At 61.1% G+C, this 115,343-nt stretch carries 100 protein-coding genes and 8 pseudogenes (1 of these 108 cut by a window edge); 54 read left to right on the plus strand and 54 right to left on the minus strand.

Annotated elements, in window-relative coordinates; all coding sequences use genetic code 11:
- From P6U28_RS05095 to P6U28_RS05105, 3 genes are all read right to left on the minus strand, one after another.
- A protein-coding gene (locus P6U28_RS05095) for a 4Fe-4S dicluster domain-containing protein (RefSeq protein ID WP_209296332.1) crosses the window boundary here: on the minus strand, positions 1-162 show its 5' end (the start). 2,697 nt of this gene lie to the left of the window's left edge; the window shows 162 of its 2,859 coding nt (coding positions 1-162); the start codon lies at positions 160-162; its stop codon lies off the left edge, out of view.
- A complete protein-coding gene (locus P6U28_RS05100) occupies positions 150-803 on the minus strand; it encodes a cytochrome c3 family protein (RefSeq protein WP_122404589.1) in 654 nt (217 codons plus the stop codon). Before P6U28_RS05100 ends, P6U28_RS05095 begins: the two co-directional genes overlap by 13 nt.
- 541 nt (positions 804-1,344) lie before the next feature.
- On the minus strand, positions 1,345-1,581 hold the full coding sequence (locus P6U28_RS05105; protein WP_145987033.1) for a hypothetical protein: 237 nt from the start codon (positions 1,579-1,581) through the stop codon (positions 1,345-1,347).
- Positions 1,582-1,684: 103 nt separating this feature from the next.
- On the opposite strand from P6U28_RS05105, the gene P6U28_RS05110 reads away from it, so the two are divergent.
- The 5 genes from P6U28_RS05110 (at position 1,685) to P6U28_RS05130 (ending at position 6,065) form a co-directional block, all read left to right on the plus strand.
- Positions 1,685-1,921: a hypothetical protein gene (locus P6U28_RS05110; protein WP_407121854.1), complete on the plus strand. Its 237-nt coding sequence runs from the start codon at positions 1,685-1,687 to the stop codon at positions 1,919-1,921.
- A 115-nt stretch (positions 1,922-2,036) separates the two neighbouring features.
- A complete protein-coding gene (locus P6U28_RS05115) occupies positions 2,037-2,801 on the plus strand; it encodes a gluconate 2-dehydrogenase subunit 3 family protein (RefSeq protein WP_407121855.1) in 765 nt (254 codons plus the stop codon).
- A 9-nt stretch (positions 2,802-2,810) separates the two neighbouring features.
- A complete protein-coding gene (locus P6U28_RS05120; protein ID WP_407121856.1) occupies positions 2,811-4,577 on the plus strand; it encodes a GMC family oxidoreductase in 1,767 nt (588 codons plus the stop codon).
- Between the two features lie 10 nt (positions 4,578-4,587).
- Entirely contained in the window at positions 4,588-5,853 is a 1,266-nt protein-coding gene (locus P6U28_RS05125; RefSeq protein ID WP_407121857.1) for a c-type cytochrome, read from the plus strand.
- Positions 5,850-6,065 (plus strand): hypothetical protein, encoded by a 216-nt coding sequence (locus P6U28_RS05130; RefSeq protein WP_122404584.1) that lies wholly within the window; start codon positions 5,850-5,852, stop codon positions 6,063-6,065. The genes P6U28_RS05125 and P6U28_RS05130 overlap by 4 nt, the downstream gene beginning before the upstream one ends.
- A 55-nt stretch (positions 6,066-6,120) precedes the next feature.
- Here the strand turns inward: P6U28_RS05130 and cax are convergent, their stop codons facing one another.
- From cax to P6U28_RS05150, 4 genes are all read right to left on the minus strand, one after another.
- Entirely contained in the window at positions 6,121-7,182 is a 1,062-nt protein-coding gene (gene cax, locus P6U28_RS05135) for a calcium/proton exchanger (RefSeq protein ID WP_407121858.1), read from the minus strand.
- 95 nt (positions 7,183-7,277) lie between these two features.
- Entirely contained in the window at positions 7,278-8,144 is an 867-nt protein-coding gene (locus P6U28_RS05140) for an AI-2E family transporter (protein ID WP_407121859.1), read from the minus strand.
- Positions 8,145-8,148: 4 nt separating this feature from the next.
- Entirely contained in the window at positions 8,149-8,280 is a 132-nt protein-coding gene (locus P6U28_RS05145) for a hypothetical protein (protein WP_407121860.1), read from the minus strand.
- Between the two features lie 65 nt (positions 8,281-8,345).
- The gene (locus P6U28_RS05150; RefSeq protein ID WP_407121861.1) at positions 8,346-8,708 is read right to left on the minus strand and encodes a BA14K family protein; all 363 of its coding nucleotides are present in this window, start codon (positions 8,706-8,708) and stop codon (positions 8,346-8,348) included.
- Between the two features lie 285 nt (positions 8,709-8,993).
- On the opposite strand from P6U28_RS05150, the gene P6U28_RS05155 reads away from it, so the two are divergent.
- From P6U28_RS05155 to P6U28_RS05200, 10 genes are all read left to right on the plus strand, one after another.
- Positions 8,994-10,769: a thiamine pyrophosphate-requiring protein gene (locus tag P6U28_RS05155; RefSeq protein ID WP_407121862.1), complete on the plus strand. Its 1,776-nt coding sequence runs from the start codon at positions 8,994-8,996 to the stop codon at positions 10,767-10,769.
- A complete protein-coding gene (locus tag P6U28_RS05160) occupies positions 10,769-11,875 on the plus strand; it encodes an enolase C-terminal domain-like protein (protein ID WP_407121863.1) in 1,107 nt (368 codons plus the stop codon). Before P6U28_RS05155 ends, P6U28_RS05160 begins: the two co-directional genes overlap by 1 nt.
- Positions 11,876-12,063: 188 nt before the next feature.
- Positions 12,064-12,837: a hypothetical protein gene (locus tag P6U28_RS05165; RefSeq protein WP_407121864.1), complete on the plus strand. Its 774-nt coding sequence runs from the start codon at positions 12,064-12,066 to the stop codon at positions 12,835-12,837.
- On the plus strand, positions 12,830-13,480 hold the full coding sequence (locus tag P6U28_RS05170) for a gluconate 2-dehydrogenase subunit 3 family protein (RefSeq protein WP_407121865.1): 651 nt from the start codon (positions 12,830-12,832) through the stop codon (positions 13,478-13,480). Before P6U28_RS05165 ends, P6U28_RS05170 begins: the two co-directional genes overlap by 8 nt.
- Positions 13,470-15,149, plus strand: a complete 1,680-nt coding sequence (locus P6U28_RS05175; RefSeq protein WP_407121866.1) for a GMC family oxidoreductase — start codon at positions 13,470-13,472, stop codon at positions 15,147-15,149. The genes P6U28_RS05170 and P6U28_RS05175 overlap by 11 nt, the downstream gene beginning before the upstream one ends.
- Before the next feature lie 50 nt (positions 15,150-15,199).
- Positions 15,200-15,595, plus strand: coding sequence for a PPC domain-containing DNA-binding protein (locus tag P6U28_RS05180; RefSeq protein WP_407121867.1), 396 nt, complete (start codon positions 15,200-15,202; stop codon positions 15,593-15,595).
- Between the two features lies 1 nt (position 15,596).
- A complete protein-coding gene (locus P6U28_RS05185; protein ID WP_407121868.1) occupies positions 15,597-15,977 on the plus strand; it encodes a sensory rhodopsin transducer in 381 nt (126 codons plus the stop codon).
- 32 nt (positions 15,978-16,009) lie between these two features.
- Positions 16,010-17,071, plus strand: a complete 1,062-nt coding sequence (locus P6U28_RS05190) for an SDR family oxidoreductase (protein WP_407123203.1) — start codon at positions 16,010-16,012, stop codon at positions 17,069-17,071.
- Positions 17,072-17,073: 2 nt separating this feature from the next.
- Positions 17,074-18,885 carry a glycoside hydrolase family 15 protein gene (locus P6U28_RS05195; RefSeq protein WP_407121869.1) on the plus strand — a complete coding sequence of 604 codons (1,812 nt, stop codon included), beginning with the start codon at positions 17,074-17,076 and terminating at the stop codon, positions 18,883-18,885.
- Positions 18,886-19,187: 302 nt separating this feature from the next.
- Positions 19,188-19,787, plus strand: a complete 600-nt coding sequence (locus tag P6U28_RS05200; protein WP_407121870.1) for a Crp/Fnr family transcriptional regulator — start codon at positions 19,188-19,190, stop codon at positions 19,785-19,787.
- A gap of 253 nt (positions 19,788-20,040) precedes the next feature.
- On the opposite strand, the gene P6U28_RS05205 is transcribed toward P6U28_RS05200, so the two are convergent.
- The 4 genes from P6U28_RS05205 to P6U28_RS05220 all read right to left on the minus strand — a co-directional run bounded on the left by P6U28_RS05205 (position 20,041) and on the right by P6U28_RS05220 (position 24,219).
- Entirely contained in the window at positions 20,041-20,886 is an 846-nt protein-coding gene (locus P6U28_RS05205; protein WP_122404573.1) for a carbohydrate ABC transporter permease, read from the minus strand.
- Position 20,887: 1 nt separating this feature from the next.
- The gene (locus P6U28_RS05210) at positions 20,888-21,817 is read right to left on the minus strand and encodes a carbohydrate ABC transporter permease (RefSeq protein WP_407121871.1); all 930 of its coding nucleotides are present in this window, start codon (positions 21,815-21,817) and stop codon (positions 20,888-20,890) included.
- A 16-nt stretch (positions 21,818-21,833) separates the two neighbouring features.
- Positions 21,834-22,862, minus strand: a complete 1,029-nt coding sequence (locus P6U28_RS05215) for an ABC transporter ATP-binding protein (protein ID WP_407121872.1) — start codon at positions 22,860-22,862, stop codon at positions 21,834-21,836.
- A 127-nt stretch (positions 22,863-22,989) separates the two neighbouring features.
- On the minus strand, positions 22,990-24,219 hold the full coding sequence (locus P6U28_RS05220; RefSeq protein WP_407121873.1) for an extracellular solute-binding protein: 1,230 nt from the start codon (positions 24,217-24,219) through the stop codon (positions 22,990-22,992).
- An 811-nt stretch (positions 24,220-25,030) separates the two neighbouring features.
- On the opposite strand from P6U28_RS05220, the gene P6U28_RS05225 reads away from it, so the two are divergent.
- On the plus strand, positions 25,031-26,233 hold the full coding sequence (locus P6U28_RS05225; protein ID WP_407123204.1) for an ABC transporter substrate-binding protein: 1,203 nt from the start codon (positions 25,031-25,033) through the stop codon (positions 26,231-26,233).
- Positions 26,234-26,314: 81 nt separating this feature from the next.
- On the opposite strand, the pseudogene P6U28_RS05230 reads toward P6U28_RS05225, so the two are convergent.
- A pseudogene (locus tag P6U28_RS05230) lies at positions 26,315-27,049 on the minus strand (IS701 family transposase); the annotation flags it as partial.
- An 81-nt stretch (positions 27,050-27,130) separates the two neighbouring features.
- Between P6U28_RS05230 and istA the strand changes: the two are divergent.
- From istA to istB, 4 genes and pseudogenes are all read left to right on the plus strand, one after another.
- A pseudogene (istA, locus tag P6U28_RS05235) lies at positions 27,131-28,420 on the plus strand (IS21 family transposase); the annotation flags it as partial.
- Between the two features lie 40 nt (positions 28,421-28,460).
- Entirely contained in the window at positions 28,461-28,700 is a 240-nt protein-coding gene (locus tag P6U28_RS05240) for an ATP-binding protein (protein WP_407121874.1), read from the plus strand.
- A 48-nt stretch (positions 28,701-28,748) separates the two neighbouring features.
- Positions 28,749-29,509: pseudogene (locus tag P6U28_RS05245) on the plus strand (IS5 family transposase).
- A gap of 6 nt (positions 29,510-29,515) precedes the next feature.
- A pseudogene (gene istB, locus P6U28_RS05250) lies at positions 29,516-30,064 on the plus strand (IS21-like element helper ATPase IstB); the annotation flags it as partial.
- Positions 30,065-30,190: 126 nt separating this feature from the next.
- On the opposite strand, the pseudogene P6U28_RS05255 reads toward istB, so the two are convergent.
- The 3 genes and pseudogenes from P6U28_RS05255 to P6U28_RS05265 form a co-directional block, all read right to left on the minus strand.
- A pseudogene (locus P6U28_RS05255) lies at positions 30,191-30,766 on the minus strand (IS701 family transposase); the annotation flags it as partial.
- Between the two features lie 101 nt (positions 30,767-30,867).
- Positions 30,868-32,217: an IS701 family transposase gene (locus P6U28_RS05260; protein WP_407121875.1), complete on the minus strand. Its 1,350-nt coding sequence runs from the start codon at positions 32,215-32,217 to the stop codon at positions 30,868-30,870.
- Between the two features lie 904 nt (positions 32,218-33,121).
- A complete protein-coding gene (locus tag P6U28_RS05265; protein ID WP_407121876.1) occupies positions 33,122-33,304 on the minus strand; it encodes a hypothetical protein in 183 nt (60 codons plus the stop codon).
- 1,277 nt (positions 33,305-34,581) lie between these two features.
- Here P6U28_RS05265 and P6U28_RS05270 point away from each other — a divergent pair.
- The 3 genes from P6U28_RS05270 to P6U28_RS05280 all read left to right on the plus strand — a co-directional run bounded on the left by P6U28_RS05270 (position 34,582) and on the right by P6U28_RS05280 (position 37,788).
- Positions 34,582-35,157, plus strand: coding sequence for a flavin reductase (locus P6U28_RS05270; protein ID WP_407121877.1), 576 nt, complete (start codon positions 34,582-34,584; stop codon positions 35,155-35,157).
- Positions 35,158-35,183: 26 nt separating this feature from the next.
- A complete protein-coding gene (locus tag P6U28_RS05275; RefSeq protein WP_407121878.1) occupies positions 35,184-36,776 on the plus strand; it encodes a 4-hydroxyphenylacetate 3-hydroxylase N-terminal domain-containing protein in 1,593 nt (530 codons plus the stop codon).
- Positions 36,777-36,888: 112 nt separating this feature from the next.
- Positions 36,889-37,788, plus strand: a complete 900-nt coding sequence (locus P6U28_RS05280) for a dioxygenase (protein ID WP_407121879.1) — start codon at positions 36,889-36,891, stop codon at positions 37,786-37,788.
- Between the two features lie 17 nt (positions 37,789-37,805).
- Here P6U28_RS05280 and P6U28_RS05285 read toward each other — a convergent pair whose 3' ends face one another.
- Positions 37,806-38,753, minus strand: a complete 948-nt coding sequence (locus P6U28_RS05285) for a LysR family transcriptional regulator (protein ID WP_407121880.1) — start codon at positions 38,751-38,753, stop codon at positions 37,806-37,808.
- Positions 38,754-38,838: 85 nt separating this feature from the next.
- Here P6U28_RS05285 and P6U28_RS05290 point away from each other — a divergent pair, with 85 nt between their 5' ends.
- Entirely contained in the window at positions 38,839-39,900 is a 1,062-nt protein-coding gene (locus tag P6U28_RS05290) for a maleylacetate reductase (protein ID WP_407121881.1), read from the plus strand.
- Between the two features lie 141 nt (positions 39,901-40,041).
- On the opposite strand, the gene P6U28_RS05295 is transcribed toward P6U28_RS05290, so the two are convergent.
- The 9 genes from P6U28_RS05295 to P6U28_RS05335 form a co-directional block, all read right to left on the minus strand.
- Entirely contained in the window at positions 40,042-41,640 is a 1,599-nt protein-coding gene (locus P6U28_RS05295) for an MFS transporter (protein WP_407121882.1), read from the minus strand.
- Positions 41,637-42,668 carry an HlyD family secretion protein gene (locus P6U28_RS05300; RefSeq protein WP_407121883.1) on the minus strand — a complete coding sequence of 344 codons (1,032 nt, stop codon included), beginning with the start codon at positions 42,666-42,668 and terminating at the stop codon, positions 41,637-41,639. The genes P6U28_RS05295 and P6U28_RS05300 overlap by 4 nt, the downstream gene beginning before the upstream one ends.
- Before the next feature lie 40 nt (positions 42,669-42,708).
- Positions 42,709-43,491 (minus strand): 3-hydroxybutyrate dehydrogenase, encoded by a 783-nt coding sequence (locus P6U28_RS05305; RefSeq protein WP_407121884.1) that lies wholly within the window; start codon positions 43,489-43,491, stop codon positions 42,709-42,711.
- A gap of 42 nt (positions 43,492-43,533) precedes the next feature.
- Positions 43,534-44,709 (minus strand): patatin-like phospholipase family protein, encoded by a 1,176-nt coding sequence (locus P6U28_RS05310; RefSeq protein WP_407121885.1) that lies wholly within the window; start codon positions 44,707-44,709, stop codon positions 43,534-43,536.
- A 24-nt stretch (positions 44,710-44,733) separates the two neighbouring features.
- A complete protein-coding gene (locus tag P6U28_RS05315; RefSeq protein WP_407121886.1) occupies positions 44,734-45,534 on the minus strand; it encodes an acetoacetate decarboxylase in 801 nt (266 codons plus the stop codon).
- A 167-nt stretch (positions 45,535-45,701) separates the two neighbouring features.
- Positions 45,702-46,655, minus strand: coding sequence for an MBL fold metallo-hydrolase (locus P6U28_RS05320; protein WP_407121887.1), 954 nt, complete (start codon positions 46,653-46,655; stop codon positions 45,702-45,704).
- Positions 46,656-46,754: 99 nt separating this feature from the next.
- Entirely contained in the window at positions 46,755-47,960 is a 1,206-nt protein-coding gene (locus P6U28_RS05325; protein WP_407121888.1) for an NAD(P)/FAD-dependent oxidoreductase, read from the minus strand.
- A gap of 149 nt (positions 47,961-48,109) precedes the next feature.
- On the minus strand, positions 48,110-48,262 hold the full coding sequence (locus P6U28_RS05330) for a hypothetical protein (protein ID WP_407121889.1): 153 nt from the start codon (positions 48,260-48,262) through the stop codon (positions 48,110-48,112).
- A 230-nt stretch (positions 48,263-48,492) separates the two neighbouring features.
- Positions 48,493-49,446, minus strand: coding sequence for a helix-turn-helix transcriptional regulator (locus P6U28_RS05335; protein ID WP_407121890.1), 954 nt, complete (start codon positions 49,444-49,446; stop codon positions 48,493-48,495).
- Positions 49,447-49,843: 397 nt separating this feature from the next.
- Here P6U28_RS05335 and P6U28_RS05340 point away from each other — a divergent pair, with 397 nt between their 5' ends.
- Positions 49,844-50,776, plus strand: a complete 933-nt coding sequence (locus P6U28_RS05340; RefSeq protein ID WP_407121891.1) for a helix-turn-helix domain-containing protein — start codon at positions 49,844-49,846, stop codon at positions 50,774-50,776.
- Positions 50,777-50,781: 5 nt separating this feature from the next.
- On the opposite strand, the gene P6U28_RS05345 is transcribed toward P6U28_RS05340, so the two are convergent.
- The 10 genes from P6U28_RS05345 to P6U28_RS05390 form a co-directional block, all read right to left on the minus strand.
- Entirely contained in the window at positions 50,782-51,708 is a 927-nt protein-coding gene (locus P6U28_RS05345) for a catalase family peroxidase (RefSeq protein ID WP_407121892.1), read from the minus strand.
- A 756-nt stretch (positions 51,709-52,464) separates the two neighbouring features.
- The gene (locus P6U28_RS05350) at positions 52,465-53,061 is read right to left on the minus strand and encodes a redoxin domain-containing protein (RefSeq protein WP_407121893.1); all 597 of its coding nucleotides are present in this window, start codon (positions 53,059-53,061) and stop codon (positions 52,465-52,467) included.
- A gap of 36 nt (positions 53,062-53,097) precedes the next feature.
- Positions 53,098-54,858: an MOSC domain-containing protein gene (locus P6U28_RS05355; RefSeq protein WP_407121894.1), complete on the minus strand. Its 1,761-nt coding sequence runs from the start codon at positions 54,856-54,858 to the stop codon at positions 53,098-53,100.
- A complete protein-coding gene (locus P6U28_RS05360) occupies positions 54,858-56,336 on the minus strand; it encodes a c-type cytochrome (protein WP_407121895.1) in 1,479 nt (492 codons plus the stop codon). Before P6U28_RS05360 ends, P6U28_RS05355 begins: the two co-directional genes overlap by 1 nt.
- A 2-nt stretch (positions 56,337-56,338) precedes the next feature.
- Positions 56,339-57,985 (minus strand): GMC family oxidoreductase, encoded by a 1,647-nt coding sequence (locus P6U28_RS05365; protein WP_407121896.1) that lies wholly within the window; start codon positions 57,983-57,985, stop codon positions 56,339-56,341.
- Positions 57,986-58,017: 32 nt separating this feature from the next.
- Entirely contained in the window at positions 58,018-58,602 is a 585-nt protein-coding gene (locus P6U28_RS05370) for a sorbitol dehydrogenase family protein (RefSeq protein ID WP_407121897.1), read from the minus strand.
- An 11-nt stretch (positions 58,603-58,613) separates the two neighbouring features.
- Positions 58,614-59,654, minus strand: a complete 1,041-nt coding sequence (locus P6U28_RS05375) for an alpha/beta fold hydrolase (RefSeq protein WP_407121898.1) — start codon at positions 59,652-59,654, stop codon at positions 58,614-58,616.
- A gap of 82 nt (positions 59,655-59,736) precedes the next feature.
- The gene (locus P6U28_RS05380; protein WP_407121899.1) at positions 59,737-60,462 is read right to left on the minus strand and encodes a type 1 glutamine amidotransferase domain-containing protein; all 726 of its coding nucleotides are present in this window, start codon (positions 60,460-60,462) and stop codon (positions 59,737-59,739) included.
- A 180-nt stretch (positions 60,463-60,642) separates the two neighbouring features.
- Positions 60,643-61,350, minus strand: coding sequence for a hypothetical protein (locus P6U28_RS05385; protein ID WP_407121900.1), 708 nt, complete (start codon positions 61,348-61,350; stop codon positions 60,643-60,645).
- 119 nt (positions 61,351-61,469) lie between these two features.
- Complete coding sequence (locus tag P6U28_RS05390; RefSeq protein ID WP_407121901.1) at positions 61,470-64,310, minus strand: ATP-binding protein; 2,841 nt, start codon at positions 64,308-64,310, stop codon at positions 61,470-61,472.
- Between the two features lie 316 nt (positions 64,311-64,626).
- On the opposite strand from P6U28_RS05390, the gene P6U28_RS05395 reads away from it, so the two are divergent.
- Together P6U28_RS05395 and P6U28_RS05400 are read left to right on the plus strand one after the other, a co-directional pair.
- Positions 64,627-65,301, plus strand: coding sequence for a sensor histidine kinase (locus P6U28_RS05395; protein WP_407121902.1), 675 nt, complete (start codon positions 64,627-64,629; stop codon positions 65,299-65,301).
- An 84-nt stretch (positions 65,302-65,385) separates the two neighbouring features.
- On the plus strand, positions 65,386-68,301 hold the full coding sequence (locus P6U28_RS05400; RefSeq protein ID WP_407121903.1) for an ATP-binding protein: 2,916 nt from the start codon (positions 65,386-65,388) through the stop codon (positions 68,299-68,301).
- On the opposite strand, the gene P6U28_RS05405 is transcribed toward P6U28_RS05400, so the two are convergent.
- Together P6U28_RS05405 and P6U28_RS05410 are read right to left on the minus strand one after the other, a co-directional pair.
- Positions 68,250-70,664 (minus strand): molybdopterin-dependent oxidoreductase, encoded by a 2,415-nt coding sequence (locus tag P6U28_RS05405; RefSeq protein ID WP_407121904.1) that lies wholly within the window; start codon positions 70,662-70,664, stop codon positions 68,250-68,252. The genes P6U28_RS05400 and P6U28_RS05405 overlap by 52 nt on opposite strands.
- Entirely contained in the window at positions 70,661-73,513 is a 2,853-nt protein-coding gene (locus P6U28_RS05410) for an ATP-binding protein (RefSeq protein WP_407121905.1), read from the minus strand. The genes P6U28_RS05405 and P6U28_RS05410 overlap by 4 nt, the downstream gene beginning before the upstream one ends.
- A 251-nt stretch (positions 73,514-73,764) precedes the next feature.
- Between P6U28_RS05410 and P6U28_RS05415 the strand changes: the two genes are divergently transcribed.
- The 11 genes and pseudogenes from P6U28_RS05415 to P6U28_RS05465 all read left to right on the plus strand — a co-directional run bounded on the left by P6U28_RS05415 (position 73,765) and on the right by P6U28_RS05465 (position 85,105).
- Positions 73,765-74,454 carry a VOC family protein gene (locus P6U28_RS05415; protein WP_407121906.1) on the plus strand — a complete coding sequence of 230 codons (690 nt, stop codon included), beginning with the start codon at positions 73,765-73,767 and terminating at the stop codon, positions 74,452-74,454.
- A 361-nt stretch (positions 74,455-74,815) separates the two neighbouring features.
- A pseudogene (locus P6U28_RS05420) lies at positions 74,816-76,128 on the plus strand (epoxide hydrolase family protein).
- Between the two features lie 48 nt (positions 76,129-76,176).
- Positions 76,177-77,025: an enoyl-CoA hydratase/isomerase family protein gene (locus tag P6U28_RS05425; protein ID WP_407121907.1), complete on the plus strand. Its 849-nt coding sequence runs from the start codon at positions 76,177-76,179 to the stop codon at positions 77,023-77,025.
- 73 nt (positions 77,026-77,098) lie between these two features.
- Complete coding sequence (locus P6U28_RS05430; protein ID WP_407121908.1) at positions 77,099-77,569, plus strand: (2Fe-2S)-binding protein; 471 nt, start codon at positions 77,099-77,101, stop codon at positions 77,567-77,569.
- Between the two features lie 2 nt (positions 77,570-77,571).
- The gene (locus tag P6U28_RS05435) at positions 77,572-79,743 is read left to right on the plus strand and encodes a molybdopterin cofactor-binding domain-containing protein (RefSeq protein ID WP_407121909.1); all 2,172 of its coding nucleotides are present in this window, start codon (positions 77,572-77,574) and stop codon (positions 79,741-79,743) included.
- 39 nt (positions 79,744-79,782) lie between these two features.
- Entirely contained in the window at positions 79,783-80,205 is a 423-nt protein-coding gene (locus P6U28_RS05440) for an OsmC family protein (protein ID WP_407121910.1), read from the plus strand.
- A 22-nt stretch (positions 80,206-80,227) separates the two neighbouring features.
- Positions 80,228-80,656, plus strand: a complete 429-nt coding sequence (locus P6U28_RS05445; protein ID WP_407121911.1) for a cupin domain-containing protein — start codon at positions 80,228-80,230, stop codon at positions 80,654-80,656.
- Positions 80,657-80,711: 55 nt separating this feature from the next.
- Complete coding sequence (locus P6U28_RS05450; RefSeq protein ID WP_407121912.1) at positions 80,712-81,815, plus strand: mandelate racemase/muconate lactonizing enzyme family protein; 1,104 nt, start codon at positions 80,712-80,714, stop codon at positions 81,813-81,815.
- Between the two features lie 49 nt (positions 81,816-81,864).
- Positions 81,865-83,019: an HlyD family secretion protein gene (locus tag P6U28_RS05455; protein ID WP_407121913.1), complete on the plus strand. Its 1,155-nt coding sequence runs from the start codon at positions 81,865-81,867 to the stop codon at positions 83,017-83,019.
- A 50-nt stretch (positions 83,020-83,069) separates the two neighbouring features.
- Positions 83,070-84,689, plus strand: a complete 1,620-nt coding sequence (locus tag P6U28_RS05460; RefSeq protein ID WP_407121914.1) for an MDR family MFS transporter — start codon at positions 83,070-83,072, stop codon at positions 84,687-84,689.
- Positions 84,690-84,724: 35 nt separating this feature from the next.
- Complete coding sequence (locus tag P6U28_RS05465; protein ID WP_407121915.1) at positions 84,725-85,105, plus strand: hypothetical protein; 381 nt, start codon at positions 84,725-84,727, stop codon at positions 85,103-85,105.
- 102 nt (positions 85,106-85,207) lie between these two features.
- Here the strand turns inward: P6U28_RS05465 and P6U28_RS05470 are convergent, their stop codons facing one another.
- Complete coding sequence (locus P6U28_RS05470) at positions 85,208-85,849, minus strand: TetR/AcrR family transcriptional regulator (protein ID WP_407121916.1); 642 nt, start codon at positions 85,847-85,849, stop codon at positions 85,208-85,210.
- Positions 85,850-86,142: 293 nt separating this feature from the next.
- Between P6U28_RS05470 and P6U28_RS05475 the strand changes: the two genes are divergently transcribed.
- The 4 genes from P6U28_RS05475 (at position 86,143) to P6U28_RS05490 (ending at position 90,857) form a co-directional block, all read left to right on the plus strand.
- On the plus strand, positions 86,143-87,168 hold the full coding sequence (locus P6U28_RS05475) for an HlyD family secretion protein (protein ID WP_407121917.1): 1,026 nt from the start codon (positions 86,143-86,145) through the stop codon (positions 87,166-87,168).
- Positions 87,165-88,661 (plus strand): MDR family MFS transporter, encoded by a 1,497-nt coding sequence (locus P6U28_RS05480; RefSeq protein WP_407121918.1) that lies wholly within the window; start codon positions 87,165-87,167, stop codon positions 88,659-88,661. The genes P6U28_RS05475 and P6U28_RS05480 overlap by 4 nt, the downstream gene beginning before the upstream one ends.
- 105 nt (positions 88,662-88,766) lie before the next feature.
- Entirely contained in the window at positions 88,767-89,705 is a 939-nt protein-coding gene (locus tag P6U28_RS05485; RefSeq protein ID WP_407121919.1) for an aldo/keto reductase, read from the plus strand.
- Positions 89,706-90,554: 849 nt separating this feature from the next.
- On the plus strand, positions 90,555-90,857 hold the full coding sequence (locus P6U28_RS05490; protein WP_129143819.1) for a hypothetical protein: 303 nt from the start codon (positions 90,555-90,557) through the stop codon (positions 90,855-90,857).
- Positions 90,858-91,096: 239 nt separating this feature from the next.
- Here the strand turns inward: P6U28_RS05490 and P6U28_RS05495 are convergent, their stop codons facing one another.
- Positions 91,097-91,519, minus strand: coding sequence for a hypothetical protein (locus P6U28_RS05495; protein ID WP_407121920.1), 423 nt, complete (start codon positions 91,517-91,519; stop codon positions 91,097-91,099).
- 61 nt (positions 91,520-91,580) lie between these two features.
- Positions 91,581-91,820, minus strand: coding sequence for a hypothetical protein (locus P6U28_RS05500; protein WP_407121921.1), 240 nt, complete (start codon positions 91,818-91,820; stop codon positions 91,581-91,583).
- A gap of 369 nt (positions 91,821-92,189) precedes the next feature.
- On the opposite strand from P6U28_RS05500, the gene P6U28_RS05505 reads away from it, so the two are divergent.
- Positions 92,190-93,506 carry an amidohydrolase gene (locus P6U28_RS05505; protein WP_129143816.1) on the plus strand — a complete coding sequence of 439 codons (1,317 nt, stop codon included), beginning with the start codon at positions 92,190-92,192 and terminating at the stop codon, positions 93,504-93,506.
- Here the strand turns inward: P6U28_RS05505 and P6U28_RS05510 are convergent, their stop codons facing one another.
- From P6U28_RS05510 to P6U28_RS05565, 12 genes and pseudogenes are all read right to left on the minus strand, one after another.
- A complete protein-coding gene (locus tag P6U28_RS05510; RefSeq protein ID WP_407121922.1) occupies positions 93,507-93,842 on the minus strand; it encodes a hypothetical protein in 336 nt (111 codons plus the stop codon).
- A gap of 344 nt (positions 93,843-94,186) precedes the next feature.
- Positions 94,187-95,221, minus strand: a complete 1,035-nt coding sequence (locus tag P6U28_RS05515) for a HoxN/HupN/NixA family nickel/cobalt transporter (RefSeq protein ID WP_129143814.1) — start codon at positions 95,219-95,221, stop codon at positions 94,187-94,189.
- A gap of 52 nt (positions 95,222-95,273) precedes the next feature.
- Positions 95,274-96,335 (minus strand): GlxA family transcriptional regulator, encoded by a 1,062-nt coding sequence (locus P6U28_RS05520; RefSeq protein ID WP_407121923.1) that lies wholly within the window; start codon positions 96,333-96,335, stop codon positions 95,274-95,276.
- A gap of 328 nt (positions 96,336-96,663) precedes the next feature.
- The gene (locus P6U28_RS05525) at positions 96,664-97,665 is read right to left on the minus strand and encodes a GlxA family transcriptional regulator (RefSeq protein WP_129143812.1); all 1,002 of its coding nucleotides are present in this window, start codon (positions 97,663-97,665) and stop codon (positions 96,664-96,666) included.
- Positions 97,666-97,987: 322 nt separating this feature from the next.
- Positions 97,988-98,305: a nitrile hydratase accessory protein gene (locus P6U28_RS05530; protein ID WP_129143811.1), complete on the minus strand. Its 318-nt coding sequence runs from the start codon at positions 98,303-98,305 to the stop codon at positions 97,988-97,990.
- Positions 98,306-98,314: 9 nt separating this feature from the next.
- On the minus strand, positions 98,315-98,935 hold the full coding sequence (gene nthA, locus P6U28_RS05535) for a nitrile hydratase subunit alpha (RefSeq protein WP_407121924.1): 621 nt from the start codon (positions 98,933-98,935) through the stop codon (positions 98,315-98,317).
- A gap of 11 nt (positions 98,936-98,946) precedes the next feature.
- Positions 98,947-99,669: a nitrile hydratase subunit beta gene (nthB, locus tag P6U28_RS05540; RefSeq protein WP_129143809.1), complete on the minus strand. Its 723-nt coding sequence runs from the start codon at positions 99,667-99,669 to the stop codon at positions 98,947-98,949.
- 21 nt (positions 99,670-99,690) lie between these two features.
- Positions 99,691-100,290 (minus strand): DUF1097 domain-containing protein, encoded by a 600-nt coding sequence (locus P6U28_RS05545; protein ID WP_347338399.1) that lies wholly within the window; start codon positions 100,288-100,290, stop codon positions 99,691-99,693.
- Positions 100,226-101,230, minus strand: a complete 1,005-nt coding sequence (locus tag P6U28_RS05550; protein ID WP_129143808.1) for a GTP-binding protein — start codon at positions 101,228-101,230, stop codon at positions 100,226-100,228. The genes P6U28_RS05545 and P6U28_RS05550 overlap by 65 nt, the downstream gene beginning before the upstream one ends.
- Before the next feature lie 374 nt (positions 101,231-101,604).
- A pseudogene (locus P6U28_RS05555) lies at positions 101,605-101,884 on the minus strand (ATP-binding protein).
- 26 nt (positions 101,885-101,910) lie between these two features.
- Positions 101,911-102,057, minus strand: coding sequence for a hypothetical protein (locus P6U28_RS05560; protein WP_244608067.1), 147 nt, complete (start codon positions 102,055-102,057; stop codon positions 101,911-101,913).
- Entirely contained in the window at positions 102,024-102,275 is a 252-nt protein-coding gene (locus P6U28_RS05565) for a histidine kinase dimerization/phospho-acceptor domain-containing protein (RefSeq protein WP_244608030.1), read from the minus strand. The genes P6U28_RS05560 and P6U28_RS05565 overlap by 34 nt, the downstream gene beginning before the upstream one ends.
- A 310-nt stretch (positions 102,276-102,585) precedes the next feature.
- Between P6U28_RS05565 and P6U28_RS05570 the strand changes: the two genes are divergently transcribed.
- On the plus strand, positions 102,586-102,804 hold the full coding sequence (locus tag P6U28_RS05570) for a hypothetical protein (protein WP_208738497.1): 219 nt from the start codon (positions 102,586-102,588) through the stop codon (positions 102,802-102,804).
- A 248-nt stretch (positions 102,805-103,052) separates the two neighbouring features.
- Here the strand turns inward: P6U28_RS05570 and P6U28_RS05575 are convergent, their stop codons facing one another.
- Both P6U28_RS05575 and P6U28_RS05580 read right to left on the minus strand, forming a co-directional pair.
- Complete coding sequence (locus P6U28_RS05575; RefSeq protein ID WP_122400437.1) at positions 103,053-104,258, minus strand: integrase core domain-containing protein; 1,206 nt, start codon at positions 104,256-104,258, stop codon at positions 103,053-103,055.
- A 56-nt stretch (positions 104,259-104,314) separates the two neighbouring features.
- Complete coding sequence (locus P6U28_RS05580; protein ID WP_129145512.1) at positions 104,315-104,890, minus strand: LysR substrate-binding domain-containing protein; 576 nt, start codon at positions 104,888-104,890, stop codon at positions 104,315-104,317.
- A gap of 365 nt (positions 104,891-105,255) precedes the next feature.
- On the opposite strand from P6U28_RS05580, the pseudogene P6U28_RS05585 reads away from it, so the two are divergent.
- From P6U28_RS05585 to P6U28_RS05630, 10 genes and pseudogenes are all read left to right on the plus strand, one after another.
- Positions 105,256-105,489, plus strand: a pseudogene (locus tag P6U28_RS05585) (GntR family transcriptional regulator); the annotation flags it as partial.
- A 117-nt stretch (positions 105,490-105,606) separates the two neighbouring features.
- Positions 105,607-106,755 (plus strand): PLP-dependent aminotransferase family protein, encoded by a 1,149-nt coding sequence (locus P6U28_RS05590; protein WP_245163356.1) that lies wholly within the window; start codon positions 105,607-105,609, stop codon positions 106,753-106,755.
- 268 nt (positions 106,756-107,023) lie between these two features.
- Positions 107,024-107,551, plus strand: coding sequence for a cupin domain-containing protein (locus P6U28_RS05595; protein WP_245509656.1), 528 nt, complete (start codon positions 107,024-107,026; stop codon positions 107,549-107,551).
- A 203-nt stretch (positions 107,552-107,754) separates the two neighbouring features.
- Entirely contained in the window at positions 107,755-109,047 is a 1,293-nt protein-coding gene (locus P6U28_RS05600; RefSeq protein WP_407121925.1) for an acetamidase/formamidase family protein, read from the plus strand.
- A gap of 62 nt (positions 109,048-109,109) precedes the next feature.
- Positions 109,110-109,997 (plus strand): metal ABC transporter substrate-binding protein, encoded by an 888-nt coding sequence (locus P6U28_RS05605; protein ID WP_160118852.1) that lies wholly within the window; start codon positions 109,110-109,112, stop codon positions 109,995-109,997.
- A 31-nt stretch (positions 109,998-110,028) separates the two neighbouring features.
- Positions 110,029-111,507 (plus strand): metal ABC transporter permease, encoded by a 1,479-nt coding sequence (locus P6U28_RS05610; RefSeq protein WP_160118851.1) that lies wholly within the window; start codon positions 110,029-110,031, stop codon positions 111,505-111,507.
- A gap of 114 nt (positions 111,508-111,621) precedes the next feature.
- Entirely contained in the window at positions 111,622-112,608 is a 987-nt protein-coding gene (locus tag P6U28_RS05615; RefSeq protein ID WP_129145515.1) for an NADP-dependent oxidoreductase, read from the plus strand.
- Positions 112,609-112,679: 71 nt separating this feature from the next.
- Positions 112,680-113,351: an HD domain-containing protein gene (locus P6U28_RS05620; protein ID WP_122404537.1), complete on the plus strand. Its 672-nt coding sequence runs from the start codon at positions 112,680-112,682 to the stop codon at positions 113,349-113,351.
- On the plus strand, positions 113,344-114,612 hold the full coding sequence (locus tag P6U28_RS05625) for an MFS transporter (protein ID WP_122404536.1): 1,269 nt from the start codon (positions 113,344-113,346) through the stop codon (positions 114,610-114,612). The genes P6U28_RS05620 and P6U28_RS05625 overlap by 8 nt, the downstream gene beginning before the upstream one ends.
- Before the next feature lie 149 nt (positions 114,613-114,761).
- A complete protein-coding gene (locus P6U28_RS05630) occupies positions 114,762-115,184 on the plus strand; it encodes a cupin domain-containing protein (RefSeq protein ID WP_162500623.1) in 423 nt (140 codons plus the stop codon).
- The last annotated feature ends 159 nt before the right edge of the window (positions 115,185-115,343 follow it).

A 115,343-nucleotide genomic window follows, 5' to 3' on the forward strand; every position in this document is an offset into this window, starting at 1 on the left:
ATCCGGCATCGTCACATAGGGCACGATCTCTTCATCCGGCCGGCTGCAAGCGCTCAGACCTCCCGCGATCCCGGCAGCCAAGAGGCTCAAGGCGCGCCGACGGTCGATCCTCGGGCTGCAAAAGGAGGCGGTTTTTATGGGCAGCTCGTCTACCTGTGGCATATCGAGCAGTCCGTGAGGTGATCGACGCGAACGTGATACTCTGCCATCAGCTTCCGACCGAGCGCCTCCTGGTTTTGCGGCGGTGACCATTTTGGATCGAACACCGCGTCTCGCGGCCTCAGTGCCTTCTGCGGTGAGCGGTGACAATCGATGCACCACTGCATCGTCAACGGTGCCGCCTGGCGCGTCAGTCTCATCTGGTCGATTGGACCATGGCACGTGGTGCACCCGACGCCCTTGGCCACATGGATCGAGTGATCGAAGTAGACGTAATCCGGCAGTCTGTTGACCCGTTGCCAGGCAATCGGGGTGTTGCGCGCGAGGCTCGCCCTTACGGGCGCCAGCATCTCGGCGTTCGTCCAAAGCTGCGAATGACAGGTCATGCAGGTCTCGGTCGGGGGCAGGCCCGCAAACCGCGCCTTCTCCACCGAGGTATGGCAATATCTGCAGTCGAGACCTAGACCGCCAACATGATGTTCATGGCTGAAGGGAACGGGCTGGTTTCGCGTCACATCTTCTCCAGTGGCGTAGGGCGAACTCATTATGCTGTAGGCGAGTCCGACTAGAAGGATTGGGACTGCACCGCACGAGGCCAGGAGAACTTTCGCGATCGTGTCAGCGCCTGGGCGGAAAATCTGCATGCACCTGGCCCGGCTGGGAACATCTCAACGTCGCTTACGCCCGTCCGTCCATCTTCGGCCGCCGAAAGGTGCTGGTGTGGGAGGTCGAACCGGCGAAGCATGCATCCGTGACCCTTGCGCGCAAATGGTGCCGAAATGGCATTTGCGCCGACGATGTTGGACGACGGCTCTTTTAAGCGGCATGAGGTGACCCCAGGGTGATGGCCGCGGCGCCCCGCAGCCGAGGTGACGCTCAACGATTTCGAAACTGCTCCGTGCCTACCGCCCCCGGTCCGAGCATCAGAATCTTGGCGCGCTACCGTACAATTCTGTTATGCCCGCCGGCGAGGGCGCCACTGTTCGCTGACGTACCGACCATCACGTGCGACCGAGCCCTGCTGCCGGAACGTAACGCCAGGTCGATCACTATTTCAGGCATCTGTTCTCCCACTAGAAAGGCGCCCAAATGACACGCACACTCATGACTGCCTCGGCCGTGGCCGTACTTGCTCTCGCAAGCCCCGCGCTCGCACAGAACGCTTCGAAAGGGTCTCAAGCCGCATCACAACAGCCCAGCACCTCCTCTCAGCAGCAGCCCGGCACTTCGAACCAAAATCTCGCAGCCGCGCAGCAGATAAAGCAAGATCTCCAGAAGGCAGGCTTCACGGACGTCAATGTCGTTGCCGAGTCCTTCGTGGTTCAGGCCAAGAGCAAGGATGGAAATCCAGTGGTGATGACCATCGGTCCCCACGGGATGTCGGTCTTCGAAGCCATGAACGTCGACAGCAAAGGTGGTCAATCGGGTAGCTCATCCCAGAACACCACTGGCTCTACCTCACCTCACCAGGGCAATTCCAAGTAAGGCGTCGTGCTTTGATGGCCTGGACAAATCGGGAAGCGGCATGAAGCGGTTGGCGTGGCGAGGTCGCCGGAAGGGGACAAAACGGCGGCGTCGTCGCCGCACCGAAGCCTTGCTGCCGCTTCCCGAGCGGCTGAAGCAACTCGCCGAGAGAGCCAAGCAGGAAGCGCAAGAGCTGCCCCCTGGCAAAGAACGGGATCGCTGCCTCCTCAAGGCGGCGCAAGCACAGAACGTTTTTGAGTTCGTAGGCCTGCTTGAGGCCGAGGTGCGCCGCAACTGACAGCATAAGCTGCCGGATCGGTCCGGAAGCGTACCGAATTTCCCCAGAACCCGCGGCAGCCGAGCGAACGTCGGCCTTTCCAGAGTGTTGATGCGGCCACACAGGGGTTCCGATCATGTCGATATCGAGAGGGACGAAGCGGGAAGTCAGTCGACGCGACCTGCTTACCGCGGGGCTTGCTGCTGGTACATCCTTGGCCCTTCCCACCGCCCCCGCCACGGCAGACACAATCGCACAGGAAGTCCCTTGGGCCCCTGGCGAGGCGAACAAACCATCCCCGGTCGGCGGGAGCGATTATCGGTTTTTCACAGCGGACGAAGCGGCTTGGCTCGATGCCGCCGTGTCGCGTCTGATACCACAGGATGATATGGGGCCCGGCGCGCGCGAGCTCGGCGTCACACTCTTCATCGATCGCCAGCTCGCTGGAGCCTACGGCAGAGCCGAGCGCTGGTATATGGCGGGACCATGGTCGAAGGGCACGGATAGTCAAGGCTACCAGTCGAGGATGACGCCGGCGCAGATGTACCGCGCCGCGATCAAGGCGATTGACGTCTATTGTCGCGGCAAATTCGGCGGGAAGCCCTTTGTTGAACTCGGCACGGAGCAGCAGGACACCGTCCTCGGAGAGCTCGAAGAAGGTAAGGCCAAGCTTCAGAACGTGGATGCCAAGGCATTCTTCAAGCAATTCCTCCTCAACACCCAGGAAGGCTACTTCGCCGATCCCATGTACGGCGGCAACAAGGGCATGGCGGCTTGGAAGATGATCGGTTTTCCCGGTGCGAGGTACGACTATCGGGACTTCGTCGGTCAACACGGCAAGCGCTACCCGTTGCCGCCCGTCGCGATCTACGGTCGGCCCGACTGGAGCTCGAAGGCATAGGAGATCGATATGGCCACCAAGTTGCCGGCGGTCGATGCGCTTCTCGTGGGCTTCGGCTGGACCGGCGCCTTGATGGGTCAGGAGCTGACCGATGCCGGGCTGAATGTCCTGGCGCTCGAGCGGGGAGGATGGCGCGACACCACCACCGATTTCGCCACCACGTTCATCCAGGACGAGCTCCGCTACTATTACCGCCATGAGCTCTTCCAGGAGCCCGCACGCGAGACGCTGACCTTCCGAAACTCGGCAAACGAAACCGCTCTGCCGATGCGTCAACTCGGCTCCTTCCTCCCCGGGACAGGCGTCGGCGGAGCGGGAATCCATTGGAACGGACAGAACTGGCGTTTCCTGCCGAGCGACTTCGTCGCGCGCAGCCATAACAGCGACCGCTATGGCGCAGCGGCGATACCCCAAGACATGACCATCCAGGATTGGGGCATCACATATGACGATCTGGAACCTTATTACGACACGTGGGAATACCTCTGCGGGATATCGGGCAAGGCCGGCAATATCAGGGGACAGACCCAACCCGGAGGAAATCCGTTCGAAGGTCCCCGTGCCAGAGACTATCCGAACCCGCCCATGGCGATGACCTATGGTCCGACACTCTTCGCAGAAGCGGCACGGGATATCGGGTTGACGCCGTTCCCCGCGCCATCAGCGAACATGTCTCGCGCTTACACCAACCCGCTCGGCGTGCAGCTCGGACCGTGCACCTATTGCGGCTTCTGCGAGAAATTCGGTTGCGGTAACTATTCCAAGGCAAGTCCGCAGACGACCATCCTCCCGGTCCTGCTTCGCAAGAAGAACTTCACGTTGAAGACCGAGTGTGAGGTCATCAAGATCAACCTGGACAGCGATGGGAAGAGGGCGGTCAGCGTCACCTACGTCGACACTCAAGGCGAAGAGTACGAGCAGCCGGCCGACCTGATCGTTCTCAGCGCGTTCGTTTTGCACAATGTCCACCTTCTGCTCCTGTCAGCAATCGGCACTCCGTACGACCCCAACACAGGAGCCGGGACGCTTGGCAAGAACTATGCCTATCAAATCGTCTCGAGCGTCGACGTATTCTACGACGACAAGATCCTGAACCCGTTCATCGGCGCCGGCGCGCTAGGGACCGTGGTCGACGAGTTCAACGGAGATAATTTCGACCACACCAATCTGGGCTTCGTCGGAGGCGGTTACATAGCCTGCTGGAATACCAACGGTCGTCCGATCGAGACCCATCTCGTTCCGGATGGAACGCCCAAATGGGGCTCTAAGTGGAAGAAAGCGGTTGTGCAAAACTATCTGCGCTCGATGTCGATCTCTACGCATGGGGCGGTCATGAGCCACCGGGGAAACCACCTTGATTTGGATCCGACCTACCGCGACTTTCTCGGTCGCCCGCTGATGCGCATGACGTTCGACTACACCGACAACGAGCACAAGATGTCGGATTTCCTGACGGGAAAGGCCGAAGAGATCGCCCGCGCGATGAAGCCACGTGAGATCAGGAGCAATCCCCGGAAGGGCCACTATGACATCACGCCGTATCAGACGACGCACAACACCGGCGGAGCGATCATGGGCTCCAATCCGCGGGAAAGCGTCATCAACCGCTATCTGCAGCACTGGGACGTCTCGAACCTGTTCGTGATGGGATCCTCGGGGTTCCCGCAGAACCCGGGCTACAACCCGACAGGCACCGTCGCCGCGCTGGCGCTCTGGTCCGCTCACGCCATCAGAACGCAATATCTGAAAAGTCCCGGGCCGCTGGTTCAAGCGTAGGAGAGGCGCAATGTTGTTTGCTCTCGTCAGGTTGTCGTTGGTCTGCGCCTGTGCCGCAGCATTCTGCGTTTTCCCCGCCCGGGGCGAGCAACTGTCCTTTGCTCAGGTCGAGCGAGGCCGCTATCTCGCGGCTGCCGGCGACTGCGAGGCCTGCCATACCGCGCCTGGAGGCAAGCCGTTCGCCGGCGGCCGCGCGATTCCGACGCCCTTCGGAACAATCTACTCTGCCAATATCACGCCCGACCGAACGACCGGGATCGGCGCCTGGTCCGACGATCAGTTCTACCGCGCCCTGCACCAGGGCATCTCGGCCGATGGCAGCTATCTCTATCCAGCGTTTCCCTACCCCTGGTATACCAAAGTCACCCGCGAAGATGCCGACGCTCTCAAGGCCTTTCTGAGCTCGCTAGATCCCGTCGCCAACTCCCCTCCGCCGAACCAACTCGCGTGGCCGTTAAACGAACGCGTCGTCATGAAGGGGTGGAACGAGCTGTTCTTCCATGAAGGCACCTTCAAGCCCGACGATCAGAAATCACCCGAATGGAATCGGGGGGCCTATTTGGTCGAAGGCCTCGGACATTGCGGAGCCTGCCACACGCCCACCAACGTGCTGGGGGCTTCCGAGAAGCAGTCCGCGCTGCGCGGCGGGAAGCTCCAGGATTGGTACGCCCCAAATCTGACGGCCGACGTGCGGTCCGGTTTGGGAAACTGGTCAGTGGACGATATCGTGGCGTTTCTCAAGACGGGGCGCAATTCCCGCACGGTCGCATACGGCCCGATGTCGGAGGTCATCACGTTCTCGACTTCGAAGCTGAAAGACGACGATCTGAAAGCGATAGCGACCTACCTCAAGGACGTGCCTTCAGGTGCCGGAGAACACAAAGACGATCAGACGCAGCCCGATTCCAAGGTCCTGACCGTCGGGAAAGCGCTCTACGTCGACAATTGCTCGGGCTGCCATCAGGCCGAAGGTCAGGGCGTGCCTGCTATGTTTCCCCGCCTCCAGGGTGACAGCGCCGTCCAGGACCGGGATCCAACCACCATCGTGCGGTTGATCCTGAACGGAGCTCATGCGGCAACGACCGATGCAAGACCTACGCAGGTCTCCATGCCCGCGTTCAAATGGAAGCTCTCGGACCAGCAGATTGCCGACCTCGCCACCTACATCAGGAACGCATGGGGAAATTCGGCGCCTCCGGTCTCGGCGTCGAAAGTTGGCGACGTGCGGCACTCGACCGCAACCGACTCCGCTCAGGAAAGAGGAGAGACGAGATGATCCGTTTCGAACGCCTTGTACTGCAGACATGCGCGGCGGCCTTCGTGCTCGCTCCGGCAGCTCACGGGACGACGGACAAGTCGAAGGAGACGCCCGGGATTGCCGCCTATCAGGCGACGCAAGGCGCTTTCAAGCGGGACCGCAAGATCAGCCGACAGATTCTCCGGAGTGAGCACAAGAAGCGGAGCTCGGAAGCGGTCCATACCCGATGAATCCACAACCCTGTCCGGAAGCCGAAGGGACGTGACGCGCGGCGAGGTGCGGCCGTCAGCCCGGGCCGATGAAGAAGAAGCCGAGCGCGAACAGAACGTACACTCCCACGAGAAGCAGGCCCTCGAACCAGGTCGTCTCGCCGTCGCGCGCGACCGCGCTGACGATAAATGCCGTGCTCGCAATGGCGAACAGATAGAGTGGGTTGCCGAACACCAGGCTCATCGGACTATCCATAAAGGCTGAGGCCAGGACCAGAACCGGGGTCACGACCAGGACCAGCTGGATCGCCGATCCGATGCAGATGCTCAATGCCAGCGTCATCCGATCGCTGCGTGCGAACCAGCTTGCCGCGAACAGGTCGGCGGATGTACCGACGAGCGCCAGCACAACGACTCCCAGAAACACAGTCGAAATTCTCAGGGTCTCGGCCGTCTGCGTCAGCACGTCCGAGACGATCTCCGCTTCGAGGGCAATGACCGCGGTGCAGCCCACGACGACGCCGATCGAGAGGCCCAGGCTCCACGAGCGATCGCCGTTAGCCTCCTCGTCAGCGAAGGCATCGCGGTGGGTGATCAGAGTATAGGCGAGGTTTCCGCCGTAGAGTACAAGCAGCACGATTGATGCGCCAAGGCTCAGCTCTTCGTCGGTCAGACGGACGTTATGCAGATGATCTTGCCGGGCAGTGTAGTCGAATATTGCAGGTAGAAGCAGCGCGATCACTGCCAAGATCAAAAGCGTCGACTGAAGGCCGGCCTTGCTGGAGCTGAACGTCTGGCGCCGTCGCGACAGCCCACCCGCCAGAATGGCGATCCCTAGGCCCAGAAGGCTTGTTCCGATAATCGAGCCCGTGATCTGCGCCTGGACGACGGAAGCCTGGCCATTCGCAAGGACGAACAGGGCCAGTACGAGTTCGGCCACGCTACCGAAGCTCACCATGACGAGCCCGCGGATGGTCGGACCCGCGTGTCTCGCCAGCTGCTCCGTTCCACGGCGGATCCACTCCGCGAGCACCGCAATGGAGCCGGCACTGGCAACGAATGTCGTCAGGACGGGCGCTTGCATGTATCTAAGACCCATCGAGATCGGGATCAGGACGAGTAAGGACGTGAAGACCATCGACGGTTTCTCGGTCTCGATCGTATTCGCGCTACTTGACATCGAGGCTCTCTCCGGCGCGCCGCGCATGGAAGAAGATGTGCGACGAGATACCTTCATTCGCAGGTGCAAGGACCTCTTGCTTTGCTACGCGCTTGGTTCTCCATAGTGGCATAGACCATCACGGTGATGGGTGCCGCGAACACGACCCCTTGCAACCCGAAGAAGGCACCGACGACCAGGATTCCGAACAGCATGGTCGCCGGAGGGATGGCGACCAGCCGCCGCTGGATGACCGGAAGCAGCAGATTTCCTTCGATCTGCTGGATTGCAACGTAGGCCACGACGGTCCAAGCCAGGAGTGACCACCCTTGCGACGTAGCCACCAGAAGCGCGGGCAGTGCCGCTATCAAAGGACCGACGTAGGGGATGAATTCGGCAAGACCGGCGATGACGCCTAGGGCAAGCGGCGATGGCAAGCCGATCAGCCAGACCGCAAGCGTGGTAAGCGCGCCGACGAGCAGCATCTGGATGGCTTGTCCGATGCACCATAGCTTGAGCGACGCCGCGATGTGGCCGGCGGTCATCTCCACCCACTCGGCACTTCTCCTTGGCAACAGCTTGCGGAATTCCGCCCGATACAGCGCCGGCTGAGCCACGATATAGCCGCCCATTCCGATCATGACCACTATCGAGGCGAACAGACTGCTGCTCACACTGACGATGTTTCCGGCCCAGCTCGCCAGCGAAAGCTGGCTCGCATCGATGCGCTTCAGGACGGCGGCACCCCATCGTGATCCTTGCAGGTCGCCCGCGATCGTCCTGGCAGCGAGATCCGCGCGATCGACCACGTCCTGCATCTCGTTCGACAGTGTAGTACCGAATACGTAGCCGGCCGCCCCCATCAACGCGAAAAGAAGGACCAGGGTTAAAGCGACGGAGGCTGCCCTGGGAAGTCTGCACCAGCGCAACGGCTGGCTCATCAAATCAAGCCACCACCGACAGCAGCATCGCGCCCACTGCGACCAGGACCACCGACCGAAAGTACCACAACAAAAACGGAATGGTCGCGATCGCCACCGCGATCGCGACCCGCTTCATGAATTCGACCCTGTCCATTCGCGCGCCTCCACTCGGCTCGTGTAGCCGCGCACCGGAAGCGCGGATGGGAATGGCGGAACAGGCTATGGACAGGGATGACGGACGCCGTCGTAGCCGAGATACGTACCGGATGCGGGGTCATAGGACTTGTAGCGCTGCGCGCAGTATGCACCCGCGTCTGCCCTTGCCTCACTGTTCGCGATCGCGCTTCCGATGAGAGCTCCAGCGGCTAGACCGCCGACGACTGCGGCGCCCGGTCCGTAATCCCGGTGCCAGTAAGGTCGGTGCCACCCGTGATGCCAATGCCTGTACTGCACGGTTTGCACGGATGCGCCGGCAGGGCCGATCGGGGAAGGAACGATCGGCGCAGCAAGCACGGCCGAGCCCGACGTGACCGAGATAGCCGCGACGAAGGTGAGAATCAGAAAAGAACTTCGCAAGCTCATGCATGGCTCCTTGATTTTGTGGTGTGCCGGTGAAACGGGCAGTCATGAAGCTGCGTTCCGATTGCGCGTTGCGCAGCACGAGCGTCAGACCGTCGCATGTCTGATTTCTCTAGACCTGCGAAGTTGTCCAGCGCGACGAAAGATTGGCTCTGTCCGCTAACGTACAATGCAGCGAGTTTTCCTGGCTCTGAGCGAGCTAAATAAGTCGTAACGGTGCAACGTTTACGGAGAGTGCACGTTGGCTTCTCGTGCGAGTTTCGTCGCGCCGTCATCGAGATCAATCCAATGAACATCAGCGAATTCGTTTGGCATCGCCTGTCCGAATGGGGTTTGAAGCGCGTCTACGGTTATCCCGGCGACGGAGTGGGCGGCCTCGACGTGGCGCTTGAGAACGTCAAAGACGTGATCGAGTACGTCCAGGTCCGCCACGAGGAGATGGCCGCTTTCATGGCCTCTGCGCATGCCAAGTTCACCGGCGACGTCGGTCTTTGCTACGCCACCTCCGGACCGGGAGCCATCCATCTTCTCAACGGTCTGTACGACGCCAAGATGGACCATGTCCCGGTCCTGGCTCTCGTCGGTCAGCAGGCACGCAGCGCGATCGGCGCGAGCTATCAGCAGGAGGTCGACCTCCAGACCCTGTTCCAGGGCGTGACCGAATATGTCGCGATGGCGAGCGTTCCCGAACAGGTTCGTCATCTCGTCGACCGCGCGGTGCGTATCGCGCACACCAAGCGCGCCGTCACTTGCGTGATCCTGCCAAAGGACGTCCAGGAGCTCGACTATCAGGACCCCCCAGTTGCGCATGGCGCCACCCACACCGGCGTCGGCTATGCCGGTCCAGCCAAACTGCCGGATGAGGCCTTGCTTCGTGACGCCGCCGAAGTTCTCAACGCAGGCAGTAAGGTCGCCATACTCGTTGGCGCCGGCGCGTTGGAGGCAACGGACGAGGTAATCGAAGTCGCCCAGCGCCTGCAGGCCGGAGTCGCCAAGGCCCTGCTCGGCAAAGCGGCGGTGCCGGACGACCTGCCGTTCGTCACCGGTTCGATCGGGCTGTTGGGGACGCGGCCAAGCTGGGATCTCATGAAGAACTGCGACACGTTGCTGATGGTAGGCTCCGCGTTTCCCTACAGTGAGTTTCTGCCGAAGCCAGGGGACGCGCGCGGCGTGCAAATCGACATCGACGGCAGCCGACTGAGCCTGCGCTATCCTATGGAAGTCAATATGGTTGGAGACAGCGCGACGACGCTGCGCGCCCTCTTGCCGCTGCTCTCGCAGAAGAAGGAGTCGTCCTGGCGCCGCGACATCAAGAAAGGCATGGCCGATTGGTGGGACACGCTGAAGGAACGAGCGATGAATTCCGCCGAACCGCTCAATCCGCAGCGGGTGTTCTGGGAGTTGTCGCCTCGTCTGCCAGACAACGCCATCATCACCGCGGATTCCGGCTCGGTAGCCAATTGGTACGCGCGCGATCTCCGGATGCGGCGCGGCATGAAGGCGTCGCTCTCGGGTGGTCTTGCGTCGCTCGGCGCCGGGACGCCTTACGCGCTTGCAGGCAAGATGGCCTATCCCGATCGCACCGTCATCGCCTGCATGGGCGACGGCGCGATGCAGATGAATGGTCTCAACGTCATGATCACCATTTCCAAGTACTGGAAGCGCTGGTCGAACCCGCGACTCGTTGTGCTGGTGCTCAACAACCGCGATCTCAATCAGGTGACCTGGGAAGAGCGCATCATGCTCGGCGCCGGGAAGACCGAGTCGACTCAAAGCATTCCGGATTTCTCCTATCATCGCTACGCCGAGCTGCTCGGCCTGAAGGGCATCTTCGTCGACAATCCTGATCGGGTCGGCGCGGCATGGGACGAGGCGCTTGCAGCGGATCGCCCTGTCCTCCTCGAGGCCTATACCGATCCCAACGTGCCGCCGCTGCCGCCGCACATCACGCTGAAGGATGCCAAGAATTTCGTCAGCATGATCCCCTCGGAGCCGGAGCTGGGAAGCGTGCTCAAGAACAGCGCGAAGGAATTGCTGACGAGTGTTCTACCCGGAACAGACTGATGCGGTCCGAGGTCCCAATCCGTAGCGTGCGCGCCGAGGCCTATAGGGTGCCGACCGATCGTCCTGAAGCGGACGGCACCATCTCCTGGAACTCCACCACCATCGTGCTCGTCGAGGTCGAGGGTGGAGGACAGGTCGGCCTCGGTTACACCTATGCAAGCGCCTGTATCGTCGGGTTGATTCGGGACAAGCTCGCTGCTGTGATCGCGGGTCAGGATGCCCTGGCACCCGCGTCCTGTTTTGGGGCCATGCAGAGGGCGGTCCGCAACCTTGGCCGCGAGGGCCTCGCGGCAACCGCGATCTCCGCGGTCGATACCGCGCTGCATGACCTCAAGGCGCGTCTGTTCGATCAGCCGCTCGTCGTGCTTCTCGGTGCGCACCGCACCTCTATACCGATCTATGGTAGCGGCGGCTTCACAACCTATTCCGACGCCGAGCTGGAGCAGCAGCTCGGAGGTTGGGTTGCGAAGGACGGCTGCGCATTCGTCAAGATGAAGATCGGATCTGAGCCTGGGCGGGATCCCCATCGCGTTGCGGTGGCTAAGCGCGCGATTGGCGATGCGCTGTTGTTCGTGGACGCCAACGGCGCCTGCACCCCTAGGCAGGCGATCCGGTTGGCGAACATCTTCGCCGAGCGGGACGTCAGATGGTTCGAGGAGCCGGTATCGTCCGACGACCTGCCTGGACTGGCGATGGTGCGGCAACATGCACCTTGCGGAATGGACGTGGCCGCCGGCGAGTACGCCTACACCGTCGACTATGTGCGCACCATGCTTGCCAGTGGCGCGGTGGATGTGCAGCAGGCGGATGCGACGCGATGCGGCGGTTTCACCGGCTTTCTCGAAATCGCGGCGTTGTGCAATGCCTTTCACGTCGACCTTTCTGCTCACTGTGCGCCGGCGCTGCATATGGCTGTCGCCTGTGCCGCGCCCCGCATCCGTCATCTCGAATGGTTTCACGATCACGTCCGCATCGAGCACATGCTTTTCGATGGCGCGCCGCAGCCCCGTGACGGCCGAATTAGCCCCGATCTGACGGTGCCGGGGAACGGGCTGATCTTCAAGCGCGCCGATGCCGCTGCTTACGCCGTATCGGAGGCCGCATGAGGCTGCCGGGAGAACGCGACCTGATCGTGATGGCCGGAATCGCGGGATTCAGCATGGCCCTTGTCTCAATGTTATCGGCCGCATCCGCGCCGGCTGCCAGATCCGACACCCGTCTCGCGCCCCGTCGCAATCGCTCCAGCCAAGCGCAAACCGTCGAAACGGCGCGAAAGCTCAACCGGGCTGCAGGAATGCTCGCAGCCTCGGTGCTCGCCGACTCCAGCGTCGAGCATTACCGCGGCTCGTTCAAGAACAAGGCCATGTACACGCCGCTGCTTGTTTCTGCGCTGACGATGGCGACGAGCCTGCATGGGACCGCTGACATGCGCCCGTTCGCGCACAAAGCGCGCGATGCCACTTACCTGCTGGCCGCGGCGACCGGCCTGGTCGGTTCGGGATTCCATCTCTACAACGTCGGCAAGCGCGTGGGTGGCTTCAGCTGGCAAAATCTATTCTACGGGGCGCCGCTCGGAGCGCCGATGGCGATCCTGCTGTCGGGCCTGCTCGGCTTCTGTTCGGAACGGGTGCGTCAAGCGGGGCGAACGCGTCCGCGCATCTTCGGTCTCCCGGCGGGACGTGCGATCGCCGCGGTCGCGGGCGCAGGTCTGCTCGGCACGACCGGCGAGGCGGGCCTGCTGCATTTCCGCGGCGCCTATCATAATCCCTTCATGCTTCTGCCGGTGACGCTGCCACCGATCGGCGCAGCGCTGCTGCTCTCGGCAGCCGGGGACCGTTCCGGCAGGACGCATCGCGTCGCCCGCTGGTGGATGCGTCTGCTGACGGCCATGGGTCTGGCCGGTGTCGGCTTCCACGCCTACGGCGTGTCGCGAAACATGGGTGGCTGGCGCAACTGGAGCCAGAACATCCTGAATGGACCGCCGATCCCCGCGCCGCCCAGCTTTGCCGGCCTCGCACTTGCCGGCCTTGCTGCACTCGGTCTCATGAGGGCGCATCCTGATGCATGAAAGTCGCGACCGCTATCCCGAATATGACGTTCTCGCCAAATGGTCGGGTCCATCCTGGAACGACAAAACGCGCGAGGTCATCGCACGGCGGCTGTCGATAGCGCCCGAGCCGCGTTACTTCACGCGGGAGGAATACGAGACCGTCGTGGCGATCGCGAACCGCATCGTTCCGCAACCGCGGGACCGTCCGCCGGTGCCGATCGCCGCGCTGGTCGATCGCAAGCTGGACGATCTGATCATGGACGGCTTTCGCAGGCCGGGCGTGCCCCGAGATGCGGATGCCTGGCGGCTGGGGCTTAAGGCGCTGAATGCCGAGGCCTCGGCCGCGTACGGCCAGCGCTTTGCAGCGTTGCCGGAGGGCTTGCAGGACAAGCTGCTTCGTGCCGCCGAGCATGGCGAATTGAAAGCGGCCGAATGGTGCGAGTTGCGCTGCAAGGACTTCTTCAAACATCGCATGGGACGGGACATCGTGCTCGCCTATTACGCACACCCGACAGCGTGGAGCGAGATCGGCTGGGGCGGTCCGGCAAGTCCGCGCGGCTATGTGCGTCTCGATCTCGACGAGCGCGATCCCTGGGAGGCGGCCGAGACGAAGGACGGCCATGATGCTGCAGCGCGTCGGAGCAATCGCCGTGTCCGATGATCCCCTCCATGTGCCGCGAGCGTGTGACGGCCGGGCGCCGGACGTGTTCCGTCCGGGCGGCTGGGTCCAGATGCGGCAATATCGCGAGAACGAGCCGGTCGATTTCGCCATCGTCGGGACGGGCGCGGGCGGCGGCACGCTCGCCTGCAAGCTCGCCGAATACGGCTTTTCGATCGTTGCGTTCGATGCGGGCCCCTATTTCAGGCCGCTGGAGGATTTCGCCTCCGATGAATCCGAGCAGACCAAGCTCTATTGGACCGACGACCGTATCGTCGACGGCGCCAATCCGCTGCAACTCGGCAGCAACAACAGCGGCAAGGCCGTGGGCGGCTCGACGGTGCACTTCGCAATGGTCTCGCTGCGCTTCCGTCCCGAATGGTTCAAGTCGCGCACCATGCTCGGTTATGGCGCCGACTGGCCGCTCGATTGGCGCGAGATGTGGGACTATTACACCGAAGTCGAGCAGGCTCTGAAGATATCGGGTCCGGTGACCTATCCCTGGGGCCCGCTGCGTCCGCGATACCCGTATCGCGCCCATCCTTTGAATGGCGCGGCGCGAGCGCTGGCGAAAGGTTGCGAGGCGTTGGGGATCAAATGGACCGAGACGCCGCTTGCGACCCTATCGGCGCCCCGAGGTCTGGCCCATCCTTGCGTCTATCGCGGTTTCTGCGTCACCGGCTGTTCGACCAACGCCAAGCAGAGCGCGCTGGTTACCTGGATTCCGCGCGCGATCGCCGCAGGTGCGGAGATCCGCGATCTCGCGATGGTCGGTCGCATCGAGGTTGAGCCGTCGGGGCTGGTATCGGGGGTTCATTATCATCGGGACGGCGCATGGCGCTTTCAGCGGGCGCGTAACGTCGTCGTCGCGGGCTATGCCATCGAAACGCCCCGACTTCTCCTGAACTCCGCGACACCTCGCTTTCCGGACGGCCTCGCCAACAGCTCGGGCTTGGTCGGGAAGAACCTGATGGCGCAGTCCAATCAGGCGGTGTGGGGCCGGCTGGAGCACGAGGTGCGCTCCTACAAGGGGCCGCCGTCGCTCGCCATCACCGAGCATTGGAACTACGAAGACAAAGGCAAGGATTTCTTCGGCGGCTATTCCTACATGAGCCAGGGTCCGTTGCCGCAGCTCTGGGCGAATACGCTGTTCAGCGCTCGCGGCCTGTGGGGCGACAGACTCGTCGAAGCCATGAAAGACTACAATCACGTCGTCGGTCTCAAGATCGTCGGCGAGATGCTGCCGCAGGAATCCAACAGGGTGACGCTGGCCGACGAGATCGACCAGTACAGACTGCGGATCCCCCGGGTCACCTATTCCTGGTGCGACAACGACAAACGCCTGATCGATCACTCCCTCAAGTTCATGAGGCGCGCCCTCGAGGCGGTGGACGCAACCGATATCTGGATCCAAGACGACGACACATGTCATCTCAACGGCACCGCGCGGATGGGGAGCGATGCCCGCACCAGCGTCGTCGATGCAGACTGCCGCAGCTGGGACATTCCAAACTTATGGATCTGCGATGGCTCGGTCTTTCCAACCGTGGGGGGCGCCAACCCCTCGTTGACGATCCAGGCGATCGCCTGCCGCACGGCTGATCGCATCCGTGCGCTCGCGCGTCAAGGATCGATGCGGCGCGCGAATATCCTTTCAATGCAAAGAGGATGACAATGAGACACAAAGTTCTGAGCAAGAACGGAGCCCAGCGGACTTTGGCCTTGGTGCTCGAGACCGGCGAAGAAGCGATGAGCTGCCTGTCGTCCTTCGCGATGGAGCAACGGATATCGGCGGCACAGATCACCGGAATCGGAGCCTTCAGCGAGGTCGTCCTGAAGTACTTCGACTGGGAAAGGAAGGAGTACTTGGACAACCGTGTGGGCGAACAGGTTGAGATCGCTTCTCTAATCGGCGATGTCGCCCTTGATCCCTCAGGCGAGCCTTCCGTTCACGTTCATCTGGTGGTCGGCAGGCGTGACGGGACTGCACTTGCCGGACATTTGGGGTCGGGCGTGGTGCGCCCGACGCTCGAGATCATCATGGAGGAAAGTCCGACACATCTGCGAAAGAGGCACGATCCAGAGAGCGGATTAGCCCTGATCAGGCTGGAGAAGTAAGATGCGAAAGATTGGCTGCACGGTCTGGGCCATCCCGGAAGGCTACATTCCCGGTAGCAGCGTCAGCGACGCGCATGATCTCGTCTCCCACGAAGCGGCGTGCTTCCTGAACCCGGGGGACCGGGACGTCGAGGTGAAGATCACCTTGTTCTTCGAGGCGCGCGAGCCGGTCGGTCCATATCTGGTCACGGTACCTGCCAAACGCACTCTCCACATGCGTTTCAACGATCTGACTGATCCGGCGCCAGTGCCGCGCGACACGAGCTATGCTTCCCTCATCGAGGCGAGCGCGCCCGTGGTCGTTCAACATACGAGGCTCGATTCCCGCCAGCCCGCGATGGCGCTGCTTACGACCATCGCATTTCCTGCCGCCCAGACATAGACCAGCACAGAGGGAGTCCAGGCATGAATGACTTGCCGGTCAAGCCGACCACGGTGGTCGTGATCACCGGAGCGTCCGCAGGTGTTGGCCGTGCGGTCGCCCATCGATTCGCGCAGGCAGGCTTCTCCATGGGGCTCATCGCCCGCGACGCGGGGGCTCTCGAGGAGGTGCGAGACGAGGTCGAAAAGCTCGGAGGGACGGCAATCGTACTCGCCCTTGATGTGGCCGATGCGGGTTCGGTGTTTGCCGCTGCCGACCGCGTGGCCGGGATTTTCGGACATATCGACGTGTGGGTGAACGACGCAATGGTGACCGTCTTTTCGCCGACGTGGAAGATGACGCCGGAAGAATTCCGACGAGTGACGGAGGTCACTTATCTCGGCTTCGTTCACGGCACGATGGCGGCGCTCCGCCACATGCGGCCGGCCAATCGAGGATCGATCATCCAGATCGGATCGGCGCTGTCGTATCGCGGCATCCCGCTGCAGTCCGCTTACTGTGGAGCAAAGCATGCAATCAGAGGCTTCACGGATTCGCTTCGTGCCGAACTGATCCACGAACGAAGCCGGATCACGCTCACAATGCTGCAGCTCCCCGCCGTCAACACCCCCCAGTTCGACTGGGCGAGAGCGCACATAGCGCGAGCTCCAAGGCCTGTCGCCCCGGTGATCGAGCCGGAAACCATCGCGGAGGCCGTCTTCCGGGCGGCTTGCAAGCCGGCCCGCGAGTATTGGATCGGCTTGAGCACCCTGAAGGTCATTCTCGGCAATATGCTCGTGCCGGGGTTGCTGGATCGATATCTGGCCAAGGTTTGTGTCGATGGCCAGCAAACCGACGATCCTATCGGTCCCGATCGCGCCGACAATCTCTACGAGCCAGTGCATTCGCTTCACCGCACGCGCGGAAGCTTTAGCGCTGAATCCGCGTCCTCTGCCACAATGTCCTTCGGCACGCTCGATCGATGGGTGCCGTACGCGGCCACGTTGTTGGCAGGAACACTGCTTGGGGGGCTGTTGGTCTGGAGAACGAAGCTCAGCGGCCCGAGCGCAGCTCGTTTGCAACAGCGGCGCAGCAACGGGCTGGAGGCGCGCTGATCGTGCCCAGATTGATCGAAGACTACGGGATGATCGGAGATGGCCAGACCGCCGCGCTCGTCGATCGCAAAGGTTCGATAGATTGGTTGTGCTGGCCTCGATTCGATTCCGATGCTTGTTTTGCTTCACTGTTGGGTACCTCCGCGAATGGTCGCTGGAAGGTGGCGCCAAGCACGTCGTATCGCTGTACCTGTCGCCGCTATCAGGCCGATACCCTCATCCTTGAGACCGAACTCGATACGTCTTCGGGATGCATCAGGCTGGTGGACTTCATGCCTGTTCACGATGGGGCTTGCGCCGTCATAAGAGTGGTGCAGGGCCTTCGAGGGAAGGTGCAAGTCCGAAGCGAGCTGGATCTTCGCTTCGACTACGGATCGTTGCGGCCCGCGCTCGAGGTCGAAGACGCGCGAGCGGTCGCGTTCGTCGGACCGGACCTGGTCGTCCTGCATTCACCGACCCCGCTCCGACGCGAGAACTCCAGCGTTGTGACCGAGCTGGAGGTGAACGAGGGACAGCAGGTCGATTTTTGCCTGAGATATGGTCCCTCCAGGACTGATCCGCCGCCCCCATTGGGGGCGAAAAGCAGCTTGTCGTCAACTCAGCAATACTGGCGCTCCTGGATCCAGCAATTCCGGGTTCAGACGAAATGGCCGGATGCAGTCCGCCGATCTCTGCTGACCTTGAAGGCTATGATCTTTCGCCGGTCGGGGGGCATCATCGCCGCGCCGACGACTTCTCTTCCGGAGACCCTGGCGGGCGATATGAATTGGGACTACCGCTATTGCTGGCTTCGCGACGCGACCTTCACTTTGAGTGCGCTTCTGGACGCCGGCTATCATGAGGAAGCCAAATCCTTTCGGGATTGGCTTCTCAGAGCGGTCGGCGGCGAGCCGGACAAGATGCGGATCATGTATCGCGTCGACGGTTCAAGACGCCTCGAAGAATGGGTTGCATCGTGGCTGCCGGGATGCAACTGGGCTGAACCGGTCCGTATTGGCAACGCTGCCGCCTCTCAGTTCCAGCTCGACGTCTATGGAGAGCTGGTGGATTCCGTTTCCGCGGCTGCGAAGGCAGGGATCAGCCCGTCCGAGCGGGAGGTCGCGCTGATCACTTCCGTCGTCGAACACGTGGAGCGGGTTTGGGAGCTTCCGGACCACGGGCTATGGGAGCTCAGGGGAAGACCGCGTCACTACACCTATTCGAAGGTCTCCGCCTGGGCCGCCGTCGATCGCTTCGTTAGGCGGCCAGACCTCCATTCTCTTTTCGACGCAGGTCAGCTCGATCGGATGCGCGCGCTGAGGGACAGAATGCATCGGGATATCTGCGATCGGGCCTTCGACCCCTCACTCGGCACGTTTGTCGCGTTCTACGGCAGCGAGAAGGTCGACGCGAGCCTACTGAATCTTCCCCTTGTCGGCTTTCTGCCGGTGACGGATGAACGCGTCCGCGAGACCATCGCGACGATCGAGCGCGAGCTGGTTCAGGACGGTTATGTGCACCGCTGGGGGCCGAAGGACGAGGTTAGGGAAGCCGCCTTCCTCGCTTGCAGTGGCTGGCTCGCCGATTGCCAACTGATGCAGGGCAGGAGGGCCGAGGCCGAGAGGACTTTTCAACGCCTTCTCGATGCAGCGAACGATCTCGGCTTGCTGTCAGAGGAATACGATGTGCATGCGGGACGGCTTGCCGGCAACTTCCCCCAGGGGCTCAGCCACCTCGCGCTCGTGCGTACGGCCCTCCGCTTCGACGAACAAGCCTCCGATCGGGGAGAGGGGCACGACATCGCGGCTACGGCCCATCAGGGAGCGGCGGGATAACAAGCCCAGCAGGACATCGACAAGCTTCACCCTATGGCTCGTTCACCTCTCGCCGGGAGCACCGGCCGACGCGTGCTATCTCGGCCGACATTGGAACTTGCTGCATCCCGTTCTGTTTGGATTCCCGACCTGGTCGTGGAACAGGGGAGATGGTTGGCGATACTCAAAGTTCAATTCGGGGGGGCGCGGTCCGCAATCGGCTTCTACGGCTCATTCCAAATCACGAGCTTTCGGAAGTGCTGACCAGATCAGACTCGGTGCGGATCTTGCCCCGCCAGATCCTGCATCATTGGCGGTTGCCGATGGATTACGTCTATTTTGTAGAGCACGGATTGGTCTCGGTTTCCGCACGGGTAGATCAGGATCGTTTCATCGAGGCTTGGCTGATCGGCTCGGAGGGGATGATCGGCGCCCCTCTGGTTTTGACCGAGATTGATCAAACCCCTCCCCACCGCAGAGTCGTGCAAGTTGCCGGAACCGCCATAAGGATGTCGGCACGTGAATTTCTTTCCATTTTGCCACAGCTCCCCACCCTAAGGAGGGTTCTTCTCAGATATATTGACGTGGTGTTGCTGCAGACCTCGCAATCGGGCGTTTGCAATGCCGTGCACCCCGTCAAGCAGCGGTTGGCGCGATGGCTTCTTGTGGCCAGCAGCGCTCTCGAGGAAGACAAGTTGCCGCTCACCCACGAAGTCTTAGGGCATCTTCTTGGGGTTCGACGGGCCAGCGTGACGGAGTGCCTTGAGGCGCTCGAGAAAGATGGGTTGATCCGCAGTTCGCGCGGGCTTGTGTGCATCCTCAACTTTCACGCGCTGCGGCAAGTCTCCTGCACGTGTTTTGACACGATCGCGAGGGAATATCGAAGACAGTTGAATCCGGATGAGGGTATTACAACCGCTTAAGCGGCCTCTCCATAGCGCCTATTCTCGGCGACCGGTTCGTCGTCGGTCCTTAAGTCAAAGTTTGATCTCGCAAATGTGCAGCCGGGCACCGGCGCATCGGGCCAGGATGCTCAAGCGCCCTGCATGGCCTTTTCAACTCGCTGTTCCGGATGCATTGCCCTTGTCCATAAATAAGGAGGAGGGTTGGCGGCTGCGATCTAAGGCCGGTAGCGCAAGGCATCGGTGGAAGCCGCCCTGCAATCACGTGGTTTAGCTATTTGACGGCGCCTCCGGTGATGCCGGCGATGAAGCGATCAAGGAAGAGATTATAGGCGATCGCCACTGGAACGGCCGCGATCAAGGCGCCGGCCATGATCTCACCCCAGAAGAACACGTCACCGCGGATCAGGTCGGTCGATACGCCCAGCGTGATCGGCTTTTGGTCGGACGACGAGATGAATGTCAGGGCGTAAACGAACTCCTGCAGGGTCAGGGTGAACGTGAAGATCACCACCGTCAGGATCGCGGGGAGCGACAGGGGGACCGCCATCTTGATGAAAGCGCCAAACACGCTGCAGCCGTCGACAATGGCGGCTTCCTCGATCTCGATCGGCAGCGCCTTGAAGAAGCCCATCAGCAGCCAGGAGCAGAATGGGATAGTGAAGGTCGGGTAGACCAGCACCAGCGACCACATCGAGTTTTGCAGGCCGAGCTCGGTGACGATCCGGGACAGTGGCAGGAACAACAGCGTCGGCGGCACCAGGTAGGTCAGGAAGATCGCGATCCCGAGCGCTTCGCCCTTGCGGCTGGTCATGCGGGCCAGGCTGTAACCGGCCGGAACCGCGGTCACGAGCGTGATTGCGGTGACGCAGACGCCGATGATCAGTGAATTTGACAGCCAGCGCGCGAACAGCGTCTCCTTGAACAAGTACCGGATGTGTTCGAGCGTCGGTGGCTCATTAAACCAGAACGGAATGTTGGTGATGTCGTAAAGGTCGCTGTTCTGTTTGAAGGCCGTGATCGCCATCCAGTAGAACGGAAACGCGGCCAGGATCACGAAGAACGCGACGCCGAGAGAAAACCCGGTTACGCGGAGAGAGCGGGCAAGAGGCTCGGGCATGTCAGATCTCCCGGCGACGGATAAAACGCAGCGTGAAGATCACCACGACCAGCAGCACCGGCAGCATGAACAGCGAAATCGCCGCGCCGTGCGCCACGTCGCCGGAAACGATACCGGTCTGAAAACCTTCAAAGCCCAGCACCGAGGTCGCGCCGCCGGGGCCGCCCATGGTCAGCAGGAAGACGATGGAAAGGTCAGTGAAGGTGAATACGATGCCGAAGATCAGGCCGATGGCCACCATCGGCAGGATCATCGGCAGGATGATCTGGTAGTTGCGACGCCAGAAACCCGCACCGTCGACTGTGGCGGCGTCGATCACGTCCTGCGGAACCGCGGTGATGCCGGCGAGAAAGATCACGATGGCGAAGGGAAAGAAGCGCCAGGCGTTGATGATGATAATGCACAACATCGCGAGGTATGGATTGCCGAGCCAGTTCGGCGCCTCCTCGCGCGTCACGAGACCGGCCGCAATCATGGTCCAGTTGATCACGCTGTAAAGCGAATCGAACATCCATTGCCAGGCAATGGTAGCCAGCGCGACCGGCACCGCAAAAGGCAGGATGATCAGCGCTCGCACGATCTTGCGGCCGGGGAAGGGTTGCAACAGCAGGAAGGCCCCGAACTTTCCGAGCACGAGGCCGAGCAGCTGCGAGCCGAACGTAAAGACGAAGGTGTTGCGCAGCGTGTCGAGGAAAGTTGGATTCTGCAGGATCTGCTCGAAACTGGCCAGGCCGACAAACTTCCAGGTTGGGTTGTAAATCGTGTAGGCGCTGAGCGAGTAAAAGACCGCGAGGAGGAGCGGCAGCCCGACCAATAGCAGGACGTAGAGGATCGCCGGCGCGACCATGACCGTTTCGAGCACATCGCGTCGATCCAGGACAAAGCGAAATCGTGAGATCGGTTTGGCAACAGGTTCTGCGATGACAGCCATCTGTGACTTCCGGCCCTCAGTGACGAGTGCTACGATTGCCGCTGGCCTCGAAGCGGCGCAGCTCGCTGTTTTTCACGGCAAAGCGATGCCACTCGCCGGGGCGAACGCTTCCTTCGGCGACGTGGGCCGGCGGCAACTTCGCCGTGATCGGCTGCTTCGAATCGAAGCCATCCATCACGCCGTAAACGATGCGCTCGGACCCGAGATATTCGGAGCGGTCGACGCGAAAGGAAAACTCGGTCACCCCGTCGTCTTCGATCATGTCCCTAGGCAGGAAATTCTCCGGCCGGAAGCCTAGATAGCCGCCGCCATTGCAGGTGACGATGTTCATCGGCGGTGCGCCGACAAAGGTTGCGACAAAAAGATCGGCGGGATCCTGATAGATCTCGATTGGCGTTCCAACCTGCCGAACCCTTCCATGGTCGATGACCGCGATGCGGTCGCCCATACCCATCGCTTCGACCTGGTCGTGGGTCACGTAAATGGTGGTGAGGCCGACGCGCTGCTGAAAATTCTTGATCTCCTGGCGAGCCGAGGTGCGCAGTTTGGCGTCGAGATTGGACAGTGGCTCGTCGAGCAGAAGCGCGGTCGGTTCGCGAACGAGAGCGCGCGCGAGCGCCACTCGCTGACGCTCACCGCCGGAAAGCTGGCGTGGCCGCCGGTCGAGAAGATGGCCGATGCCGAGCAACTGCGCGGCCCACCCGACCTTCTTCTGGATGTCCTGGGAGGGCATGCGCTGCGTGCGCAGCGGGAAGGCAATGTTGTTGCGGACTGTATAGTGCGGATAGAGGCCGTAGCTTTGGAACATCATCGCAATGCCGCGGGCGCGGGGCGGGATGTCGTTGACGATATTGCCGCCGATCAGAAGATCGCCGCTGGTCTGTTGCTCGAGGCCGCAGATGATGCGCAAGAGCGTCGTCTTGCCGCAGCCCGAGGGGCCGAGCAACACCATGAACTCGCCGTCCGGCACCCTCAGCGAGATGCCGTTGACGGCGTTGATTTCGCCGAAGGTCTTGACGATATCCCTGGTCAGTACGGCTGCCATCGATCCTCCCGAAGTTCATGTATTGCGCCCCGACGATCCGTCGCTGGGACAGGGCGCGTCAGTCGTGTTTGCCAATGAACGCGGCCGGGTCCCTGAGCGCAAAGTGGGGCTCCGTCCGGACACCGCCTCAGGCCTTCTCGTGCCATTTCTTGAAGATGGCGTCAGACTGTTGGTGTGCCCATTTCACCGAGTCCTCCGCGGACATCTGGCCGCTCGCCGCCTTAGCCATCATGTCGCAGATGACGAAGTCGTTGTAGACCTCGTCGACAGCAGGCCAGGATGGGCCGGGATATCCCGGGGAGGCCGACCATTGCTCGGAATCCTGCAGCACCATAAGTTTGTCTGATGGTGTCGAAGTCGGATCGTTCGAGAGGATCGGCATCGGCTTCGGCACGAGGTTTGCGAAGCAGGGGTTATTGTAACCTTCGCTCGCCTTGAATGCCTCCGGCCAATGATCAGCGTAATATTTGAGGAACTCGATCGCGCCCTCCTTGTTCTTGGCGAACTTCCAGATGCCGTAGAATTCGGAAGCCCCACCCATGATCTGGCGGACCGGTCCCTTTGGCGGAGCAATCACGAACGTGTCGTCGGCCCCCTTCGTGTTTGCCTTCTGGAACGTCCTATAAGCGGAGATCGGATTGACGATCAGAGAGCCGATGCCCGAAACAAGGTAGCGATTATTGCTGGAGTCGTCCCACGACAGCACTTCCGACGTCATCGCCTCCTTGTACAGCGCAGTTACGTATTTAACGGCTTCGACCGTTTCCTTGCTGTTGAGCACGACGTTCTTGCCTTCGGCGTCCTGAAGGGCACCGCCAAAGCTCCACAGCAGCCCGCGCCAGGTCGTGTTGGGGTCGTTGCTGTGTCCAAGTGAAATGCCAACCGGGTGGCCTTTGGCTTTCAGCTTGGCGCCGCCGACGCGAACATTGTCCCACGTGTCCGGCTTCATCCCGATCTCGTCCCACATGCTCTTGCGATACATGGCCGGGAAACTGATGTAGAAATCGGGAAATGCAGACCAGGTCTTGTCGCCTTGGTTATAGCCGATCTGCCGGCCGATCGTGCTGACCTTGCCGTATTTCTTCTCGGTCGCCTCGACGAGGCTCGTCACGTCGACGAGGAATCTGCGGTAAAGATGCGCCCCGCCTGCGCCATTCCAGCCGAACAGATCGTGACCTGATTGGGCCGAGGCTTCCGCGGCCGCCCGCGCAGCGACGTTGGCGACCGGGATGTGGTCGACGGCGACTTCGACGTTGTTTTTTGTGCCCCAGTCCTTTGCGAACTGATCGAACCATTTGTCGTACTCTGGAACGAAATGGCTCCATTGGACGATCGACAGTGTCTTCGTGTCCGCCATTGCGCGGGACACGAATGGAGTAGAAAGCATCGGGGCCGACCCAGCCGCAATGAGGGTAAGACCTGCCTGCTTTAGAAAGCGGCGCCTTCCAATACGCGGTCTGTTGTTCGTGTTCATTTGGGCTCTTCCTCGAATTCGAATAGGGACTTTGAGAGAGCAGCCGAACAGTGCTATCGTCGTTCTGAACGGTGCTCCAACATGGCCACGATCGCTGCGTTGTTTCGGCCGTATTAGCCGCCAGAGCACGTCCCATCGGGGTGAGCCGACGACCATACCTGGCGAAAAGTCAGCGCCGACAAGGCGATGTCTTGATCTGAGTAATAATTCGCTGGAAACGAAAGTGGATTGGTCATTAGGCGAATGTTCGGCGCAGCAAAAAGCAAAAGCTCGTACGTTCGCGTACATAGAGCCGCCCGCAGGGCGCAAGCGGAGCTGCTGGCGGCGGTCACAGCCGCTCGCAGCCTCGCTCTTGCCCGCTCAGAAAGATTGCTAAACGCTTCTCGCTGCTTAACGACTGGCCCACGTCGCTTCCGAGGTCGTTCCATCAAGTTCATGAGCTGCAGCAGAACGCCGGCAGAGACGCTGATGCATCCTGCGGATTGAAAGCGCCAGGGGCGGCCGCTGGCCGGTTGGATGGAAGCCACGTTCCGACCAGCCTCGGGACGCGCCACTGTGCAGCTCGGCTCGCTAAAGCGCGCGTACGTTTTCGTACCGTCAGCGGTAATGTTAGCCGAAATGCCAATGGTGCCGCAAAATCGAGATCCTAAAGTTCGGCGTTGGGAGGCACGCCCGACAAAGGAGACGCGAAATGATGCGCGGTCATACCGTCACTGTCTGTGCAACCCTGATACTGTTTATGGCGCCGGGCATGGCTGGCGCTGCAACCGACAAAGTCGTCATCGGTGACATAGACGACATGTCAGGCGTTTATGCTGACATCATTGGGCCGGGCGGAGAGACCGCGGCTAGGTTGGCGATCGACGACTTCGGAGGCAGTGTACTGGGCAAGAAGGTGGATCTGCTTGTCTCCGATCATCAAAACAAGCCCGACCTCGGATCACAGAAATTCCGTGAGTTCGTTGATAGAGAGAACGTTACGATGGTGCTTGGCGGGTCAAACACCGGCGTAAATTTGGCTATGGCGAACATTGCCAAGGAGAAGAAGACACCTTTCTTCTCAATCGGAGCGGCTGGTGCCTCTCTTACTGGAAAGGACTGCACACCATACACGGTACATTACGCCTACGACACCACCGCGCTGGCGAACGGGACTGCCAGCACAGTCGTCAAGCAGGGCGGCAAGTCTTGGTTCTTTGTCACGGCCGATTATGCTTTTGGCACGCAGCTCCAGGACGCAGCCTCGAAGGTGGTTGAGGCAAGCGGAGGAAAAGTGATCGGGTCGGTCCGGGTGCCCTTGGCGACCTCGGATTTCTCGAGCTACTTGCTCCAGGCGCAGAGTTCGGGAGCACAGGTCCTCGGTCTGGCCAATGCGGGCGACGATTTTACTAACTCTATCAAGGCTGCCAATGAGTTCGGAATTGCCAGAACAATGAAGCCCGCGGCTCTCCTGGCCTTCATCACAGACATTCACGCGCTTGGACTGAACACAGCACAAGGATTATATCTTACAACCGGCTGGTACTGGGATCTGAATGAAAAGACCCGCGCCTTCGCCAAGCGGTTCCTCGAACGCACTGGCCGTGAGCCAACCATGACACAAGCCGCATATTACTCGGCCACGTTGACTTATCTCAACGCCGTTAAATCAGTTGGATCGACCGATTCTGACAAAGTCATGGCCCAGCTTCGTAAAACAAAGATCAATGATATGTTCACTGCCAACGGCGTGATCCGGCCCGACGGCCTGATGGAGCACGACATGTACATCATGCAGGTCAAAAAGCCTGAGGAATCTAAGTACCCGTGGGATTATTACCGGCTCGTCCACACGATGTCAGGTGATCAGGCCTTTGGTAAACTCTCGGACAGCGCATGCCCGCTGGTGACGCACTAGCACTACTTTGGCAGATTGTATTTTCGCCGCTGTTTTTCAAGGATTTGCTCTCGGCAATATGGGCAGTGCTGAGACGGTGGTCTAAGGATGAGATCGAGGATGGCCTGGCGTACGGCTGGCATGGTTGGCTGAGGCGGAGGCCCGTAGATTCTTTTTTTTCCGCCCCGCGTGTGCGAGGCGACGGTGTTGCAGGAAGGCGTAGGCAATCATTGTCATCAGGGCGTGGCGATGAAGACCTTGCCATGATCGCCCTTCGAAGTGATCAAGTCCAAGTTCCTCCTTCAACTGTTGATGCGCTTGCTCACAAATCCACCGTGCCTTGATGGTGGCGGCCAGCGTGCGCAGATCCGTCGCCGCCGGAAGATTGGCCAGATAGTATTTCTTCTCCCCGGACGCACGTTGCTCGCCAATGAGCCAGGCTTCGTCGCCTGGGAGATGCTGCTGACCTTTATCCCATATCCGCTGCGGAGGGCCGTCGGCGGTCCGGACACGGACCGCAGCAAATTGGGCTTTAAGCCGACCTTTCGTCCCGCTACGCCAACTCACGGTTTTCCATTTGGCGCCGGCCAGCATTTGCTCGGCCGCAATTGATAAGATATCGGGCACGTGGTGCTTTCGTGGTTTGCCGCGGGCTTTGGTAATCGGCCAAATGAGCTTCACATCGACCGGATACACTTTCAGGTGCCGCGGGATTCCGACAGCCCAGGCCAGCCCGCGCTCTGTTAGCCCTTGTCGAAACGGTGCGCTGAGGCCGTATCCTGCATCCGCCAGCACATATCCAAAGCGCACGTTGGCTGCTATCGCGCGGTCAATCTCGGTGTCGGGCGACATGGGAAATTGCCCCCCTGACGACACGAGGAATTGACCCCCTCGCGACACGATCAAAACGGGGGTTTTATGCAGCGACTCAGTTCAGGTCCTCTGCGGTTCAAAGATCCGCGGAGGGAGGCCATGCTGGAGCCGGACGAGGTTTCGGCGATACTCCGGCTCAACGAGCTGGGGTGGGGTAGCAAACGGATTGCCCGGGAGCTCGGGATCAGCCGCAACACGGTGAAGGAGTACATCGCGGCCGGCGGCTGGACACCTTATCGGCAACCGCAGCGCAAAAAGGCACTTGAGGGCCAGGAGAGCTGGCTCAAGGAGCGTCTGCGGCAGCACCGCGGCAATGCTGACGTGATCCGCCAGGAGTTGGCAGCCGAGAAAGGCATCGTTGTCTGCCTGCGCACAGTTGAGCGGGCGGTACAGCGCTATCGCCAGGAGCTTGCGGCGGAAGCGCGCGCGACGGTGCGGTTCGAGACAGCGCCTGGCAAGCAACTGCAAATCGATTTTGGTGAACGGCTGGTTGAGATCGGCGGCGCCAAGGTTCGCGTCTACCTGTTCGTCGCCACGTTGGGCTACTCGCGCCGGCATCATGTCAGAGCCTTCCGCAACGAACGGCAAGAGAACTGGTTCGACGGCCTGGAAAGCGCGTTCATGAAGTTCGGCGGCGTGCCCGAAGAAGTGCTGTTCGACAATGCCCGTGCCTTGGTCGTAGAGCATGACGCCATCACGCGCACAGTGGTCTTCAACGACAAGCTGAGCGCATTTGCCAAGCACTGGGGCTTCCGGCCCCGTGCCTGCGCGCCATACCGAGCCCGGACCAAGGGCAAGACCGAGAACGGCGTTGGTTACGTAAAACGAAACGCGATCGCGGGCCGCGCCTTCCCGAGCTGGGACGCCCTTGAGGCGCATCTTGAGGCTTGGACGCGGGAGGTCGCCGACCTGCGCCAGCATGGCACGACCGGCGAGCCTCCGATCGAGCGGTTCAGGCGGGCGGAAGCGCAGGCACTCAAGCCCATCGTTGGGAGGCCGCCCTTCCAGGCTGCACGTGAAGTGATCCGCCGTGTGCAGGCCGACTGTGCCGTCGAGATCGATGGCAACGCCTACTCGGTGCCCTGGCGGCTAATCGGCGAGATGGTGCGAGTGATGATCGCCGACGGGCTGGTGCGCATCCACCATGGGATCCATGAGGTGGCCGTCCATCCGATTTGTGCCGGTCGTCGCCGCCGCGTCGTCGACCCCGAGCATTTTGCGGGCCTGACTGGCTTTAGATCGAACCGAGCTGCCGCGCTCGCAGGATCGTCCGTTGCGCCGCACTCGCCGGCGCTGCTGCGGCCGCTCGGCGAGTATGAGGCAATCGTCGGAGGGGCTTCTGATGCGCGCCGCTGTCCCCGATCGCCTGAGCGATATGCTGACCCGCCTGAAGCTGACCGCCGTCCGCGACCAGTTGGATGGGCTATTGGACGAGGCCGGCCGACAAGAGCTGAGCCTGCGCGAGACCCTGGTGCTACTGTGCGAGCGCGAGATCGCCCGCAAGGACGAGCGGCGCATCGAGATGACCCTCAAACTCGCTCGCTTCCCGTTCGTTCGCGATCTCTCCGGCTTCGACTTCTCGGCCCAGCCGTCCCTAGGGTCTGTACCTAATTAGCGATCTCTGATTCCTTCGCACCAAGTTGATTCGGGATGGGGGACTTCGGTGCGCAAAGGGCTGTTCTGGCTGAACGACAAGCAGTGGGCTCAGATCGAGCCGCATCTGCCAACGAACCAGACCGGCCCGGCGCGCGATGACGATCGACGCATCATCAGCGGTATCATTCACATGCTTCAGTGCGGCGCACGCTGGCGCGATTGCCCGCCCGACTATGGTCCTTACACGACGATCTACAATCGTTTCAATCGCTGGGCTAAGCGCGGACATTGGCAGGCGATCTTTGAAGCGCTCGCCCGCTGCGGCAAGGATGGCGTGACCTTGTCCATCGACTCCACCTCGATCAAGGCGCATCGCTCGGCGAGCGGTGGAAAAGGGGGGAGCATGAACAGGCGATCGGACGCTCGCGCGGTGGGCGGACCACGAAAATCCACGCGCTGAGCGACCCTGATTGCAGACCTTGCGCATTTCATCTCACTCCGGGACAAGACGCAGATATTGCCGCAGGGCCGGCCCTTTTGAAACTCGCGCCGCCCATGTCTGCCCTCATTGGGGACAAAGGCTACGATGGCGACGGCTTTCGCGCCGAAATCGCCAATCGCGGCGCAAAGCCCGTCATTCCAAACAAATCCAACAGGGTGACCCTCCACACCTTCAGCAAACGCGCCTACAAAGGGCGCAATGTTATCGAGCGCTGTTTCTGCCGGCTCAAGGATTTCAGGCGTGTCGCAACTCGCTACGACAAACTTGCCAGGAACTTCTTGGCTGCCGTGCACCTCGCCGCCATCGTCGCCTATTGGATCAATTGAGTCTGAACCCTAGACCCCAAGCAGGTACGTGAGCTTGCCGGTGCGCGCTGGATTGCCAATGGCGAGAACGTGCTGCTGCTTGGGCCGCCTGGCGTTGGCAAGACGCACCTGGCGGTCGCGCTGGGGCGTGAAGCGATCCTGGCTGGGCATTCCGTGCAGTTCGTCGCAGCCACGACGGTCGTTGCGCAACTCGCCAAAGGACACAGCGAAGGCAGGCTTGACGAGCGGCTCGCGCAATTTGCCAAGCCAAAGCTCCTGATCATCGACGAACTCGGCTATCTGCCCTTTGAGCCCAATGCCGCACATCTCTTCTTCCAGCTCGTCAGCCGCCGTTACGAGAGAGGCGCGATCCTGCTCACCAGCAACCGCAGCGTCGGCGAGTGGGGCTCAGTCTTCGGCGACCCTGTGGTCGCCACCGCGATCCTTGATCGCCTGTTACACCACAGTCACGTGATCACAATCCGCGGCGACAGCTACCGCTTGAAAGAAAAGCGTCGTAGCGGGCTTTTGCAGAAGGCCGCCGCGCCAGAAGCTAAATCGGAGAAAAAGCCGTGAAGCAAGCCGCTCGCTCGCTACGGCGCTATGGGGGCGCGCTCCGCGAGCGGCTTGCCACATCCACCAAAACAACAAGGGGGTCACTTCTTCACGTCGCTACGGGGTTAAATCCGGACGTCGCTTGACAATCTCGGCCAAAGCAATCTCCGGCTTGGACCGTGGCGTTCGATGTTCGACTGGCACGCGAGCGCGCTTCAAACGAGATTCGTCGCTTGTCCAGCTGTCAGGCAGAAAGAGACGTAACGCGACCATCACGGGTACTTCGCCGCGCGCAAGCGTCAAAGACACCAGCGTTTGGCAATTTGCCGTTTTACCGAGAGCCGAGGCGTATTGAGCCGCAACACCGACCGAGCGCTCACCCTTCTTGGGCAGTGAAGTGTCATCGATAACGAGCACCGCATCCCTGCCGCCGACAAGTCGGTCCGCCTGGTTGAGCAACTCTGTCTCCAGCGGCGTCGCGTCCCAGACACCGTCCGCAATGAAATGGTGCAACTGGTCGTAGGTGCTGGTGGCAAGGCGTTCCGCCATCGGCTGAACGCTCTTGCGATCGCCAGGACCGATCAAACCCGCAACATACAGAGGACACATTCGCTGCCGGGTCTTATGACCCAGTCGGTCCAAGAACGGCACTAGCCAGCGTTCGAGTTCGTCTTCCCATCCCGGCATGGTCAGCCCTCCAAGAGCCGACCACCCATGAATCATTGAAAAATTGATTTGGGAATCCTATAAAACGCGGCAAAATCAACAATCTGCCAATGTAGTGCTAGCACTACTTTGGCAGATTGTGTTTTCGCCGCTGTTTTTCACGGATTTGCCTTCGGCAATATGGGCAATGCTGAGACTGCGGCCGAAGGATGAGATCGACGATGGCGTGACGTACGGCTGGCATGGTTGGCTGAGGCGGAGGCCCGTAGATTCTTTTTTTTCCGCCCCGCGTGTGCGAGGCGACGATGTTGCAGGAAGGCGTAGGCAATCATTGTCATCAGGGCGTGGCGATGAAGACCTTGCCATGATCGCCCTTCGAAGTGATCAAGTCCAAGTTCCTCCTTCAACTGCTGATGCGCCTGCTCACAAATCCACCGTGCCTTGATGGTGGCGGCCAGCGTGCGCAGATCCGTCGCCGCCGGAAGATTGGCCAGATAGTATTTCTTCTCCCCGGACGCACGTTGCTCGCCAATGAGCCAGGCTTCGTCGCCTGGGAGATGCTGCTGACCTTTATCCCATATCCGCTGCGGAGGGCCGTCGGCGGTCCGGACACGGACCGCAGCAAATTGGGCTTTAAGCCGACCTTTCGTCCCGCTACGCCAACTCACGGTTTTCCATTTGGCGCCGGCCAGCATTTGCTCGGCCGCAATTGATAAGATATCGGGCACGTGGTGCTTTCGTGGTTTCCCGCGGGCTTTGGTAATCGGCCAAATGAGCTTCACATCGACCGGATACACTTTCAGGTGCCGCGGGATTCCGACAGCCCAGACCAGCCCGCGCTCTGTTAGCCCTTGTCGAAACGGTGCGCTGAGGCCGTATCCTGCATCCGCCAGCACATATCCAAAGCGCACGTTGGCTGCTATCGCGCGGTCAATCTCGGCCAAAGCAATCTCCGGCTTGGACCGTGGCGTTCGATGTTCGACTGGCACGCGAGCGCGCTTCAAACGAGATTCGTCGCTTGTCCAACTGTCAGGCAGAAAGAGACGTAACGCGACCATCACGGGTACTTCGCCGCGCGCAAGCGTCAAAGACACCAGTGTTTGGCAATTTGCCGTTTTACCGAGAGCCGAGGCGTATTGAGCCGCAACACCGACCGAGCGCTCACCCTTCTTGGGAAGTGAGGTGTCATCAATAACCAGCACCGCATCCCTGCCGCCGACAAGTCGGTCCGCCTGGTTGAGCAACTCTGTCTCCAGCGGCGTCGCGTCCCAGACACCGTCCGCAATGAAATGGTGCAACTGGTCGTAGGTGCTGGTGGCAAGGCGTTCCGCCATCGGCTGAACGCTCTTACGATCGCCGGGACCGATCAATCCCGCAACATACAGAGGACACATCCGCTGCCGGGTCTTATGACCCAGTCGGTCCAAGAACGGCATCAGCCAGCGTTCGAGTTCGTCTTCCCATCCCAGCATGGTCAGCCCTCCAAGAGCCGACCACCCATGAATCATTGAAAAATTGATTCGGGAATCCTATAAAACGCGCCAAAATCAACAATCTGCCAAAGTAGTGCTAGGCCGTGTATCCCTAAACCCGGCGGCCTCGATATGGTGTCTACGTTCGCTTTGCTCCGAAACCGACGAAGTTCGGGCAGCCGGGCGTCGATTGCTGCAACCTCGAACATCGTCATTGCTACTTGTCGCCGAGACCACATGTGGGTCGCGAGTCGCCGCGGCTCGAGTCTTTGAGCGGCTGCTTTGCTATTTCGGCAGCCGCTGGCGCAAGGCGAGATCATCCAAATCGGGGAATGACGATTTCGCCGCGCGACGACGGAGTACGGCTGCCAGCTGTTCGCATCGCTAAGCTCCTGATCAGACCCAGCTGTTCCTCACTCGCCGTATGTTTGCCGTGGCTTGAGAGCACACCTACCAGGGCACCGGAGCGGGTCATCAGCGGGGTCGACTGTACCGGCTCGTTCGGCGATGTCTCGAAAAAGCAGAAACCGGAGGTCCATTTGTGACGTCATCGAGAATGACGGGCTGCCGTTGAACAGCGCACGACCGCAAGCACACCCGTCCCTGATCGTCACACGACGAAAGCAGTCGAGAAACTCTTCGGAAAAGCCCTGCTGAGCCACGATCTCCAGATGGCCCGTCTTCCAGTCGATCAGTTGAATGTTGCCGAGCTCTTGGCCGTAATAACCAATGCCTCGCTCAACGCCGATTCGAGGAGCGGCAGTTCCGAAACGCTATGCATCATCGCGATGCCTTTCGCACCTGAACTATTGGCAGGTGGGCGCTTTTACATTGGGCTTGAGGGTTGAGAGCGAGATCCTCTCCTCGAGTCAAAGCGCGAGATACCAGGATTTTCTCTTGAGTTTCCCTGACAACCTCGCGCGCCTCGAGAATTGCCGTGTCAGCAGAGCGCAAGAGGGCGCGCTTTCTCAGCCCTTCTGGCCAGAATAGAGGTCGTTGCGTCGGTGACATGATGGACCACCGCAACTATCTCGCCATTGTCATCGAGAACCGGCCAGTTCTTAGGGTGCCAGTAACGGACATGCCAAGGGCGTCCTTCAGGCTGGATGTCATATCGTTGCATGCGCATCTCCTGACCGCGCTTTTCGTGAAGAACTTTGCCAAGGGACTGGGGGGCTTCGGCTCCCGCTGACCAGGCCGGGAATCCTGTCTTTCCCGGAGACAAGGAGCGAATACTGATTGCGTCGCCGGTGACGGAAATACATCCGTGCAGTGCGAGACTTTGAACGCCCCATCCAGGACTGTGGCATGCCGCCAAGCGATTTTGTCGTTCAGCCCGGTGGCGGCACGAACTCGGCCAGGACACGTCCTGCCGGCACCGGGCCAAGACCGCGCCGGATCCGGAGGAACATAAGACAGTTGGAGGGTTCGCTCAAAGTGTCGATCGTTAGCGAGATTCTGAAAAGATCGCCGAGACCCTGAAGGGGCGGGCGCGCAGGCAGTTCAGACGAAGTAAGCCGAGCCCTGCGAGGCTGTCCCAAGCCGCTCTTCCAGGCGCAGTCTCGCGACCCTTGCCGGGCGCGCCGATTGGTGACCAGAGCGGTCGACACGAGCACAGTGCAGTGGTACAAGCGTCGGACTTGGCGCAGAGGTAAGTGGCTGTTTTTGCTGTAGTTTAATGGATCGAGCCCCAATCCTTTCCGGAGCACCATCGCTCTTCTTAGAGTGTGAAATCCAAGGCGGAATAGCGGATCAACGGCTTACCCGCTCCTCAGTGGTACAGACGGATGGGAAAGCCGTTCCTGAGGACCGACGTAAGCTCGTTGCGAGCGCGAGCAGAAGGTAAGCCTTCAGACGCCCGATGCTGCGGAACCCTAGGTGCGGCATGCCAAGGCACCCGCTGAGCTTGAGCGCGCGGGCCCGGCACCGCTGACCGAACGAGAAGCGCACCGTTTCGTCGCCAGAGTCCGCGCGCGCCGTCTGCCTCCCTGAATGAGCGGAGGGTTTTTCGGCTCAGATGCGTCAGTCGCTTTCGAGGTGCTTGGCACCTTGCCGTCTGGCCGGCTTGCATTCGCGCTCGTCGGCAAGATCGCGCGAGATGGTGCATCCGCCTGCTATCGCCGCGCTGTCCCCGTGACGCTCGCCGCTGCCGAATGCGCCTCAATTCACGACAGCAGAAGATTTTCTGCTGGCTGACAGCAGATCATTGTGTAAGGCATGCCTCGAGCCGAGTGCGACGGAATCGCGGGCGGCTCTATTCCCGTAGAGCAATACTCCCCATAGCCGTGCCGCGGATGGCGCGGTGTTTTCGGCTGCGACAAACTCGTCTCAACAACAAGAAAACATTTGAGGCGACGCTCCGGAATTCCGGTGTCGCGGGAAAACGCGAGGAGAGGAATAATGCTTTCGCAGACAGTTGCTCCGTCTTCATCCGCCAGTGCGCCCAAGAGCAGGCACCTTCAAGCTTCCGTTCAAGATATTCCTGCGCGGGCAAGTGCAGGCGAGTTTCGTGAAGCTATGTCCCGCATTGCGTCCTCGGTTTCCATCGTCTGCACCGATGGCCCTCAAGGCATCGCAGGCTTTACCTGTTCCGCTGTGTGCTCCGTGACGGACGAGCCCCCCACGATCATGGTGTGCGTCAACCGCAGGAGTGCGGCCAACGCGATCATCAAGGCGAATGGTGTGCTCTGCGTCAGCAGCCTTAGCGCCGATCAAGTCGGGTTGTCGCAGATCTTCGCGGGCGTCGGCCGGGTACCAATGAACGAACGGTTTGCCGGACCGAACTGGGGCGTGCTTGCCACCGGCTCACCGTACTGCGTGACCTCACGCGTCGCTCTCGACTGTCGAGTGGCCGATATCCGCGAAATTGGCACGCACAGCGTGATCTTTGCCGAAGTGCTCTCCACAGCGCATGCCGACGGCGAGCCCCTGATCTATCACAGCCGCAACTACGCAACTCTCCGGCAAATGGCTTGACCTGCCGGCGCCAAATTCCCGAGCCAATGGAGCTGACCATGCTACGTACCGGTGCACAATACCTGGAAGCCCTGAACGACGGCCGCAACGTGTGGGTCGGCGATGAGAAGATCGACAACGTCGCCACACATCCGAAGACCCGCGACTATGCGCGGCGCATCGCCGATTTCTATGATCTCCACCACCGCGAAGATTTGCGGGATGTGATGACCTTCATCGACGAAGATGGCGTGCGCCGCTCGATGCAATGGTTCGGCCATCGCAACAAGGACGAAGTTCGGCGCAAGCGCAGGTACCACGAAACTATCATGCGCGAGCTCGGCACGTCATTTCCGCGCATGCCCGACACCAACGTTTATCCCCTCCTGACCTATGTCGATGATCCACAGCCGTGGGAGGACGCCGCAATCGGCGCTGAGGGGCGCGGTTTGGCCAGAAACATCGTCGACTTCTTCAAGTTTGCTCGGGAGAATGACTTGAACTGCACGCCGCAGTTCGTGGACCCCCAGGCCGACCGCTCTACAACCGACGCGCAGGCACGTTCGCCTGCGCTCCGGATTGTCGAAACCAACGACCAGGGCATCGTCGTCAATGGCGTCAAGGCCATCGGCACTGGTACGGCGTTCGGCGACTGGATCCATATCGGCGTGTTCTTTCGTCCGGGCATTCCGGCCGAGCAGATCATCTTCGCGATGACGCCCGTGAATACCAAGGGCGTCACGGTGGTGTGCCGTGAAAGCACCGTGAAGGACGACCCGATCGAGCACCCAATGGCATCAGCCGGTGATGAACTGGACAACATCACTGTGTTCGATCACGTCCTTATTCCCTGGAAGTATGTCTTCCATATCGGCAATCCCGATCACGCAAAGCTTTACCCCCAGCGCGTGTTCGATTGGCTGCATTATCATGCGATCATCCGGCAGATGGTGCGAGCTGAATTGATGGCAGGACTTGCTATCCTGATTACCGAGCACATCGGCACCAGCAAGATCCCGGCGGTGCAGCCGAGAGTGGCGAAATTCGTCGGCTTTCATCAGGCTATGATTGCCCACGTGGTGGCATCCGAGGAGCTTGGTTTTCTGACGCCGGGCGGCCACTACAAACCGAACATCCTGATCTACGATTTCGGCCGCGCCTACTACCTGGAGCATTTCTCCTCGATGATCTACGAGCTGCTCGATCTCTGCGGCCGAAGCGCGCTGCTGTTCCCAAGCGAAGGACAGTGGAGTGACGCAAAGCTCGGTCCCTGGCTGGAAAAGCTCAACACCGGGCCCAACGGCAAGCCGCATGATCGACTCAAGATCGGTCGCGTGATTCGGGACCTCTACCTGTCGGACTGGGGCGGGCGACTGTTCATGTTCGAGAATTTCAATGGTACGCCGCTGATGGCGATCCGTTCGCTGACCATGCAGCGCGCAGAATTCTCCGCCGGCAGCCCGTACGTTCAACTGGCGCGGAAAGTCTGCGGCATCGAGCTGAACCAGGACTCCGCCACAGAATACAGCACCTCTGCGGCCTATGCCCGCGCGCAGGACGCAGGCGCGCAGGCGAGTGCCGCGGCTTCAGCAGCCCGCCGGAAGAACGCGAGCGAGGAGTTGATCGATCCGCGCATATAGACACTGACCGCGGACGCCAGGACAGCTCTGGCGTCCGCGGACAGAACGGCCGGCGGCGGGCCATGAACGAACTATGCCTGAAACGTGGCCCTAGCGTACCAAGGAGATTGTCATGGCCTATGTCACCGAAACGACCATCACCGATATCGTGCTCGAGCGGTGGATGGCAGTTCCGGATCCGCGGCTGCGGCAGATCATGCAGTCGATGATTACGCACCTGCACGCCTTCGTTCGAGAGATCGAGCCGACGGAGGAGGAGTGGATGACCGCGATCGAATGGCTGACGCGGACCGGGAAGCAGTCGCACGACAAGCGACAGGAGTTCATTCTTGCTTCGGATGTGGTCGGCGTCAGCATGCTGGTCGACTGTATCAACCACCGTCTCTCGGGCGAGGCGACGCCGACCACGGTGACTGGGCCGTTCCACGTGCATGATTCCCCAGAACTCGTTGACGGTGCCGACATCGCCAAGGGCGCGCCCGGCGAGCCTTGTTACATCGTCGGTTCGGTGCGCGGCCTGGGCGGTGCGCCGATTGCCGGTGCCACGCTCGACATTTGGCAGGCGGATGGAGAAGGGCTTTACGATGCCCAGCGCGGCGGCGACGGGGCGTGGATGCGCGGCATCTTCAAGTCGGACGATGACGGACGCTTCGTGGTGCAGACCGTGCTCCCGGTGCCTTACTCGATTCCGATGGATGGCAGCGTCGGCGACCTAATGCGCCACACCGAGATTAGCCCCATGCGCCCGTCGCATATTCACTTCCTGATCGAGGCGCAGGGCCATCGCCGCGTGATCACGCATCTGTTCAAGAAATCATGTCGCTATATCGAGACCGACGTGGTCTATGGCGTGAAGGCGCCACTGATAACCGAATTCAAGTTGATGCCGGCTGGCAGCACGACGCCGACGGGCAAGTTGGCCGAACGGCCCTTCTGGCTGCTGGAATATGACTTCGTACTGCAGCCTGGGGAGAATGCTTCGGCCGCAACGCCAGCGAGCGCTGCGGCCTGACGTAAGAAGGGTGGAAACTACCGCTTCCGTCCGGGCGGCTTGCCGCCGAACTCGGCGTTGATCGACGCGCGCAGCCATTGGTTGCCGGGATCGCGGTCGAATCGTTCATGCCAATATTGCGCAATCTCGAACTCGGGCAGTTTGACCGGTGGCTTCGCAAGCCGCATGTCGAGCGCGCGCGCCAGCACGGTCGCAACCGGCCCCGGCATCGTCGCAACCGCATTGGTGCTCTTGGCCAGGATCGCGGCGGTGGTGAAGCTCGGCACATGCGCGATGATGTTCTTGGCCGGTAACTGGCTCTCCAGCGATCGTTCTGCCACCTGGTGCGGATGGCCGGTGCCGGCCGCGGTGATGAAGATGTGCTGTTCGTCGAGGAATTCGGCCAGCGATGGCGATCGGCCGAGCCGCGGATGGTCTTTCTGGAAAATGCACATGTGCTGACCAGAGAACAATTTCTGCCGCTTGATGCCGGGCACAAGCAGCGGGAATTCGCCGATCGCGAGATCGATCTCGCCGGATTCGAGCGAGGTGTGCAGGTTCTGCAGTCCAACCTGGGCAGCGCGCAATCGCACATTTGGCGCTGAGCCGAGCAGGGTCTTGATGACGGGCGGCAGCAGCACGATCACGCCGGCGTCGAGTGTGAACACGCGAAACTCCCGTGTCGACCGCGCCGCGTCGAACCGACTCTGCTCGCTGCGCAGGCGCTGGAAGCCGTCAAGCAGTGCCCGGACCGGTTTCTCCAGCTCGAGCGCCTTGGCGGTTGGCTCCATGTGCAACGCGACGCGGACGAACAGGGGGTCGCTGAAATAGACGCGCAAGCGTGCCAGCGTCTTACTCAGAGCTGGCTGCTGAGTGCGCAAGGCGTCGGCGGCGCGCGTGATGCTGCGCTCACGGAACAGCACATCGAGGACCCGAAGCGCGTGCAGGTCGAGATCCTCAGTGTGCTTTCCCGGAATAGTCTTCATATCTGCCCGACGATAGCTTAGCCGCGCCTCTCACACTAGGCTAGAGCCACCTAGGGCAAGCGCCCAAAAAGAAATGGGAACGCTTATGAAGTCTTTCACCTTCGACGCTTCTCCGGGACGTGTCATGTTTGGAGCCGGTGCCATAAATCACCTGCCGCGCGAAGTCGAGCAGCTGGGCGCGAGTCGCGCGTTGGTGTTGTCGACACCCCAGCAAGCGGAGCTCGCGAGCGACCTTTCGACGCAACTGGGCGAGCGCAGTGTCGGCATCTATCCGCATGCCGTGATGCATGTGCCGACCGAGGTCGCGCGCAAGGCGATCGAGGAGGCTGCTCGGCTTGGGGCGGATTGCATAGTCGCGGCCGGCGGCGGTTCGACAATCGGTCTGGCCAAGGCTATCGCGCTTCAGTCTGCCCTGCCGTTCTTGGCGGTGCCGACCACCTATGCGGGCTCTGAGATGACTCCCATCTACGGTCTAACAGAAGAAGGACTAAAGAGGACCGGGAGGGACCCCCGGGTATTGCCGAAAATCGTGATTTACGATCCGTGTCTGACGCTGGATCTGCCGCTGAAGATGTCGATCGCGAGCGGTTTCAATGCGATCGCGCACGCGGCCGAGGCGCTATATGCAGACAACGCCAATCCAATTAGCCAGCTCATGGCAGAGGAAGGTATCCGTGCCCTCGTGCATGGCCTGCCGGGGCTAAAAGAGGATCTTCGAGACCTTAACAGTCGCAGCGATTGTCTGTATGGCGCCTGGCTTTGTGGTGCGGTGCTGGGAATGTCGAACATGGCGCTGCATCACAAGGTTTGCCACGTGCTGGGCGGCAGATGGAATTTGCCGCACGCCGAAACTCATACAGTCATTCTGCCGCACGTATTGGCCTACAACGCTGCCGCCGTGCCGAGTGCGATGGGGCGGATCGAGCGCGCCATGAGTACGCCGAACGCGGTCAGTGCAATTGTCGCACTGATGCAAAGATTGGGCGCGCCAATGTCCCTTGAGAAGCTTGGCATGAAACGCACTGATCTTGTGCGTGCAGCGTTGCTCGTCATGGAGCTGCCGTACCACAATCCGAGGCCAGTGACGTACGAGGCTGTTTTGGCTTTGCTCGAGGACGCGTTCACGGGACGCGTTAACTGTTCCTGATCGACCGAACCTCAAGCGCGAATGCCGGACTGCGTTCTTTGCCTGGCGATGGATTTCGCCATCGCAAGAAAAGCACCGCCAGTCGAGGGATACGCGGAGAAATAGCCAGGCGAGGCAGCAGACTGGTACGGCCGGCAACTGCTAGGCCGTCTCCGTCCGGGTTACTGCGCGCAGTTTCGAGTATCGGGAGAGGCCGATCTTGACCACGACCAGCACCGGCGCCGCAATGACAAAGAGCAGAGCGACTGCATTAAAGGCCGTATCGAAGGCGATCACGGTGGATTGGCGAATAAGAGCACCGTCCAGCAGGGACGTCGAGGCTCGGTTGGCCAGCGTGTCCATTCCCTCGGTAGCGAGCATTGCTGACGTCATTCTCAGCCGCTCGCCGACCGCAGGAGCCCCGGCGGTCAGACTGGCCCCCAGCACCGTAACGTTGCCGGCGACGTTGTGCTCGATCAGAGTCTGGAGGACGGCCACGCCGATCAGGCCGCCGAGTTGCCGACCGGTATTGAAGAGGCCTATGCCGGACGCGCGGTTGTCTTGGTTGAGGTTGCTGAAAGCAATCAGGGTGATCGATAGAAACAGGAAGCCGAGACCGAGCCCCCGCAAGAGGACGGCAGCCATCATGTCGTGCGCGCCGCTTTCGCTGGTCGAGCCGGACAACATCCACATCGCCAGCATGATCGTCAGAATACCAAGGGGCACCGTGGCGACCGGAGGCACGCGGCGAACCTGCATCAGGAAGACGGCGACGAGGAGCGTGCCAATGAAGAACGCACCGCTTGGCAACAACAACAGGCCGGCGTCGGTGGGCCTGAATGCCAGCACTGCGACGGCAAAAGAGGGGATCAGGAACGCGCTGCCGAACAATGCGGCGCCCGCAACAAAACTGACAATGAACGCGAAGGAAAAGTCTTCCGATTGAAATGGGGTGAAGTCGATCAGGCCGCGACCTCCAGCCATTAATCGCTGGCCGAGAAATGCCAGAAACGCGGCCGCTCCGGTCACTGTGAGCCAGAGGATTCCGGGCTCCTCGAACCAGTTCCAGCGACTGCCCTGATTGAGAACATAGGTCAGACTGAAGAGTGCGATCGAGATCAATGAGAGGCCGATCCAGTCAAGCGGACGGCGGACGAGCGTACCGGACCGCGGGCTGCCGGCGATCAGGAGCAGGCCGGCAGCCGCCAGCGCCAGCGGAACGACGCTGAAGAAAATCCACGTCCAGGACTGACTGTCGATCAACCAGCCCTGCAGTGCCGGAGCGGCTGTCGCGGGTGCGACGACCGATCCCATCGCAAACAGCGCTTGAAGGATCGGCTGCTGGGATCGCGGATAGGCGTGGAAAATGATCGCCTGGCCTGCGACAAGCAGGAGGGCGCCAGAGAAGCCCTGCACCATGCGCAGCGCGATCAGCAGGTCCAGCCGGGCGCTAATGGCGGTGATGCCGCACGCCCCGCCCATGACCAGGGTTGAACAGATGACCAGGCGGCACGCATCGACACGCCGCATCAGCCAGGGAGTGGCTACGAAGCCAATCAGCTTCAGCGCTGTGTATCCGATATCGAGCCAAGCGAACTCATCGGGAGTGGTGTGGGTGTCGCCGATGATATAGCCACGCCCGAGCGACAGCACGGTGCTCGCGATGGCATCCGTTAACGTGGCGAGCACAATGCCCGTGACGAGAAGGGGTCCTGCGGCGGATCGTCCGCGGCTTGGTATGGTGCACGCGACCTTGATCATGAGCCGCTCCCGTGGTCGACGTCGACGCGCGCGGACAGGCCGGGCACGAGCCGGCCGGGCAACGGATTGCTTGCGAAGCGGATCTTCACCGGCACGCGCTGAACGACGCGAACGAAGTTTCCGGTTGCGTTGTCTGTCGGCAGCATGCTGAAGGCGGAGCCGCTGCCGGGCGCAAAGCTGTCCACGACACCTTGTAGAGGCTGGTCTGAATAGCTATCGACGATGATGCGGACGCGCTGGCCGGGCCGGATCCGTTCGATCTGGGTCTCCTTGAAGTTCGCCACGACCCACACATCGCTGACCGGTACGATGTCGAGCAGGGAAGTGCCCGGCGCGACAAGGCGGCCCACACGGACCTGGCGGTTGCCGATTACGCCGTCGACTGGCGCATGCACAACGGTATTGTCGAGATCAATCTGGGCGAGGTCGCGCGCGGCCTGAGCCTGCGCCACGGCGGCCACCGTCGCCTCGCGCTGACTGGCGAGGACGGCGATGCGCTGCTTCTGCGCTTCCACCGTGGCGGCCGCTGCGGAGACAGCCGCTTCAGCTTTCGATAGCGCCGCATCGCTTTCGTCAACCTGGGCCTGGCTGACCGCATTCGTACGGATCAGCTCGCGGCGCCGATCGGAGGCTTTGGTGGCCAGACCCATCTCGGCCATACTCGAACGCTTCTGCGCCTCGGCCTGCCGGATCAGCGCATCCTGAAGCGGGATCTCCGCATCGACATTAGCCAGGCGGGCCTGCGCGGCCTCGACATTGGCCTCGGCCTGCGCCAGCCGCGCGCGGTAATCCCGATCGTCGATCCGGAACAGGACATCGCCCTTACGGACGGCTTGGTTGTCCCGAACCTCCACTGCCGTGACGTAGCCCGCAACCTTCGGCGCGAGCGAGGTGACGTCGCCACGAATATAGGCGTTGTCCGTCGACGTCTCGCCCGAATGGGCATAGGTCCATCCGGCCAGCATGGTCACGACGGAGCCGAGGCATAGCAACAAGCCGATAACCTTCTTCTTGTTGGGATGCGCCACGATGTCCTCCTACCGTTGACAGCTCTGCCCATTCTCGCGGCTACCGTGCGGTCCAGCCACCGTCTACAGAGATCGCCGTGCCGGTGATCTGGTCTGCCGCAGCCGAACAGAGAAAGGCGACGGTGCCGCCAAGCTGCTCCGGAGAGGCGAATTGCAGCGAGGGCTGCTTCTCGGCGAGAAGCTCCTCGGTCGCTTCCTTCTGGCTGATGCCTCGCTGCGCAGCCATGTCGCTGATCTGCTTTTCGACGAGGGGCGTTCGCACCCAGCCGGGGCAGACCGCGTTGCAGGTTACTCCGCTCCCGGCCGCCTCGAGGCCCACCACTTTCGTGAGCCCAACCAAGCCATGCTTCGCGGCGACGTAGGCCGCCTTGTGGATCGAGGCGACGAGGCCGTGTGCCGAGGCGATGTTGACGATCCGCCCACAGCCCTGCTTCTTCATCTGCGGCAGGGCCTTTGTGATGCCATGGAACGCCGCGGACAGGTTGATATCGAGGATGGCGTGCCACTTGGCGGGCGGAAACTCCTCGACCGGTGCAGTGAACTGGATGCCGGCATTGTTGACGAGGATGTCCACCCGTCCAAACTTGTCGATGGTCGCATCGATCAGTCCACGCACGGCCTCGCCCTTCGACATGTCCGCGCCGTCATAGATGACGCGCACGCCATGCTCGCGCGCGATGCCGTTGCTAATAGTCTCGATCTCGCCGGCGTCGCCGAAACCGTTCAGCACGATGTCAGCGCCGAGCTTGGCGAGTTCCTTCGCAATGCCAAGTCCGATGCCGCTGGTCGATCCGGTAACGATGGCTACCTTGCCGTTCAACATGGTATTTCCTTTCGATGAGCAGGAGATGAATTGGCCGAGAGCTCAGTCGCGGCGGTGAATGTCATGGGTGACGATGCCAAGCTCGGGTGGCGGCGGGTCGAGGCGACGGCCATCGGCCAGCGTGCGGCGGATGTCTTCCAGTCCGCTCTGCCAGTGGGCGCGCATCGCGCTCAGTCCGAACTCGTAGTCTCTGGAATGACCCTCGTGGGGCTTGGTCTGATAGATTAGGTGAATGATGTTGTGCGAGCGATGGCGCGCCAGATCCGCGATGGCACGGATTTCCGGGTCTTGCTTTGCGGCTTCCGGCAGTTTCTCGATGGTCCGCTGTAGCGCCTGACGCATCTTTTGCATTCGCAGCATCTGGTCGGTGACCGCGCGCGTGCGGCTCGAATACTGGATGTCCTTCTGCCGGCTCGACACTTCCATCATGTCGTAGGGAACGCGGCCCTTGGCCGACCAAAGGTCGATCTGGAAAGCCAGCGTGTCGCAGGGTTCACCGGAGAGCACGCGGGACAGAGGCGTGTTCGAAACTACGCCGCCATCCCAATAGTGCTCGCCTTCGATCTCAACGGCGGGGAATCCCGGCGGCAGGGCGCCCGAAGCCATGAAATGCCTCGGACCCAGCCGGCGCTCGGCGGTGTCGAAATAGGTCAGGTTGCCAGTGCGAACGTTGACCGCGCCGACGGAAACGCGGACCTCGCCTGAGTTCAGGCGGTCAAAGTCGACGAGTCGCTCCAGCGTTTTCTGCAACGGCGCAGTGTCGTAGAAGCTGGTCGCGGCATCACCTGAGAATGGCGACCACAACGGCGACGGGAAGCGCGGCTTGAAGAAGCCCGGCTGGCCCTGCACCAGGGCCCTCATCGCCGCGAGCGCGTTGCGTACCGAGTGGATGTCGAAAGCAAAGGGCAGGGCATTGGCCAGCCCTTCACCGGCTGGCCACTCGATCGAAAAGGCGCAGATGGTCTCCCAGAACTCGCGCAGCCGATCCACGCGCTCGGCCTCGGGCGAGCCGGCGATGATGGCGGCGTTAAGTGCACCGATCGAGATGCCGGCCAGCCAGTTCGGCCGGATGCCGGCCTCGTGCAGACCCTCATAGACTCCAGCCTGATAGGCGCCCAGCGCGCCGCCACCTTGCAGCACCAGGGCGACGACATCGTATGGCAGCGACCTTGTTTGCTGCAGCTTAGAACCGGTTTGCTCGCGCATCACGTTCAACATGGCCAAAACTCCTTGCATTGCGGCTCAGCCGGCGCTGCGTTCGATCAAGATTTCGGGCTCGGTACCGCGCCGCCGCGAGACTGCGGCCGGTGACAGATAGTCGTGGACCACGGTCCCGAGGCCGAGGGTGAGGTCCGCCATCACGTGCTTGGCCGACAGCACTTGCAGCACCGGCAGTTCGGCGACGGGCGCAAGCGCGTGCGAGTAGAGGTCGAGCGCAGCAGGCCCGGTCCAGGCGCCCTTCACCGAGATGTCCTCGCAATGGAAGCGCACGAGTTCGCAGATGCGCGCCGTGCCGTCGACATGCGGGATGATCTTCAGCAGGAAATTCGGCGCGGCGAGTTTTCGCGCTTCGGTCGCGGCGTCGAGGGCCCGATGCTTGTAGCCCATGGTGCCGGTCGCGATCCGCACCGAGCCATAGTTCAAGGTGCCGACCAGAGTGTCGATTTCGACCGTGAGCTTCGGCTGCGCCAGCTTCTTGGGAAAGCCCCACAGTTCGCGCCCGCCGGCGATCGGCGGATGATCATTCAGGAACATCTGGTGCACGAAGCTGCCGGCCTGGCCCTTGTAGCTCACCGGGATGACCTGGCCGCTTTCGGTGTAGTCGCCAAATCCGGTTGAGTCGGGCATGCGGATGAATTCGTAGTTCACCACTGGCTCGCCGACTTCGAGCGGCTCCGGCACGATCCGGCGCAGCGCCTCTGGATCGGTCCGGTACTGGATGATGAAGTATTCGCGGTTGACGAACCGGTAGGGGCCGGGCGGAAAGGCCGGGTTCGTCAGCGGCATCGCGAACGCGCTCGCGCGCACGGTCTCATGTTTCATCGGAGTAGCTCTGCTGGTGCTATGATGTGAACGGGCCGCGCGCCTTGGGGGCGCGACCAAATGCTGGTGATCTATTGCAGGATCGAAACGCTTCCGATCGGTGCCGCAGGCGCGAACTCGTTTTGCGCTATGAGCTCGCGCCTCGTTCGGCCCCGACCAGCCAGCTGTCAGTAGTCCCACCAGGCCGGGACCCAACGAAAGAGCTCGCCGGCGGCCGCGACCCGGCCTATGGACGGGAACGGCATGTGCGTGCCCACCAGCCACGAACCGGTCGCCACCAGCTCCCGCAGGAGTTCGAGGCGGACGCGGGTCGCCTCCTCAGGGTCGTGCTCAAAGCCGTTGTGCCATTCGGGGTGGTCGAACGAGACCGGGAAAATGGCGTCGCCGGCGAACATGAGCCGATCGTCGCCGGAGGCCAGGCGAACCACGCTGTGCCCTGGGGTGTGGCCACCGGTGCGACGGACGACGACTCCGGGCGCAATCTTGGACTCTTCCTCGAAAAGCTGTAGCTGGCCGTGATATTCGTCCAGGAATTGCTTGGACGCCCGCCGAGCCAAATTTGCGAGCACCGGCGGCATGGCAGTGCGGGAGAAGTCGGGGGAAGCCCAGAATTTGACCTCGGCGGCAGCCACGTGGATCCGCAGGTCCGGGCGCAGCCGCTTCTTCACGCCGTCGACGAGCAGTCCGCCAACGTGATCGAAGTGCATGTGGGTCAGCACCACGTCAGTCACCGAGCCAAGATCGATTCCGGCGGCCTCGAGTCGCTGACCCCACTGTCCCGCCCGCGGAAAGTCCGGGTACTCCTCTCCCAGCCCAGCGTCGATGAGTATGGTTTGGCCGCCGCTGCGCACCACCACCTCGTTCAGTGCCCAATCGAACGCGTCGCGCGACAAGAACATGTTGTCCAGCCAGGCCGCCCGGACGGCCGGATCGGCATTGGTAGCCATGGACTCGGATGGTGGCGTGAGCACCCCATCGCTGATCACGAGCACCTCGATTTCGCCGATTCGCAGCGCATAGCGCGATGGAACCAGCTCGTCGGTCGCGGTTCTGCCGTGAGGGGTGGTGTTGTCGAGGTTCTTGATTGGCTTCTGTTTGATGCTGCGGATCATCTGGTTCATCGTCAAGACTCCATTGTTTGACATTGAGGTTCGATCTTGATGGTGGGTTCCGGATGGGCCGCGCTTCACGCCGAGGCGCGGCCCGGTTGCGTCGGGCGCCTACAGCTTGGTGACTTGCTCCGGATCGGCCGAGGCGAGTGCGGCCGCGCGCTCAGGCTTGGGCGGATAGATCCAAACGCCGTTGATCTCCTGCTTCGTTTTCTTGGCGACGTCGCCGACCATCTCCACGGTGCGCTCCCAGCCGCGCGTGAACAGTGCGCCGGCTTCCCCGAGGTCGAGGCAGGTGACGTACGCCTTCTGGTGATAGGGCCTAGTCGGGACGCCAAGCAGTTCTGCAGCTGCGTTGTTGCCAGCGAAGGCGCCCATCCGCGTGGCGTGTTGGCACGACATCAGCGCGTAGTTGCCCTCGTCGTCGCATGCGGCGCGAGCGGCATCGCCGGTGGCGAATACGTCGGGCACACCGGGCACGCGCAAACAGGGATCGACCAGCAGCCGGCCGAAACTGTCGCGTTCGGCGGGGATCTGTTGCGTCAGTGGGGCCGCGCGAATGCCGGCCGCCCAGATCACCGTCTCCGCCTCGATGTGATCGCCGTTTGAAAGCGTGACGCCGGATTTGTCCAGCGCGCTGACGCCGACGCCGACCCGGGTTTCCACGCCGACCTTTCGCAGGGCTTCCTCGATGACGGGGCGGGGGCCTTCGCCCATGTCGGGGGCGATCGCCGGATTACGTTCGACGATGATGACGCGCGGCTTTGCACCGTCGCCCAGGATCGCGCGCAGTCGCGTGGGCATTTCGGTTGCAGCCTCGATTCCGGTGAAGCCGCCGCCGGCAACGACGACTGTGTCGCGCCCGTTCACCGCAGGCCGCCTCGGCAAGCTATGCAGATGTTTGTCGAGGGCAACCGCATCATCGAGCGAGTCGACGCTGAAACCATGTTCGGCGAGTCCGGGAATATTGGGGCGGAACAGCCGGCTGCCGGTGGCCACGATCAGGCGATCGTAGGAAAGGGTCTTTCGCGTGCCTTTGTTGGTTGCGATCTGCACCATGCGAGACTTGGTGTCCACCGTCTCGGCACTGCCCTGCACATAAACGACGTCGATGGCTTTGAGGACATCGAGCAGAGGCGCGGTCATGGTTTCGGGCTTCGGCTCATAGAGCCGCGGACGAACCACGAGCATCGGCTCGGGCGCAACCAGTGCGATCTCGAGCTCTTCGGGCGAAACGCCCTTGATATCGCGCAAGCGCGCGGCAGAGAGGGCGGCGTACATGCCGGCAAAGCCGGCACCGATGATAACTAGTCGCATGTGTTGGCTCCCGTGGTTGGACTTCCAATAGTCCGCGTGCTGCCGCTCGCTGCTTGTGCAGCGATCGACGACGACGCGAAGGTGTGAATGAGAGGCTAGGTCCTTATGGACGCAGGCAATCCGGTATCAATGACATCGGCATGAAGGTCTCACATGCCGGCGCGACAGCCCGACGAACCCAGCGACCAACCGGAGCGAAGGACGATCGGTTGAGCGCCCTCGACCAGGTCCTCATAGGGAAGCCGCGGAGCGGTCCTGATCATGATGGACGTGACCGGCTTGATCATGTGCAGCGACGGCATGGGCACTTCGTCGTCGCCTCCCGCTGCTGACGTGAAGCGGACGGCCAACGAAAGTCCATACAAAGTTGCTGTGCTAAGGCCTCTGCGCCGTGACGTGATTGGCAGCCGGCTGACGAAGTTCCTCCAGGTCATCCTTAGTCTCCGTCTGTTGGTTCGGACAGGATGATGGTCTAACCGATCAGTCCTGCCGCTGCCCCAGAGGGATTGCCGTCACTATAGAGCGATTGCTGCTAACGCATGCGCCTCCGCCAGTCGCGCGGTGTCTCGCCGGTCATCTTCCTGAAGGCCGCAGCGAAGGCGGTCTGCGAGGAATAGCCAAGCGCGGCTGCGATCGAAACGATGGATTCATCGGTGTCGCGCAGCATGCTCATTGCCTGCTCGATCCGATGCTGGCGCAGCCAGGCATGCGGCGACAGTCCAGTGCTTTCCTTGAAGGCGCGGCAGAAGTGGAAGCGCGACAGGCCGGCGTCCGAAGCCAGGGCTGCGAGGGAGACGTCCGCCTCGGCATCTGAGCGCAGGCGTTCGATGGCGCGGCGCAGCGCCATCGGAGATAACCCACCCAATGTCGGCTGAAAGGGCGCCGGCGTCCCGGCGTGCGCAGCCAGCACCCGCGTGGCGAGAAGGTCGGTCATTTGCTGCCTGAACAGGGCATCGAGGGCCGCGCTACCATCCATTGCGTCCACTGCGCTCGTGAGCAACCGGGATGTAATGAGATCGGGATGCCCGGTTCGCTCCAGGAGGTCACCGACCCCGGCCATCTCGGCTTCGGCTGCGACACGCTCGAGCGTTCTATGCGGTAGATAGAGCTGAACGACATCGACGGCTCCAGGAATGTCCCATCGGGCGCTCGAGCCGGCTGGAATGATCGTCACAACCCCACTGCGCGCCATTCCGATCGCGACTGATCTTCCGCTACGGCGCTCCAGCCGCTGCGTGCCGGTGGGATATGTCATGATGACATGGTCGGCCATCGGCTCGACGACATCGTGCAGAGCGCCGTGCTTCCAATGGGCAATTGCGCCACCAAACGGCTCCGATGCGATGCGTATCGGCGCGGTTCTCAGCACGCGCGCCATTTCAGCATCGGCGGAACGCCGTTCGCCGCTCGGCAGATTGCGATTCTGCATCTCGGGAGTGTCTGGGTGATTCTCGTGAAGATCGCGTTGGATCGGCGTGCAGCTCATGGACCTGTCCTCGCCGTTGAGAGGCATTTCGTTTGAGCGTTGGCGCGTTCTACGCGTTGCAAGCGTTCTCCGTCTTTCCCAAAACGGCGGTGCTTTGCCTAATCTTGCTCCAAGCCGCCAGCACGCCTGCAACCAAAGCCGCGCACAAAGGCCGAGCAGAAACATCTGCTGCTGCAGAATGAGGCAATCCGGCTACCGAACGTCGGTAGCATTCTTGTGAATGGACTCCTTAGTTCACATTCTTAAGTAACCTACTGAGATTGTGTCACAAACTCGTGCGCGAAGCTGCGACTAACGGCTTTGTAGACGGCCTCAAGCCGATATCGGATAATCGGTCGTAATCTCGCGGCGGCGAAACAGCCGCTCACGTGCGACTCCATCAAGAAGACCGCGGCACATGGGACAAGCGACCGTTTACCGACAGAGGCATCGCAAGTTTTTGCATCTGACGGATCCGCCGCCTTCGCTGATGACGCGTACGCTGCGCGGGATCGAACTCGCTGCCACTGAAACGCGCCACGATAACCCTGTACGGGCTCTTTCGGGGCAATTTCCTGCCGAAGACGCCTACCTCGTCAGTCTCAAACTTAGCAATTACCCTGACTGCGAATGCTGGGAGGATGGCCGATGCGTCATCAAGGCGGATGTACGCGCCGGTGCAACTTATCTGTACGACTTGAAACGCGATCCGCGCTTCGTGATCGACAAGCCATATCACTCCATTTACCTATATCTGCCGCGGACAGCGCTCGATGATGTCGCCAAACAAGCTGGCGCGCCGTGCATCGGCGAACTCGTCTATGAGCCCGGCATCGGCGTGAATGACGCGATCGTTCGCCATCTCGGAACCGCGCTCTTGCAAGCGCTGCGTCGGCCGGACGAAGCCAATCAGCTGTTCATCGATCACACGATGCTTGCGCTGACTGCTCACGTGGCTCAGAGCTATGGCGGCATGCAACCCGGCGCAGAACTCGTCCGCGGCGGCCTTGCGCCGTGGCAGATGAAGCGGGCCTGTGACCGATTGGAGTCCGACCTCGGTGGAAGCCTTTCACTGCAGCAGATCGCCGCCGAGTTCGATCTTTCCGTCAGCCATTTTTCCCGGGCGTTCCGTGTGTCCACCGGCTTGCCGCCGCACCAGTGGCTGCTGCACCAACGCGTCAAGGCGGCCAAGCAGTTGCTGAGCGTTCGCGACCTGCCGCTCTCGGAGATCGCGATCTCGGCGGGGTTTGCGAATCAAAGCCACTTTACGCGGGTGTTCTCATCGCTGGTCGGCGTCAGTCCGGGGGCGTGGAGGCGCGAGAAACAAGGCGGCTCGGAAACCGAAACATAGCCGGCTTACTCTCGCATCCTCTGCGATATGGCGTAGACGGCGCGGCGCGCCGCAAAGATCTCATCCAGGGGATGGCCGATGCCTTCGTCGAGATTTGCCGGATCGAAGTTGGCTTCATCGCAAGTCTCGTTGGCTTCGACTCCGGTGATGACAATCGTGCCTAGCCGCACCGCTTCGCGTTCGTCTTCATCCGGCCATCGGACGGTGACGTCCATGACGGGATCGCCGCTCCGGTCGAGCAGCGCCATCACGCTGAACCTGACGTCGCGTGCCGCGATCCGCTGATCGAGATCGTCGCTCAGGAAGTCGGCAGACTTTCCCCCGGCTTCGTCTTCGGTCAGCGGAACCTCCCCGCCGACCGGCTCGACCTTGAATTTGATGAAACGCGTCTCGCCTCTTGCGTTCGTCGCGGGAAAGGCGTGCACGCCCCAATAGGTCGTCCCTGCAAAGCTTCCCGGCAAAGGCCGCGCGGCGAGATAATTCGCCTGAAACAGCGTTTCGGGATTGGCAGAGGAGAACGCCTTAACCTTCGCCGCATCGATCTTGCCGTCTGGCCCGGGAATGCGCGCCTTGAGGAAGTCCAACATCTGGTCGAGCGTTCTCGCAAAATGCACAGGCGCGTTTTGGGTAAAGATTTCCGAGCGCTGACCGTCGCTACCGAGCCGGAAGGCGAAACCGCGCAGCACAAGCTTGTCCGTGTCTGCGACCTTCGGATGGGCGCCGCCTACAGAGAACCGCGCCAGCACGCGGGATGGCTTCGTAAAACTCCGGGATTTCGTGATCTCGCTCGCCTGATTCGACGGGGCATAGGTGCCGCGAACGCATCGGCCCTTGGCAAAGCTCGCGCGTGCCTTTGGCGGCGCGACGGCTACGGCTCGCAGGGCTTCGACGATTGACGCGGCGGTGGCGGCGCTGCTCGGGAACTCGGGCATTCGTGGTCTCGGCCTGATCTTGGGATTGGTTGTGGACGCTGCGCGGGTCCGGTGTCTTTCCTGAATCGGTCGTGTCTTGTCCGATCCTGCTCCAGGCCCGGGATCGCGAGGTATTGCGCGCTTGGCCACCCCTCACATCTGACCGACCAACCGGATGCAGTAAAGCACTCCGATACCGATCAAAGCCGTGGGGGCGGTGGCACGACGATAATCTAACCAACTAGCAGCGCCGCCACGCCAGAGCGATTGACGTAATTCCAGAGCTATTGCTGCTAGGTGGAAGAACTCCTGATCGCTGACCGGATTGCCGATAAGCGAACATAATGGTTCGAAGCCTCAGCCCATCTCGGGCGTGCGACTCAGGCGGTGGTGACGTCTTCCTCTACCAACCGGATTGTCTTGCGGCCTCCTCTGGAGCCCGCAGTACGGCCGCAGCGCCGAAAGCGCGCTCGCTTTCCATTTTCCACCCCGGCTCTCGCCCAGGGCTCACGAAGCTGCTTTATTTGGAGGAATGGATACAATATCGAAGGTTTGGCGGGTATGCGGAAAGGCGGTGCGCTCCCCCGCTCCAATCTTACGATTTTCTTCGCCAGACTGCGTCTTCTACGATGTCATCCGTTCTAGCTGTGAGTTTGAGCAGTTTGAACCATCTGGTCCTGACACCAAATAGCTCAAGCGCTCCAGCAGGAAGATCTTAGTGAGTTGCGGGATCGCTCCTCACAGCCCCCGTTCCGCGGTACCTTGGGGGATGCGCTCTTAATCCTGTTCGCCGATAGTTTTGGCATAGGTTTTGCCATACGGATAGAAGAGCTCTTTGCGTCCCTGCTGCCATGCAGCCCTAAGTTCGGGTGCTGTAATGTCCCAGTCCGGTCGGCATTTCCTGGTCACCGCGCGCAGATCCTGGCGAAGTTCCTCCGTCGTGGGACGCCCAAAGAACCAGTAGCCGTTGTAAATCTTGTGAATGATGAGACTCGGCTCCAGCACGATCACGTGCGGAATCATTGGATCATGGGCTGGGTCGGTATATTCCGCGATATCGAGATCCTTCTGAACGATACGCCGCGGATCGGAGAGAAAGGGCCAGTGCGCCCCTACACCGCTACGATATTCGTTTGTCTGGCTGATGTTATCAGTTGTGATCGTGACCAGCCGGCAATAGCCAACCTCCATCTCCCGATGCAACTCCAGCAAGCCTTCGGCCTGGCGGCGATCTTTTGGACAGAAGCCGCCGCGCCCAAGCACGACCACCATCGGATCCTGCCCCTGCAACTCGGAGAGCTTGCGATGTTTCCCGGTGTGGTCGCTCAACTCATAGTCCGGGAAAACGGCCCCCTGCGTGATGTCTGATCGCATTTGAATTCTCCATCGTTGGATGCGAGGCCGCTGCCGTCACAAGTCGATCACGACGTTGCCCTCGGGCCGTGAGCAGCAAATCAGCAAGTTACCGTCAGCCGGTGCATCGATTGGTTCCGGGTGGTAGCTGACGTTTCCTGCTACGAGTCCGGTCTCGCAGTTGTGGCACACCCCCGTTCGGCACGACCAACGCACCGGAACGTCGCAAGCTTCGGCCAACTCGAGCAGGCTCTTGAACGATGATGCCCAGCGGACATTGAGACCGGAACGCGCGAAGGAAACCATCGGTCCCGGGCCCGGAGGTCCCGCTGGCACATGGGGCGTTTGACGGGGCGAAGCGGCGATACCTGGCGTCATGGATGGACCCGTGCCGAATATCTCGGTGTGGATGCGATCCTTGGCGACGCCGAGGGACGCAAGGCCAGCGGAGAGGTCGCTCATGAACCCGCTCGGTCCACAGATGTAGAAATCACCATCTCGCGGTAAGTTGAGCTGTTCGATCACTCGCACATCCAGATGACCACGAACGTCGAAATCAATATGGAGTCGGTCCTCAGGGTCGGGCGCGCTGTAGCAAATCTGGCTGTGATGGCGGGGAAGGGCGCCCAGCAACTCGCGCGTCTCGCTGGCAAACGGATGTTCGCTGCCATTGCGGGCCCCGTACAGCCACCAGACATCCCGCGTCGATGCTTCTGCCACCAACGCATGAAGCATCGCGAGCACCGGCGTCACTCCGATGCCGGCACTCACCAACACAACAGGCGTGTTGCCCGGCCGCAGTGTGAAGCTGCCGCGCGCCGCGCTCGCCTGCACGATGTCGCCAACCTTTAGCTCGTCGTCAATATAGTCGCTGGCCGCGCCATGGGCTTCCCTTTTGACGCTCACGCGAAAGAACGAGGCGCCGGGCTCGCCTGACAGCGAATAGCTTCGCATCAGCGAAGGCGCAGGACTTGGCTCGAGCCGTAAGACGACAAACTGTCCGGGAAGCGCCGCGGCGATCGGCGGCCCGTCGATCGGCTCGAGCACCAGCGACGTCACGTTGCTGCTCTCGCGCACTTTACGCGATACGCGAAACGGTCGGAATCCTTGCCATGCCGGCGCCAAGCCGGGCGTCGTGGTGAGCCCGGCATTTCCTGCCACGGCACCATCCTTAAGCCTCTGCTTCAGCAGCGCCTCGAATGATTTGCGCCACCCGGTGCTCAGGGCCGGAATGCGCAGCGCGCGCTCCAGTTGGTCGCGGGGATGACCGGGCATGTAGAGCAGCGCATCGATATCGGATACGCTCATGCGTTCGGGCCCGGCGGTGACAAGCGTGATCTCGTCGCCGGTCTCGACTTCACCTTCCTCCAGCACACGCAAGTAGAAACCGGGTCTTCCGTGCTTGACCAGCAGTGCGGCCATGTCGGGCTCGTTCATCCGGATGCCCAGCCGGTAGCAGGTGACCCGCGGCTGCGTCACCTCGAACAAGGCTTTGCCGATCCGGTAACGGTCTCCGATACAAGTCTCCGCGTCCGACAGGCCATCCACGGTGAAGTTCTCGCCGAACTGGCCGTAAGCGAAATCGGATCGGCTCAGTTGATTCTGCCAGTATCGATAAGAATCGTACTGATAAACCAATACAGCGCGGTGTTCGCCGCCGTGGCCCGCCAAATCTCCTTGCCCGTCGCCCTCGATGTTGAGGCGGCGCACCATCCGTGGACCTTTGACCGGCGTCTTCCAAATGCCGGTATGCACCGTTCTCCCCTGCCAAGTCGTATTGCACGGCAGACCCACGTTGACTGAAAGCAAACGTCCCATCACATTTTTCTCCGAAGATGGTAGCCGGGTTCCTGAACAGGCGACTCGCCATCAACTCGGCGCAGTTTTCGTCTCCGGACGAGGAGAAAGGCGATACCCAGGAACGCAATGGCCGCCACGATGGGCGTGCTCCCGCGAGCAAGTGCAAGCAGCGGCGAGGAGGGGCCGCCTTGGCGCGCTTCGGCGACCTGTTGTTCGGTAACGGTAGTGCCGGCTGATCCATAGTGCGCGAGCACGAAATTACTCAACGTCGCGATGTTGCGATCGCTGAGTGGGTTGGCGTCGCTCGGATGGCCGCCGAAGCCCGGCATAAAGGCCTGTCCTTCCGATGTCGTGCGATTCACGCCGTACAAGATCGTCGCAACGAGGTTGGTCGCGTTCCGGGCGCCAGTGGCAGAGTTCGAGAACAGACTTGGATAGTAGCCGTCCTTGCTGCCTTGGCCTTCAGCCGAATGGCAAGAGGCGCAATTGCCTTGAAACAACTCCGCGCCGCTGGGATTTGGTTCGCTATCGAATCTTACGCCGTCACGTCCGCGCAGCTCGGCGAGCGCAGAGAACATATTCCCTGCCGAGAAGCGGGAAACCTGGTCGGCCGGATCGCGAACGGCCGGGACAGCCTGGATATACCTCGCTATAGCATCGAGGTCCGCGGCAGCAAGGTGCTGAAAGCTATACTCGACCGCTTCGCCCATGCTGCCGGCCGCCTGCGCCTTTCCGGACAAGTGTCCCGTGCGCAAATATGCGACCAGTTCTGTCCTGGTCCAGCGTCCAATGCCGCTGATTGGATCCGACGTAATGTTGGGCGCGTACCAAGGCCCGACCTGTGCGCCTGACAAGGCACGGCTCGCTTGCTCTTGCATGAGAAGGCCGCGCGGCGTGTGACATGTGCCGCAATGCGCCGCGCCCTGCACGAGGTACGCGCCGCGATTCCACTCTGGTGATTGATTTCGGTTTGGCACGAAAGCTGCCGAGTCCAGGAACAACAGATTCCAGGCGATCATCGAGCCGCGGATATTCATCGGGAACGGAAGCCTCGTCGATGGGGCGCGTTGTTCGACCGGCTCTACTGATTGGGTGAAGTACAAATAGAGCGCGTGGATGTCCTCGTCGGTGAACTTGGCATAAGATGTGTACGGCATCGCAGGATAGAGGTTAGCTCCATCGCGCCGAACGCCGCGCCGGAGCGCCCGCGAAAAGTCTTCCTCTGTGTAGCGTCCGACTCCGAAATCCGCCGAGGGAGTGATGTTGGTCGAATAGATAGTGCCGAGCGGCGTGCCGATGGGCAGCCCGCCCGCGAAGGCTTTGCCACGAGGCGCCGTGTGGCAAGCGCCGCAGTCGCCGGCCGTCGCGAGATATTCCCCACGCTGGATCGCTGCAGCCGTTTGTTCCGGCTGATCAGCAGCCCGACAAATCCCGGCCGCCGCAGTTGCGGCGAGGCCGATCAGAAGCACACCAAGGTGATGACCGGTGTTGCCCATGATCAGCCGTGCCTTAGTTGGACGACGATTGCGTCCGCCGCTTTCAGCGCCAGCGCTGTCATCGTGAGCGTACTGTTCGAAGCCGTCGCGCTGGGCATCGCGCCGCCACCAGGCAGGAATAAGTTCGGATGATCGTGTGCGCGGCAGTCGGGATCAACCACGGCCATCGTCGGCTCGGTTCCCATGATGCAGCCGCCCATGATGTGGTCGCTGTTGAGAAACTCGGGGGACAGCTGGAACTTGGTGGCGCCGAGTTCGGCCGCCAACCGCCGCAGTCGCGGCACCGTGTATTCCTTGGCGCTTTGGCGCACATAGTCGCCGACGTCGTAATAGATGTTCGGTTTGTTGATGCCGAGCCAATCCTTCTGAGTGGATAGCGTCAAACGATTATTTGCCGAGGGCAGGATCTCATGCTCCACGGTCAGTCTTGCGGTACAGGCGGAAAGCCGCCGGATCTCTGCGTCCAGGGCCTTGCCCACCAAGCCTTTCTTCAGCGCGGCGGCTGCGCCGAGCGGACTACGAGCGAAATTCTCCATACGGAACATCGCGCCGGCGTGGCGGCCGCGGAAGTCACCTTGTGTGGTGTTGAGGATGCTGCTGCTCTGGACCGGTCCGACGCCTGTCCAGAGGGGTTCCTCCAGTTCCAGCTCCGCCGTGAGCTTCGGCTGATCCATCATGTTGCGACCGACCTGATCGGAACTGTTCGCCACGCCGTTTGGGTTGCGTTCGTTCTTTGACAGTAACAGCAGCTTTGGCGTTTCGATGCCATTGCAGGCAATCACGAAGAGGCGGCCCGTCACCCTGTGCGATTGCTTGTCCGGATCGAAGAAGTGAACCGCGTTGATTGCGTTCTTGTCGCCCGTCTCGATTCGATAGACGACGGCATTGACTAAGATCTTACCGCCCTTTGCCTCGATCTTCGGCAAAGCCGTTGCCGCGTCATATTTGGCGGCGATCGGACATACCGGAAAACAATTGTTGTTGCCGCAACAGGCTGGCCGGCCGTCATAGGAGACGCCGCTGTTGCGGGCCTGAGGCGCCGGCAGATTGATCATCCCGATTCTGGCGGCAGCTTCCGTGAACCGATGCTCACCAGGGCCGAAGGGAATCGGTCCCATGGGATAGGGTTTTGACCGATTCCCGTTCGTCGGCCATTGCAGCGCCGGGTCGGACGGACCGCTGACGCCGATCGCGTATTCCGCGCGTGTATAGTACGGCTCGATGATTTCGTGACCGAAGGGCCAGTCCCGGCCGACTCCATAAAGGCTCTTCAGCTGCATATCTTCGGGGGTCAAGCGCCAGCAAATTCCGGCCCAGTGCCAGGTCGCGCCGCCTGCGTAACGGACGTAGCCCTGGAGATAGGCGCGGGCATTCGGCCCTTCCAGTTGGAGGTATTGCTCCTGCTCCCTAGGCGTGCGGGTTTCGAGATGCGGCGCCCATGGCTTCGGGGGATAGGGTGCGTTCCAGTGAAACAGCCGCAGGCTCGGCGGAAGCTTCCGGAAGTTCTCGACGATCCGCCAGCGGTCAACGCGAGGCCCGGCTTCGAGCATCAGAACGGATAGCCCAGCGTCAAGAGCATGTTCCGCGATCAGGCAACCGACTACGCCCGTTCCTACAACGACGACGTCTGCACTATGCTCGCTTGCCATCTGGACAATTCCTCTTTCGACAGTACCCGCGCTCAAAATTCAGGCATGTTGCTCAGTGGCGGCGCCGTGGACGTCCATCGATTTGGCCCGGAAATGGCGTAGGAGGGAATGGTCATGACGTCACTCGTCGGCCCGTACATGAGTGCGTACTCGTAGGCGAACACCTCGGCATTGGAAGCACTTGTGACGACGCCGAGATACCAGGCAGAAATGATCGAAAGCGCGGTCTCCTTGAGCGGGCCATCCGGTATGTCGGCGAAGAAGTCCTCGACGATCCGTGCGTTTCTCCCTCGGGCGATAGAAAGTAGGCCACCAATCTCCTGCAACAGCGCCGGATTCAAAGCGACCATCGCAGCGCCCATGCGCCTACCTACCTCCGCGTTCAGGCGATGGGGAACCAGCAGCGACGAAATCTCCATGAAGCGCGCCGCAGCTTCATCCGACCACGAGGCCGACGCTGCAACAGCCGGCAGCGTTGGCAGAGCGGCCAACGCACCGAACAGCAACCCACCCACCAACACGTTGCGGCGAGCGAGATTGAAGGCCGTGGGACAGTCGTCGGGACAGGAGTCAAGCACCTTCGTGCGTCTCGCTGCTAACATCTGTTGCGGCTTCATTTGGCGCCCCCTCACGTGTCCGTTGCCACGGCGATGATCGCGTCCGCGAAAGCGTTCGGCGCTTCTTGCGGCAGATTGTGCCCGATGCCGCCTTTGATCGTTCGATGCGAATAACGCCCCGAGAACATCCTGGCATAAGCGGACGGCACCCCGTTGGCGTCGCCTTCCATTGTAATCGTTGGCACGGTGATGGACGGGCTTTGCGCCAGCCGCTTTTCGAGATCGTCGTAACGGGGCTCGCCTTCGGCGAGGCCAAGCCGCCAGCGATAGTTGTGAACAACGATCGCGACGTGATCAGGATTGTCGAATGCCTTCGCGCTTCGCTCGAAAGTGGTGTCGTCGAAATGCCATTGTGGTGACGCGAGCCGCCAGATCAGCTTCGAGAAATCCTGCCGATACTTCTCGTAACCAGCGCGACCGCGCTCGGTCGCGAAATAGAACTGATACCACCACTGCAGCTCGGCCTTCGGCGGCAAGGGCGTCCTGCCGGCTTGCTGATTGCCGATCAAATAGCCGCTCACCGAGACCATCGCTTTGCAGCGCTCTGGCCACAGCGCGGCAACGATGTTCGCCGTCCGCGCTCCCCAATCGAAGCCGGCAAGGGTCGCCTTCTCAATCTTGAGCGCATCCATGAAGGCGATAACGTCAACGGCGAGCGCCGACGGCTGTCCGCTTCGCACTGTCGCATCGGATAGGAAACGTGTCGTGCCGTACCCGCGCAAGTAGGGCACAATCACGCGGTAGCCTGCCGACGCGAGCAGGGGTGTGACATCAACGAAGCTGTAGATATCGTACGGCCAGCCGTGCAGCAGGATCACGACGGGCCCGTCGGCAGGGCCCGCTTCAGCATATCCCACATTGAGCAGCCCGGCGTCGACCTGCTTGAGCGATACAAACGAGGTGTTTGGTTCTGGCCTGGCGTTGGGCGAGGCGCCCTGTTTGGTCATCACAGGTTGCCCCTCGGCTGTGCCAGTGAATGCGAATTGCGAGGCTGCCAGCGTAATTGCGGCCGTGCCGAAGAGTCGGCGGAGGGGGTCGATCTGGTCTGTCATGTAATCTCTCCCAGGCAAGTCAAAGTTGCAACACGTGGTCCAGCGACGCGCTTTTTTCAGTGAGCGCGCAGTCAGTTTTGATCTACGGGATGAACGCGGTGGAGGCGGTGCTCACATGGGCGCCGCCCATCTCACCCAGCTTCGCCAGCAGAGTGTTCGCGGCTGGGCCCGACGAATGTGGATTTTGTCCTGTAATCAATTGGCCGTCGCTGACGACGTGAGGTGTCCAGTTCGCCTTCTTGGAGAAGGTGGCGCCCAGCTTCAGCATCTCGTCCTCGACGAGGAAGGGCACGATCTTGGTCAGCCCGACCTCCTCTTCCTCGCCGTTGGTGAAGCCCGTCACTTCCTTGCCGTGAACCAGAAGGCTGCCATCGGGCATCTTGACGTGACGCAGCGCGCCCGTCGAATGGCACACAATGCCGATCGGCTTGCCAGCCGCGAGAAACAACTCGATCAGCTTAATGGAATGCTGGTCTTCGGCGAGATCCCACATTGGACCGTGCCCGCCGGGATAGAAAACAGTGTCGAAATCTTCCTGCTTGACGCTGTCAAGGCGAACGGTGTTGTCGAGCTGCGCTTCCGCATCCTCGTCGTTCTCGAACCGGAGCGTCAGCTCGGTCCGGAAATCAGGCTCGTTGCTCTTGGGGTCAAGCGGCGGACGGCCGCCGTTCGGGGAGGCGAGCGTGACCTCTGCGCCGGAATCCTTGAAGACGTAATAGGGGGCTGCGAGCTCTTCGAGCCAGAAACCCGTCTTGCGCCCGGTGTTACCTAACTGGTCGTGGGATGTGATGACCATCAAGACCTTCATGACCGTCTCCCTTTGTCGCGCTTCTGCGAAGTCCCTCCGAACCGCGATGCAGGCCGCACGACCTCGCGTGAGCTCGTGATCGTCTTCGTTTGCTCGTGACGACACTGTGCGCGGAAGGCCGGCTGTTAGCACGTTATGCGTTGTTAGACGTTGCGAGCGCGGACGTGGCCGCCCGATCGCCTAGTCGAAGGCAGCGTCGAAGATCTCGACGTCAATGAGCGCCGGCTTGGCGATAACGGTTCCGTCGGGCCGCAGCATCTGTGAGCGCCGGAGTGTCGGAACCATGATGTCGGAAAACGTCTGATGCGCCCACGAATAATCCGCAACTCTCGTTCCAAGCAGGTCGTGGTCCACACGGCGTTGCAAGGCCTTTTGGTCGAAGTAGAATATCTGCTCGGAGTTGTGGGTCACGATGTCCGACGGAAATCGCGCGCGGAGCCGATGCCAGAGTGCTCCGTTCTCAAGCCACGGCGGAAGTTCTTCGACCTGGACGTCACGACGGGCAAGGAGAAATGGCGTGGTCAGGTAGCTCCAAATCGCGAAGCCGCAGAAGAAGACCAGATGCAATTCATCCGCGAGCGGGTGTATCGCGTGATTAGCGTATCGAAATTGTGGGTGACGCCAAGTTCGGAGGATTTCACCGTCGATGTTTTCGATCGTGACTGAATCCGGTTGAAATGAAGCGCACTCCTGACCGCCGGTAATGCCGGTAAATCGAACGGATTGGGTTCGTGTCGATCCCTCCGCAATGACGTCCTTGAATTGACCGGCATGTCCGGCCTCGGTGAACAACATTCCGCCAAAGGAAAGATGAAGCGTAAACCGGCTCAACCGTGTCCAGCGGGCCAAGCCTCCACTGGCATCAATCGCGTCATCTAGAAGTGCCATGTTTCGCCAGATCTGCCATTAGGTCTCTGCACCATGGCGAGGTATTGGCGACTTGGCGTGTTAGAAGTTGTTAGGATTTGCGAGAGGGTGGCGCCCGCGCTATCCCGCTGAAATTGCTTTCAATTCAGATCAGCCAGAAAGTCCGTGGCAGAGACGAGATCGCGTGTCGTCAGTCCTTCCTGATAGCGCGCAACGATTGGTTCGATCAGGGCTCGAATCTGGCCAGCGCGGCCGCCGGCGCGCCAGAGCCGGCCAAGGCTGATCGCACCGCGCAGCTCCCAGCCGAGGGCGCACTGCTGCCGCGACAGGTCAAGCGATTTTTGAAGGAAGCGTTCTGCCTCGGAAGGGGACCCGGAACGTGCCAGAATGTCGCCCTTGATCCTGAGCATTTCCGGCATGTCGAAGGACTCGCCATGATTGCCGACCTGGGCGATCGCATCGTCAATCAGGCGCAACGCCTCCGCGAATTGATTTTGCAGCGCCATGCCCTCTGCCTGGGCAGTTGCAAACACGCTCGTCATGATCCGATGCCTGCTCGCGTGTAGCGTGGCCTGACTGCGGCGGAGAAATTCCATCCCGCCAGCGACGTCGCCGCGGCGCAGCAGCAGCTCTCCTTTTTGCCCGATGCCGACCGCGTGATAGGGGCCGAGAAAGTGCTTCCCCGCATGATCGATGAGTCTCTCGATCATGCTTTCCGCGCTAGTCCAATCGCCTACCCAGAGAAAGACATAGATCGTCCAGATCAAGGCAATACCGAGCGTCAGCGGCTGCTCGAGCTGCTCGGCCTCACGTACCGTAAATCTCGACGCCTCGATCGCCCGCTCCGGCCTGCCCGTGAGCCATAGTCCGCGGGCAAAGGCGACCAATGCGACGATGCGGTCGTCATAGCCGAGGTGACCAATATTCAGACGCTGCGAGCTTGGATTGTGAACCATCGCGCTTTCGCAGAGCGGGACAGCCTTGTCCTGATGGCCAATCAGATGATGCGCCACCCCCAGCATCCACTCGACGTTGAGCGTGCTGGTCGGGTCGTTCAGCCTGCGTGCAATCGGTTCACCTTTTTCGCCGGTTCCGAGCGCGCCGTGGAAGTCTCCGATGCGAGTCAGGTAGATGTGCAGCCCGCGCAGCAGCCACAATTGCCAGTGGAGATCTTCGAGCTCCTCCGCAAGGTGAAGACTTCGCGTAAAGGCCGCGCGCACGGCTTCGGTGTTACCCTGCGTAAACATCACGGAAATGCCAAGCGCCGTCTGCAACTGCATTTCCTGACGGCTATCTATCGGCGTATTCTCAAGAGACGCGAGAGCCTGACTTGTCCAACGATAGCATTCCATCAGCAGCGAAAGCTCGAGAAAAAGCTGCCCGGCCGAGGCAGCCAGATCGATGCCGATCCTGCGGTCACCACGATCGGAGAAACTCCACTCCAGAGCGGCGCGCACGTTGGGTAGATGGTCTGCATAGAGTAGGAAACCGCGGGAGCTTTGAGGGCCTGCGGATTTGAGAGAAATGTCCTGCAGGAAGTCGCGAAAATAATCGGCGTGGGCGCGCGCGACCTGGTCTGCTTCTCCGCTTTCCGCCAGTTTCTCCGCAACGAAGGCCCGGGTCGTGTCGAGCAGACGATATCGCAGCCGGCGCTCTCCCGGCGCGGTCGCGATCAGGGACTTTGAAAGCAGGTTGGAGATCGCGTCGACGGCTTCGGCTTCGCTAACGCCCTGAAAGGATGCGACCGCAAGAGCAGCTTCCAGAGTGAATGGCCCGACGAACACCGACAATCTGCGAAGCGCCGTGCTTTCAGCTGAAGGCAGCAGGTCGTAGCTCCAGCCGAGCGCGGCGCTGAGCGTTTGATGCCGCGGGATCGCAGTACGCCGTCCTCGCCACAACAGCGAGAAGCGGCTATCGAGCAGCGAAGCGGTCCCGGCAATGCCATAGGCATTGACCCGGCCTGCGGCAAGTTCGATCGCAAGTGCGATGCCATCCAGGCGACGGCAGATTTCGGCCACCAGAGGGGCCTCTTCCTCGCCAAGCTGGAATTCGCTCAGGCTCTCCGCGATCCGTTCGACAAAAAGCTGGGCGGCAGGATAGGCAAGGATTTCGGAGGCGCTCAGTCCATCGCGTTGTGGTGGGCAATCTAGCGGGAACAGACGGAAGACCCGCTCGCCTTCGGTGCGAAAGGACTCGCGGCTGGTTGCAAGGATGTGAAGGTCTGGCGCGTCCCGAGCAAGACGCTCCGCCAGCGGCGCCAGCGTATCGAGCACATGCTCGCAGCTGTCAAAGATCAGAAGCCTTTTGGAACCTTGCAGGCATTTTAACAGACCCGGTAAGGGGTCATCGGAGCTGACGGGTAGTTCGAGCGCGGAAGCAATGGCGGCAGAGACAAGCTTCTCGTCCCTGAGAGCACCGAAATCGACGAAAGAAACCTGCTCCTCGAAGGCGGTCAGTTGATGGTGCGCGACCGCAATGGCGACCGAGGTCTTGCCAATGCCCCCAGGGCCGACAACGGTCACGAAGCGGTGCAGAGAGAGCTCGGCGCAAATCTTATCGATAGCTTCTCCGCGTCCGATCATTCTCGCGAGCGGGGCGGGAAGAGCTCGAGGGGATGAGACCTTGCCGCGAAGCTGCGTCGCCGACGAGTCATGCGCGAGAGATGCGGCGAAGCAATATCCGCGCCCGGGAACATTGACGATGTAGCGGGCACCCGCAGCACCATCGCCGAGCGCCTTTCTCAACGCGGTGATGTGGAAGCGAAGGCTGCCCTCGTCCACGTTCACGTCGGCCCAGACGCGCCTAACCAATTCTCTCTTGTCGACGACTTCGCCGGGGTGCTCGGCGAGGGCGATGAGGATATCGAGCGCGCGGCCCCCGATGTGAAGCGGTGTGCCGTCCTTCTCCAACAACCGCGAGCTGGGAAGCAGCCGGAACGGTCCAAAGGAAATGGCCGAACCTTGATTGGTCTTGTCTGGCACGCGCCATTGCCCCGCTGAGGGAAGTCCAGAGACTACTTGGTTTATCAGAACGCGGGTTTGAGTAAACGGGCCCGGCTGGCCAATATCTGTGCACGTCTCGAAACGAGCCGAACAGCTGGTCAGAGTCGTCAGATTTAGCTTAAAAGATAAGATCTTAGACGAAATTTGGGATGGTTCGGACGCGATGCGATCCGTCATGCGCAAGACCGTCAATCGCTTCGCACCATAACAGAATCTTGCAACGTCTAACGAGCCAAATTCGGCTATCGCGCGCAGTATGGCTCAGAAAACCGTATCTCAAACGGGGGAGGTCACCATGTTCGCCGTCGGCTTTCGGTCAAACGACGATATCGTTCAATCCCATCAAGCCACCGGCGTCGACGACCAGCTGGATGATTGGGAGCTGGTGCTTCGCGAAAGCCACCACCGGATGAAGAATACGCTGACCCTGCTTGGTGCGTCGGTGCGGCGCGATTTCATGCGGATAAAACCGACGGATGTTTCGATTGCCGTCGATCGCTTCGAACGGCGTGTCGTGGCCTTTGGCAGGCTCTATCAACTGTTGTCCGATGATTGCGATCTCAACGCCGTTGCGCTGGACAGTTTTTTCGAAGGTTTGTGCGGAGCCTTGGCTGAGGCAATCCTGGAGCCTGCGGGCATTCGCTGCGAGGCGGCTATCGAGAGCGGTACACTTGCGGCATCGCAGCGTCATCGACTTGCGTTGATGGTCACAGAACTCGTCACAAACGCAGCCAAACATGCTTTTCCGGGCCGAAATGGTGGATTGATTCGCATCGAGATCGTCAATCGCGACGGGGCCTTGTGCTGCACGGTCGCCGACAACGGCACAGGCGCGATTGGTCCGCTTCAGGGGACCGGTGGCCGGATCCTGGAGCGCCTTGCCCGAAGCATTCGCGCGCGGGTCCATGGCGAAGCCGGCTGTGGTGGGACAACTGTGACAATTTTGACGCCGACAGCCGCTGCCGGGTAGGCTGGATAACGAACTCTAGCTGTCCGGCATTCTCAGGGGATTTAATAGAAGGGCGACCCGCCCTCAAAGGGTCTTGGGTGATCTGTGGCGAGCTTCGATAAGACCAACCCAGTTTCACGATCGGATAATCCGCCGGATGCCTTAGTTTTCGGGCCATTCCGCGTTGTTCCGAATGAACGCCTGCTCGAGCGCGATGGTGAGTCCGTTCTCGTTGGCAGCCGCGCGTTCGATCTCCTCTGTCTCTTGATCGATCGGGCTGGAGAAGTTGTCGGCAAAGCCGACCTAATGGCAAGGGCTTGGCCCGGTCTGACAGTCGATGAGAGCAGCCTGCGCTTCCACGTGGTTCAGCTGCGCCGCGCGTTGGATGACGGCAAGGATGGCCAATCCTACGTAGTCAACGTTCCCGGCCGTGGATATTGTTTTGTCGCTCCGGTTCACGGCACGACGACGTCGAAGCGATTGGGCACCCCCGATTCAGCGGCCAATCAACGCCCGCAAAGGCTTCCTCACAGGCCGAGCCGAGTCGTCGGGCGCGACGCGACAGTCGTCATGCTCGCCGAACACCTGACCGCGCGACGTTTCGTGACGCTTCGGGGTCCGGGCGGTATCGGCAAGACGACCGTTGCCATCACGCTTGCGCATGAGGTCGCCACCAGCTTCAGGGATGGCGTTCAGTTTGTCGATCTTGGCAGCCTTAGAGATCCTCACCTGGTCGCAATCGCAGTGGCATCGGCGCTCGGTCTGGTCATTCCGGTGGGGGACCCCACGCTTCGACTGATCGACGCGCTGCGCGACCGGGAGCTTCTGTTGGTCCTCGACAATTGCGAGCACGTCGTTGACGCGGTCGCGCGGCTTACGGAAAGGATCTACCTGCAAACACCGGGCGTTTCCATCCTGGCGACAAGTCGGGAATCGCTCGAGGCCGCAAGTGAGTTTGTGGTTGAACTGCCGCCGCTCGAAATACCACCGCAAGACTTATCCGATGGACTCGACATCAATCGATATTCGTCGACACAGCTCTTCAAGGAATGCGCGGCTGCGGCAGGTTGCGAGTGCGACAACGATGTGGTGGCTCGCATTTGCCGTAAGCTCGATGGGATACCCTTGGCAATTGAACTGGTTGCGAGCCGTCTGTCAGCGCATAGCTTGAGCGAGATCGACAATCTCATCGAAGGACGATTTCGGCTTGCTTGGCCTGGGCGACGCACGGCCCCGCAGCGGCACCAATCGTTGAGCGCGGCACTGGACTGGAGCTATGACCTCATCTCTCCGGCCGAGCGGAGCCTTCTGCAGTATCTCAGCGTCTTCCCTGGCGCGTTTACGCTCAACGGCGCGCGCGCCGTTGCCCGCAGTCTGAACGAGCCCGAGGCCGTTCTCGACAGTCTTGAGCAGCTGGTTGCAAAATCGCTGGTGACGAGCAGGCCTGACGCAGGTCTGGCGCGCTTCTGCCTGCTCGAGACAACGCGTGCCTATGCGGCGGAGAAGCTTGCCGCTTGCGGCATGGCCCATGCGGCACACCTCAGCCACGCGCGATATGTGCTGGAGGCCCTGGGTCCTCGAACCTACGAGGCCGGCGGAAGGCGTCCGGGGGGCTGGAGCCATCGCGTTGAACTTTTGTCGGACGCCCGCGCCGCGCTGGATTGGGCCTATTCCGATGCGCGCGGAGCTCAACTTCGCACCCCGCTTGCAGCTGCCTGCGCGCGGCTGTTTGTAGAGCTCAATCTGCTCGAGGAATGCAGAATCTGGGCCGGTCGTGCGATCGACGCGCTTGACGACGGCCTGAGCTATCATGCCGCCAAAGTGGAATTGCTCTGGGCCTTCGGGCATGCGGCGATGTTCACGGAACGAAACAGTCACCAATGTGAGACCGCGCTCCGCGGCGGGCTCGAGCTGGCGCAGGCTGTTGGTGACTCGCCAAACCAGTTTCGACTGCTGAGCCGACTTCACGCCTTGTACCGCCGAACGGGTGAGCGCAAGCGTCTATTGGAGGTGGCGCGCCTGGCCGACACGGTCGCCGCCGCGATTGGAGATCCGGCAGCGATTGCTCGTGCGCAAACCTATCTCGGCGTCGCCTATCACCTCAGTGGCGATCAGCGGCTTGCCCGAGAGAAGCTCGAAGCGGGCGAAGCGGGCGATGCCGCGATCCCGGACCTGCCTATCGACCACTTTGCCTACCCCCGTGGCACACAGATCATGTCCTGCACCAATCTCTGGCTGCTTGGTTTCCCGGACCAGGCCGCAGAGGTTGCAAACCGTCTGACGAAGATTGGCTCAAATCCGGATCTCGCGATGTATTGCGCGGGGCTCTGCTTTGCGGCGCGCGTCTATCGCTGGATTGGCGATCTGAGCAGGCTGGAGGAAGCCGCTGATCGGCTGGCCGCCTATTCGCGCAAGCATGGGCTTGGACCATTCTCCACCGCCGCGACCGCCCTCAAAGGCGAACTGTGCATTGCGCACGGCGCCGTGGACAAGGGAGTCGAATTGCTGCGGCCTGCATTGCCCCGCATGCTCGCCGAGCGCTTGGAGCTCTACAGTGGGGCAGCGACCATCGCGCTGGTGGTGGGAATGGCTGCGCAGGGACGGCCTGCGGAGGCGCTCTCCACGATCGAGGCGCGCATCGACGCTGTTGCCGCCCAGGGCGACAGTTGGGAGATGCCGGAGCTCTTGCGCGTGCGCAGTGAGCTCCGCGCCGGCTGCGGTGACAGCTTAGGCGCAGAGCAGGATATTGGCGCAGCAATTGAGTTGGCCGAGCGGCAGTCGGCGCTTTCCTGGAGATTGCGCGCGGCGGTCAGCCATGTGCACCTCGCCGACTCTGGCCCTCCCTCGGCTCAGGCTCTCTTGGAGTTGAGCCATACGTTGGCTCGCTTCACGGAGGGCTCCGAAACGGCAGATCTCCGCGCCGCGCGCCGACTTCTTGAGATCTCTCCTTTGGCCATACCTCGGTTACCTCAATCGGCATCACCACGGAGTAGTCGAATTTCGCACATGTTAGAGCGGTGAGAGGGGGTTCCGCTGATGGGATCACGGATAGCAGCGTCGACTGTCAGGTTGAAGTTGCTTCCATTTGGATCCGTTGGATCTGAACCTGCGACCCCAAGTTCAGCGCAAGCTTGCCACCAGCCATGTTGGCCAACCACGACACGATCGTCCAACGTATCGTTAAAGCGCGCCTTGGCGCGCATGGCGCCGCTCGAGGTTCTGACCTCGACCCAATCTCCGTCTCGAATCTTCCTGGCGGCTGCCGTCGTCGGGTGCAGTTCGATTTCGGGGTAGGGTAGGCGCTTGCGCAGCGATGGTAACGCGCGATGCTGGCTTTGGCAGAACAAGCTCGGCTTTGCGCATGTCAGAACCAGCGGGAACATGGCTGCAGGTTGTCTCGTTCCAAAGATGGGAGTTTCGATATCAGGCAGCGCCGGATAGCCCTGGCCGACGAACGTTTCCGACCAGAACTCGACTTTTCGCGTTGGGGTCGGAAAACCGCGTGCGATGCCGCGCTCGTCCGGTATCTTGTATTTATAGTGAGTCGTTGACAGCGATTTTCGCTGTCCGGCCGGGTCGGCTCTGAGTTGCTCAAGAGAGATGCCACTTGAGGCAAGCTGTTCTCGATAGGCCGCATCGATGTCACCCTGCCAGAACTTCATCTCGAGTCCCAGGCGTTTGGCGAGGCCGAAGATAATATCGGTATCCGGCAAGGCCTCTCCGGGCGGAGGCACTATCTTCGACCGGAGTTGAACGTGAGACTGTGCGTCTTCACTGATTTCAAATCCGATCTTGAGAGCTTCGCGTTCGAAGCAAGACGCGACGGGAAGCACCATGTCGGCAAGCGCGGCCGTCGGATTCATGAACAGATCCGCATGTGCATAAAAATCCAGCGACGAAAGTGCCGCACGGCCGCGAACAGGATCAGCCTGGGCAAGCAGTAGATTCGCGCCGAATCCAATCAGCGTGCGCACCGGATAGGGATCACCTTCGAGGGCCGCCCGATAGAAGTCATGGGTCGACACGTTGTTCCAGCGTGCTGGTCCGAGCGGACGTTCAGCGACACCGATGGCCGGCGCAAGCCGCTGAGCGAGGTCCTCTCCGGTGATCGGCGCTGTCGGGATCGACGGAAGAAGAACGTTGCCGCCGGGCGCATCGAAACTGCCGGTCAGGGCATAGAGCATGGCAATCGCCCGCGCGGTTTCCGTCGTGTTCGCGTGATGCTCGTGTCCGCTCCAGGCATAATATGAGACCGGCCGGGATTCCCAGATCGTGCGTGCCGCCTCTGTCAATTGCTCCGCAGAAATCCAGCACGTCCTTGCGATCGTCTCAGGTGAGTAGTGTCTGCACAGATCGGCGTAGAGATCGAAGACCGGCCGGCAACTGACGGTCCCGTCGACCGTTTCAATGGTGTATTCGCCTCTTAAGGACAGATGACCAGGCGAGGGATCGTACTGTCCCGTGGTCGGATCGTAGCGGACAATGGATTTCGACAACATGTCCAAGGCAACGAGCGACCCGCGGTCTGCGTCGGGAAATACGTCTTCGGCTTTCAGCAGCCTGTTGGTGTCGGAGCGCACCAGCAGCGGCCCGTTCGTCCATGTGCGCACGAACTCCTGATCGTACCATCCGCGCTCGATCATGATGTTCGCGAGACCCAATGCGAGCGCGCCGTCAGCTCCTGGTCGCACCCGCAGCCAGACATCTGCCTTGTTGGCGAGGCCGACATTGCGCGGATCGATCACGACAAGCTTCATGCCCCGCTTGAGGCCGTCCAGCGCAGCCGTCGCGTGCGTGATGCGCGAGAACGAAGGATTGTAACCCCACAGGATCAGACATCCGGTTTTGGCGATCTCCGGCATCGCGCCGCCCGCGCTTCCTGTCGCAACGCTGCCGACCCCGAAGACATATCTCGTGGCGAAGCCGCGGCTCCAGCCGCACAAGTCGAGTGCCCAGACCAGATTCGGGGTGCCAAAGGCGTTCATCAGCCTACGAACGAACGGCGCAGAATCCGCGATGGCTGTGGTCGACGGAGACGATAGGCTGAAAGCAACTGCTTCGGGACCATATTGTGCAGCAGTCCGCCGCATTGCGGACGCGATCTGATCGAGCGCGATGTCCCAGGACGTCTCTTCCCACCCCGGATCAGGATCGCCTTTCGGCCGGGTGCGGCGAAGCGGCCTTGTCAGGCGATCTCTGTGATAGACCAGTTCGGGAGCCGCCCGACCCTTGGCGCAAATGGTCGCGCCTGTCGGATGCGAGGGATCGGGATCCAGACGAATGAAGCGGCCGTCGGCGACGGTTGCTACCGTACCGCAACGCGCGATGCACAATCCGCAGTATCCTTTGACATGGTCGACCCTTGGCGGGCCGGAAGCCGTCATGACAGTTGCTCCAGCAGTCGTTCAGCTGCTTTGAGATCGGCAGTGTCAAACCCCTCTGTAAACTGACTATACGTCTGCCCGAGAACGTCCTTCGCAGGTCGGTGAAAGCCCTTTCCAACCAGAAGCCCTGCAAGGTCGATCGCGGTACGCAATTCCCAGCCAAGCGCGCCTTGACTGCGACTGAGCTCCAGCGATTGTATGAGACATGCTTCGGCTTCCTCAAGGCGAGAAGGGTCCATCGCGCGTAGCAGTCCCCCCTTCATGCGCAGCAGCTCCGGCATGTAACAGGTATCGCCTTTTGTGCTGACTTGCAGGATCGTGTCAGTCAGGAGTGCCATCGCATCATCGCGCTGTCCGTTGGCGATCAGGCCTTGCGCGAGGCAGATGTTGAACTCGGTCGTGATCAGCTCATAGCGGACGGCATGAATTTCCGCCAACGACGCGCGGAGGTCCGCGATGGCGTTCTGGCCCTGGCGAATGGCCAGCTGCGCCTTTCTTGCGCGCCCGACCGCAGTCAGCGGGCCGAGGGAATAGGATTCGGAGATCGCGATCGAGGCGTCGATATACTCTCGGGCACTCCCAAAATCCCCGGTCCACAGGAAGATCGACGCGGCCCAGGCAAGCAGAACTGTGACCGACGCCGGATGATCCATTCGCTTCGCGCCATCGATGAAGTCGCGGGCGCGCTCAATAGCCTGGGTCGGATGCCCCTGCATCCAAAGCGTCCTCGCGAGCGCAATGCCGGCCCGGAAATGGCGATCGTGGACCAGATAGATCGTGTCGCTCTGTTGTGACGGCGACCAATCTGCGAACAACGCCTCGAGCTCGCCGCGCGCGCCGCGGAGGTCTCCCTTCATGAGAAGGGAGCGTCCGAGGATGGAATGGGCCAGCGCAAGGGCCGCGGGGTCGTCGACATTGGCGGCGAGCGCTCGGCAGCGTTTTGCATACGACAACGCGACATTGAAGTCGCCACTGCGGAAGTGGAACATGTGGAGCATGCCGAGCAGGCCGGCTTCGTTGGCCAAATCACGCTCCGCTTCGGCCAACGCCAGACTGCGGTCCAATGCCCCTCGCGCCTGCGCGTTTTCTCCATAAAGCAGCATCGACGAGATCCCAAGGCCCGCCTGCAGGTGCATCTGCTCGGATTTGCTGCAGACTTGATCGTCGAGAGTAGCCAAAGCGCGTTGCGACCAATGATGGCATTCAGGAAGCAGCGACATCGCCAGCAGGACGGGTGCCGCGGCCGCGGCAAGGCCGATACCGGTCGGCAAATCACCGTTCGCTCCAAAGCACCATTCCAGGGCAGTGCGGACATTGCTGACGCCGGCGAAATAGGGCGCGCGTTCCGTACCGGACATCAAGGCGGACCATTCGGAGGCAGCTTGCGCGAGCCATTGCCGGTAGTAACGCGCATGACGGATGGCCAGGGAGGTCGTTTCGATGTCGTCAGCCTCGAGTTCGAGTGCGTAGGCCCGCGTCGTATCAAGCAGACGATAGCGCATGACGGAATCGAGCGAACGCGTCGCGACCATGGACTTGGCAACCAGGCTGTCGATTGCCTCAAAAACGTCCGCCTGTTCGAGACCGTTGCCCGTAGCGACCGCAAGCGCAGCCTCGAGCGTAAAATTTCCGACGAATATGGCCAGCCTGCGCAGCACAATGCGCTGTGTTTCCGACAGCAGGCTGTAACTCCAGTCGAGCGTCGCCTGGAGGGTCTTCTGTCGGGGCGGAGCAGTGCGTGGGCCTGCCCATAACTGGGCAAGTCGCTGGTCGAGCAGGGCGGCTGTCTCGTTCAGACCATAGACCTCGACGCGGCGCGCGGCCAGTTCGATGGCGAGCGCGACCCCATCCAGCTTCCGACAGATGTCGGCGACAATCGCGGCCTCAGCGTCGTTCAGGTTCAAGTTGGCGCCGCTTGCCAGAGCGCGTTCGACGAACAATTGCGTAGCGGGGAATGTTCGCGCGGCGTCGGCGGAAAGTTCGCCGCCCTCGGGGGGGTAGGCGAGCGGCTCCAGCCGATAGACGTTTTCTCCTTCCACTTGCAGCGTTTCACGACTCGTCGCGAGAATGTGAACTTGCGGAGCGTTCCTGAAGATCGCCACAGCCAGGGCTGCAACGGCGTCGATCAGATGTTCGCATGTGTCGAGTACAAGTAGAAGCCGCTTCTCCCTGAGATAGGCGATCAGGCCGGACGTTGCATCCGCGCTCTGGACGGATAGGCCCAGCATCGACGCGACGCCGGTCGTCACATAGCGAGGATCACTCACCATACTCAGATCAACGAACAGCACCGCACCCTTGAAGGTGGCCTGCAGTTGGTGCGCGATCGCCACGGCAACCGTGGTCTTACCGACGCCCCCTGATCCGACGATCGTGACAAACCGGTAGGCATTGAGCCGCAGCGACAGCTTCTCGAGATCTTCCTCGCGGTCGATCATGGCGCCGAGCCGGCTCGGCAGATTGTAGTGATGAAAACGCGGGGAGGGGGTGACCGGACGCTGGGCTGAAATGCCCGAGCGTGAAATCGCGGCAACAAAACTATAGCCCCGTCCGGATGACGTGGAAATGTACCGCGCGCCATCCTTTCCGTCACCGAGTGCCTTGCGCAGACCGGCGACGTGGAAGCGCAAGGCGCCTTCCTCGACATTGAGCCCGGGCCACACCTCGGCGATCAGGTCATTCTTGCTGACCACTTCGTTCGGACGGGACAGCAGCGTCACAAGAATATCGTAGGCTCGGGCGCTGAGTTCGACGCGGGCGCCGTCCTTGGTCAGCATTCTCTCGCCGGGAACCAGGAGGAAGGGGCCAAACGAGACCGTTTCATTGCTTTGCGCAGGCGGCGTTGCCATGGCGTGCTTCTTTTAGCCCTTTGAATTAGCTTGGTATTTGCGCCGATGCCGGCACTGGCATCGGAGTAGATCGTAACGACGCAGGTCAGTAGTTCGCTGACCTTCCCCGATCGAGTGAGATGGTTGCCCTGCTCGCGATAGCTAACGGGCTCTAACAAGCCATAACAAGCACTATTCCGTCGTTTGAGCGAAGCTAATCACGCGATTTTGCTCGGCATCCTGGGAATGTCCTTCAAACAACGGAGCTTGCCATGACGGTCGTAGAGATGCGTAACCAAGCGCCCGACGCGTTGTCGAAATCCCCTACCGTTGACCTCAAGCTTGAGGTCGTTGTCATTCCCGTGTCAGACGTTGACCGCGCTAAGAATTTCTATGCGGGGCTCGGCTGGAGATTGGATGCAGACTATGCCTCCGGCGACGACTACCGCGTCATCCAGTTCACGCCGCCGGGGTCCGCTTGCTCGATCATATTCGGCAAGAACGTGACTGCGGCTGCGCCGGGCTCGGCCCAGGGATTGTACCTCATCGTCTCCGATCTCGATGCCGCTCGAACTGAGCTGCTTGCCCGCGGCGCCAAGGTGAGTGAATTATTTCACGATGCCGGCGGTGTCTTCACCGGGCCGGACGAGCCCTTTCTCTTCGGCCGGCGTCGTGTCGATGGCCCCGACCCCGAGCATCGTAGCTACCGCTCCTTCGCCTCGCTCCGCGATCCCGACGGCAATGGCTGGTTGCTTCAGGAGGTCACGACGCGATTACCCGGACGAATCGATACGGCCGGCACGACCTTCGCCTCGTCAGTCGAACTCGCCGCCGCACTTCGCCGGGCCGCGGCTGCACATGGAATCCATGAGCAGAGTAACGGCGCGGCTGACGTCAATTGGCCCGACTGGTACGCCGATTTCATGGTTCGCGAGCAAGCCGGCGAACCATTGCCATCTTGATCTGCGAGGCCGCATCGCTTCCTGACATGCAGGCTGATGCAGCGCCGTTTGCGAAGTGACGTCGACGCGGAAGCCCGTCTCGCAGATCGTGAGACCGCTCACGCGGGTTGCGTCGTCACGCATGACACGCATTGCACTTGCGATGGCATCGAGCCTGCACCTTTCGCCGTCGTGCGAAGATGCCGTCGCGACGAACACTCGCCCCGCTAACGCCGCAGTGTCCCACGCGCGACTCGCAACGGCTAACGACGCCTAACAATCCATAACGAGCAAACGCGCGGCGCCTCGGTCACAGTGTCCGTACAAACACGGGCCTGTCGAGCCCGAACGCGGCCCACCGGTCGAACGAAGGAGAACGGCAATGAACGCACAATCGAGCGTCGACCTCATCAACCCGGACCGACGTCGAGTCCTAAACACGGCCGCGATGGGCGTCGTTGCCGCAGGAATTGCCAGTCTTCTTCCCATCGATCGAACGGCTGGAAGCCCGAGCCACGCAATTCGGCCGTTCCATGTCAACATTCCCGACGAAGATCTCATCGACTTGCGCCAGCGGCTTGCGGCGACCCGTTGGCCAGACAGCGAGATTGTCACCGATCAGTCCCAGGGCGTGAAGCTCGCGACGATGCAGCAGCTCGTACGCTACTGGCAGACTGACTACGACTGGCGAAAGGTGGAGACGCGGTTGAAGCACTACAGCAGTTCGTCACAGAGATCGACGGTGTCGACATTCATTTCATCCACGTTCCATCCAAACACGACAATGCACTTCCCATGATCGTGACGCACGGCTGGCCCGGCTCGATCATCGAACAGCTCAAGATCGTCGATCGCCTGACGAACCCAACGGCTTACGGCGCGAGCGCGTCTGACGCCTTCGATCTCGTCATCCCGTCGATCCCCGGCTATGGCTTCTCGGGCAAGCCGACGACGATTGGCTGGGACCCGGTGCGGATCGCGCGCGCTTGGATCGTGCTGATGAAGCGTCTCGGTTACAGCCGCTTCGTGGCGCAGGGCGGCGACTGGGGCAATGCGATCACGGAGCAGATGGCGCTGCAAGCTCCACCGGAGCTGGTTGGCATCCACACCAACATGCCTGCCACCGTGCCCGCCGACATCGCCAAGGCATTGCAGCCGGGCGGCGCGATGCCGGCCGGTCTCTCCGTCGAGGAGCAGAACGCCTACAAACAGTTAGACGATTTCTACAAGCATGGTCTCGGCTATGCCCTCGAGATGGCGAACCGGCCGCAGACGCTCTACGGCATCGTGGATTCGCCGGCCGGCCTTGCATCCTGGATACTCGATCACGACGCGCGCAGCGGCGAACTCATCGCGCGGGTATTCGACGGCAAGAGCGAAGGTCTGACCCGCGACGACATCCTCGACAACATCACGCTTTACTGGCTGACTAATACGGCGATCTCGTCCGCGCGGCTGTACTGGGAAAACAAGCTTGCTTTCTTTGAACCGAAGCACGTTGCCATCCCGGCGGCCGTCAGCGTCTTCCCCGACGAGATCTATGCCGCCCCGCGCAGCTGGACCGAGCGGGCCTATCCCAAGCTGATCCACTACAACCGGCTCGACAAGGGCGGCCATTTTGCGGCCTGGGAACAGCCCGAGCTGTTCTGTGCGGAAATGCGCACCGCTTTCCGTACTTTGCGCCGATCGACCTGAGGGATCGCGCGGCCTTCCTCTCCAACCCACCAACCAGGAGTGCACATCATGAATCGTCCCGAACGCAACTTTGCAAGCGACCAGATCCGGCTCGAGCGTCGCCTGCCGACATACTGGCGCGTCACCTTCGACATGCCCCCGGTGAACATCTTCGGCCCGAAGCAGCTTCCGTTACTCAATGACGTGATCACCGCGATCGAGAACGATCCGGAGCTCAAGGTCGTGGTGTTCGACAGTGCCGTCGAGGGATTTTTCATCACCCACTACGACTTCCTCGCGCCGCTCGAAGATTCCCTGAGCATCCCGCCGGGACCGACCGGACTGCAGGCACTTCCCGACATGCTCGTGCGTCTCAGCCGCGCGTCAGCGGTCTCCATTGCTTCGATCCGCGGCCGCGCGACCGGGGTCGGCAGTGAACTAGCGCTCGCGAGCGACATGCGCTTCGCGAGCCGCGAAAAGGCCATCCTGTCGCAATGGGAGGTGGGCGCCGGCCTGGTACCCGGCGGCGGCCCGATGGCGCGATTGCCGCGTCTGATGGGCCGGGGACGGGCGCTCGAAGTGCTGCTCGGCGCCGACGATGTCCGTGGCGATCTGGCCGAGCGCTACGGCTACGTCAATCGATCGCTGCCGGACGCCGAGCTCGATGGTTTCGTCGAGGCGCTCGCGATGCGCATCGCGTCGTTCGACAGAGAGGCCATTGCTGAGACCAAGCGTCTCGTCGACGTTGCAAGCCTGCCTGCCGACCTGGAGATTCGGCCCGAATGGGACGCGTTTCTGGCTTCGCTCGGCCGTCCCGCCAGTCAGAACAGGATCAAGGCGCTGATGGCGCGGGGTTTCCATCGGGCCGGCGACGTCGAAAACCGGCTCGGCTTCCACGTCGGCCAACTCGGCGACTGAGGAGGATCCGGCAACAACAGCGGCGGGCGCGACGGTGAGCCGCGCCGGTTGCGAAAAACTGAGGAGAGGCAGCATGGCCTACAATATCACGATCAACGGAACTCTGCGCAGCGTCGATGTCGATGGCGATACGCCGCTGCTTTGGGTGTTGCGCGACGTGCTCGGCATGACCGGCACCAAGTTCGGCTGCGGCATGGCGCTGTGCGGTGCCTGCACCGTGCATCTCGACGGCTCTGCCGTCCGCTCCTGCATCACTACGATCGAAAGCGTTGGTGATTCGAAGATCACTACGATCGAGGCGGTCGGCTCCACGGCCGCGGGTGCCAAGATACAAAAGGCATGGCTGCAGCATGAAGTCGCGCAGTGCGGCTACTGCCAGTCCGGGCAAATCATGTCGGCCTCCGCTCTACTCGCCGGTAACGCTCATCCTACAGATGCAGACATCGACGATGCGATGAGCGGCAACATCTGCCGCTGCGGAACTTACGTCCGCATTCGAGAGGCAATCAAGCTTGCTGCGCAATCGCAGGCCAAGGAGGGCTGACCATGATTCACCATCGTATCGCGCCGACCGCATCATATGCCGGCTTGTCGCGCCGCAATTTCCTCGTCAACAGCGCCGTGGCCGGCGGCGGGCTGATCCTGAGCCTTAGCCTACCGTTCGGCCAAGGCAAAGCTCTTGGTGCCGAAAGCTTCACGCCGAACGCTTTCATTCGTATCGGTACCGACGGACAGGTCGTGCTGACGATGCCCTATGTCGAGATGGGACAGGGCACCTACACCTCGATCCCGATGCTGATCGCGGAGGAGCTGGAGGTCGCTCTGAAGCAGGTTCGACTTGAGCACGCGCCACCGAACGAAAAGCTCTATGCCAATCCGCTGCTGGGGGTACAGGCGACGGGCAATTCGAATGCCATTCGTGGTGCCTGGAAGCCGCTTCGCGAGGCCGGCGCGACTGCGCGGATCATGCTGATCGCGGCAGCTGCCAGGCGCTGGAGCGTCGATGTTGCGTCCTGCCGAGCGGAGAACGGCGAGGTGATTCACACGCCCAGCGGTCGGCACCTCCGTTATGGCGAGCTTGCCGCCGAGGCCGCGCAGATGCCGGTTCCGAAGGACGTCGCGCTGAAGCGGCCGCAAGAATTCAAGCTGATCGGGACCCCGGCGAAACGGCTCGATGCTGCCGGCAAGGTGAATGGCGCCGTGGTCTATGGCATCGATGCTCGGCCGCCTGGTGTGAAGATCGCAACGCTGGCCCAGTCGCCCGTGTTCGGTGGCCGGCTGAAGAGCGTGGACGACAGTGCAGCCAGGGCAATCAGAGGCGTGCGCCAGATCGTCCGGCTCGACGATGCCGTTGCGGTCGTCGCAGATCACATGGGCGCCGCTAAAAAGGGCCTCGAGGCACTCAAGATCGAGTGGGACGAAGGTCTCCACACTGGCCTGAGCACACAGGACGTCGCACGCGAGCTGGAGCAAGCAACGCTGAGGGCGGGAGCAGTCGCCCAGAACATTGGTGACGCCGAGAAGGCGATGACGAACGCCGCGACGAGGATCGAGGCGAGCTATCATTTGCCATTCCTGGCGCACGCCACTATGGAGCCGATGAATTGCACGGCGCATTTCCGAGGCGGCGAATGCGAGATCTGGATTGGCACCCAGGCGATTGCGCGTGTACAGGCCATGGCAGCGAAAGCCGCCGGGCTGCCCGTCGAAAAAGTCGTCATTCACAATCACCTCATCGGCGGCGGCTTTGGTCGACGTCTCGAGGCCGATGGCGCGGTGCGGGCAGTCGAGATCGCCAAGCAGGTCGATGGTCCTGTGAAGGTGGTGTGGACGCGCGAGGAGGATATCCAGCACGACATGTATCGTCCGTCCTGGGTCGATCGCATCGCAGCCGGCCTCGACAAGGGCGGCAGGCCGGTGGCCTGGGTCAATCGCTTCGCCGGTTCTTCGGTGATCGCCCGCTGGCTTCCGCCCGCCTTCAAGGACGGCCTCGATCCTGACACGACCGAAGGCGCAATCGACCTGGTCTATGGTCTCCCGAACTTCCACGTCGAATATGTTCGCGTCGAGCCGCCAGGCATCCCGACGGCGTTCTGGCGCAGCGTCGGCCCCTCGCACAACGTCTTCGTTACGGAGAGCTTCATCGATGAACTCGCGGTGGCGGCGAAGCAGGATGCTGTAGCCTATCGCCGTGCGTTGCTCGATCACAATCCGCGGGCGAAGGCGGTCCTCGATCTGGCGGCAGAAAAAGCCGAGTGGGGCGCCCCGCTGCAAAAAGGGCGCGGCCGCGGTGTAGCCCTGCAACACGCATTCGGGAGCTATCTCGCCCAGATCGCCGAGGTTGAGGTCGCCAAGGACGGATCCGTTCGTGTCCGCCGTGTGGTCTGCGCGATGGATTGCGGCTCCGTGATCAATCCCGACACCGTGCAGGCGCAGATCCAGAGCGGCGTAATGTTTGGTGTGACCGCCGCACTGTATGGCGAAATCACGCTCAAGAACGGGCGCGTCGAGCAGGCCAATTTCGACACCTATCAGATGCTGCGCATCAACGAGGCGCCGGCGGTCGAGGTGCACCTGGTCAGCAGCGCCGAACCTCCCGGTGGAATGGGAGAGGCCGGCACGTCGGGCATTGTCCCGGCGATTGCCAACGCCGTCTTTGCCGCGACGGGAAGGCGGCTCCGCCGGATGCCGATCGATCCCGCCGCACTCAAGGCGTGAGCGAAAGCGAGCGCGCTCGAACCAACGAGGAGAAGTGACATGATCCGCAAGGCACAAGCAGTTTGGCGCGGCACTGGTCGCGATGGGAGCGGCCAGCTCTCCAGCGAGTCCGGCGTGCTCGCGGAGACGCCCTATTCGTTCAAGACCCGCTTCGAGAACGAGAAGGGCACCAATCCGGAAGAGCTGATCGCTGCCGTCCACGCCGGCTGCTTCACCATGGCGCTTGCCTTCGGCCTGCAACTTGCGGGCTTCAAGCCGACCGAGCTCTCCACGGAAGCTGCCGTCACGCTCGAGCCCGAAGGCAAGGGATTCAAGATCAGCAAATCGGCGCTCACCTTACACGGCAAGGTGCCCAACCTTGACGAGGCGGGGTTTGCTCGCATTGCCGGCGATGCTGAGAAGAGTTGTCCGGTGTCGAAGGTTCTCAACGCGACAATCACGCTGGATTCGAAACTCGTCTGATTGAGCTCAGGAGAATGACGTCATGACCATCAAACATCAGCCCGACCAGGCCGATTTCCGGGCGATCCTGCCCGAGCAGATCGACTGGAAGCCGTTCCCCGCGTTTCCGTGCGGCGCTCGCCTCGCGGTGATGGTCGGCCGTCCCGCCGAGCCCGGCCCCTATGTGGTCAGGGTGAAAGTGCCGGGCGACACGAAATTGATGCCGCACAAGCACCCCGAGGATCGCATCTACACCGTGATGTCCGGCGTCTTCTACATCGGGCTCGGCGAGGTCTTCGACGGCGACAAGGTGCAGGCCTATCCGCCGGGTAGCGTCGTCGTTCTGCCTGGCGAGACCTGGCACTACCACTGGGCCAAGTCCGGCGAATACGTCACGCAGGTCTCCGCGATCGGCCCGCTCGGTCTCGAATATCACGATGCGAACGACGACCCGCGTCACCAGCGCGCGTAGGTAGGCGCGCTTCGGCCAGCAAGTTCGGCGCGGAGCATGTGGGAGCACATGGAAGATGATCATCACCGGCGTTGAGTCCATTCCGCTGCGCATCCCGTTTAAGCCGGGATCTGTATCCGATGCGTCGGCGTGGGGTGACAGCAACCTGCCAGCTGCGGATTCGCTCCTCGTCCGTGTGACGACGGACCAGGGTATTGTCGGCTGGGGTGAAGCCTTCGGCTTTCGCGCGGTGGCTTCCGCGAAGCTCGCGATTGACCAACTGGTTGCGCCGCTTTGCGTCGGACAGAACGCCACGCGGATCGAGCCGCTGATGCTGGACGTGCAGAAGAAGCTGCATGTCTTCGGACGCGGCGGTGCGCTGGCTTTCGCGATCTCGGCCGTCGATATCGCCCTTTGGGATATCGCGGGTAAGGCCGCCAATATGCCGCTGTGCCAACTTCTGGGCGGCGGCGCGGCCGACCTACCATGCTATGCGAGTCTGGTCCGCTATTCCGATCCTCCTCTTGTCCGGGCCAGCGTGCGGCAGGCGATCGAGGCCGGATTCGGCATGCTCAAGCTTCACGAGATCGAGCTCCCTGCGATTCGCGCGGCCCGTGACGAATCCGGCCCCGGCGTCGAGCTGATGCTTGACGTGAACTGTCCATGGACGCTGACGCAAGCGCGCGCCGTCGCCGATGATCTCAAGACGATCGGTCCGAAGTGGCTCGAGGAGCCACTGTGGCCTCCGGAAAATTTTGCTGGCCTCGCCGAGATGCGGAGCGCGACGGGAATCCCGATCGCGGCCGGCGAGAACATTTATACGCTGATGGATTTCGAACGCCTGCTGGCGGCGGGCGCGGTGGATTTCGTCCAGCCGAGCCCGGCCAAGATGGGCGGCATCAGCGAGCTGCGTAAAATCTTCCCGCTCGCGGCTGTCCACAACACCGCGGTGATGCCGCACTCGTTCTACGACGGGCCGGGTCTGCTGGCCGCGATCCACACGACCGCGGCGCTGGGGACCGCCGATTCCATGATCGAGTGGCGCTGGTTCGATCTCGAAAGCGCCATCTACGGCGGCGCGTTCGGCCCGAAGCACGGCAGGATCTCCGTGCCTCAAGGGGCAGGTCTTGGAATCGATCCCGATCCCGACGTCATCGGCAGATTTCGGTTGCCACTATGAGAGGGCGCTCTCGACGCAATAGCGCTCGGAAATCACGAGGAAGCTAACCATGTCTAACGTTTCTGCTTCTTACGTCTCTGGACTTCGCGCGAAGACTGGCCTTCATCCGTCCCGCCGGGCACTACGGCGTACGGCAACGGCATTCGCCGGAGCACTTGCGGTCGCCGCGACCGCCGCTTTCGGTCATTACTATCTCACCACCGGGCGCTATCTGGAAACGACCGATGACGCCTATGTCAAGGCCGATTCCACGATCATCGCGCCGAAGGTTTCCGGCTACATTGGCGAGGTGCTGGTATCCGATAACGAGCCGGTCAAAGCGGGCCAGCTTCTGGCGCGGATCGACGATCGCGATTTCAAGGCCGCGCTGCACCAGGCCCGTGCCGACGTCGCGGCATCGGAAGCTGCGGTAAATAACCTGAACGTACAGATCGAATTGCAGTCGCCGTTGATCGAGCAGCAGGCCGCCGAGGTGGACGCCACCGAAGCCAATCTGAAGTTCGCGCGGGAAGAGCGAGCCCGCTATGACGATCTGATGAAGTCGGGCTCCGGCACGGTACAACGCGCCCAGCAAACCGATGCGGCCCTGCGTGCACAAAGCGCGCAACTCCAGCAAGGCAAGGCAGGGCTGATTGCCGCCAAAAAGAAAGTCGAGGTGCTCTCGACCCAACGCGCCCAGGCGCTCGCCCAGCTCGACCATGCCCGTGCCGTGGAGCAGCAGGCCGCGCTGAACCTGTCCTACACGGAGATCATTGCGCCCGTTGAAGGCTCCGTCGGTGCCCGTTCGCTGCGGGTCGGCCAGTATGTCCAGGCGGGCACGCAATTGATGGCCGTGGTTCCGCTGGATGCGGTGTATGTGATCGCGAATTTCAAGGAGACCCAGCTCACCCACGTGCGCAACGGCCAGCCGGTCGAACTCAGGATCGACAGCTTCCATTCGATCAGGCTGAAAGGCCATGTCGACAGCCTGTCGCCGGCGAGCGGTCTGGAGTTCGCCCTGCTGCCGCCCGACAACGCCACCGGAAACTTCACCAAGATCGTGCAGCGCGTTCCCGTGAAGATCGTGTTCGACGGCGGAAACCTCAAAGGTTTGTTGCGCCCCGGAATGTCGGCGGTGCCGACCATCGATACCAAATCGACCGTTATCGCCGAGCAGGACGAAACACGGCGGCTCGCATCGGGCGGATCCAAGCCCCGCAGTTGAGGGAATGCGCATCATGAAGGGCATGCTCCCTCGCGCCCAAGGAGAGGATGATGACCACACGGCAGACCACCATCGATGCCATTCAGGCGGGCGAAAGCCAGCCGGCCGTGGCGGCGCCGTCCATTCCCGCCGTTCCCCTGAAGACGTGGGTCGCGGTGATTGGTGCCACCTTGGGCGCATTCATGGCAGTGCTCAACATCCAGATCGTGAACGCCTCGCTTGCCGACATCCAGGGCGGGATCGGCGCCGGGATCGATGACGGCGGCTGGATTTCGACGTCGTATCTGATCGCAGAGATCGTAGTGATCCCCCTGAGCGGCTGGCTTGCCCAGGTGTTCTCGATCCGCATCTATCTCCTGACCAACGCCTTCCTCTTCCTGGTGTTCTCGGGGGCCTGCGCGTTCGCGCAAGATCTGCCGCAGATGATCGCACTGCGTGCCGTACAGGGCTTTACCGGCGGCGTGCTAATTCCCCTGGCATTCACGCTGATTATCACCTTGTTGCCGAAAGCCAAGCAGCCGATTGGGCAAGCGTTATTCGCGATCTCCGCGACGTTTGCGCCCGCGATCGGACCGACCATCGGCGGCTATCTCACCGAGAATTGGGGCTGGCAATACATCTTCTACGTTAACGTCGCGCCGGGCACGATCATGATCGGGATGCTCTACTTCTCATTGGAAGCATCGCCCATGAAGCTGTCGTTGCTGCGCGACGGCGACTGGCCTGGAATTGTCACTATGGCGATCGGGCTCTCGGCCCTGCAGACCGTGCTGGAGGAGGGCAACAAGGATGATTGGTTCGGCTCGCCATTCATCGTCCGTTTTGCGGTCGTTGCCGCGATCGCGCTGCCGCTGTTTGTCGCGATCGAACTGACCAGCAAGAAGCCGCTTTTGAATCTGCGCCTGCTGTACCGTCGTAGTTTCGGCTTCGGCGTCCTCGCGAATTTTCTGCTTGGCGTCGCCTTGTACGGTTCGGTCTACATTCTGCCCGTCTATTTATCTCGCATTCAGGGCTACAATTCCGAGCAGATCGGCGCGGTGCTGGCGTGGACCGGGTTGCCGCAGCTTGTGCTGATCCCTCTGGTGCCGCGGCTGATGAAGCGGACCGATCCGCGCATCATGATCAGCTTTGGCTTCGCGCTCTTCGCCGCCTCAAACTTCATGAACATCTATATGACCGGCGACTATGCGGCTGATCAGTTGTTTTGGCCCAATGTTGTCCGTGCTGTGGGTCAGGCCCTCATGTTTGCGCCGCTTTCGGCGGTCGCAACTGCCGGAATCGAGCCGGAGAACGCCGGGTCCGCGTCTGCGTTGTTCAACATGATGCGCCAACTCGGCGGCGCCATCGGGATTGCTGCACTGCAGACGTTGCTGACCAAGCGCGAGCAGTATCATTCCAATGTGCTCTCGCCGTCGGTCTCGTTACTGGAGCAGACGACCCGCACTCGGCTGGATCAGCTCACGGAATATTTCATCAGCCATGGCGTGATCGACCGCGTTGACGCCGCGCACCGCGCCTACGTCGCGATCGGAAAGATCATCCAGAAGCAAGCTTTCATTCTTGCCTTCAGCGACACCTTTTACGCGCTGGGCGTGGCACTGATCGTCGCGCTCGTGGCTGGCCTGATGCTCAAGAAGCCCGATCACCTCGATGCAGGCGCGGCGCACTAGCGGGTTTGCAAAGAACTTCGCAAGGGAGAATGACCATGAAGCCCGACATTAGCCTCCACGAGGCTGCACCCGAGACCATCAAAGGGCTGGGCGTGCCTGCAAACGCGACCGCGACGATTGATTCAATCGCCATCTCGATGCGGTCGATGGGAATAGGTGCTTGGTTAGTCGTCGCTGTGCTTCTCACACTATTCGTAGGTACTGTCTTCGTTTCCTATCTGGGTTGGACGAGCGCAGCCGGAGCTGACGTTCCTGCGTCGGGATATATTGCACTCGTAATCGGCGTGATTTGTTCGCTTGCTGTCGGCTTCGGCCTGATGGCGCTGGTCTTTTACAGCAGCCGCGCCGGGTACGATGAGTCCGCACGGCTGGTGCAGAACGACGACGCTCCCTCGGACGGGAGCATACCGCGATGATGTCACCTCAACTGAAGGAGCGTGCGTCGAAATCCATCAAGGGCGTTGGCTTCGACGTTTATCTCCTTCGCATTGGTTCGATATCTGAGAAGGCGTTGCGGCTCAATCTGCGGCGACCGGACATCCGCAGATTACACTCGTCGCTTTCCGCGCGATCTCCCTCAGCTCGGAGAGGCGAGCGCCGGCACGGGCGCGGATGGCGATGGTGTGCATCGTGGCTGACGCGAGAACCGCAAGTGCTGCTGGATCGGCATCATGCCTCAGCTCGCCCCTCTCGCGTGCTGTCCGGAGGCGAGCTTCAAAATCGGCGTCGAGCATGCGGAGCCCGGCGGCAATACTCTTCCGGATCTCTGCATCTTCAACCGCCTCGGCTACCGCTGTCCCGATCACAAAGCAGCCGCGCGCGGAGCCTTTGCGCGAAAAATAGAAGGACAACGCCGCCTCATAGGCAAGCATCAGCGCTTCGGCCAAGGGGCGGTCGCCCGCGAGGGCCTCGCGCGTCGCCGCCAGGGTCATCTCCCAGTAGCGTGCGAGAGCTGCGAGATAGAGTGCGTGCTTGTTGCCGAAGGCCGCATAGAGGCTCGGCGGACTCATTCCAGTTGCAGCCGCGATCTTGTCGAGCGGGGTACCTGAATACCCGGTCCTCCAGAAGGTCTCGGTCGCCTGCTTCAGGGCTGCCTCCGCATCGTAGGCGCGCGGCCGCCCACGAGGGGCCGCTGCCGTTTCGTTCTTTTTTCGGGGCATGTCGAAATCTCGGTCGTTTGCTGCCTAGGGATATTTATAACAATCGTTATAAAAAAACAACTGGGAACCACTTGATTGTCGTGCGGGGGTGAATTAATTGTAACGAGCGTTATGAAATGGAATTGACGTGAGGGGTTCCCATGCGGTTAGATCCTTTGCCAGTCGCCGGCTCGAAGGGAGAACGCGAGAGCTCTGCGGAAGCGCGAGTTGATCGAACTGTCGACGACTCGCCGCCCGACCGCGCGGTCGCGCTACCCCGAAGGAGCATGATGGAGCGGTTGCGCCGATCGCTCATGCTCGCTCTGCCTCTCATCGTGGCGGCACTTGGAGCCGCCGTGTATCTCGTGCAAGAACCTTACGTCTCGACCGACAACGCGTTCGTTCGGGCCGCGAAAGTGACCGTCAACGCCCGAGTTTCCGGCCAAGCGGTTGAGATCGCCGTGCACGATAACGAGAATGTCCGGCAGGGCCAGGTCCTGTTCCGGATCGACCCGGAGCCCTACCAGATCGCGGTCGATCAGGCGGAGGCGCGGCTCGGCAGCGCGCGCCTCCAGATCGAGGGGCTCAAGGCGACCTACCGCCAGCAACAGGCCGAGCTGCAGTCGGCGAGGGATTCAGCCGAGTTCGATGCGCGCGAGTACGACCGCAAGAAGATGCTGGTCGCCTCCGATTTTACCCCGCGTGCGGTCTTCGAGCGGGCCGAGACGAATCTCAAGGTTTCGCGCCAGCGCATTTCGTCGATTGAGCAGCAGATCGCCAGCACAATCGTGGCTCTGGACGGCGACCCGGACATTGACGTCAATCGCCATCCGACCGTTCGTGCGGCCAAGGCCCAGCTCGACCGTGCCCGGCTCGATCTTTCCTATGCAACGGTGACGGCGCCCGAGGATGGTGTCGTCACCAGGGTCGACGATCTGCAGATCGGCAGCTTCGTTAATGCCGGCACGCCGGTGTTTTCGCTGCTGTCGACCCGTCACGTCTGGATCGAAGCGAATTTTCGCGAGACAGGGCTGACCCATATGCGTCCGGGTCAGGAGGCAACGATCGACGTCGACGCGTATCCTGATCGCAAATTCAGAGCGCACATCGTCAGCATGAGTCCCGGCACCGGATCGGATTTCTCGGTCCTGCCGCCCGAGAATGCGACCGGAAATTGGGTCAAGGTGGTCCAGCGTCTGCCGGTGCGTCTCGAGCTCGATGACGTTGATGCGAGCAGGCCATTGTTTTCGGGCATCAGTGTCACCGCGCGGGTCGATACCGGCTATCGCGGCAGCTTGCGGCACCTTTTGCAGCCGACCTACGCGGCGGGGGTCAGATGAGTACCGTCGTCCCATCGACCGTTGGAGCCGATGGCCAACCCGCCCTCTCGCTCGCGGCTCTCATGGCGACCTACATGCAGGCCGTCAATATCTCTCTGCCCAATGCGGCGCTATCGCATATTCAGGGAACCCTCTCGATGGCCAATGACGAGGTCGGGTGGGTGTTTTCCTCCTATATTGCGGCAAGCGCCGTTGCCATGTCGGTCACGAGCTGGCTTGCGGGACGCTATGGACGAAAGTCTGTTTACCAATTCTCACTCATCATCTTCGCGCTAGGTCTTGTGCTGGATACGCTGGCGACGACGTCCGTCCAGTTCGTGCTCGCCCGGATCGTCCAGGGAGTTGCCAGCGGCCCGCTTGCACCGCTTTCGCTGGCGATCCTGCTTGAGGTGCAGCCACCCACGCGGCATGCCCGCCTGAGCCTGGCGTGGACGGTGTGCTCTCTTCTCGGCATCAGCAGCGGAGCGAGTATCGGCGGCTGGTTCAGTGAATATCTCGGCTGGCGTTCAATCTTCTATGTCAGCCTGCCGATGACGGCATTCATATTTCTCGCGATGGCGTTCTGGCTTCGCGACAAGAGGGCGGAGCGAACGCAACCCTTCGACTTTTTCGGTTTGGCGACCTTTTCCCTCGGCATGATCGGCCTGCAAGTGCTGCTCGACCGCGGCGAGCGCCTGGAATGGTTCGAGTCCGCGGAAATCTGGATCGAGGCGGTCGTCTCCATTCTGGGATTCTATCTCTTCGTCGTGCACGTCATGACGAGGAAGGAGCATTTTCTCCGCACGGCGTTGTTCAGGGATCGCAACCTCGTCCTTTCGACGGTGATCTCTTTTGCCGTGGGACTTGTCCTATTGCCGACCTTGGCTTTGACCTCGCCGATGCTGGAAGAGCTGCTCAACTACCCGGTCGACACCACGGGCTACATGACGATCCCGCGGGGCATTGCGCTCGTGGGAGGGGTGCTGTTGACAAGCCTGGTTCCGGCGCAAGTTGACTACCGCCCGTTTCTGGTTGGCGGAATGGCACTGGTGGTCTACGCCAATTGGCTGATGCTTGGATATTCACCGGCGATGGATTGGCGCGCGGTGGCCGAGGCCGGCTTCCTCCAAGGTGCGGGGCTCGGCATGGTGATTCCGACGCTCGCCAAAGCCGCGTTCAGTACGCTCGATCCGAAGCTCCGCCCGGAAGGTAGTGCGCTCATCAACCTGTCGCGGCTCTATGGCAGCACGATCGGCATCGCCGTGGTGCAGATCTTCTTCTACGGCAACACCCAGGCCATGCATGTCGCGCTCGCTAAGAACCTCATCCCCTACCGGACCGCCGCGCACGTCGCCGGATCGATGGCTAAGCCCGGCCTTGCAGCGCTCAACGGCATGGTTACCCACCAGGCGGCAGTCGTCGCGGTCATCGGTCAGTTCAAGATTCTAATGTTCGCCATGCTCGTCGTGAGCCCGCTCGTGCTTTTTCTTCGTAAACCGCGCCCGGCAGGTTGAGGACCGTGGAATGGTGAGATGACACCGCATCGAACAGTCTCAGTCTGTCGCACTCGACGGACGCCGCATCTGCGGCGGCCGAGCCTAAAACAAGGAAGCAGGAACATGACAACGTCCAATGCGCTCCGCTACACGAGGATTTCAACCCACGAATCCGGGACAATTCCCGCCGTCGGATTTGGCACGCTCATTCCGGATCAGAACGCAACGAAACAGGCCACCAGGGCTGCACTGGAAGCGGGATTTCGACATCTGGATTGCGCGGAACGCTACCGCAATGAGGCAGCGGTAGGCGAAGCTATCCAGGACGCCTTCAAGGCAGGAACGCTTCGGCGCGAGGATCTGTTCGTAACCACGAAGCTCTGGAACACCAATCATCGTCCAGAGCGCGTCAAACCTGCCTTCGACGCGAGTCGCCGGCGGCTCCAACTCGACACCATCGATTGCTACATCATCCATACGCCTTTTGCATTCCAACCCGGTGACGACCAGGACCCGAGGGACGACCGCGGTCAGGTGATCTATGATCCCGGCGTTACATTGGCTGAAACCTGGCAGGCGCTGGAGCGCCTTGTCGAGGACGGTCATTGCAGGTCGATCGGTCTATCGGACATCACTTTGGAGAAGCTTCGCGAGATCGTCGCGGTCGCGCGGATCAGGCCCGCGATGGTGCAGGTCGAATCGCATCCATATCTGCCCGAATGGGATCTGCTCGATTTCTGTCGCGAGCACGGAATCGTACTGCAGGCGTTTGCAGCGTTGGGACACGCCATGGAGCCAAGCGTATTGGAAGACCCCGTGATCACCGCGATCGCACGGCGTGTGCACAAGACGCCGGCTCAGGTGGCCCTGGCGTGGGCCGTGCAGCGCGGCACCGCTTTCCTGACCACCTCGACCAAACCTCAGCGTATCCAGGAGAGCTTTGATATTTCGGCTCTCCCTGAAGACGCCATGCAGGAGATTCGGGACCGCATCAACACAAAGATCAGGTTCAACGCGGTGGTGGAGACCGGCGTGCCCGGATTCATTCCCAGGGTGCGATGAACTGCATTCGCAGGTGCAGTTACACGGCGAAGCTGGCGACCTCCCGCCACGATTCGCAGATGTTAGAGGCAAACGCCGTTCTGGCTGAAATTGAGGGGGAGACTATGAGGTGCTGAAGAGCATCGGCGATAACTGCCCAGAGTGCCCGGCCGCGGCCGACTAGGTATCGTTCTTCGCCTGACGCAGGGCAACCTCAAGCGTTTCCTCCTACAGCTTCCAGCGGTCTTCCTCCTGCTGACTCGTTTCTCGAGCGCAGCGCGCGGGGAAGAGGAGTTCATCTCGCTTACCTTTTCGGGACTGAAGACCAGTATCGATAGCCCGGCTCGGCGATCCGGCTTATACGCGGGCAAGTGGGTTTTGACCTCTGGAATTCGGAAACTGTTTACCATTGACGGCCATTCGCTTGCTTTTAACCGGCGGTTCCGGTACACACTGCCGGCACACAACCCCACCGCGGTTGTCCGGAAACGCTGTTTTTACCGCAGTTTTCGAGGTCCTTGGGACCCTGGCAGAGAATCCCTCCCTCTCCGCCAGAATAAGACGGCTTCGAGAAAGCCCCGTAAAATTAGGCCTTACTGCACGCCAGAGATCTCTGGTGTAGCCCCAGGGTAGCTCTAGCTCTGGTCTGTCAGGAGGTTGTCCATCTGGTCTGAACCAAGGAACCTGAGGCTGCGAAGCTTCAGTATTCCAGGGAGAGACCAGATGAACAGCCACAAGAATGCGCCTTTGACCCCCAAAGGTCGAGAGGCGATGGTGCGAAGCGTAGTCGAGGGCGGGCTGAGCAAAGCCGACGCGGCTTTCCAATTCAATACAACGCCTAAGACGGTCGCCAAGTGAGGGCGGCCGAACATGAGCAAGGAAGCGAAGAAGGGCGATACTTCCGACGAGGACGACGCCAAGATCAGGAAGGTGGAGCGCAAGGCGACCACCATGTACTTTCAGCCTTCGATCTTCGATGACTTCAAGAGGCGCGTCGTCGGCGAACCCGGCCACGGTTATCAGCTAGTGGAAGAGATGGTCAGAGGCTACCTGGCCATCCGCCCGGACGTCGTGGTCGCCCTTTGGAAGGTCCCCGAAACAAAGAAGAAGGGCCTGTACAGAGCAGTCGAGCAAGCGTTGGCCGATGAACTGGAGAAGCTCAAGCTCTTGTGACGGAAAGACGGCCGCCGGTGACGTGCCGAGACGCCGAAGCCAGCACGCTTGTCTATTTGCGCGCCGAGCGCCTCGACTTTGTGCGGATAGCGTCAGCCTTCTCATTGTGCTGTTGCCGGGCAGCGTCGAGCGCGCGTCGCGCTCTGTCGATCTTCAGTTGCTGTCGTTCGCGCGCTTTCTGCCGTGACCAACATCATGCAATGCCATCCCGGCTTCACACTTGCCGAGCGCCGAAATTCCTATCGGACGTCGCTGGCCATTTTCCGGCGCTGCGTCGCTGATCTTCTCGCTGCGATCCGCGCTTTCACCGAAGAAGCCTTGAGGAAGACACGACGCTCTTTGGCGTTCACGGCGAGCGGCTGCAAGAATTCGAGATAAAAGTGCAGAAGGAGTTGTTCGCGACGACGGACACCGCGCACTCGCTCATCGATCACGCCTTGCGTGTCAACGAGCTGGCCGAGATTGCTGGCTACAATGCACGCGTGAGCAACATCTTTGGGGCTGATGGACTGCAAATGTTCATCAAGGCGCTCCGCAATCTTCTCCGTCATGTTCATTCGGTCGAAGCCGGATGAAATCTCAGGCGCGACACCATCCAAGGTCAATCGAGCGCGAGTTTCATCATTGATCGCGACCAGCTGCTCGAGATCTGCTCGCGCCATACGAAGTTCCGGTCGAAATCCCTGATCGAATATATTGAGGCACTCCCTCCCAGGGTTCAGACTAGGGTACCTCGTCGCCCCCGTGCCGCTTGTATCCCGGCTTCAGCACGCAGCCGCGCTGCAGCCGGTCAACCAGTCGCTGCTCGATCAGGCGGTGCTCTGCGAGTTCATTGCGGAAGGTCACTTCGCCCGCCACCTCGCGCGCATGAAAAGGGTCTATGCGGCGCGCCGGCTGGCCTTGCAACGGGCGCTCGACCGGGTCTTCGCGTCTGTGGCAAGTGCCGAGAACTTCGGCATGCATCTGCTCCTTCGGCTGCGCGTCCCGTGCGATGACGTTTCTCTCGCTTCGACGGCTCGCACCCATGGGATGGCCGTGAACGCGCGCTCGCCGATGGGACTTGGCGTGAAGACCGGTCCGGGCTGTTGCTTGGCTACACCAACGTTCTTCCGGAAGACGCACCAGCTGCCGCGCTGCGACTGCGGCAAGTGCTTCGCCTGGCGGTGCTGCGAGCGCCGATCTTGGTCTGGTTGAACATGCTAATCTTGGTCATGGGTCGTCTCGCCGCGGGCTCCTAAGCTGGCGAGGCTCTGGTCCCGGCAAGCCCCCGTCCCATCAGACCAGGAAAGACACTTGAATGGCATGGCGGCTACACAAAGGGAGGCTACAGACATGACGAGATCGATGACCCATCTGCTGGTCCTGGCAGTTCTGGCAAGCGCCAGCGCTACGAACGCCGCTGACGTCGCCGTCACGCGCGCCGCGATCGATCGCGGGCTCGACTCTCAGTACGCGCACATCGAGGCCCTCTACAAGGACATCCACAGCCATCCCGAGCTGGGCTTCCAGGAAACGCACACGGCCGCCTTGTTGGCGGGCGAGATGCGCAAGCTGGGCTTCGACGTCACGGAGCATGTGGGCAAGACCGGCATCGTGGCGATACTGAAGAACGGTCCGGGCCCCTTGGTCATGCTGCGCACCGAGCTCGACGCGCTGCCGATGCTCGAGAAGACCGGTTTGCCGTACGCCAGCACGGCCACGCAAATGTACAAGGGCGCCGAATCGCCGGTGGCGCATTCATGCGGTCACGACATCCACATGGCGGTGTGGGCCGCGGTCGCCAAGACCATGGTCGATATGAAGGACCAGTGGAGCGGTACGCTGATGTTCGTGGGCCAACCAGCGGCAGAAGGCGATGGCGGCGCCAAGGCCATGCTGGCCGACGGTCTGTTCACGCGCTTCGGCAAGCCGGACATGGGCTTCGCCTTGCATGTAAACTCCGGTCCGTTCGGCACGGTCTCCTACAAGCCCGGCGTCATCAATTCGACGTCAGATGGGCTGACGATCGTCTTCAAGGGCACGGGTGGTCACGGCTCGCGCCCGCACGTGACGATCGATCCGGTGATGATGGCCGCGCATTTCATCGTCGATGTGCAGAGCGTGATCAGCCGCGAGAAGGATGCTTCGAAGTTCGGAGTCGTCACGATCGGCGCGGTGCAGGCAGGCAATGCCGGCAACGTGATCCCCGACACCGCGCTGCTGCGCGGCACGATCCGCTCGTGGGACAACGACACCCGCGCCAAGATGCTCACGGGCGTCGAGCGCACGGCCAAGGGGGTCGCCATGATGGCCGGCGCCCCCGAGCCCGACATCAAGATCTCGGCAGGCGGCAAGGCCGTGGTCAACGATGCCACTCTCAGCGCGCGCGAAGGCGCGGTCCTGAAGACTGCGTTCGGCGACAAGGCGCGACTCTTGCCCGAGCCCCACTCGGCGAGCGAGGATTATTCCGAGTTCGTGGTGGCGGGCGTGCCCTCGTTCTATATCTCGCTCGGCGGCCTCGATCCGCAGTTTCTCGCCAAGGCGGCCGAGACGCACACGCCCGTGCCAATCAACCTCTCGCCGGAATTCGCGCCGGTGCCGGAGCCCTCGATCCGCACTGGGACGACGGCCATGAGTCTCATGCTGCTGGATGTCCTGCAGAAGAAGTAGTTAGACCAGGAGATCGATCATCGCCGCGTAGAGGCGGTCGAGGTTGGCCTCGTCGGAGAGAGCGAGCCCCTCACCGCGCAGGCATTCGGCCCGAGGCAACGAGCCCGGGTATGGTGAAATCGCCGTCCTTGATCCATTGCGATAGCCAGACCGCGTGGTCTCCCGAAACCGCCTCCGGTTTGTGAGTGCCCATCTGGCCTGGCTCAACGCTGCCGGTCTCCTCGACCGGTGCATCCAACCGATTGCCGTGCTGATCGCGATGCCAAACTGTTTGGCGGCCTGATTGCGGGACATCCCGCCCTCAATCGCGGCCACGACACCCTTGCGAAGATCCATAAGGTTTGCCCATCCATGCTGGCCTCCGCCCAGCCACGATGGTGAACCAGAAAACAGGCTGATTTGCGAATCCCAAATCGATTCAACCTAACCCGCTGCGGAAACCTTGGTTGATCTGACCGCACAAGTTCGGCAGCACGTGATTGTCTTCGGTGGCCCGCGCGACCGGTCAGTCGCCCGGCAGGCGCTTTGCCAAGCACGGTTGAGCTGCTGCCCAACCTGGCGCAGCCACCGCCGTTGGGTGTGAGTCTGTTGCATGATGGATTCGACCGAGAGTTTTTCAATGAGATACTCATAGGAACCAGATCAGAATTGTGGCCGATCTATATATGTGTGCGTGTCGGTTACGGCGCCGGTTGATTGGCGTGCAGATCGTCGAAGCGCCCGAAGTGATACAGCAGCGCAGAACAGATCCAGCTCAGGACGAAGATCGCGACAACGAGATAACCGAGATTATCCATACGAGCGTTCAAGCTGCGGATAATGCTCCAAGCGCCGCTGTCCAGCCCGAGCTTTTCGCTTATCAGTCCAAGGACTTCGAGACCGCCGATGAAGATCGCGACGATAACAGATACCATCGTTAAGGTCAGATTGTACCAAAGCTTGCGGATCGGCTTCACAAACGCCCAGCCGTAGGCGCTTGTCATTAGGACACTATCGGCCGTATCCATCAGCGTCATTCCCGCGGTGAAAAGCAGAGGGAACAGAAGTATCGTCCAGAACGACGTGCCCTGCGCGGCTTGGGTCGCAGATATTCCGAATAGACCGATCTCGGTCGCGGTGTCGAAGCCAAGGCCGAACATGAATCCTACGGGAAACATGTGCCAAGCGCGCGTCACTATATTGAACAGGGGGCGAAACAGCCGGTTGAGTGGGCCTTGCGCCGCTGTCAGCGGCTCGAACTGCTCGCTGGCGACGCTCTCACCGCGATTCACGCGCATAAAGGTCGCCCATATCGATTTTAGTATGCAGTAGTTGGCCAGGCCAATCGCCAGCAGGAAGAAGGCAGACACCAGTGTCCGGATCAGGTTGAAGTCTCCGATGGCGCTGACATCCAGCGATACGGCGGTTCCGGAAATCGCGATCGAAGCCAATAATACGATGCTTGAGTGGCCGAGCGCAAAGTAAAGGCCTACCAACGTGGATGGCCGTTGATCCTGCATCAATTTGCGCACGACGTTGTCGATCGCCGCGATGTGGTCGGGGTCGAATGCGTGGCGCAGGCCGAAGACATAGGCGAGCAGCGCTGTGCCAAGCAGTTCGGGACGGCCTGCAAGAGCCTGCAAAGTCCATATCCAAATCGCAACGTTAGCAGCGATCAAGAGAGAAAATGTCGTCAGTATTCTTGCTCCGGGTTGAGCATATTGCGAATTTACCATCGCGTCTGAACCACTCCCGTGACGTTGATATGGCTTGCCGTTCCTCCATCGCTCAGGCCTTCATCAAAGTTGGTCGAGCGGTGTGTTCCTCGGGGCGTTCAATGCTGTGCCGATATTCTGCGGGCAGAGCCTGAAAGGCGCGAATAAACGCGCGCCGCATGTTTGCTGGGTTACCGAACCCGACCTGATGGGCGATTTGCTGAATCGACAGCGGTGTTGTTTCCAGCAGGATGCGGGCGGCCTCGACACGGATGTTTTCGACAAAACGGGCGGGCGTGGTCATCATTTCGTCCGCGAACGCGCGACTGAAGTTTCTTGAGCTCATGGCTGCGCGTTTGGCGAGTGCCTCGACCGACAAATCGGCGGTAAGATTATCCAGCGCCCAGTCCATCACCTGGCTGATCTGCGTGTTTTGGATTGACTGCGCTTTCAGGAATTCGCTGACTTGGGGCAGAGTGCCGGGACGCCTCAGGAAAACGAACAGCATGCGGGCGACATCAAGAAAGGTTGCGCGGCCACAGTCGTTCTCGATGAGGTAGAGGCACAGGTCGATTCCCGCCATTCCACCGACCGCAGTGTAGTAAGCGCCGTCGCGGACGAAGAGCCTGTCCGCCTCCACCAGAGCGTGCGGGTACATCTTCGCAAACTGCTTGGCGTGGTCATGACGCGTTGCGACGCGCCGCCCGTTGAGGAGGCCAGCTGATGCCAAGGTGAACGTTCCGGTGCAGGTTGCGCAAATGCGCCGGATTGACGATGCGTTTCGGCTCAACCAGTTCAATAGGAGGTGGTCGCCCTCAAATGGTTGAAATTCTCGGGTGCCAGCGATTAGGATCGTGTCGTAGACCGCTTCGAGGTTCGGTCTGATAATCTTGTCCGGAAGCGTGCGTATGCCGGACGAGCCAATGATCGGGCCGGGCTGCAGGCCGATGAGGTCGACTTGGTAGCGGATCGACGACGCGGTGGATTTGTTGGCTTCATGGAACGCATCGTTTGGTCCCATGAAATCGATCGCGTTCGATCCATTGATAACGATAATGCCGACCCGGTGAGTTGGCTTGGGTTGGTCAGTGTGTTCGTGTGGCGAGTCATAAGGTGATGTGTCGACGTTCGCCATCAGTAGATGCCTCGGCTTTCGACGTTCGCGGCCTGCTGCGGCCATGACGATCCGTTGCCCGCAGTCGGCTTCGATGCCGACCGACAGGCTCGCCTGTCATTGATCCAACAAAGCGTCCAGCGTTGTAATTATAGAAGGCGACTGAGGAAGGCAGCGGCCAAAGTTACGTCGGCATCGGCCATTTCGAGAGCCGGCCTGTACTTAATCTGTAATCGTTGAAGATTTCGATCGCAAAAAGAAGGGCGTCACCACGCGTCTGCAGCAATGCTGCGGCAGGTCGCGATGACGCATGCTGACGGTCGACATCCGTCGGCAGACGCTCCATCAGTTACGAACGGCTGGGGTGTGTATGGCGTTGCGGGGCGTGATTCGTACCTGCCCAGGCACTTCGAAAACGAAGCCGGTATTCCCCCGGACCTACGCCGAGGTTCCGGACGAATGCTCTCCGCATGCCGTCGGCATTGCCAAAGCCACAGCGTGCGGCGATCTGCTGGAGCGATTTTCCGCCATCTTCGAGAAGCAGGCGCGCGGCATCCAGTCTTGCTGCGTCCACGAACTCCGTAGGCGTCATGTTCATTTCCTGGCGAAACACGCGTGCGAAATTCCTCACGCTCATACCCGCCTGTTCGGCCAAGCTATCGACCGAGAGCGGCATTGCGAGATTATCAAGGACGTATTGCTGCACTTGTTGAATCTTGGTCTTGCCAGACATCTGTGCGGCAAGGTGAGCGCTAAACTGCGATTGGCCGCCCGGGCGTTTCAGGAACATCACCATGTAGCGCGCGACGATGAGTGCCAAGTCTCGACCATAATCTTCTTCGACGAGCGCGAGTGCCAAGTCCATGCCCGCGGTGACGCCGGCGGTCGTGCAGAGGTTGCCGTCCCTGATGAAGATCTGGTCCGAATCGATATTGAGATCGGGATACTCGTTCCGCAGGCGGGTTGCACATTCCCAATGCGTCGTTACACGTTTTCCGTCGAGCAAGCCAGCTGCTGCGAGCAGGAAGACTCCGGTACAAACGGATCCGAGTCGGCGGACCGTACTAGCGCGCCGACGCAGCCATTGCACAATGGCAGGGTCAATCGTCTCGAACGACGGATCGCCGCCGACCAGAAGCGTGTCGATCGGTTCATCCGCTTGAAAGATATGTCGGTCAGCCAGGAAGCGCAGGCCGCCCGTGCCAAGAACGGGATCGGCCGAGCCCGCTATGACTTGCACGGTGTAAGCGCCGGGGTCTCCCAGCCGCCGCGCCGCTTCCCAGAACACTTCGGCTGGGCCGACAATGTCGAGCGACTGAACACCTGGCGGGGCGAGTAGGGCGATGCGCATCAATGATCCTCAATGGGCCCAAAATTCATGCAATTGTCGTTCCGACCAGTCACCTCGGGTGCGTCAATTTCGGCCAAACTTGCGCGGTATTCGGACTCTTGCACGGTCGCGGCCCAACTCCGCGGATCTGACGCGTCGCGTTGTTCCGATCGGTGACGCATTATTCAATGGAGCTTGGGGATATCAATCCTGCGCCGAGGGAAGGCGCGGGTCGACCTGTGAGTTCCACAATTCGCTGCTTCTCTTCCGATGGCGTCGACCTACACCGGCCAGGTCTAAGGACGCTGGCGGGAATCCTGTCGACGAATGGAATCGAACAAGTCTAGAAAGAGGCGTCGTTTGGGTGGCCGATGATGCCAGACCGCTGCACCATCCGTTCTAGTACGGTGAGCCAGATCTCATAGTAGTCCCAGCTCGGGTCGCTGGTTTCGTGGACGGCTTCCCACGCGACGATGCTTGCTATCATCTCCGACCGGAAGTCATCCCATTCGAATACGCCTTGTTTTGAGAGACCTAGCGCCATGCCGAATGCCTGGCGCTGCCATGGGGCGCCGAAGCGGAGGCTACCATTGTCCTTTGGCGGCATGTCGGGTTTCCCCAACATGCTTCCCAAAGCGAAATGCTCGAAATTCGTCTGCATCTTGAACTCTCAACGGGCCGGCGGTTTGACGATGCTGACACCCATCATCGACTCCGGGGTGACGAGAGCCGCCAACTGCTCCTCGGTGAAGCCGTCGGTGCCGGCAGGCCGCTCGGGAACGACGAACCAGCGGATTTGTGCGCTGCTGTCCCAGGTCTTGATCTCCTTGCCGGGATCAATATCCAGGCCGAATTCGCTCAGCACCTTCCGCGGTTCGCGCGCAGCACGTGCGCGAAATGAGGGGTCCTTGTACCAATAAGGCGGCAAGCCCAAAACCGGCCAAGGATAGCATGAGCAGAGAGTGCAAATGATCAGATTGTGCACCTCCGGCGTGTTGATTGCCGCGCGCATATGCTCGCCTTCCGCGCCGGCGCCCTTGGTGACGAAGTTCATCTTCTCGACAGCAGCCATCGTGTTCTCGGCCAAGAGCATCTTGAACGCCGGATCGACCCAGGCCCTTGCGACGAGCTTGGCTCCATTAAAGGGGCCCATTTCGGTTGCAAAGATCGACATGATTTTGTCGACGGTTTCGCTTGTGATCACACCCTTCTCGATCAGAAGGGATTCGAGTGCGCGCGCACGCGCGGCATTCGCCGTCTCACGGTCCGTGGGATATTCAAAGCGTTGCATTGTGGCCATCCTCAGGATGCGGTCGCAGGCTCGAGGTAAGCCTCGAAGATATCTGCGTAGAAAGTGAAGTGCTTCTCGGTGTTACCGGGCCACAGGGCCTCCGGATCGAACCTGACGCAGTACACCGGCATCGCCTCGCCAATGCCGTCGGGGCCGGTGTCGCAAAGATATGTGTAGGCGTCGGGATAAATGCTATCGATGACGCCGTGCTTGTTGCGGAGATGGCCCGGCACGCGGGTATGATCGACAGAGTTTGGATTGGCGACCCGAACGACGTCGCCCGACGCGAATCGCGGCGGAGTAGACCGATCCCGCTTCGGATCATCGCCGACCAGCAGATATGTCCGCACGCGAGCGTCCACCGCAGCATCGCCGCCCTTTGGCATTGCCGGCGGCGAGGTCAGGAAATCCTTGGTGCGCGCGTCCAGCTCCTCCTGGGTGATGTAGCCATTGGCCACGAAGTACGCGGAGATGCCGCCTAGCCATTTTTCGTAGTATCGAAATTTGAAATAATCGAACGGGTTCATCGATTCGGCGCCCTTGCGGAGATCCGCCCAGGTCCAGACCGTGCCGAAAGTGCTCGGCGTTGCGGCGAGATTGAGCTGGGGGCTCAACGCCATCATGGCGGTGTGGATACCAAAAATCCTCTCCTCCCAGGCCTCCACGAACACGCGCGTTTCGAGTGATATCGGATCGAGCCCTTCAAGGCCGCCGAGATAGTGCTGCAATTTCATAAGCGGTTTCCCCTCGCTTGATTAGGCCGTAGCCCGGCGCGTGGCCAGAACGTCGGCGAACTTCTCGGAAACGAAGCCGAACGCGGCTCCGACCAGTATGGAAAATGCTGCAGTCAACGCCGGGTTAGTGATACTCGCATCCGTGATCGGACTTCCCGTAGCGGCGACCGTTCCGACGGTCGAGGCAAAGCCGAAGACGATGGCGGGCGGAAATCCCAATGCCCGATGGGAGGAGGCGAGAATCATCGCGCCACTGCCCAGACCGACGCTCACTGCGGCAAACGCGGCCGACCCCGGAGCCGCCGCAATGGCGAGCAGGCAAAAGCTGGATATGATGACCCCAATCCAGTTCGACGCGACCGATTTGACAAAGCCCGCCGACGTGCCGCCGCAAGCGAAGAACGAAGCCCAGGCGATGAATGTCACCCAGACCGGAATGGGCAGGACGGTTGCAGTCAAGTAGGTGTCCACGCCACCGAGCACGGCGATGCTTATCGTTAGGGCGAGCAGGGGCGTCATCGTCATTTTCTCCCGTTGAAATTGGATTGGCGGGTCGCTAAGCGACCAGACTTGTGCCGGGTCGAGCCAAATCGGCGATGCCGCTGCGAATTTGAACAGCATCGAGCCCTCTTCCGATGAAGACGATCGCGCTGAATCGAGGCTCGTTCGCCGCCCAAGGCCGGCCCGGTCTACCCTCAAGCGTCATATGGACACCGTGAAACACCCAGCGCCGCGCTTCCCCTTTCAGCCAAAGAATGCCCTTCGAGCGCAGTAGCGTTTCGCCGTTCTGTTGAACAAAGGCGTTTAGCCACCGGAAGAAGCGCGGGCCGTCCAGCGGGCGATCCTCACGAACCTCAACGCTGACGACGGAGAGATCGTGCTCGTGCTCGAATTCGGAGAGCAGCAACGGTTCGATGGCCAGGCAGTTCTTCAAGTCGAAGGCCTTGACATCGATGATTGAGCCGATGTCGACGCGGCCGTTGATGGCCGAAACGATGCGCGCCATCGGATTGATGCCTCGAACAGTTGCTTCGCGTGCGGCAAAAGCGGAAGCGTCAACCAGATCACGCTTGCTGATCACCACGACGTCGGCGAACGCGATTTGCTCCGCGGCAACGTTTTCGCCCGAGCTCTGGTCGGCGAGCCAATGGTCGATATGGACAGCATCGATTACGGTGACGACCGCATCGAGCGTAGTGGCGTCCGACAGGGTTTCGTCGACGATGAAGCTTTGAATGACGGCTGCGGGATCGGCAAGCCCGGTCGTCTCGATGAGGATCCGACGGATCGTTTTCTCGCCGGAGAGCAAATTGGTGATCGTTGAAACGAGGTCCTTCCGGACGGTGCAGCAGATGCAACCGTTGTTGATCTGCAGGATCTCTTCGTCGACGCCGACGACCAATTCAGCATCGATACTGATCGATCCAAACTCGTTCACGATGACGGCGGAATCCGCCAATAGATCGCTTTCGAGCAGTTGGTTGAGCAGAGTTGTTTTCCCCGATCCCAGAAAGCCGGTTAGAACCGTGACTGGAATTTTCCGCGATGATGTTGTTGGCATAGCTCGCTCTCCCTACGTTGGCAGGACGCTAGGTTTGGCGTTGGCGAGTCACAACAGTCCCTGACGCGAGAATTCGGCCAAACAGGTTCAAAGCAATGCAGCATGCCGGGAGTTGCTCAATTCCGCTTCAGATGATGCCTAAAGAAGTGGCGCGATATCACCCCTAGTCATCGCGCGAACCGTAGCTCGGAACGTGGGTCGAAGGACGGATTTCGCGTTAAGAAGACGGTGCCGAAAGCTCGAGCCGCTCGGCGTCGGATTCAAAAGGGAAAATCGTCGGTTAGAATCGCAAGCTGGGTGACCAGGCTTCTGCCATCGTAGCAACAATTGCGTCTGCTTGACGTCGGACATGCACACCCGGACCACCATCATGCTCAGCGGTCTCCCTCTCCTGGAGGTAGAGCGAACTGAAACAAGGCGCCCCGGGGGTCATTCGCGCTCGCCCAAAAACGTCCGCCGTGTGCTTCGACCATCGAACGACAGATCGACAGCCCAGCCAGATGCTTTGGTTGTGTAGAAGGCCTCAAAAATGCGTTCGAGTGTTGCCGGCGTAAATCCAGGACCCGAATCTCGGACGGCCACAAGCACGTCATCCGACTCTGTTTTGGCCGTGGTGATCTGCAATTCTCGGGCACCATCGCTGACGCCACTCATGGCTTCGATGGCGTTTATGATGAGATTCAGCACGACTTGCTGAGTTGAACACGATCGCCACGAATGAGAGGCAGGCCTTCGGGCAGATGCGCGCTCACGGACACGCCATTCTTGGTCGCCTCGCTGCGGGTGAGTTCGATCACTTCGCGGATCGGGCCGTTGATCTCCAGCAAGTCCTGCCGGGGGGCACTTTCTTAATGATATCCCGGATCCGTCCAACGACCTCGCCGGCTCGCGCGGCATTCCTGACGACCTGGGTGAGCAACTCCCGCACCTCTCCAAGATCTGGCGGCTCGCGTCCGAGCCAGCGCAAGGCTGCCTGCGCACGGATGACCGCAGCCGTGATCGGCTGGTTTACCTCGTGGGCGATTGACCCTGTGATCTGGCCCATCGTCACCACGCGATTTGCATGCGCCAGTTCCGCCTGCACTTGCCGGTACCTGCGTTCACTTTCGCTCGCTGCAAAGGGGTCGCCCACCTCTTTCCGTCAGTTCGCGAGTCGGCGATGGTCCGCTCGAGTGATCCGACGACGGTGATCCGAAACTTTCTCCGGGGCGCCCGCAGTGCAAGCACGCAAGCCGAGCCGACAGCGCCGGGTATGCCGCCGTATGGCCGGCAACTCGATGATCGCCAGATCGCAGCGGTGCTCAACTACGTGAGAAATAGCTGGGGAGCTGCTTCTCCTGCCGTTGAGGTGAAGGATGTCACCCGAGTTCGGTCAGAGACGGCATCTCGCGCCGACTGAGATTCGGCCGGACCGGCACGATGCAAGCGCCTTCCTCGGCAGCGACGAGGCCGACCGCAATCTGAAGCTCGCGCGCTTCATGTGCGATCCGGGGTTCGAGTCCGCGATCGTGGAAGAGTGCGATGATGTCCGGCCCGGAGACATGGGTAACGAAACGTACCTAAGAGATGGGTGACAACCTCGTGCCGATCGGGTTGTCGCGGGGTTTCAAAGTCATCTGCTCCAAGTTCGCTTCAAATTGAGATGGCCTGCAATCTGCTGCATTTCAGCGTGACGCATTCATGGCACGGCTATTTTTGCTCGGCTCGCGCTATCGCCGTCAACCCCGCGCGTGCCGCGCCCCTTCGGGCTTCGGGGTTGACCGCGACAGCGGAGCCAAGCAAGTGGCCTTCCATGCCAAGAATGCACAAGAGCGCGTCTCCGTCAGGGCGCCGTGGTCGTGGCGGGGACATCGGTGATGGGCCTCGGACCGAACGGGTTGTCGAGAGGTTGCAAGGTCTTCTGTTCGAGATCGAAATAGCCGAGATCGTAATGCATGAAGCTGACGAGCCAGATGCCCTCGTCGACCTCCTTGATGCCGAGCTTCTGGCCAGCCAGGACGGTTGAGATGTTGATCCTCTTGCGATGCAGGCAGAGGCGGCCGCAGGCAGTGACGACGACGTCGCGGTCGTGGAAGGGATAGCTCAACTCCGGCAGGCCGGCATAGGCCCGCGCTGAGGCCGTGTAGACCTCGGCAGGGCACTTCATGCCGAGCGCCTCGTGGGGGCGCTCGGTATTGAACTCGTGCACGAAGGCATCGAAGCGCTCCTGCTGTTGCAGGCTGTTGAAGCCAGGCGGCCTGGTGGCCTCCTTCTTGAGGGTGAGGTGCATGCGCTCGTGCCGGCCATTTTGTTGCGGATGACCTGGCTTGATGCGCTCGATGGCGATACCGAGGCGGAGCCACCATACCGAGAGCTTGGAAAGATTGAACAAGGCATTGGGACTGGCAAACGGCACGCCATTGTCGGACCGAATGGCAAGCGGCAGGCCGCGCTCGCGGAACAGGCGCTCGAAGGCGGTCATGGCAGGCTCCTCGCGCGTGGAGTCGAGCGCCTCGCACAGCAGCAGGAAGCGCGCGGCATGATCGCTGACGGTCAGCGGGAAGCAGTAATGGCTGTTGCCAAGCTTGAACTCGCCTTTGAAGTCGGCGCACCAGACATCGTTCGGGGCAGTCCCTTGCGATAGCGACGTGCCGCGCGCGCGATGGCGCGGCCCGCCGCCCCGCCTGACCAGGCCGTGGCGATCGAGCACCGCATGAATGGTGCTTTTGGCCGGCACCCGGACATCGCCGTCGAGCCGTCGCACCAGGAGTTCGCGGATCTTGCGGGCCCCCCAATGCGGCTTCTCGGCCTTGAGCTGGACAATCAGCGTCTCGATCTGGGCCGGCAGTTGATTGGCGTAGCGAACCGGCCGCCTGGAGCGGTCGCTCAGCGCCTCCAGGCCATGTTCCTTGTAGCGATCGAAAATCTTGTAGCCGGTCTTGCGGGAGATGCCGAACTCCCGGCAGACATCCGTCATGGCTTCCCCGTCCAACAGGCGGGCGACAAAGCGAAGGCGCTCCTCCATTACCGAACTCGCTTTCCACGGCATCCACACCTCCCGCAGAACAAAGCGGAAAGTGTAACCCATGTGCCCGGTACGTTCTGTCACCTATGTCTCGGGCCGCTCATGACCTGATCGGCGTAGCCCGGGCGGGGCGCGCGGGGATAGAGAATGAGGCGCTCTTCGGCGAGTTGCTCGAGCGACACAGGACCGCTCTGCTTATCCAACGGGTGATCCATTGGCAGGGCCGCCACCAACTGCTCTTCGCGCAAGATGATGCGACGAACCTCGTCATCGTCGAAGCGCACGCGTCCAAAGCCAATGTCGATGCGGCCTTCCTTGAGGGCGGCGATCTGTTCAAGAGTGACGAGTTCGACCAGATGGAGCTCGACCTCCGGCGCCGCGCGGCGGAACTCCCGGATCAGTTCGGGCAGGTGCCCGTAGAGCACCGAGCCCACGAATCCAATAGTGAGCCGTCTCTTCTCGATCTTGAGCGTGCGCTTCATCATCGTGCGCATCTCTTCGACACGCGCGAGCACCTGGATCGACTGTTCGTAGAAGAGCCGCCCCGGCTCGGTGACCTCCCGCTTGCGAAAATTGACGAAGCCCAGGCTGTGGTCGCACACGGACCCGGTGAACGAATCGTCGAGTTTGATCGTGACTTCCCTTGGGTCGCCCATGCTCTATCCGACTGACCAATGTACGCGTCCGCCAGGAATCGCGACTCCTGTCAGCTCGCGCAATTCCGCGATGAGCCGATCCTGGAATTTTTTGCGGCCGGATAGGACCGGAAGATGGGATCGGAAAGCTCGCTCTTACGACCGGTAGGTAACGCTGGTCGATGCCGGCTATCGGGACTTGGGGAGGGATTGGTCTGTAAGTCCATGAAATCTTTGACGGGACTTCGCTTAGCGCCGGCCATGAGGGGCTATTGCATAATATTGCATGTCACCTGATAATCTTGCATTATGATGCATATATCGGGCTATTTCCGTGTTTACACGGACCAAAAGCAACTCAAAGCGAGCAGTCCATGGGCAGTCGCATGCTGGAGCCGAGGTTCGCAAGCCTTCGGGTAGATCCTCAAAAAAATAGGCCCCTTCACAAACAACTCTGTGACCGGATTAAACAAGCTATTGCGTCGGGGTCTCTGCCACCGGGAACGCAACTCCCATCCTCACGTAGCTTGGCGTCTCAGCTCTTCATTTCTCGCGCCACCGTCGAACTTGCCTACGGGATCCTGGCCAGCGAAGGGCTCGTGATCCGCCGAGGCGCCGCAGGCACGCGGGTTGGATCCTGTCCTGTCGGCCAAACTCCACGGCAGTCGCCTCGGTTGCCGCGCCCGTTGCTGCCCGGGTTAGCCTCGGAAGCTGCTCAAGCCCCGCGCCTTTTCCAGATGGGCCTGCCGGCACTCGATGCATTTCCACGCAAGCTGTGGTCACGACTGGCGGCGAGTCATGCGCGATCTCTCTCGTTTTCCAAGATGGTCTACCAGGGTGCAAGCGGCTATCCGCCCTTGCGGCAGGCAATAGCGAATCGCTTGACGATCTCTCGCGGCATCTCATGCAGCGAAACCCAGGTGTTTATCACCGCGGGATTCCTGGGCGCCTTGACATTGATCGGGCGGACTTTGCTTGCGGCCGGCGATAAGATGTGGGTCGAAGACCCGGGATTTCCGCCGGCGCGTCATGCATTAGAACTAGCCGGCGTCGATCTCGTTCCGGTTCCTGTTGACGGCGATGGGATTGACGTTTCGGCCGGGATCGCACTTGCTCCGGCAGCTCGCCTCGCTCTTGTCACGCCGGCAGCCCAGTTTCCGCTAGGAATCGCACTGTCGGCCGATCGATGGTCACAGTTGGTCTCTTGGGCCACCGCAGCGAAGGCTTGGATTGTCAACGACGACTATGACGGCGACTTCAGTCAATCGGATCGCTCGCTGCCCGTGCTCAAGCATCACGATCGAGCCGAGCGGGCGCTGCATGTCGGTTCGTTTAGCAACCTTCTATTTCCCGGACTGCGGTTGGGCTACCTGGTCGCGCCGATTTCGCTGATCGGCGAGTTCGAGAGTGCATCAGCACTGTGGCCTACGCAGCAGTCGCTACTTGATCAGATGGTCGTCTCGGATTTCATCACTCAGGGCCACCTGGGCCGCCATCTGGCGCGGATGCGAAGATTGTATAGCGAGCGGAAGCTTACCCTCGTCGAAGCGTTGAAAAACGTCCTAGGCGATTCGATTCACGTAGCGGAAACGGGAAGCACTCACCTGGTGTTGCATCTGCCTGCAGATACTGATGACGTTGCTTTAGCCAATCGGGCCCGAGCGCTGGGATTGGCGATAAACGCGCTATCCCCAATGGGTTTACGCACCAGGACTGGTCCGGGCTTGCTGTTGGGGTTCACAAATGTCCCCGCCGACATAGCCCAAGAAGCGACCCAACGATTGAAACGCGCCCTTTTCACGTCGGACGTGCGGAGGCCGCCTCACGGCCACGCGTCCCCCTCCAATCGCATAGCAACGCCGATTGCGTCTCCTTATCCGACATAAGTTGGCCAGGCCCAACCGCCGACGCGATCATAGTTCGCTGGTGTTGCAAATAGATTGGACCTGCTGTCGCGGCGCCCATTGCTATTTTGGAAATGTTGTTGCGTGGACTGAACGATTGTCAGTCTGCGCCGTCGTGTACCAAGCGAGCCAGTGAGCACTTGGTCTGGTTCTTTTGGTCATTCTTGGCCATGGCCTGCGTTGCAGGCAGTACTAAACCTCAGACGTCCATGAGGTTCTCGCAAAATGCGTTCAGCGTGCTTTGCGCATCGTGCTGAGAAGCGAACCTACCGGTCAAGCCGCAACGATCTGCGCCTGGCGTGCGGTCGCTCGGCCCTACACCCAGTTTGAGAGAAAGCCGACGATGTTATCATTTTCTCTTCCTAAGAAGATTCACCTTGCCGGTCTTACGACGGTAATCGTTCTCGCGGCAACCGCCGCGTTGTCGCAAAACGCGAACACGCCAGCTCGGGGGCGCTCGGTCACGCAGGTGCGCACCGAAAAGCTGCCAGACATCAAAAACAAGGTTCTGACCGCCGTCGTTGTCAATTACCCTCCCGGCGGCGCTTCCAAGGCGCATCACCATGACGCGGATGTCTTCGCCTACGTACTCTCCGGTGAAATCCGGTCGCAAGTCGAAGGGGAAGACGCGAAGATCTATCACGCCGGCGAAAGCGTGTTCGAGCCTCCAGGCGAACACCACGTGATTAGCGAGAACGCAAGCAAGACCGAGCCAGCGAGCATGTTGGTTGTTTTCGTGGCGAATGACGGCGCCGAGCTAACAACATTCGACAAATAGCAAGTGCGGATCAGGTCTTTCGAATTGCTTTCGACCGCAGGACCAGAGGTTCCAGCAGCTTTTGGAAGGAGCGCGTTCGTTATTCTTGGCGGTGCGACGTATCGCCAACGGCCGAGAACTCAGAAAGATAAGCACAGCTATATAGGGGGAAAGGGATGACTTATGGCACTCTTGCGGCCAGGCTGGTGGCGCACGCGGCACCAATGCTGATCGTTGTAGGACTCGCGTCGTCTGGTGCTGCCGCGCAGAGCGCCGGGTCGATCACGCCGGCCGGCGATGCTACAGCGTCCGCGCCGCGTTCAACCGGCGGTGCAGCGATAAGGCTTCCCGGGACAGCTGATACGACTCAGTTCGGATGGTATGACAACGCCCAGCGTCCAGTGCTCCGCATCCGATCGGGCGATACGGTAGCAATGGAGACGTTGATCCACGGGCATCAGCAAGTCATGCTGGACCTCTCGATCGAGCAAATGACGCAGCGCGCGAAATCGGAACAGGCGGAATCGCCGGGTCGAGGCCCTCACTCAATTACCGGGCCGATTTATGTCGAAGGCGCCAAACCCGGCGATACCCTGAAGGTCCATATCGGTCGAATAGTGCCGACGTCATACGCCTTGAATTTCAATTATCCTGGCTTTGGAGGCGCGTTTCCCAGCCGGTTCTCTCAAGGTCAGGTAAAATATTTTTATTTGGATATTGCCAAGCAGCAGCTGGAATTCGCGCCCGGCATCTTCGTTCCGTTGCGACCATTTCCTGGCATCATCGCCGTTGCTCGCGCGGCACCTGGCCCCTACAGCACTGTGCCTCCGGGCCCCTTTGGTGGGAATCTCGATATCAACGAGATGGTCTCAGGTACGACGCTCTACCTCCCGGTATTCGTAGATGGAGCGTTGCTTTGGTCGGGGGATTCTCACGCGGGGCAGGGTAACGGCGAGATCAATCTGACAGCCATCGAGACCGCGTTCAAGGAGCTCGATCTCACGATTTCGGTGCTCAAAGACATCAAGCTGACTTGGCCTCGCATTGAGACACCCACGCATTGGATCGCTATCGGATACGACCGGGATCTCAACGTCGCGTTTAATTTGCTGCAGGAGCAAACGACCGAACTTATCGCTGAACAGAGCAAAGTGTCGTCCGAGGTTGCGCGAAAGCTCATGTTAGCAAATTGGGACTGTCGCATTTCCGAAGTTATCAATGTTCTCAAAGGGACATACTGCATGATTCCCAAGGCGACGAACGTACCGGCGCCACAGCTGCCCCGCGACGACAACCCGGACTACCTTGTCACGTATGCCAAAGATACTGATTTGAACAAGGCGATGGATACGTCTTCAATGGCCATGGTCGACAAGCTGGCAACCGAGAAGCATCTAACACCACTTGACGCCTATTCGCTCGCGAGCATAGCCATGGACTGTCGGCTTGGTTCTCCTGAAGGTTCCGACCGCGAAGTGCACTGTCTGATGCCAAAAAGCCTGTGGGCGAAGCACTAGCGAGCCCGCTCATGGTTATGGCGAGCCGAGCACGACTAATCGCAATTGTGGCGCTCTGCGTTATGACCGCATCGATGCATGCAGCTTTTGCCTCCACGCGGATAGTCGTGGTGGCTACGACAAGCGATGTTGCAAGCCTCGCTTCCGCAGTCGGTGGTGACGTCATTGAGGTCAAGACCATTGTGCCGCCGGGGACCGATCCGGAGCCATTCGAACCTCGGGTGAGCGATCTCTCGACGCTAAGCGATGCCGATCTCATTGTTCGGGTCGGCTTGGGCTATGATCTCTGGATTGACAAGTTGATAATTCAACTGCATCGCCCGGAATTCCAAGCGGGGGGCGGGCGCTTGGTGGATGCGTCGATCGGGGTCCCGCTGCTGGAAGCGAGAGGCCGAACCCCCGTCACTGAGGATGGTCATGCGCACGGTCTAGGCAATCCGCACTACTGGCTTGATCCGGCCAATGCGGAGACCGTGACGGCGACCATAGCGGAGAGGATCATTCGGCTCATGCCCGCCGCTCGTGACACCATCGTGGCCAACCGGAATCGATTTCTCGCGACACTGCACGAGCGCATTGTGGCCTGGATGCAGCGGCTGGCGCCCTACCGCGGCGCGTCCCTGGTCGCCTATCATAACAGCTGGCCGTATTTCGCGCGCCGCTTTCATTTGAACCTTGTCGGCTTCATTGAGACGAAGGAAGGAGTCGCGCCGAGCGTCGCGCATCTCTCCTCGTTAATTGCAGAAATGGGGCAAAACGGCGTGCGCGCCATCCTGCAAGAGGCATATGAGCCGAAGAACTTCTCCGAAATGTTGTCGGCACGCACCGGCGCACCTCTTGTCGTGCTCGCGCCAACAGTAGGCAGCGTTCCGGAGGCAAGAGACTACCTGAGTCTCATGGACTTCAATGTTGGTGCTCTCGCACGCACGCTTGCGACGGGCAGCCACTGATCCGGCCGCGGCGATGTCTCATGATATTATCATGCTACTCGCGGCGCCTTTCGCAGCCAGCGCACTATTCGTAGCCATACATACCAACTTCGGCCTGCACGTTTTGAGGCGTGGCATCGTGTTCGCCGATCTTGCTCTGGCGCAGATGTCAGCGCTTGGAGCTACCGTCGCATATGCGGCTGGGCACGCTCCGACGAGCGCCGCGGGAATCGCCTACACCTTTCTGTTCGCCGCCATCGGCGCCGCACTGTTGACGGCTTCCCGGGTCATGCCAAAAGAGGTTCAACCGGAAGCTTATATCGGCATCATCTACGTTGTGGCTACCGCAACGACTATCGTTGTCGTCGACCGCTCGCCGCAGGGAGCGGAACATGTGAAACAAATACTCGTCGGTAGCATCCTCGCCGTCTCTGCAAGCGACCTGCCTAAGTTTGCGGTTCTCTATGCGTTCATCGGGGCCATTCATTGGCTGGCCCGGCGCCCGCTCTTGGCAGTTAGTGAGGCAGTACATAGCAAGACGCGTCGCTCGCTGCTCTGGGATTTTGTCTTCTATTCGTCCTTCAGCGTGGTCGTCACGAGCTCGGTAGCGACTGCAGGAGTGCTTCTAGTCTTCTGCTTCTTGATTATCCCGGCAATCATTGGGTCGTTGTTCACGCGCCGCATCACCTACGCGCTTGGCATCGGTTGGCTTGGAGGCGTCGCGGCCAGCGCCGTCGGTCTGGCCGCGTCATTCGAATTCGAACTGCCGACGGGCGCTGCAATGGCCCTCGCTTTCACGCTGATGCTCGTGATCGGGGCCGTGCTGCGTGGACTGATATTCGCCCCCGCAGGCGGCCGACGGATCTGCATTCGCATTTTCCTTCGCGCGGCTTCTGCAATGATTTTCATGACTGTGTTGCTATCCGCTATTTGGCTCATGATCATGCCGCGTGCTGATCAGCCGATGTTTGATCTGCTACAGTCCGCTACCGGCATCGGTCCAGCGACATTCCTGGCGGTGCAGGATCGAGTGGTCTACGCTGATGCGCTAAAAGACGCGGGCTACCGGCGCTCGCAGGAAAGTCAGCTGACCGCGTTGGAACAGCAGTCCCGATGGCAGGGGGGCGGCCTTTCCGATACGGAGGTGCGCCGCATCGGCTCCTTCCAGCAGACCTTCAACGAGATGGCGCGTGGCGATGATTTTGTGGTCAAGTCGCTGTCCGGCCGTGCTCGCGAGCGCGAGCGCTGGTACGTCGGGCTACCTTTGCTGATAACTAGCCTCCTCGGACTCCTGACCCTGCTGCCCGACAAATGGCGTGCCGATCCTGCTCGTTCGCGGACCGCGTGCCTGACGTTCCTGCGAGCTTTCCTGCACGTTGCTGATTTTGTTCGGCGTCTAGGTGGAGAGAAGACCGAGTCGGCAGGAGACGCTATGATCCGTCGCAGCATCAACGGCGGCACTGTGTCTGCCGGCCCTAAGGCTCTGACGGGTCGTTGTCAGAAAACGACGTACGGCTGTCCTGATCCGTAGGATCCTGCTCGTTGTCCCGGGCACGACTCCTTGCGACATACGGATGAGCCCGTCCCATCAATCGCCCCGAACGGTCGACGGCAAGCATGACGAACTGAGCGCAAGGAGCATGAGATGACCCCCAGTAGCATCGTTCAAGTTGGTGAAGAGCGAACTCATTCAACAATGATGGCCTGGCGCGTGCACGAGTTTGGGTCACCGGAGACCATGAAGTTCGAGCGCGTGCCACGACCCGAGCCAGGTCCCGGCGAGGTCCTGGTCAAGGTTGCGGCCGCTGGAGTTGGCCCATGGGATGGGTGGATCAGGTCCGGCAAGAGCGCTTTGCCGCAACCGCTCCCCCTCACACTGGGCTCGGATCTGTCCGGCGAAATCGTCGCGATGGGGCCCGGAGTCACCGAACTACGTGTGGGAGATCAGGTGTATGGTGTTACGAATCCGCAGTTTGTCGGGGCCTACGCCGAGTACGCTCTAGCCTCCGCGGGCATGGTCTCGAACAAGCCAACCTCGCTAACCCACGTTGAAGCTGCTTCCCTTCCTGTCGTTTCGGTGACTGCATGGCAGGCGTTGTTTGATCATGCCCATCTCAAGGCAGGTCAAACGGTGGTCATTCACGGCGCGGCCGGTAACGTAGGATCCTATGCGGTTCAACTGGCTCGTCAGGCAGGGGTGCAAACCATCGCAACCGTATCGACGGGGGACATTTCCGCCGCGCGCAACCTCGGCGCAAACACCGTCATTGATTATCGGACTCAGCGCTTTGAAGAGGTAGTACGCGATGCGGACGCCGTTATTGATCTGGTCGGCGGCGAAACCCAAACCCGCTCGTTTCAGGTCCTTCGTCGCGGTGGCAAGCTGGTCTCCGCAGTGTCCCGTCCGGATCAGGATCTAGCTACGCGCTATGGTGTCGATGCCAGCTTCTTTCTGGTCAACGTCACGGACCAGTATCTCAGGGAGATCGCTCGCCTGGTCGATGGTGGAAAACTACGGACAAAGGTGGGGGCGGTCTTACCCCTCGCCGATGCGCGCGAGGCGCATTTGATGCTGGAGCGCGTGCGGCCTCAGCCGAAAGGAAAGATCGTGCTCGACGTCGGAGCAAGGTGATCAGGATCATTTCGTCGTTGCGCTCGCGCGCAACGCGCAGCCAAGCCACTAACTCTTGAAAGGACACAACGATGACAACCCGAAATCTCGCCCAGGCTCTCGTCATTCCCGATTCCTTACTCGCGAAAGAGGCGACAGAGATCCTGCGGGAACATTCCACCGATCTGCTGTTTAATCACTCGATCCGCGTCTACCTGTTCGCTGCTGAACAGGGTCGTCAGAGGAATCTGCGCTTCGACCGTGAGCTCCTTTATGTCGCCGCGGCATTTCACGATCTCGGCCTGATCAAGAAATTCTCGAGCCCAGACGAGCGCTTCGAGGTCGATGGCGCAAATGCCGCACGGCAGTTTCTTAGCACCCACAACATCGCTGAAGATCAGGTCCAGACCGTCTGGGAAGCAATCGCGCTGCACACCACCCCCGGCATCCCGAAGCACATGGGTCCCGAGGTCGCGCTCCTCAATTCCGGCGTGCTTCTCGATGTCATCGGGGTGGGGTTCGACCAATTTCCCGCGGAGCTGCGCGAGGAAATTGTCGCCAAGTACCCGCGCACGAACTTCAAAGAAGGCTTCATTCAGGAGTATTTCGCCGGTTTTGCGCACAAGCCGGCGACGACGTATGGCACCGTCAACGCCGCCGTCTGCGAACGTTTCATCCCGGGGTTCAAGAGCCCCAACGCCTGCGACCTGATCGCTGCGTCGCCCTTCCCGGATTCCCAGCACAAGGCTCACCATCATGACTAGGACCTATCCTGTGCTCCAGGAACTCAATCCCGGTCGCGCGCAAGCTACCAGCGCCGACTCGCTGGCCTCTCTCATCTGGCTAACCCTCGGCGCTTTTGCCATCGGCACCGAGGGGTTCATGATCGCCGGGCTGCTCCCGGCGCTGGCGCGAGACCTGAACGTCGGTCTGCCAGCCGCCGGTCATCTGGTCACCGCCTTCTCCCTCGCTTATGCCATCGGCGCGCCGGTCATGGCCGTGTTGACGGCCGGGCTGGAGCGACGTCGGCTGCTGGTCGTCGCCATGGGCGGCTTCGCCCTGGGCAACCTGCTCGCCGCGCTGGCGCCGAGCTATGCCGGGCTGTTGGCCGCGCGGCTGCTGTTGGCCCTGTCCGCAGCAAGCTTCATGCCGGCAGCCAGCGGATATGCCGCCGCGCTGGGCGGTCCGGAGCGGCGTGGCCGTGCCCTGTCCACGGTCACCACCGGGTTGACCTTGGCGATCATCGCTGGCGTGCCATTGGGCGTACTGGTGGGGCAGGGCTTCGGCTGGCGCGCCACCTTCTTCGGCGTGGCGGGGCTGGCGGTGTTCTCGCTGTTAGGGATTCTCATCCGGCTGCCGCGCCAACGGCCCGGTGTCACGGCTGGCCTTGGTGAGCGTCTGGCGCTGGCCAAGCGCCGCGATATCCTGGGCGTGCTGGTGACCAGCGTGCTGACCGTGGCCGGCACTTTTACCGTCTACACTTATCTCAGTGTGTTCATAGCCGGCGTCGGCGGCCTTGGTCCGCAGGCACTGGCGCCGATCCTGCTGGGCTTTGGCCTGGCCAGTGCAGTCGGCACCCAGCTCAGCGGCAGCGCGGCGGACCGTTGCGGCGCACGAAGTATCGTGATCGTTGGTGGTGGGCTTGCCCTGCTGGCCTATCTTGCCTTCTCGCTCAGCGCGGCTCTCGAGCCGGCGCGGGCAATGCTCGTCCTGCTGCCGGCCATCCTGATTTGGGGATTTGCCAGTTGGGGGCTGATAACGGCGCAACAAGCGCGGCTGGTGGCGTTGGCTCCGGCACTGGCGCCGATCAGTCTCTCGATGAATTCCTCGGCCATCTACCTCGGCAGCGCGATGGGTGCCGCGGCGGGCGCTGTGGTCATTGCCAATGGCGCGGTGGAGCGGCTCGGCTGGGTAGCTGCGGGATTCGCTGTGGCAGCTCTGTTGTCGGTGCTGCTCAGCGGCAGCAACACATCAGCCGAAGGTAATGGCGGCGGCGATGGCTTCTCATCGGAAGCTTCACCATGACCATCGGTTCGGCCCTGAGTCCTGGTTTCAGGCAGTTGCGTGAACTCGTTAGAAGAGGAGATGCGATGATGTCGATCAGTGGATTTGCCTATCGGATTGGTGCTGTATCAAACCCTCGACGTAAGTCGGCAAAAGCAGCGAGAGGAGCACTGCGAACGGCCGCCGTCCCGCTGATAGCAGCAGCGATCGTCCTGGGAGCCTCCGAGGCGATCGCGCAGGACCGGGAGCAGGTGAAAGTCGCCTTCGCGCACGCACTGCCGAATGTCGAAGGAAAGAGGCTGGTTGCGGTGACGGTGACTTATCCTCCCGGAGCCAAATCACTGGCTCATCACCACGCAGCGTCAGCTTTTATCTACGCCTACGTGCTATCCGGGGCAATCCGTAGTCAAGTCGGCGACGAACCCGCGAAGATCTATCACACCGGCGAAAGCTTTTACGAAATGCCCGGTTCGCATCACAGGGTCAGTGAGAACGCGAGTGACAAGGAGCCCGCCAGCTTACTGGCGGTCTTCGTTGTGGATTCCAAGGACGAGCCCTTGACGACGCCGGACAAGGCGCCTGGATCACAATAATGGCGCGAGGAGCTCGCCACTGGCCCCGACGGTCCTTTTGGGGAGCTGCAAGGACCGCTTGGTTGGCGGCTACGCCAGCGAAACCAACCGCTAGAAGTCTATAGCCCCTGGTGATCCCGGATGCGCGGATGTTCGTTCTGTTGCCTCCCGGATCGCGCC

Origin of the sequence: Bradyrhizobium sp. STM 3561, assembly GCF_045571455.1 — a bacterium.
GTDB lineage: Bacteria > Pseudomonadota > Alphaproteobacteria > Rhizobiales > Xanthobacteraceae > Bradyrhizobium > Bradyrhizobium vignae.

Bases quoted from the DNA above. Each gene is read 5' to 3' on its own strand.
- P6U28_RS05100 (WP_122404589.1), bottom strand. From the start codon at position 803: ATGCAGATTTTCCGCCCAGGCGCTGACACGATCGCGAAAGTTCTCCTG.
- P6U28_RS05110 (WP_407121854.1), top strand. From the start codon at position 1,685: ATGAAGCGGTTGGCGTGGCGAGGTCGCCGGAAGGGGACAAAACGGCGG.
- P6U28_RS05115 (WP_407121855.1), top strand. From the start codon at position 2,037: ATGTCGATATCGAGAGGGACGAAGCGGGAAGTCAGTCGACGCGACCTG.
- P6U28_RS05120 (WP_407121856.1), top strand. From the start codon at position 2,811: ATGGCCACCAAGTTGCCGGCGGTCGATGCGCTTCTCGTGGGCTTCGGC.
- P6U28_RS05125 (WP_407121857.1), top strand. From the start codon at position 4,588: ATGTTGTTTGCTCTCGTCAGGTTGTCGTTGGTCTGCGCCTGTGCCGCA.
- P6U28_RS05130 (WP_122404584.1), top strand. From the start codon at position 5,850: ATGATCCGTTTCGAACGCCTTGTACTGCAGACATGCGCGGCGGCCTTC.
- cax (WP_407121858.1), bottom strand. From the start codon at position 7,182: ATGGTCTTCACGTCCTTACTCGTCCTGATCCCGATCTCGATGGGTCTT.
- P6U28_RS05140 (WP_407121859.1), bottom strand. From the start codon at position 8,144: ATGAGCCAGCCGTTGCGCTGGTGCAGACTTCCCAGGGCAGCCTCCGTC.
- P6U28_RS05145 (WP_407121860.1), bottom strand. From the start codon at position 8,280: ATGGACAGGGTCGAATTCATGAAGCGGGTCGCGATCGCGGTGGCGATC.
- P6U28_RS05150 (WP_407121861.1), bottom strand. From the start codon at position 8,708: ATGAGCTTGCGAAGTTCTTTTCTGATTCTCACCTTCGTCGCGGCTATC.
- P6U28_RS05155 (WP_407121862.1), top strand. From the start codon at position 8,994: ATGAACATCAGCGAATTCGTTTGGCATCGCCTGTCCGAATGGGGTTTG.
- P6U28_RS05160 (WP_407121863.1), top strand. From the start codon at position 10,769: ATGCGGTCCGAGGTCCCAATCCGTAGCGTGCGCGCCGAGGCCTATAGG.
- P6U28_RS05165 (WP_407121864.1), top strand. From the start codon at position 12,064: ATGCTCGCAGCCTCGGTGCTCGCCGACTCCAGCGTCGAGCATTACCGC.
- P6U28_RS05170 (WP_407121865.1), top strand. From the start codon at position 12,830: ATGCATGAAAGTCGCGACCGCTATCCCGAATATGACGTTCTCGCCAAA.
- P6U28_RS05185 (WP_407121868.1), top strand. From the start codon at position 15,597: ATGCGAAAGATTGGCTGCACGGTCTGGGCCATCCCGGAAGGCTACATT.
- P6U28_RS05200 (WP_407121870.1), top strand. From the start codon at position 19,188: ATGGATTACGTCTATTTTGTAGAGCACGGATTGGTCTCGGTTTCCGCA.
- P6U28_RS05205 (WP_122404573.1), bottom strand. From the start codon at position 20,886: ATGCCCGAGCCTCTTGCCCGCTCTCTCCGCGTAACCGGGTTTTCTCTC.
- P6U28_RS05210 (WP_407121871.1), bottom strand. From the start codon at position 21,817: ATGGCTGTCATCGCAGAACCTGTTGCCAAACCGATCTCACGATTTCGC.
- P6U28_RS05215 (WP_407121872.1), bottom strand. From the start codon at position 22,862: ATGGCAGCCGTACTGACCAGGGATATCGTCAAGACCTTCGGCGAAATC.
- P6U28_RS05220 (WP_407121873.1), bottom strand. From the start codon at position 24,219: ATGGCGGACACGAAGACACTGTCGATCGTCCAATGGAGCCATTTCGTT.
- P6U28_RS05225 (WP_407123204.1), top strand. From the start codon at position 25,031: ATGCGCGGTCATACCGTCACTGTCTGTGCAACCCTGATACTGTTTATG.
- P6U28_RS05240 (WP_407121874.1), top strand. From the start codon at position 28,461: ATGCTGACCCGCCTGAAGCTGACCGCCGTCCGCGACCAGTTGGATGGG.
- P6U28_RS05260 (WP_407121875.1), bottom strand. From the start codon at position 32,217: ATGATTCATGGGTGGTCGGCTCTTGGAGGGCTGACCATGCTGGGATGG.
- P6U28_RS05265 (WP_407121876.1), bottom strand. From the start codon at position 33,304: ATGCAACGATATGACATCCAGCCTGAAGGACGCCCTTGGCATGTCCGT.
- P6U28_RS05270 (WP_407121877.1), top strand. From the start codon at position 34,582: ATGCTTTCGCAGACAGTTGCTCCGTCTTCATCCGCCAGTGCGCCCAAG.
- P6U28_RS05275 (WP_407121878.1), top strand. From the start codon at position 35,184: ATGGAGCTGACCATGCTACGTACCGGTGCACAATACCTGGAAGCCCTG.
- P6U28_RS05280 (WP_407121879.1), top strand. From the start codon at position 36,889: ATGGCCTATGTCACCGAAACGACCATCACCGATATCGTGCTCGAGCGG.
- P6U28_RS05285 (WP_407121880.1), bottom strand. From the start codon at position 38,753: ATGAAGACTATTCCGGGAAAGCACACTGAGGATCTCGACCTGCACGCG.
- P6U28_RS05290 (WP_407121881.1), top strand. From the start codon at position 38,839: ATGAAGTCTTTCACCTTCGACGCTTCTCCGGGACGTGTCATGTTTGGA.
- P6U28_RS05295 (WP_407121882.1), bottom strand. From the start codon at position 41,640: ATGATCAAGGTCGCGTGCACCATACCAAGCCGCGGACGATCCGCCGCA.
- P6U28_RS05305 (WP_407121884.1), bottom strand. From the start codon at position 43,491: ATGTTGAACGGCAAGGTAGCCATCGTTACCGGATCGACCAGCGGCATC.
- P6U28_RS05310 (WP_407121885.1), bottom strand. From the start codon at position 44,709: ATGTTGAACGTGATGCGCGAGCAAACCGGTTCTAAGCTGCAGCAAACA.
- P6U28_RS05315 (WP_407121886.1), bottom strand. From the start codon at position 45,534: ATGAAACATGAGACCGTGCGCGCGAGCGCGTTCGCGATGCCGCTGACG.
- P6U28_RS05320 (WP_407121887.1), bottom strand. From the start codon at position 46,655: ATGAACCAGATGATCCGCAGCATCAAACAGAAGCCAATCAAGAACCTC.
- P6U28_RS05325 (WP_407121888.1), bottom strand. From the start codon at position 47,960: ATGCGACTAGTTATCATCGGTGCCGGCTTTGCCGGCATGTACGCCGCC.
- P6U28_RS05330 (WP_407121889.1), bottom strand. From the start codon at position 48,262: ATGCCGTCGCTGCACATGATCAAGCCGGTCACGTCCATCATGATCAGG.
- P6U28_RS05335 (WP_407121890.1), bottom strand. From the start codon at position 49,446: ATGAGCTGCACGCCGATCCAACGCGATCTTCACGAGAATCACCCAGAC.
- P6U28_RS05340 (WP_407121891.1), top strand. From the start codon at position 49,844: ATGGGACAAGCGACCGTTTACCGACAGAGGCATCGCAAGTTTTTGCAT.
- P6U28_RS05345 (WP_407121892.1), bottom strand. From the start codon at position 51,708: ATGCCCGAGTTCCCGAGCAGCGCCGCCACCGCCGCGTCAATCGTCGAA.
- P6U28_RS05350 (WP_407121893.1), bottom strand. From the start codon at position 53,061: ATGCGATCAGACATCACGCAGGGGGCCGTTTTCCCGGACTATGAGTTG.
- P6U28_RS05355 (WP_407121894.1), bottom strand. From the start codon at position 54,858: ATGGGACGTTTGCTTTCAGTCAACGTGGGTCTGCCGTGCAATACGACT.
- P6U28_RS05360 (WP_407121895.1), bottom strand. From the start codon at position 56,336: ATGGGCAACACCGGTCATCACCTTGGTGTGCTTCTGATCGGCCTCGCC.
- P6U28_RS05365 (WP_407121896.1), bottom strand. From the start codon at position 57,985: ATGGCAAGCGAGCATAGTGCAGACGTCGTCGTTGTAGGAACGGGCGTA.
- P6U28_RS05370 (WP_407121897.1), bottom strand. From the start codon at position 58,602: ATGAAGCCGCAACAGATGTTAGCAGCGAGACGCACGAAGGTGCTTGAC.
- P6U28_RS05375 (WP_407121898.1), bottom strand. From the start codon at position 59,654: ATGACAGACCAGATCGACCCCCTCCGCCGACTCTTCGGCACGGCCGCA.
- P6U28_RS05380 (WP_407121899.1), bottom strand. From the start codon at position 60,462: ATGAAGGTCTTGATGGTCATCACATCCCACGACCAGTTAGGTAACACC.
- P6U28_RS05385 (WP_407121900.1), bottom strand. From the start codon at position 61,350: ATGGCACTTCTAGATGACGCGATTGATGCCAGTGGAGGCTTGGCCCGC.
- P6U28_RS05395 (WP_407121902.1), top strand. From the start codon at position 64,627: ATGTTCGCCGTCGGCTTTCGGTCAAACGACGATATCGTTCAATCCCAT.
- P6U28_RS05405 (WP_407121904.1), bottom strand. From the start codon at position 70,664: ATGACGGCTTCCGGCCCGCCAAGGGTCGACCATGTCAAAGGATACTGC.
- P6U28_RS05410 (WP_407121905.1), bottom strand. From the start codon at position 73,513: ATGGCAACGCCGCCTGCGCAAAGCAATGAAACGGTCTCGTTTGGCCCC.
- P6U28_RS05415 (WP_407121906.1), top strand. From the start codon at position 73,765: ATGACGGTCGTAGAGATGCGTAACCAAGCGCCCGACGCGTTGTCGAAA.
- P6U28_RS05425 (WP_407121907.1), top strand. From the start codon at position 76,177: ATGAATCGTCCCGAACGCAACTTTGCAAGCGACCAGATCCGGCTCGAG.
- P6U28_RS05430 (WP_407121908.1), top strand. From the start codon at position 77,099: ATGGCCTACAATATCACGATCAACGGAACTCTGCGCAGCGTCGATGTC.
- P6U28_RS05435 (WP_407121909.1), top strand. From the start codon at position 77,572: ATGATTCACCATCGTATCGCGCCGACCGCATCATATGCCGGCTTGTCG.
- P6U28_RS05440 (WP_407121910.1), top strand. From the start codon at position 79,783: ATGATCCGCAAGGCACAAGCAGTTTGGCGCGGCACTGGTCGCGATGGG.
- P6U28_RS05445 (WP_407121911.1), top strand. From the start codon at position 80,228: ATGACCATCAAACATCAGCCCGACCAGGCCGATTTCCGGGCGATCCTG.
- P6U28_RS05450 (WP_407121912.1), top strand. From the start codon at position 80,712: ATGATCATCACCGGCGTTGAGTCCATTCCGCTGCGCATCCCGTTTAAG.
- P6U28_RS05455 (WP_407121913.1), top strand. From the start codon at position 81,865: ATGTCTAACGTTTCTGCTTCTTACGTCTCTGGACTTCGCGCGAAGACT.
- P6U28_RS05460 (WP_407121914.1), top strand. From the start codon at position 83,070: ATGACCACACGGCAGACCACCATCGATGCCATTCAGGCGGGCGAAAGC.
- P6U28_RS05465 (WP_407121915.1), top strand. From the start codon at position 84,725: ATGAAGCCCGACATTAGCCTCCACGAGGCTGCACCCGAGACCATCAAA.
- P6U28_RS05470 (WP_407121916.1), bottom strand. From the start codon at position 85,849: ATGCCCCGAAAAAAGAACGAAACGGCAGCGGCCCCTCGTGGGCGGCCG.
- P6U28_RS05475 (WP_407121917.1), top strand. From the start codon at position 86,143: ATGCTCGCTCTGCCTCTCATCGTGGCGGCACTTGGAGCCGCCGTGTAT.
- P6U28_RS05480 (WP_407121918.1), top strand. From the start codon at position 87,165: ATGAGTACCGTCGTCCCATCGACCGTTGGAGCCGATGGCCAACCCGCC.
- P6U28_RS05485 (WP_407121919.1), top strand. From the start codon at position 88,767: ATGACAACGTCCAATGCGCTCCGCTACACGAGGATTTCAACCCACGAA.
- P6U28_RS05490 (WP_129143819.1), top strand. From the start codon at position 90,555: ATGAGCAAGGAAGCGAAGAAGGGCGATACTTCCGACGAGGACGACGCC.
- P6U28_RS05495 (WP_407121920.1), bottom strand. From the start codon at position 91,519: ATGGCGCGAGCAGATCTCGAGCAGCTGGTCGCGATCAATGATGAAACT.
- P6U28_RS05500 (WP_407121921.1), bottom strand. From the start codon at position 91,820: ATGCATGCCGAAGTTCTCGGCACTTGCCACAGACGCGAAGACCCGGTC.
- P6U28_RS05505 (WP_129143816.1), top strand. From the start codon at position 92,190: ATGACGAGATCGATGACCCATCTGCTGGTCCTGGCAGTTCTGGCAAGC.
- P6U28_RS05510 (WP_407121922.1), bottom strand. From the start codon at position 93,842: ATGGATCTTCGCAAGGGTGTCGTGGCCGCGATTGAGGGCGGGATGTCC.
- P6U28_RS05515 (WP_129143814.1), bottom strand. From the start codon at position 95,221: ATGGTAAATTCGCAATATGCTCAACCCGGAGCAAGAATACTGACGACA.
- P6U28_RS05520 (WP_407121923.1), bottom strand. From the start codon at position 96,335: ATGGCGAACGTCGACACATCACCTTATGACTCGCCACACGAACACACT.
- P6U28_RS05525 (WP_129143812.1), bottom strand. From the start codon at position 97,665: ATGCGCATCGCCCTACTCGCCCCGCCAGGTGTTCAGTCGCTCGACATT.
- P6U28_RS05530 (WP_129143811.1), bottom strand. From the start codon at position 98,305: ATGCAGACGAATTTCGAGCATTTCGCTTTGGGAAGCATGTTGGGGAAA.
- nthA (WP_407121924.1), bottom strand. From the start codon at position 98,935: ATGCAACGCTTTGAATATCCCACGGACCGTGAGACGGCGAATGCCGCG.
- nthB (WP_129143809.1), bottom strand. From the start codon at position 99,669: ATGAAATTGCAGCACTATCTCGGCGGCCTTGAAGGGCTCGATCCGATA.
- P6U28_RS05545 (WP_347338399.1), bottom strand. From the start codon at position 100,290: ATGCTGTTCAAATTCGCAGCGGCATCGCCGATTTGGCTCGACCCGGCA.
- P6U28_RS05550 (WP_129143808.1), bottom strand. From the start codon at position 101,230: ATGCCAACAACATCATCGCGGAAAATTCCAGTCACGGTTCTAACCGGC.
- P6U28_RS05565 (WP_244608030.1), bottom strand. From the start codon at position 102,275: ATGGGCCAGATCACAGGGTCAATCGCCCACGAGGTAAACCAGCCGATC.
- P6U28_RS05570 (WP_208738497.1), top strand. From the start codon at position 102,586: ATGTCACCCGAGTTCGGTCAGAGACGGCATCTCGCGCCGACTGAGATT.
- P6U28_RS05575 (WP_122400437.1), bottom strand. From the start codon at position 104,258: ATGCCGTGGAAAGCGAGTTCGGTAATGGAGGAGCGCCTTCGCTTTGTC.
- P6U28_RS05580 (WP_129145512.1), bottom strand. From the start codon at position 104,890: ATGGGCGACCCAAGGGAAGTCACGATCAAACTCGACGATTCGTTCACC.
- P6U28_RS05590 (WP_245163356.1), top strand. From the start codon at position 105,607: ATGGGCCTGCCGGCACTCGATGCATTTCCACGCAAGCTGTGGTCACGA.
- P6U28_RS05600 (WP_407121925.1), top strand. From the start codon at position 107,755: ATGCTGATCGTTGTAGGACTCGCGTCGTCTGGTGCTGCCGCGCAGAGC.
- P6U28_RS05605 (WP_160118852.1), top strand. From the start codon at position 109,110: ATGACCGCATCGATGCATGCAGCTTTTGCCTCCACGCGGATAGTCGTG.
- P6U28_RS05610 (WP_160118851.1), top strand. From the start codon at position 110,029: ATGCTACTCGCGGCGCCTTTCGCAGCCAGCGCACTATTCGTAGCCATA.
- P6U28_RS05615 (WP_129145515.1), top strand. From the start codon at position 111,622: ATGACCCCCAGTAGCATCGTTCAAGTTGGTGAAGAGCGAACTCATTCA.
- P6U28_RS05620 (WP_122404537.1), top strand. From the start codon at position 112,680: ATGACAACCCGAAATCTCGCCCAGGCTCTCGTCATTCCCGATTCCTTA.
- P6U28_RS05625 (WP_122404536.1), top strand. From the start codon at position 113,344: ATGACTAGGACCTATCCTGTGCTCCAGGAACTCAATCCCGGTCGCGCG.